The sequence below is a fragment of the Flavobacterium psychrolimnae genome (assembly GCF_003312425.1).
GTDB classification, from domain to species: Bacteria; Bacteroidota; Bacteroidia; order Flavobacteriales; family Flavobacteriaceae; genus Flavobacterium; species Flavobacterium psychrolimnae.
This window is the reverse complement of the sequence record NZ_QNUX01000001.1, coordinates 346,027-461,369: the sequence shown is the minus strand read 5'-3', so window position 1 is coordinate 461,369 and position 115,343 is coordinate 346,027. Positions and strand designations below refer to the sequence as shown.

Here is a 115,343-nt window from a genome sequence, read left to right as displayed (position 1 = left end):
CCAACGTATTATTTTTTCGGAACAATTAACGGAACGAATAGAAGTCCTTGCTGAAAAAATGTTAGAAGAACCTTATGAATTCGATTTTGATGGAGAAGATGAGGATGAAGACGATGAAGATTTCGAAGAAGAAATAAACTTGGAGGCAGATGCAGATGAGGATTTCGAGGAGGAGGAATTAGAAGGCGATGAAGAAAATGGTACAAAATAATTAAATAAAGAGTGAAATGGGATTAATGAAAGTGTTTTCGGGAAGTGAAATTTTAGCAATGGCGTTACAAGAAAAAATTGAAGCGATTGGTGTAAATGTAGTAGTGAAAAATAATATACAATCGGCTCGGTTGGGAGGATTTGGAAATTCAGATTTAGCGGTTGAATTGTTTGTTCAGGAAACCGAGTTTGCAAAAGTAAACCCTGTTATTGAAGAATTCAGAATGAGTATTTAATTCATTCACAATAAAAGAAATAGAATGAAATATAAAATGTTGGTTTTGGACATGGATGATACTTTGTTGAACGATGACCATACCATTTCAGACGAAAATAAATTGATGTTGGCTAAGGCACAGGAATTGGGTGTTTATGTTATTCTGGCTTCTGGGCGACCAACTCCCGCAATGATTGCTTACGCCAAAGAATTACAATTGGATAATTCGTATATGATATCGTATAATGGCGCTGTTATTACAGATTTGAAGGAAGATAAAATCATTTTTGAGCAAACGTTAACCCAAGGACAGATTCATGAATTGTATGATTACAGTTTGAAAAGTAAGACACATATTATAACTTACGTTAATGGGAAGATTGTAAGTGAAACGGATTCTGAATATATTGAAATCGAAAAAAACATTACTGGTTTAACCCATAATAAAGTGGTAAGTTTTAAAGATGAAGTCCAATCTTCAGCTGTGAAATGTATTTTATTAGAAGAGCCAAGTTATTTAAAAGAAGTAGAGAAAGACTTGAAAGCCGCAATGCCACATCTTAGTGTGAGCATGTCAAAACCTTTCTTTCTTGAAGTAGCGCAAAATGGAATTGATAAAGGTGCCAGTATCAAACTTTTATCAGAAAAACTGGACATACATCAAAGTGAAATTATTGCTGTTGGAAATGCAGGAAATGATTTATCTATGATTGAATATGCTGGATTGGGCGTTTGGGTTGATAATGTAGATCCTGAATTGCGAGATAAAGGAGATGTTATTGTAGCATCTAATAATAATCATGGTGTGGCTGAAGTTATTAAACGATTTATCTTGAACTAAAATTTTTCAAGTTATAATTTAAACCATTAAGAAATTAAGGTAATTTAAGAGCAGTTCTTAATAAACTTAATTTCTTAATGGTTTTTTTGTTGATGCTGTAGGGAATTTGAACTGGCAGGAGATTTTTATTTTTTCTTTTTAGGTGGTTTGCAAGTTTTACAGAAATCAGAAAGTTCTTGAATTCTTATTAAAACATCATCGTTAAGTTTTTTTAATATATCCTCTTTTTGCCCTAAATTACTTTTTTTAGAGGCTTCACCATGCTCTTCTACATATTCTTTTTGGATAGCATCATAAAGTGGTTGTAGAAAACTTATATCTGAAAAAGTTCCTTTGTTGACATACAAGTCTTTTCTAAGTTTTCGAGCATAAAGTTCCGATAAGTCAAAATCATATTGAGCAAACTTCATCATTCTTTCAGCTGTAATTGTGTCTGTTGCTATTAGGGAAGCCGATTCTCGTTTGAATGTAGAACTTACTTTCGAATTGAAGTTTTTGGTAAACATAAATTCAACATTACTCATTTGTATGCTAAAATTTAGTGCGGAAGCAGTTTGTAAGCTATTGCTGCTAACATTGCCAATTTGAGTTGATTTTGATTGAAAATCTGATAATTGGATTTGGTATTTGCCATCCCATTCGATAGCGTTTTGAGCATTTATTTGAACTGCAATCAAGAGAAATGTAATTATAATTATTTTTTTCATTCTGATAGTATAAATTATTGGTCTCGAAGATGCTAAGATATAGAAATTATTGATTTCATTTTCCAGATTTTAGTTCGTAAATTTGCGCACTCAATTTTTTGACAACGATTTCATTAATTGAGTTATCTTATGGAAAACAGAAAAAAAGTAGCCTTTTATACCTTAGGCTGTAAACTAAACTTCTCAGAGACTTCTACGATTGCGCGTAACTTACAAGACGAAGGATTTGATCGCGTTGATTTTGAAGAAGTGGCTGATATGTACGTGATTAATACCTGTTCGGTTACTGAAAATGCTGATAAGCAGTTCAAACAAGTCGTGCGAAAAGCAATGAAATTGAATGACAAAGCATTTGTCGCGGCTGTGGGTTGTTATGCGCAATTGAAGCCGGAAGAATTAGCGAGTGTAGATGGAGTGGATTTAGTTCTTGGTGCAACTGAAAAATTTAAATTGGCAGATTATATCAATGATTTGTCGAAAAATGATTTTGGCAAAGTGCATTCCTGCGAAATTGCCGAAGCTGATTTTTACGTGGGAAGTTATTCAATAGGAGACAGAACCCGCGCTTTCTTGAAAGTACAAGATGGTTGTGATTACAAATGTACCTACTGTACTATTCCATTAGCAAGAGGGATTTCGAGAAGTGATGAATTGGAAAATGTTTTGAAAAATGCTTCAGAAATTTCAAAACAAAATATCAAGGAAATTGTTCTTACCGGAGTAAATATTGGGGATTACGGAAAAGGAGAATTTGGAAATAAAAAACACGAACATACCTTTTTAGAATTAGTTCAGGAATTAGACAAAGTAGAAGGAATCGAGCGTTTGCGAATTTCGTCTATTGAACCCAATTTATTGAAAAATGAAACGATAGAATTTGTATCAAAAAGTAGAACTTTTGTGCCGCATTTTCACATTCCGCTGCAATCAGGGAGCAATGACATTCTAAAGTTGATGAAACGTCGTTACCAACGCGAAGTATATACGGAACGCGTAAATAAAATTCGCGAAGTGATGCCGCATGCTTGTATTGGTGTAGATGTAATTGTTGGTTTTCCAGGCGAAACAGACGAGCATTTCCTGGAAACCTACCATTTCTTGAATGAAATGAATATTTCGTATTTACACGTATTTACGTATTCGGAACGAGATAATACTGAAGCCGCTGCAATGGAAGGTGTTGTTCCTGCTAATGTTCGGGCTAAACGCAGCAAGATGTTACGCGGTTTGTCTGTTAAAAAACGTCGTGCTTTTTACGAAAGCCAATTGGGAACCAATAGAACTGTTTTGTTCGAAAGTGAAAATAAAGAAGGTTACATTCACGGGTTTACTGAAAATTATGTAAAAGTAAAAACACCTTGGAATCCAGAATTAGTAAATACATTGCATGACATTAATTTGACTAAAATTGATGAAGACGGAAGTGTGCGAATGGTTTTTATTACGGCTTTGGTGTAAGTTTTTTTCAACCATATAAGTCATATAAGCAAAAGATTAGAAAATTATTAAGGGATTAAGTTCATTAAGTTTTATGCTTAATTTTCTTAATCCCTTAATGGTTTTAAAAACTTATATGACTTACATGGTTGAAAATTTTAAGGATTCGTAGACCAAATACTACTGTTTTTAATAAAAACGCGTCGGTTTAGTTTCAGTTGCGCGATGATTAATTCTGCCATATCTTCTGCCTGCATTACGGTTTCTGGATTTCCGTCAGTCAATTTTAATTCTTTGGCCATGTCAGTTGCAACAGTACTTGGCGTTAATGCTGTTACACGAATATTATGTTTGCGAACTTCCTGCATTAATGATTCCGTTAATCCTAAAACAGCAAATTTTGAAGCGCTATAGGCACTTGTTAACGCATTTCCGCTTAATCCTGCTGTTGAAGAAATATTGATGATATCACCTGTTTGTCTTTCAATCATATTTGGCAAAACGGCGCGTGTCACATAATACGTTCCCATTAAGTTTACCTGAATGATGCGTTCCCAATCGGTCGGTTCTAATTCTAAGAATTTTCCAAAAGCGGCTATTCCGGCATTATTAATTAAAATATCAATGGTTCCAAATTCGGCTAAAGCTTTTTCAACAGCAGTGTTTACCGAATTTATATCAGCAACATCAGCGGTTATTGCCAATGCTTTCACTCTTAAAGAGCGCACTTTTGCAGCTACACTGTCTATTTCTTCTTGCGTACGTGCTACCAAAATTACATTTACTCCTTCTTTGGCTAAGGCCAAAGCGATTGCTTTTCCAATTCCTTTCCCTGCGCCGGTGATTAGGGCATTTTTATTTTTTAAATCTGTCATTTTGTATATTATTTTATGCCAATAAAGGCTTAGTTTACTGTAAAAGTAGTACGTTTTACAGTTGAAATCTATTTTGATTTTCTATTTAATCTAAATTTAACGTTCTTTTATTTTGACTGAAATGAGCATTATTTTTTGTCTAAAGTCAATTTGTAAATATCCGTTTCTAAAACTTCGGTGTCCTTGTCTTCACAAAGTAGGAACTCGATTTTTTCTTTTGAATTTGCGTACAAAGTCAATCCTTCGAATTTATGGGTGCTGCTAATTTTTTGAGTGAAATCGATTTTCATAGTTTTCAGGTTGATGCTTCCAATAAGACTTCCTAAAACTTCGCCATCATCATATGTAGATTCGGTATCTTCGGCTGTGGCTAAAAAATAAATACTGTCACCGACTAAAATCGCATCGGTAAAACTACTGCGCACTCCTTTTATTTTAGGGAGTTTGTATTCGTTTGATAGAATAGCAAAGTCGTTAGTCAGATTTTTTCCTTCGATGGTGAAAAGGACATTTTTATTGGAACTTCCGTTGCCACGATTTAATAAAAACCAACTTTCGCCATTATAGATGGCGCCTTCGAGGTTGAAATCTGCTGGTTTTATTGCTCCAAAATTTTGCATGACGGCATACAAATCGCTGAGGTCATTTGTGGCGATTATCTTTTTATCAGTAGAATTGACTTGTATCATTTTGTTTCTTTTCTCGGTGGAACCGGAACCAAAAACATACAAGCTGTCTCCAAAATGGGTTATGGCTTCAAAATCTGCTTTGTCTTTTTTGAGTGTGTTCTCTGTTGGGTTTTCTAGTAATGGATGGCGTTTTAAATTTTTAGAATCCATTTGGTATTGGTAAAGAAAACCGCTGTTGTCACCAATAATCAGTAGGGAATTGTCTTTGTAAATAAGTCCTGATGCGGAACCAATACCTATGATTTGAAATAATAATTCGAGTGTGAATTTTTCCATTGTATTTGTTTTTAAAACGAGTGCCTAGCCCAGATAAAAGTGAAAATCCTTTTATTATTTTTCTTTAAAATAATAAAAGATTGCAACGGATAGCTGGAAAATGCTCCTGAAATTCATCAGGATTAATCCTTATAATTTGTTATATTTGAGTTTACAAAGATAAAATATTTCTTATGAAGTCTATAAATCCCGATGATTTTAAAGTGATTGGCAAAATTGAATTGGCCAAAATTCCAACGAATTTGTTTAATGGCGCCAGTGATGACGCCAAAGAGGAGAAACTCGATAAGGTTCAGGCGAAATTGAGCGAGTTGCAGGATGTGATGTACGCGCACAATCGATACGGCGTTTTGATTTGTTTGCAAGGGATGGATACTTCTGGGAAGGATAGCCTGATTCGGGAAGTTTTCAAGGAATTTAATCCGCGAGGTGTTGAGGTGCATAGTTTTAAAACACCCAATTCAACGGAACTGGAACACGATTACTTGTGGAGACATTATTTGGCTTTGCCAGAAAAAGGGAAATTCGCAGTTTTTAACAGAACACATTATGAGAATGTTTTGGTAACACGGGTGCATCCGGAATATATTTTGAATGAAAATTTGCCGGGAATTGAAAAAGTAGAAGATGTGACGCCACAGTTTTGGCAAGATCGATTGGATCAAATTAATAATTTCGAAAAGCATATTACACAAAACGGAACTATTGTTTTGAAGTTTTACTTTCACATGAGTAAGGAAGAGCAACGCAAGCGCTTGCTGCGACGATTAGAAGAAGTAGAGCATCACTGGAAGTTTTCGCCTGGAGATTTGAAAGAGCGCGAGCATTGGGATGAATACATGCAGTATTATGAGGAAGCAATTAATAAAACGGCTACTGAAAATGCGCCCTGGTATATTATTCCTGCTGATGATAAGGAAATGGCACGTTATGTAGTTGCTAAAATTATTTGGGAAGAAATGCAAAAACGAACTGATATAAAGGAACCGCAATTAGATGAAAAAGTAAAAGCTAATTTTGAGATGTATAAAGAAATGCTGAAAAAAGAATAAACAAAAAAATGCGCTGAATTTCAGCGCATTTTTTATGGAATTATTTGTGGATTATAGTTTGAAACCATAAGCTAAACGTACACCAACTTGTCCAACTCCTCTACCTACAGAACCGTTGTTGTTTAAACGATCAAAATGATTGTAGTGAGTATAGTTCAATGAAATATCTATGTATTTAGTAGCATAACCTATACTTGGAGATAACAATAAAGAAGTTTTATCTCTGGTGTTTTCTACATTACTTGTTGCAAATGCTGCACCAGCTTCTCCCATTAGGTAAAATTGGTCATTCCATACGAAAGCTTTAAAACCTGCTTTAGCTGGAATAATACCTAAATCTTTTCCTTCTGTTTGACCAGGAAACCCATCAGCTTTGCTTACAAATAAATTAGTGTAACCTGTAGTCAACGTCAAAGAGTATCTTTTTGATAAATCATATTGTCCTCTTACATCTGCTCCAAGTGCTAATTTGTATGGGTCATTTACTGAATAACCAGCATTTGCACCAAATCCTAAACGAAATCCTTGATCGTAATTTGTTGCTTTGTTTGTTTCTTGAGCTTCTACATTGCTAGCGAACATCATTGAGATTGTAAGTGCTAGTGCGAATTTAATTTTTCCTGCGATTTTCATAATTGTATTTTTTAATATTTTGTTGTTTTTAAGGGTTTTGTTTGGCTGAAAACAACGGTGCAAAAGTAAGACTCCAAGTTTTTTAAAAGTTATAGAATTAAGTTGTTTTGTTATAGAATTCCTTGTTTTGTTGAACATCCAAAAAAAAACAGCTGTTATAAATGAAATACTATCGATACTATTGAAAGCTTCTAATTATATTTGCCCCAAAAAAGACAGAAAGTGAATTTATCAAAATACTTCAAAGAGTTTTCTTATAACATTAAATTAGCGTATCCTGTAGTTTTAGGAATGTTAGGACATACACTAATAGGTATAGTTGATAATTTCATGGTAGGCAAGTTAGGGTCTACTGAGTTGGCTGCGGTTTCGCTGGGAAATAGCTTTATATTTATTGCATTGTCTTTAGGAATAGGCTTTTCTACGGCAATAACACCATTAGTTGCTGAGGCTGATGCAGAAAAAGACGATCAAAAAATTCGGACTACTTTTCACCACGGATTACTTTTATGCACCGTTTTAGGAGTTGCATTATTTATATTGACAGTACTTTCCAAACAAATTATGTACATGATGCACCAACCCAAAGAAGTGGCTGACATGGCCGCTCCCTATATTGACTGGGTGGCGTTTTCATTGATTCCTGTGATTATGTATCAGGGTTACAAACAATTTGCGGATGGTTTAGCTAAAACTAAATATTCTATGTATGCTATTTTCATGGCAAATGTGGTCCATATCTTTTTTAATTATGTTTTGATTTACGGAATTTGGATTTTTCCAAAATTAGGAATTCTCGGAGCTGCATTGGGAACGGTTCTGTCCAGAATAATGATGGTGGTTTTCATGCATTATCTTATGAAACGAAACTCAGCATTGAAAAAATATTTCAAGAATTTCAGTTTCAAAGAAATCCGCAAGTCAATTTTGAAAAAAATCATCAATCTTGGTTTGCCTTCAGCAATGCAAATGTTGTTTGAAGTAACGTTGTTTACCGCTGCCATTTGGCTTTCTGGCTCCTTGGGAAAAAATAGTCAGGCAGCCAATCAGATTGCACTTATTTTGGCATCCTCCACTTTTATGGTTGCAATGGGTTTAAGTGTTACCGCAATGATCCGAGTGAGTCATACCAAAGGAATGAACGATTATAAAAACTTGATTGTTGTGGCAAGATCTATTTTTCTATTGGCGATTATTCTAGAAACTTTCTTTGCGATAATCTTTGTGGTATTCCATAATTTTTTACCGCATCTATTCTTGAATATGAGCGATTCGACTCAAATGTTGGATAACGAAGAAATCATCCTAATCACTTCAAAACTACTATTGATTGCGGCTATTTTTCAAATATCGGATGGAATTCAAGTTGTGGTTTTAGGAGCATTACGTGGTTTGCAAGATGTGAAAATCCCGATGTACATTACCTTTGTGGCGTATTGGGTTATTGGTTTTCCTATTTCCTATTATTTAGGAAAATACACAGAACTGAAAGCTGTAGGAATCTGGATCGGACTTTTAGCTGGATTAACAGCTGCCGCTTTATTTTTGTATATTCGCTTTGCGAGATTGACAAGAAAGTTGGTGATGCAAAACGAGAATAAATAAAATAATAAATTACTTAAATATTAAATTCATGGAATTACCAAAATTTTTACTAGGCGATAATACTGATTTTCCCGAAGATATTTTCATCATACACCTTGATTACCCGAGATTTATCATCAATTTAAAAGATGATGAAGTAGAGTTTATGGAAGAAGCGGAAGATCTAGACGAGGCAGAATTAAATTCAGAAATGGAAGGTTTAATAGTTCTTGCCAATGAGTTTTATGATCGAGAAATCAAACTTTACGAGGAGTAGTTAAATTTTTGTCTTACCAAATTTATATTCAAATGAAAAATGTATTTATGTATTCTATGTTTGTTTTTGGTACAATACTTATAATTAAAGGGGTTTTTAACTTTTTTCCGTTTGAAATTAAATCAAATGTAAACGCAAGTGAAGCCTATAATTCTGGACATATTGTAGGATATATTATTGGTAAATTTGGTAAGATTGCTCTTGGTGTTTTAATGTTAAAGTATGGATACCAAACTTATTTAGAAGGAAAAAGAAGAACAGAATAGATTAGTCTTTTTTGAAATATTTTTCCAATAATTTTTGAGCGGCTGCAAAGGGTGAAATTTCATCATTTTGTACCGCTTTTTTAGTTGAATCTAGTGATTTTTGAATTTCTGGATTGTTGTAAAAATTAGTTTTCAACTGCTCGTTGATGGTTTCCAACATCCAATATTGATTTTGTTCTTTTCGTTTTTCAAAAAAATAATTATTCCCTTTTGTCAGTTCCAGAAATTTCTGAATGGTTTCCCAAACATCAGGTATTCCTTCATGGGTAATAGCGCTGCAGGCAGCAGTTGTTGGAGTCCAACCTGATTTTTTGGCAGGAAAAAGATGCAAGGCTCTATTGAATTCCAGTTTAGCAAGATGAGCTCTTTTAATATTATCACCATCCGCTTTGTTGATGACAATAGCATCCGCCATTTCCATGATTCCGCGTTTGATACCTTGCAATTCATCGCCCGCACCAGAAATTTTTAATAAAAGAAAAAAATCAACCATGCTGTGAACGGCGGTTTCACTTTGGCCTACGCCAACGGTTTCTATGATGATGGTATCAAAACCGGCAGCCTCACAAAGCGTAATGGTTTCTCGGGTTTTTCTCGCTACACCACCTAATGTTTCCCCCGAAGCTGATGGTCGTATAAAAGCATTTTTATCTTTGACCAATTCTTCCATTCGAGTTTTATCACCCAAAATACTTCCATGTGAAATCGTGCTGCTGGGATCAACGGCAAGTACGGCTACTTTTTTTCCTAAACCAGTCAAGTATTTTCCGAAAGCTTCAATGAAGGTGCTTTTTCCAACGCCAGGAACGCCTGTAATTCCTATTCTGACGGATTTATTGGCATAAGGCAAACAAGCATTAATTACTTCATTGGCTTTAGCCAAATGATTGACATTCGTGCTTTCGACTAAAGTAATCGCACGGCTCAGCGCAGTAATATTTTCATTCAAAATTCCTTCAAAAAGTTCTTTTGCCGAAGGTTGAATTTTTCTAAATTGCTGAATATTCCCAACAGCAACGGCGCTGATAATTTCTGGAGCAGAAATTCCGGGTTTTTCGTTTAAAGCGCTTGGATGGTGTTTTTTATTTGGCAAAACTATTTTTTAGAATAGTAAAAATAATAAAAACTATCTTGAATAGACGGTCATTCTCTTAAAATGTCATTTCATTTAGATGGTTCCTCTTTTACGAAGGATATATCACAAATTTTATTTTTTTGAAATCATTTTATTTCTCATTAGTCAATATCTTTGCGGTATTATGACCAACTTCATCCTAATCTTTGTTTTTTTATTCCTAGGCATTGTATTCCAAAATATAAAGGGTTTTCCTGTAAGTATTTACAAGCTGTTAAACAAGATTGTTATTTACATTTGTCTTCCAGCGCTGGCTTTATATTATATCCCAAAAATAAAATGGAGCAATGAATTGCTGTTCCCAATTGGAGTTGCTTGGATTGGTTTTGTTGTTTCCTATTTGCTTTTTAGTTTTTTAGGTGCCAAATTCGGTTGGTCTAAAAAGCTTATTGGTTGTTTAATTTTAACGGCTGGCTTAGGTAATACTTCCTTTTTAGGTTTCCCAATAATTGAAGCATTATATGGAGAAGAAGGTTTGAAAACGGCTATTTTAGTCGATCAACCCGGTTCTTTTGTGGTACTTTCTACCTTGGGAATTCTAGTGGCAACTTTATATTCCAGTGGTAATCCGAATGGTTTTCAAATCGCTAAAAAAATTCTACTCTTTCCGCCATTTATAACTTTTTTGATTGCCTGTTTGATGAATGTTTTTAATGTCGATTTCCATGAATACTTACAGCTTTTATTCCAAAAATTGGGAAGTGGAGTAACACCTTTGGCTTTACTTTCTGTTGGTTTGCAACTACGTTTTGAACGTAAAAGCCAGCATTGGAAATTTTTAGGACTCGGACTTTTGTATAAATTAATATTAACTCCGGCTCTCATTTACGTGTTGTATGTCTTAATTTTGCAACAGCATTCTAAAGTTATTCAAGTTGCTATAATGGAGTCAGCAATGGCGCCTATGATAACGGCTTGTATTTTAGCGTCCACACATGGTTTAAAACCCCGTTTAAGTAGTATGATGATTGGTTTTGGAATTCCATTATCGTTTATCACCTTGTTGTTTTGGTATTTTGTGGTTCAGTATGTTTAATTTTTAAAGCCTAAATCTGAACCAATAATTAGTAATAAAGTTTTATAAAACATGAATGCATCTCTTGATACTGTTTCTAAATCAGAAACAACTCCTATTGCGCAGCAAACAGTTTATTCCATTCTATTTTCGATTGCATTTGCCCATTTATTGAATGATTTATTGCAGTCAGTAATTCCGGCGGCATATCCTATTTTAAAAGAAAATTTCAATTTAACGTTTACACAAATCGGATTAATCACTTTGGCGTATCAATTGGCGGCCTCTATATTGCAGCCTTTGGTTGGTTTGTATACCGATAAAAGACCAAAGCCTTTTTCTCAAATTTTTGGAATGCTGTTTACTTTATCCGGAATTGTATGTTTGTCGTACGCTTCCAGTTTTGAAATGATTATAATTTCGGTGGTTTTAGTCGGAATTGGTTCTTCTATTTTTCATCCTGAAGCTTCCCGAATCTCCTTTTTGGCATCAGGTGGAAAGCGAGGTTTGGCACAATCCATTTTTCAGTTGGGAGGGAACGCCGGAACTGCAATCGGACCTTTATTAGTTGCCTTAATTGTAGTTCCAAATTCACAATATTATATCATTTGGTTTGTGGTTGTTGCCATCATCGGATTGATTGTTTTAAGTAGAATTGCGCTTTGGTACCAAAACCATTTAAGTTTAAGAAGTGCAAAGAAAAAGGTAATCGATTTGCCCAATTTGTCCCAAAAGAAGATTGTAATTTCGGTGGGAATTTTGCTGGTTTTGATATTTTCAAAATTCTTTTACATGGCCAGTATGTCCAGTTATTTCACCTTTTATTTAATCGAAAAATTTGGATTATCGGTTCAGGAAGCGCAATTTCATTTGGTTTTGTTTTTGGCTTCTTGTGCTATTGGAACGTTAATTGGCGGACCGATAGGCGATAAATTTGGAAGAAAATACGTGATTTGGTTTTCTGTCTTGGGAGCAGCGCCTTTCACTTTATTGTTGCCGTATGTCGATTTGTTTTGGACAGGCGTTTTGTCAGTTGTAATTGGAATCATAATTTCCTCTGCATTTCCAGCTATCTTGGTTTATGCGCAAGAATTATTGCCTAAAAAACTCGGAATGGTTTCTGGTCTTTTCTATGGTTTTGCCTTTGGAATGGGTGGTTTGGGTTCCGCTTTATTGGGGAATCTTGCAGATCACACCAGCATAACGTACGTGTATTATCTTTGTGCCTATTTGCCTCTGATAGGGATTATAGCCCTCTTTTTACCCAATTTAAAGAAAAAATAACACTTCTTTTAGGAGCTGTTTCCTGCTCTGCACTGTATTCCAGATTAATAAAAACTACGGCTGAAAAAGCCTTGTTTTTCTAAATCGGGAGATGCCGTTGCGATCAGGGCTAGGGCATTTGGTTCCCTAATGACATTTTTTAGAAGTATTGCTTTCTGTTTTCCATAAACATTAGTACAATTTTAAGATTAGATTTCTGCTTTATTGCTTTTATTTCAATACCTTACAGTGTTACTAATCAATAAATTAAATTACTATGGCAACATTACGATTAGGCGATATTGCTCCTGATTTTGAAGCAGAAACGTCACAAGGAAAAATAAAATTTCATGAATGGTTAGGTGATTCTTGGGGAGTTCTTTTCTCCCATCCGGCTGATTTCACACCTGTTTGCACCACTGAGCTAGGAACTGTTGCGAATTATTATCCTGAATTTGAAAAACGAAATGTAAAAGTAATCGCATTGAGTGTTGATGGTGTAGATTCGCATATGGAGTGGATTAAAGACATCAATGAAACTCAAAATACAACTGTAAATTTCCCAATAATTGCCGATGAAGACAAGCATATTGCTGAATTATATGATATGATTCATCCCAATGCGAGTGAGAGTTTCACGGTTCGTTCGGTTTTTATAATTGCACCTGACAAGAAAATAAAATTAACGCTAACATATCCTGCATCAACAGGTAGAAATTTCGATGAATTATTGCGTGTAATTGATAGTTTGCAATTGACAGCAAAATACAGCGTAGCAACGCCGGCAAACTGGAAGGATGGTGATAAAGTGGTAATCTCGACCTCGGTTAAGGACGAAGATATTGCTGCTAAATTTCCCAAAGGATACGAAAGAGTAAAGCCCTATTTAAGAATGACACCACAGCCCAATAAATAGTAATTTTCAGTATATCTTTTAAACAAAAAAGCAGAATTAATTTATTTTAATTCTGTTTTTTTGTTTTGTCAAAAGTTTAATGTTTTACTTTTTGTTGGTAATTAATAACCCGGAAATAATGATTCCCATACTTATGATTTGGGTTAGTAAAATGGCTTGGTTAAGAAAAAAATACGCCAGAATTCCACTGAATACCGGAATCAAATAATAAATCAAGGCTGTTTTTGACGTCCCAATTAACCGAATGGCTTCGTTCCATAAATAAAATGAAATTAAGGAAGCGCAAACGCCAACGTATGTGGTTACCAAGACTGTTTTAGTGTCAAAAATAACTTTTTTATAATAAACGTGTTCATACATATAAAAAGGGAACAGTAAAATTGTACCAATTACGAAAACACTAAACAAGAATACTTTAGGTGTTAATTCATCTGGTTTTTGTCGCACTAATATCGTGTAATAAGCAAAAAAGAAGCAAGCTACAAGCATTAGTAAATCTCCAATGGTAAAGTTGATATGGAGTAATGCTTCTAATGAACCTTTGGAAATAAGCACTAGAACTCCTGTGATTATGGTTACAATTCCCGCTATTTTTATATTAGACACTTTCTCTTTAAAAATAATTCTGGAGAGGACAACAATAAATAACGGAATCGAAATGGCGATTAACGATAAGTTGACTGCACTCGTTGTTTTTCCTGCAAAGTAAATCAGCGTATTAAAAATAGTGATGCCCAATACTGCCGTAAGCGTAAGATATCGAATGTGTTTCTTTACGATTTTGAAATTTTCATAAGTGCTTTTTATAGCAAATGGAGCCAAAACAATACAAGCAACCGTCCAGCGCCAAAAAGCCAATCCAACAGGAGGAATGTGACCTTTTATGCCACTGGCAATTACCATATTTACGGACCATAGCAAGGTAGCAAATAAGGCAAATAAAACTCCTTTACTCGTATTGCTCATTAAACCAAATTATGAATTTTTGCATATTGTAACAACATAATCGTCTTTGCGTCTTGCATTTTACCAGATTCAATCATAGCATATGCTTCGTCAAAAGACATTTCCATTACATCAATATTTTCTTCTTCATGTGCTACTCCGCCACCGTCGCTTACTTTCATGGATTCATCATATTCACCAACAAATAAATATAAAATTTCAGTTACCGCACCGGGAGACATATAGGTTTCCATCACCTTTTTGACTTTAGTAATGCGGTATCCTGTTTCTTCTTCGGTTTCTCGAATGATGCATTGCTCGGGATTGTCTGCATCCAAAAGTCCGGCGCAAACCTCAATCATCATTCCGGTTTCATTTCCGTTAAGGTAGGTTGGCAAGCGAAACTGACGCGTTAGAATAACTGTTTTTTGCTTTGTATTATAAAGTAAAATGGCAGCTCCGTTTCCTCTATCATAAACTTCTCTTTTTTGGGTAATCCAAGAGTCGTCTTTTTTTTGATAGTCAAAAGTTACTTTGTTTAAGATATACCAATTGTCAGATAGCAATTCTGTTTTTTGTATTTTGATACTTGGATTTTTCATGGATGTATTGAAAGTATTTTTTTTCTGTTTAGGTAGAAAATTATTAGTAAAAAATAATCCAGTCTCGACTCCCTTTCCTTTGGAGAGGGTTGGGGAGAGGAAAAAAAAACGTCCCGATTTATCGGGACGTGTGGTAATCTTATTTTAGAATAGTTTGCTTTCTGTCTGGACCTACAGAAACTATTTTGATAGGAACTTCCACTTCTTTTTCAATGAATGCAATGTATTCTTTCAACTCTGTCGGTAATTCATCATACGTTGTCATACCTGTTAAATCTTGTTTCCAACCTTTAAAATCCTGATATACTGGAGTTACATTTTCTGGTTCGATGTTATAAGGGAAATGAGAAATTTTCTCTCCTTTATAATTGTATTCTGTACATACTTTCAAGGTTTCAAATCCTGAAAGGACATCACCTTTCATCATCATCAATTGCGTTACACCATTAACCTGAACAGCATATTTAAGCGCTACTAAGTCTAACCAGCCACAACGTCTTTGTCTTCCGGTTACAGAACCAAATTCATTTCCTACACGTGCCATAGTAGCACCATCTTCGTCAAAAAGTTCAGTAGGGAACGGACCACTTCCAACGCGTGTTACATACGCTTTGAAAATCCCGTATACTTCCTTGATTTTATTTGGAGCAATCCCTAAACCGGTACAAGCACCAGCAGCAGTAGTATTTGATGAAGTTACAAATGGATACGTTCCAAAATCAACATCTAATAATGAACCTTGAGCACCTTCACATAATATTGATTTACCTGCTTTTTGAGCTTGGTGCAAATATTCTTCGCTGTCAATAAAATCTAATTTTTTTAGTTCTTCGATGGCTTCAAAAAATTCTTTTTCTAATTCTTCTAGATTATATTGGATAGCAACATCGTAGAATTTTATCATTGCTTCATGCTTATCAGCCAAAGCTCTGTAACGATCTGCAAAATCTTCTAATTCAATATCACCTACACGAAGTCCGTTTCTTCCGGTTTTGTCCATATATGTTGGGCCAATTCCTTTTAATGTAGAACCAATTTTTGCTTTCCCTTTAGAAGCTTCAGAAGCGGCGTCTAATAAACGGTGCGTTGGTAAAATTAAATGCGCTTTTCTTGAAATGATTAATTTGCTTTTGATGTCTAAATTAAATTTTTCAAGACCTTCGATTTCTTTTTGAAAAACTACAGGATCAATCACAACTCCGTTTCCAATAATGTTTACAGCAGTTTTATGAAAAATACCGGAGGGAATTGTTCTTAGAACATGTTTTATTCCGTCAAATTCCAAAGTGTGTCCTGCATTTGGACCTCCTTGAAAACGAGCGATAATGTCATATTTTGAAGTTAAAACATCAACAATTTTTCCTTTTCCTTCGTCTCCCCATTGTAACCCTAGTAATAAATCTACCGTCATTCTGAATGTTATTTGTAGTTAGTTTTTATGTTTATGAACGATTTTCTTCGTCCAAGTTGTTCTTTAGTTTCTTAGTTCCATACAGATATAACGAATGGTTGGTAATATCTATATCGAATATTTCTTCAATTGTTTTTTTGATACTTTGAATTCGGGGATCACAAAACTCGATTACTTCGCCAGTATCCGTCATGATAATATGATCATGCTGCTTGTCAAAGTATGATTTTTCGTAATGTGCCTGGTTTTGTCCAAACTGGTGTTTGCGCACTAAAGCACAGTCCAATAATAATTCAATCGTATTGTAAAGGGTGGCCCGACTCACACGATAGTTTTTGTTTTTCATTTTGATATAGAGGTTTTCTACATCAAAATGTTCTTCGCTATCGTAAATTTCCTGAAGGATAGCATAACGTTCAGGGGTTTTGCGATGTCCTTTTTTTTCAAGGTACATTGTAAAAACATTTTTTACAATTTCTTGGTTTTTGTTGTTGTCTGTGGAAATGAGTGTCATATGCTGGCAAAGATAATTTTTTTAGTTTAAAGTTTAAAGTTTCCGGTTTGTTTAGTTTCAAGTTTATTCCGTTTGCGTTTAAAAATCCGAAAGACGGACTCCAATAAACAATACCACTTTTCTATGTTTTATACTCTCGTGTTACCTTATCGATTCCATCAATTTTTTTGATGTTATTAATCATCTTTTTCAATATCGTATTGTTTTGAACAATGACAGCTACCTGACCATGAAAAATACCTGCATCGGTGCTCAAAGAAATACTCTGTATATTCACATGCATATTATTCGAAATCACTTTTGTCAATTGGTTGGTAAGCCCCAGAACATCCATTCCGGTAATGTTTATGATGGCTTTAAATTCCTCTTGAGATGAATCAATCCATTTTGCTGACATGATTCGGTATGCATAGTTTGATTGCATGCCAATGGCGTTTGGACAATCTTTTTTATGCACTTTTATACCTTCATTGATTGTTACAAATCCAAAAACGTCATCTCCAGGAATTGGATTGCAGCAAGGCGATAATTTATAATCCAGCTTGTCGTGTTCTTTCCCAAAAACGAGCATGTCATAATTACTGCTTATGACTGGTTTGTGAATATCCTCATCCGAAGTGTTGCTTGGAGAGCGTTTCATTTTATTTTTGAAAAAATTAATGAAAGTATTGCTCTTTTGCGCAGCGTAATCCTTGAGCTGTTGGTTTTCAATAGCTCCAATTCCAACTCTGTAGAATAAGTCCAGGCTTGTTTTTAATTTGAAAAAGTTGACTAATTCGTTAATAACTTGTTCGCTCAACGTTATTTTTAAATGCTTTAATTTTCTGGTGAGCAGTTCTTTTCCTTCTTCACCAATTTTCTTGGTGTTTTCGTTTAGAACGTTTTTAATTTTTGTTTTAGCTCTCGAGGTCGTCACATAATCCAGCCAGTTAATGGTTGGTTTTTGATGTTGTGAAGTAATAACTTCTATTTGATCCCCACTTTTTAATTCGAAATTCAAAGGAACTAATTTTCCATTGACACGCGTTCCTCTGGTTCGAATTCCTATTTCAGAGTGAATGCTGAATGCAAAATCCAGAGAAGTGGCGCCTTTAGGCAATGATTTTATTTCTCCTTTTGGAGTAAAAACAAAGATTTCTTTGGAATATAAATTCATCTTGAAATCTTCCACGAAATCTACCGCATTTGTTTCGGAATTTTCTAAAGCTTCTTTTAGTAAATTTAACCATACATCCAGACCACTTTCTTCGGTAGCCCCGTTCTTGTATTTGTAATGTGCGGCATATCCTTTTTCGGCAATTTCATCCATACGTTCGCTTCGAACTTGTACTTCAACCCATCGCCCTTTTGGTCCCATTACTGTAATGTGCAAGGCTTCATAACCGGTAGATTTTGGGGACGAAATCCAATCTCGCAAACGACTTGGACTCGGTCTGTAATGATCTGTTACGATTGAATATATTTTCCAAGCAACGAATTTCTCTTCATGTGGAGTCGCTTTGTATACAATGCGCAACGCAAATTTATCATACACTTCATCAAAACTTACGTTTTGTGCCTGCATTTTTCTTCGAATAGAATAAATAGATTTTGGACGTCCTTTTATGATATATTCAACTCCTTCGGCATCTAAAGAGGCTTTCAGGACATTAGAAATATCTGCAATATAAGCATCTTGCTCTTCTTTGGTTTCTTTTATTTTACTGACGATATCATTGTAAACAGCAGGTTCCGTGTATTTTAAACCTAAGTCTTCCAGTTTGGTTTTAATGTTATACAAGCCCAATCTATGCGCTAATGGAGCATAAATATATAAGGTTTCCGATGCAATTTTGGTTTGTTTGTCCTCTTGCATCGAATCCATTGTTTGCATGTTGTGCAAACGATCGGCTAGTTTAATCAGAATTACGCGTACATCATCGTTCAACGTCAATATCATTTTACGGAAATTCTCTGCTTGCATGGAAACATTCAGATCTTTTTGTACCAATGATATTTTTGTTAATCCTTCAACGATTTGAGCCACTTTTGGATTAAACAAACGTTCGATATCCTGAACAGTCGTGGGTGTATCTTCGACAACATCATGCAGTAATGCAGCTGCAATAGATGTTGCTCCCAAACCTATTTCTGAAGCAACAATTTTTGCGACAGCAATAGGATGAAAAATATAGGCTTCGCCGGATTTTCGTCGTTGTTCTTTATGTGCTTCTACAGAAACGTCAAATGCTTTTCGGATGAGTTTTTTATCTTCATCACTTAACGTTTGGTAGCTAATACGAAGTAATTCTTTGTATTCTTGAGCAATTGCTTTATTTTCTTTTTCTATATCAATTTCTGTCATAGCGGCATGGTTCATTTTCTAAAAATAGAAATTAGTTGGGAGATGTGCAAGTAAAAAAAGGGTTTCTGGATGGAAATAACAAATGTGACATTCAACTTGATTATTGCACTTTACTAAAATCTAAGTCCTGAAAATCATAACTAAAATCAGTTAAGTCAGAAATAGGTTTCATTGTTAATCGCACGGCTTTTCCAGAGGTATCACATTCAAAAAATAAATGGGCATCAGCATGAAAATAGGCATTGTCCCATTTCACCACATAATTAGTGTCTTTGTAGAAAAAAACTTCACCGGTAAGTTGTGGAGAACGTTTTGAAGCAAAATACAAGCGCCCTTTCTTCTCTGAAAGTACGACTTCACCAAACCAATTGTCTTTGTATGTTCCTGTAAAGCTTTTGAAATCAATTTTGATTTTGTCTTTTTTATTATTGGCTACGGTTGCCCAAACTTCATCGGTTACTTTGTCAGCAGAGGCTTCGTTTTCCTTTAAACTCGCACTATAATTAGTGACATAATCCTCGGATTGGATGCCTAAATAACTGTCTTTTATAGTATTGGTAATTGCTCTGAATGCCGCTCCTGATTGTTGATTGGTCAATACAATAATTCCCAGATTCAGTTCCGGTAAAAGCGTGACTTGCGTAACAATTCCTTCTAATCCGCCAGTGTGCGTTACTTGTTTGTATCCTTTTACGTCGCTTAAGAACCAGCCCAATCCATAACCACTGAAATGAGTATTGTAAGGAGGTCTTGTGGCCGCAGGAATTATGGTTTGTAATTGCCACATTTCTGCATGCTCTTTCTTAGAAAATAATTGCTTGTTATCAGCGCCATATTGTCCGTTGTTCATTTGCATAATGGTCCATTTACTCAAATCATTTACACTGGAGTAAATACCGGCTGCCGCATCAAAAAGTTGGTTTTGGTAACGTTTGATTACTTTTAGTTTACCGTCAATAGGAACGTGCGGCGCAATAATGTTTGTAGTGTCTTTTAAACGTAAAAAAGAAGATGCGCTATGATTCATTTCTAAAGGTTTCATCATACGTTCTTCCACAAAATCACACCAACTAAAACCACTTGCTACATGAATGACTTCTCCAGCAACGATATAGAGCAAATTGTCATAATCATATTGCGTTCTAAATGCCGAAACCGGTTTTAAATACTGTAAATTCTGAATAATATCTTGTGCTGTGAAATTACTTCCGTCAGGCCAAATCATTAAATCTCCAGCGCCAAGACCCAATCCACTTCTATGGGTCAATAAATCGCGAATCGTAAATTCATTCGTTACATAGTCATTGTACATCTTGAAATTAGGAAGGTATTTGATGACTTTATCGTCCCATTTTACTTTTCCTTCATCCACTAACATTGCCAAAGCAGCGCTTGTAAACGCTTTACTGTTGGATGCAATTCCAAAAAGCGTATTCGCATCTACTTTTTCATTAGTCAAAATTGATTTTACACCATATCCTTTCGCATGAATAATCTTTCCGTCTTTGACTATTGCCACTGCAATTCCAGGAACGTTGAATGTTTTTAAGGTGCGATCGACTAATTCATCCACTTGAATCGGACTAATTTGTGCGAAAGAAAATGTGGTTGAAAGTAATGCTATTGCAACGAATAATTTATTTTTCATGTTATTTCTGTATTTAATAAAATGGGTAAATTCTTATTGGTATTTGATTTTAAATCTGCAATCTCAAATCTAAAACCCTCTTTGCCTTTTAGCTTCAAAAATTAAGATGGCTGCGGCAACCGAGACATTCATAGAATCGATTTCGCCTTGCATCGGAATAATAATATTTTGGGTCGCTTCTTTTCTCCATTCTTCCGTCAATCCGGTGGCTTCCGTTCCTACGACTAATGCCGTTGGAGTCGTGTAATCCTGCGTGTGATAGGAGGTGGAGTTTTGTAAAGTCGCACAATAAAAGTTGATTTTTCTTTCTTTCAAAAAAGCAATAATTTCTGATGTGGTTCCAGTTGCAATTTGATTGGTAAATAAACAGCCCACGCTGGAACGCACAATATTTGGATTGTATAAATCGCTTTTTGGATTGGCAATAATCACCGCATCCAGATTAGCCGCATCGGCGGTACGAAGCAAAGCACCGATATTTCCTGGTTTTTCGGGTGCTTCAGCAACAAGAATCAAAGGGTTTTTAGATAATTTCAAATCGGCTAATTGCATCGATTTGGTTTTGGCTACAGCCAAAATTCCTTCAGTGGTATCACGATACGCCAGTTTTTGATAGACTTCTTTGTTGATTTCAATCAGCTCCGCATTTTTGGATAATGCTCTGGCATCCGTTTCTGAACAAATTTCAGGTAAAAATAGTAGCGTTTCCATTTCGTAACCACCTTTGATGGCAATCGAAATTTCGCGTTTTCCCTCCATTAAAAAAGTACCTGTTTGCTTGCGGGCTTTCGCTTTTTCCTGCAATTGCACTAAAGATTTGATATATGGGTTTTGTATCGAAGTGATTTGTTTCAAGACTTTCAACTATTTAATTAGTAGCAACAAAGATACATAGAGAAAATCCAGTTTTCTAATCCGATTAGAATATTTATTTGGAAGTTATTGATTCATTAATTGTAGGCATTTCTAGCTGTTTTCACGAGTATTTTCTTTATTTTTGTCAAAATCCCAATCTAAATGTTTCATTTATTAGACATCATCGGTACGATGGCTTTTGCCATGTCAGGCGCATTGACGGCCATGAGTAAAAAACTCGATCCTTTTGGGGTTTTTATCATTGCATTTGTAACTGCGGTTGGCGGCGGAACCCTGCGGGACATTATGATTGGACGAACTCCTGTAGGGTGGATGCTGGATTTAAAATACGTTTATGTGATCATCATCGGGTTTGTTTTGGCAATCCTTTTTCGAAAAAAATTCGACAGATTACGAACTTCCTTGTTTTTATTTGATACGATTGGCTTGGGTGTTTTTACATTGATTGGTCTTGAAAAAGGAATCAATATTGGACTTCATCCTGTTATTTGTATTGCTTTAGGAACCATGACGGCCTGTTTTGGAGGTGTTATCCGAGATATTTTGTGTACTGAAATCCCCGTTATTTTCAGAAGAGAAATTTATGCTACGATTTGTATTTTGGGCGGGATTGTCTTTTTTCTGCTTCGAAAACTGAATTTAGATAATGATATTTTATATTTAACTACTTCAATTGTTATTATATCAGTTCGTTTAATGGCCGTGAAATTCAAATGGTATTTGCCTACTTTAGAACATAAATAAAAATTGATTACTTTCACGGAGTCTAAAATTTAACGGTGAAAAATTATTCTGTCAAACCATATCGGGAAAGTGATTATGCAAATTGGAATACCTTTATTGGTCAGGCCAAAAATGCTACTTTTTTATTTCACCGAGATTTTATGGAATACCACAAAGATCGATTCGAGGATTTTTCGTTGATGGTTTTTGAAGACGAAAAACTAATTGCTGTTTTGCCGGCAAATAGAGTTGGAGACATCGTTTATTCGCATCAAGGTTTAACCTATGGCGGATTGGTTTATTCCCCTAAATTGAACGGAGAAAAAGTAGAAAACATTTTGGATTCTCTTGTGTTCTTTTTTAAAGAAAATGAGGTGAAATCATTCTGTTTTAAACCCATTCCTTTATTCTATACTTCAAAAGGCAATGCTGAAATGGAATTTTTCATGCTTAAAAAAGGAGCGTTTTTGGATAAAAAAGAAATGAATTTGGGTATCAATTTAGCGATGCCTTTGACAATTTCAAAAAGTAAATTAAAGCATTTCAGGAAAATCGAAGAACTCGATTTAGAAATGGTCGAAGAACAGCATTTGGAATCATTTTGGGGATTGGTTTTAGAGCCAAGATTATTAGAAAAGTATGATGCCAAACCCGTACATACTTTACAAGAAATTACTACATTAAAAGAAAAATTTCCGAATAATATCAAGCAATTTTCAGTGTATTTTGAGGACGTTATTATTGCAGGCATTACAGTATTCGAAACAGAAACCGTTGTCAAATCGCAATATGGTGCTACTACTAAGAAAGGGGAAGAGTTGCGTGCGTTGGATTTTTTATTCATTAATTTGATTCAAAAATATAAGCGCGAAGGCAAACTTTTTTTTGATATGGGAATCGTAAATGAGGACAATGAAAAAGGATATCACGCTGGACTTTTGAAACAAAAAGAAGAATTAGGATGTTCTGTTTATAGTCAGGATTTTTATAAAATGAATCTGATATGATACCATTTCTTGATTTAAAAAAGATAAACGAACCGTATGAAACTGCTTTTCAAGAAAAATTGAAAGTGGTTTTAGATATCGGTTGGTATATTTTAGGGAATGAAGTCAAGGAATTCGAAACCAATTTTGCCAATTATTGCGGCACTAAATATTGTGTGGGTGTTGGAAATGGTTTTGATGCTTTAGTTTTGATTTTCAAAGGTTATATTCAGTTAGGGAAATTGCAAAAAGGCGACGAAGTTATTGTTCCTGCGAACACCTATATTGCCTGTATTCTCGCTATTTTACAAGCAGATTTAATTCCTGTTTTGGTCGAGCCAAAGTTGGAAACCTACAACATCAACCCTGATTTAATTTCTCAAAAGATTACCTCAAAAACCAAAGCGATTCTGGTAGTTCATCTTTATGGACAATTGGCAGAAATGGAGAGAATAAACAAAATTGCTATGGCAAATAATTTACTGGTTGTTGAAGATTCGGCTCAGGCTCACGGCGCTTCCTTTGAAGACGAAAGTTCTTACACCCAGAACCTAGAACCCAAAACCCAAGCATTTAGTTTTTATCCGGGAAAAAATTTAGGAACATTAGGTGATGCTGGTGCGGTTACCACAAATGATTTGGAATTAGCCAAAGTGATTCAATCGCTTCGGAATTATGGTTCGGAAACCAAATATTACAATGATTATGTTGGTGTAAATTCAAGATTAGATGAACTGCAAGCAGCTTTTTTGAACGTGAAATTACCGTTTTTAGATGCTGAAAATGAAAAGCGAAGAACAATTGCCAAACGCTATTTGTCTGAAATTAAAAACGACAAAATAACGCTCCCAACAGTGTCATTGCGAGGAACGAAGCAATCTAATCATGTTTTTCATTTGTTTGTCATTCGAACCCAAAACAGATTGGATTTACAAGACTATTTAGATAGGAATGGAGTCCAAACGGTAATACATTATCCAGTTCCGCCGCATAATCAAAAAGCATTATCTGACTGGAATCATTTGTCGTTTCCTATTACTCAAAAAATTCATGATGAAGTGTTGAGTTTGCCTATAAGTCCAGTTTTGAAAGATGATGAAGTGGGTTTTATTATTGCAATTTTAAATCAATATTAAATGGGAATAATCAGTAGAATAAAACAATTTTGCTTTGTTACTTTACGAATCAAAAAATATAAATTTCTTTCCGATTGTAAAAGAGTTTCGGGAAAACCTAACTTATATTTTCCCTTACTTTTAAAGGGAAATGGGAAGGTACAATTTGGTAAAAATTTTCAAAATGGCGTCGTAGAATCTTCATGTTACTATTCTAATTACAATTATATTTTGTCAATGGATCATGAAAGTGAAGTTATAATTGGTGATAATGTAGTTTTTAGTAATGGAGTCTCAATTTATGCAAAATCGAAAGTTACAATCGAAGATAAGGTTATGATTGGAATTAATTGTTTTATTATTGATAGTGACGGGCATGATTTAAGTGCCCAAGAAAGAATGACAGGAATTCCTAAAACTGCTGAAATTACTATTAAAAAAAATGTTGCCATATATTATAATTCAACAATTTTAAAAGGCGTGACAATTGGAGAAAATTCAGTTATTGGAAGTGGTTCAATTGTGACAAAAGATATTCCTGCGAATGTATTTGCCGCAGGAAATCCAGCTAAAGTCATAAGAAATTTATAATGTTAAAATCTCTAAAACAAAATGTACTTTTAAAAGTAGTATCTTTTAATTCCATTTCGGTAGCGGTGAGTTTTGTTTTGGGAATTTTTGCTACTAAAATTGTATCTATTTATTTAGGAACTTCTGGAATGGCATTGTTAGGGAGTTTCAGGAATTTTACGGCAATGATGAAGTCCGTAGCGACTTTAGGTATAAACAATTCTTTTATAAAATTATTCGTTGAAAATAAAGATGATAAGGAAGAATTAGGAGTCATTTACGCTACTTTTTTTTGGTTTTTCTTGATAGTTTCAACCGTATTGGCTTTGTTTATTTTAGTATTTGCCAATAGTATTTCCGAATTTTTATTTTTCACCAATTCGTTTGCGAATCATATTCGTTTTTTTGGATTGCTATTACCTTTAATCGTTATCAATACGTTTTGGATGGCAATTTATAACGCCTTAGAAAAGTATAAAAAAATTGTGATTCTCCAAATTATTTCTAATGTGCTAATTTTTGGTTTCACCGCTTTTTTAATAGTCAACAAAGCAATAAACGGAGGATTACTAGCCGTTGTTTTAGGTGAATTACTGATGGTATTAGTGACTTTTGCATTTGTTTTAAAAGATAAAAGCTATTATTTTACATTCAGTTTTCGAAAAATTTTAAAAAAGAAATACCTAAATGTTATCAAGAAATTTTCTTCGATGGCATTGTTAAGCGCCGTAATTGCTCCTGCAACATTAATGCTTATCCGGAATTTCATAATTGAAACGCACTCTATTCAAGAAGCGGGAATTTGGGATGCGACCAATAAATTTTCCAGTTTTTACATGTTGATTTTTAGTTCAGGATTGTCTTTATACTACATGCCAAAATTAGCTTCGTTGACTACAGATGAAGCTTTTAAAGTGGAGTTGAAGTCCTATTTTAAAGTTTTCGTTCCGCTATTTTTAACGGCGTTGATAGCAGTTTTTTTCTTGAAAGGAATTATATTGGATATGGCTTTTACTGCAGCGTTTTCAAAAGTGAATGAAGTGCTGATTTGGCAGCTTTTGGGTGACTTTTTAAGGATAATGACATTAGCGTTTGGCTATCAAATCGTAGTCAAAGCCCATATTAAAAAATATTTTATTCTTGAAATAGTTTTTAATGCATCGTATCTTTTACTGTGTTTTTATTTAGTGCCACTTTTTTCATTCGAAGGAGCTTTGCAGGCTTATTTTTGTGCAAATTTAATTTTGTTTATCTTGATTTTATGGATGTTTAGGAAGTTGTTTTGGAGTTCCATAGTCGAAACAAGATATATAGACACAAAAAATAAAACACATTTATGATTGAAATTGCTAAGAATTTAGATACTTTTAAAAAATAAATAAATTAAAATGATTGCATTATATTTTGATCCGGGGACAGGAGCTTTAATTGTTCAGTTTTTGGCAGCTGTAGTCGCAGGCATTTTACTGTTTTACAAAACTGTTGTATATAAAATAAAATCTATTTTTGGTATAAAAGGCAAAGAAGAAGACGATTTTATGGATGAAACCGATAGCAAGGAAAAACAAGAATAAATGGAATCCAAAAGAAATACTTCGTCTTTTAGAGATCCGTCAGGGTATGTTTTTATTGAAGACAATAAAGTAAAAAGAGTCATAAATCCAATCTATTTTGAGCAATACAAATCTTTAACGGATAGCGGTTTCTATAAGACTCTTTTCGATAAAAAGTATTTAATTCCGCATCAAGAAGTTTCGAAATCGGATTCCAAAATCAGTATTGAAGCTTCGAAAATTCCTTTTATAACTTATCCTTACGAGTGGAGTTTTTTGCAGTACAAACATGCAGCGTTGCTGACTTTGAAAATCCAGAAGTTGTGTTTGGAAAATAACTTTATCCTGAAAGATGCTTCGGCTTTTAACATTACTTTTCACGAAGGGAAACCCATTTTTATCGATACGTTGTCGTTTGATTTTTATAAGGAAAATAACCCGTGGTTGGCTTACAAGCAATTTATAATGCACTTTTTGGGCCCTTTGGTTTTGACCAAATACTTTGGACAAGACCATTTGAAAATCTTGTCCCAAAACTTGGAAGGTATTTCACTGCAAAAGCTATCTCAATTGTTGCCTTTCAAAAGTTATTTTAGTCCCACAATATTTACCAATGTTCATTTGTTGGCCAAATACGACAAAAAATACGAATCCGATAAAAAGACGGTGAACAACAATTTATCGAAAGTTTCCCAAGTAAAATTATTGGATGGATTGTATGATTTTATTGCCAATTTATCGGTAAACGAAAAAACGGAATGGGATCATTATTACAACCAAATCAATTATAATGATGTTGCTTACCAATTCAAAAAAGAAGTTGTCAAGGATTGGTTTTTATCAATAAAAGGAGAGTCTTTGATTGACATTGGAGGTAATGACGGCACTTTTTCAAGAGAATTGAAAAACGTTGCAAAACTTATTATCGTTGCCGATGTTGATCCAAACGCTGTCGAACAAAACTACAAACAGGTATTAAAAATCAAAGAAAAAATGATTTTGCCTATAGTTGCCAACGTGTTAAATCCTTCGGCAAATTATGGTTTCAACAACGGGGAACGTTTTTCTTTTATTGATAGAGTTGAGGATTTACATCTTGACGGTTGTTTGGCTTTGGCTGTGATTCATCACATTACTTTGTCAGGAAACATTCCATTTTCGTTATCGGCACAATTTTTCTCGAAAATGGCTCCAAATTTATTGATTGAATTCCCAAATAGAAGTGATTCTTGGGTTCAGTTTTTATTGGACAGCAAAAGAGAATTCAAAAACCATTTTGATTTTTATAACGAAGAAAATTTCGAAAAGGAATATTCCGTTTATTTCGAGATTTTGAACAAACAGAAAATAGCTTCATCGGAGAGGATTTTATACAGTTTAAAACGCCGTTAATAGTAATTTAAATTGTCAAAATGAAATTCAACATCAAGGAAAAATTTAATGCTTTTTTAAATAATTCAAAGGATTATCCCATTTTGGCTGGTTTTAGTGTTGGGTTTTATGCTTTTGTATTTTATTTTTCCAATAATTTTGATTTGGTTAATTCATGGCAACAGACGCTAGTTTTTTTACTCAACTTTATTATTTTTCCAACAGTACTTGTATTTGGAATATTTAAAATCATTCAAAAAAGTAAGTTTTCTTCTTTTGCGACACAAAGTATCTTTATAATGATGTTGGTGTTGTTGCCTATTTATTTATTTGGATTTTCAAATTTATTGGCATCTTACAAAAAAATAGGATTACTCGTTATTTTACTCTTTTGTGTAATTATATTCAAAATCAAGAATTACAAATATTTCATTGTACTTGTTTTTCTGATGACTGTTTTACCAATAGTGAAACTCGGAAAAATAATTTACTTAAATTATATGAATTCAACGGAATGGAAACTGCAACCTGATGCTATTTTTAAAACCAAATTCAAGAAAAAACCAAATATTTATTACATTCAACCCGATGGCTACACTAATGAAACGAATTTAAAAGGTTCACTTTATCAATTTAATAATTCAGAATTTGATGGTTGGCTAAAGGATCAAAAATTTTCTTTGTATGATGATTACAGAAGTAATTACCCATCTACTTTGTATTCTAATTCGTCGTGTTTTTTTATGAAACATCATTTTTCGAATGAGTTTTCGAAATTTAAATATGCTAGAGATTATATTGTAGGGAGAAATCCTGTTTTGGAAATTTTCAAGAATAATAGTTACAAAACATTTTTTATTACTGAAATTCCTTATTTATTGATGAATAGACCAAAGGTTTATTTTGATTATTGCAATTATAAATTAGAGGATCTCCCTTACTTTAAAGATGGTTTGTCTTGTTTCAAAGAAATAACAAATGAAATTGAAAATCAAATAGTACTAAATAAAGAGACGAGTAATTTTTTCTTTATCGAAAAATTTAATCCGGGTCATATAAATCCAAGTAAAATAAAAGGAGGTAGCATTGAAAAAGAAAGATTAGAGTATCTTAAAAGTTTACAAATCGCAAATGCGTGGTTAAAGAAAACCATAACAATTATCGAGAAAAATGATCCAAATGCAATCATCATCATTGGTGCGGATCACGGTGGATATGTTGGATTTGAAAATACGTCGCAAGCCCAAAATAAAATTACGGACCGTAAATTATTAAATTCTATTTTTGGAGCTAAATTAGCCATTAAGTGGAATGGCGTTCATCATTCAGAGTATGATTCCCAACTAAAATCATCAGTAAATTTATTTAGAATTTTATTTTCTTATTTAAGCGAAGACAAATTGCTCTTAAATAATCTTCAGCCTGACGCAAGTTATAATAGTTATGATGCTTCTGATTTTTCAAAAGTTTACAAAGCAATTGAAGATTAAAGCAATGTTTTTTTCTTCCAAGCTTCCAGATACTGAATCGCAATTTTAACATATTCATGTTCTCTTTCGATAAATGCTCTGGCTCGTTTTCCAATAGTGACAATGGACTCCGGATTTTCGATCAAAAAGGAAAGTTCATTCACTAAATAGTCTACATCTGGTAGCGCATTAACATTTATTCTTTCCGTTAAATTATAATGATCCATAAATGCTTTTCCGGCACCAGTAAAAACTACTTTTCCTTTTGCCATAGCTTCAAGCGCATTGTATCCTTGGTCTTCAGCGTAGATTTGGTCTAACACGATTTGTGCAGTATAATATAAATTTATATAGTCCTTGTAAGGAAGATTTTCGCTGATAATCACAGTAACTTTTTCAATATATTTTTCCTGAATTATTCGCAGTGCTTTTTCAAAATATGGAATCCCTTTTTTGATGTAACTGGCGCGATTTATTCCAAGAAAAACTACAATTTTATCATTGATTTTTTGTTCTTGAAAGTTGATTTTTTGAATGTTAATAGGATTTGGGATGAAATAAACCGAATATCCCATTTTTTCCATCGGGATTTTATAATCTAAGTCGGAAGCAATCAGGTCTTGGCAGTTTTCGACTAACCAATCAAAGGTTTTTCTATACTTTTTGGTGGTGTATTTTAATGGATATTCAAAATGTTTTTCTAACGAATTGTCTTCAAAATAAGGAGTCAAAATGCTGTAATGAGTTTCCCTTTTTAGCAAATAATCAATAACCGGAGTTTCATCACCACAAATCAATAAGCTCCGATTTTTAATTTTCTTGAATAATTTTTTATAGAGAAATCGGGAAAAAAAAGGAAATGTTTCAATGGCGTCAGAATTAATGAGCTGTACATGATCGAAATTTTGTAATTGAGGCAATAAAAGATAAAAACGAAGCCCTCTTTCAGCTTTTTCTAAATCGATTCCAGTGAGTTTGTGAAGGATATTTTTTATCTTTCTTGGCAACCAATATCCAGATAAAAAGGAGGAATGAAAGGAATAATCGGTATCGAATTTTTTGAAATAATCTCCTGATGACAGCAAAATCACTTCGTGTCCCAGCGCCACCAATCCTTCTTTTAAGGAATTATGCAAACGACTGTATTCGCCAATCAAAAGTATTTTCATTTACAAAGCTGAATTATTTATATTTGTGTAAATATAATAACAAATTGACAAAAGAATTTAAAAAAGGAGATCTGGAAATAGTACTGGCTACGATGAATAGAGATTCCTTGGATTTTTTGATTCCTATGTTTCCGTTCTGTCATTTTTCGGAATTCCCCATTTTAATTATTAATCAAACAACTGAAAATGAGCTGTTGGTTTCAGATTTCCCTTCTGTCAGAATTGTAAATTCATTTGAAAAAGGATTGTCAAAAAGTAGGAATTTAGGTTTGCAAAATGCAATTGGAAAAATTATTTTGCTGGCCGATGATGATGAGGTTTTCAAGGAAAATTTTGAAAATACTATTCTGGAAGCCCACAACAATTATCCTGAGGCAACCAGCATTTGTTTTGCCATAGAAGATTCCAAGGGTTTTTTGTTCAAAAAATATCCTGCGAAACCCAAATTGCAACTAAATAATCTAGATGTTTTTAATGTTTTATCAATTGAAATTAGTTTAAAAACAAAGTCACTTCATCAATTCAACACTAAATTCGACACTGATTTTGGTCTTGGAAGTTGCTTTTCGATGGGAGAAGAAGCTGTTTTTTTGTCGGATTTAAAGAAGCAGCAGCAAAATATAATTATTGTACCAACGGTTATCGCAAGTCATCCGGCGGTTTCAACAGATGGTAAATTGAATTTTGAACAACGCTATTATATTCAGGGCGCATTCTTGACTAGAGTTGTAAAGGATCATTATTTAAAACTGCTTTTTTTAAAACTTTTTTTTGATCTAAAGCAGAATAGAATACAAATAAACCAAGTTTATACAGCATTAAAAAGTGCGAACAAAGGAAAATCAGCTTATTTACAAATCAATAAATGAAAACAACCGTTATAGGCGTACAACTCTTAAAGATCCCCGTTGTTGAAGATACAAGAGGGAATTTAGCATTCATTCAAAAAGATGTTGCGCCATTTGAATTCAAGCGTGTATATTATCTTTTTGATGTGCCAAGCAGTGCTTACAGAGGCGGACATTCTCACATTGTTCAGCAAGAGCTTTTGATCGCTTTAAGCGGAAGTTTTGAGGTTGTTGTTCAGGATAGTTTAGTCAAAAAATCATTTATTCTGAATAAACCAAATGTGGGTTTGCTAATTCCAACAGGGATTTGGAGAGAATTGCAAAATTTTTCCTCCGGAGCGGTTTGCTTAGTCTTGGCTTCGGATGTTTTTGAAGAAGCCGATTATATTCGGGATTTTGATGCATTTTTGGAATCAAAAAAATGAGACTTCTTTATATAGTTCCCAACATAAATAACGAAGGTGGAGTAGCTAGAGTACTTTCGGTGAAAACGAATTATTGGATAGAAAAATCAGGATATGAAGTCTATATTTTAACTCAAAATGAAGGTTTTTCTCCTTTGTTTTATTCTTTTAATTCTAATATTATTTATCACGATTTGCTCTTGAAAGGCCACTTTTTACAGTTTTTTAATTCTTTTGCAAAAGGTTTAAAAACTAAAATTAAAAATGTACAACCTGATATTATTATTGTTGGTGATAACGGTTTAAAAGCTTATTTAATTCCTTTTATTTTAAAGACAAACATACCGATTATTTTTGAGTGCCACGGTTCCAAATATCTTGAGGAAACTCAGCCTTCAAAATATTTTTTTTCGACAAAAATTAAACTACTTTTTAAAACGTTTTTCGCAAATAGTTTTACCAAATTCGTGGCGTTGTCGCAGGCGAGTTTACAAGAATGGAATGTGAAAAATGGAGCTGTAATTCCAAATCCACTTTGGTTTGAACCAACAAATTTTTCCGATTTAAAAGCTAAAAAAGTAATTGCGGTTGGCCGTCATTCTTATGAAAAAGGATTTGACAGAATGTTGCAAATTTGGCATAAAGTCATTCAAAAACATCCAGATTGGACTCTTGAAATTTACGGGAAATCCAATCAAAATCAAGAATTGCAAAAATTTTCCAAAACTTTAAATATTGATACTAATGTTGTTTTTTTTGACCCTGTAAAAAATATTAATGATAAATATCGAGAAGCATCAATACTGGTGATGACCTCTAGAACCGAGGGTTTCGGAATGGTACTTATTGAAGCAATGGCAATGGGTTTGCCTTGTGTTGCTTATGATTGTTCTTGCGGTCCAAGAGCTATAATTCAAAATAATGAAAACGGATTTCTTATTGAAAACGGAAATATAGATTCCTTTGTTCAACAAATGGAATTGCTTATTGAAGATGAAAACTTAAGAATAAAAATGGGAAAAAAGGCTCAGGAAAGTATCAAAATTTATAACTTAGAAAATATAATGCAACAATGGGAATCTCTTTTTGAAAATCTTGTGTCGAAATAATTATCGTGATGCGATGGTGCAGTAATATCCCAATTTATACAAATCAAATAACAACAAAGAGGATTTTTTAGAAAGTAAGTTGTGTTCTAAATTCCTTTCGGTTTTTTTGAATAGTATGGAAATAAAAGAAGTCAAATACAATCGTTTCAATACACTATAAGTTTTTAAAATCTTGCTTTCGGAGTTGTATAAAGAATTGTTTTCGGTTATTAATTTTAGGTTTTCCAGAGCAATTTTTGTCTTTTCTAAAAACTGTTGTGAGGTTTCCAATCCCAAGTGATATGTTGGATTGTCAATATGTTTTACTAAAATCCCCTTTTTTTTCAAATCAGATAAAAAAACTAAATCTTCGTAGCCATATTTAGTGATTGACTCGTCAAATTGATTGGAGATAAAAACCTTTTTTTGGATTAAAATATTTGATGTCAGTGAGCTACCGTTGGGATTGGAATTTCGTTTTTCAACAGAAATTGATTCTCGCGCGTTGCCATAAAACCATCGCAACAATTGGTCGCTTGAAGGTTTTTCTTTTTGGTATTTGATTCCACCAAAAAGAACTTTTTCAGCTTCGTTTATTTGGGAAATATATTTTTGGATGTAATTATTCTGCGTTGGAAAAGTATCACAATCCATAATTAGGAGCCATTCATATTTAGATTTTTCGGCTAAAAAGTTGATGTTTTTTCCTCGTCCTACATTTAAATTGTTTACTGAAAAATTACAATTTTCTAAACTGTTAGTGTTTTGGTTTTCAGTTATAAAAAGATTTGAAGAGTCATCTTGGCACAAAATTTCAAACTGTATGCTGCTTTCCAAACATTGTTTCTGCAACTCCGAAACCAGCGGATAAACACTGTAATTATAAACCGGAATTAGTATCGAAAGCATTACGCGTTTCGCTGCTGAATCACTTCAAAAATTTTAGAATCTTCACATTTCAATGTTTTCGAAGGGAATTTCATTAGCAACGCATAATCGTGTGTCGCCATAATAATGGTTTTGCCGTTCGCATTGATTTTCTTCAATACTTCCAGTACTTCGGCGCTGGTTTGTGGGTCTAAGTTTCCTGTAGGTTCATCAGCAAGGATTAATTCCGGATCGTTAAGCAAAGCTCTGGCGATGGCCACACGTTGTTGCTCTCCTCCGGAAAGTTGATGTGGCATTTTTTTGCCAAAATCTCTCATTCCTACTTTTGCTAAAACCTCGTCAATTTTATTTTGCATTTCTGCGTTATCCGTCCAGCCAGTTGCTTTCAGAACAAACAACATATTATCATTTACAGTACGGTCCGGAAGCAATTTGAAATCCTGGAAAACAATTCCAATTTTTCGTCTTAAAAACGGAATGTCATCTTCTTTTAGAGTTGCTAAGTCAAAGTCTACAATATTTCCTTCTCCTTCTGTCAGAGGTAAATCAGCATATAAAGTCTTCATTAAGCTACTTTTTCCGGAGCCTGTTTTTCCAATGATGTAAAGGAATTCACCATGATTTACTTCCAAGTTTACTTCTGTTAGAATAGATTTTGCTTCTTGATAAATCGTTACATTTTTTAAAGACAGGACGGATTGTGACATAATTTACGTTTGTTTATTGGGTAAAAGTAATAAGATAACGGTTCTATTCAAAATAAATTCTGTTGTATTAAGGAGAATTTCAATATTTATAAAAATAAAGGAAAGTGTTGATGTTTGATTTGGCCATTATTATAGAAAAGAGGGTTAAATTCTAAAGCGTAATAAAATTATTCATAATAAAAGCCAATTGTGATTCGTTATAGAGAACAGAATATAATACATTTGAATTTTTAAAATAAAATCACAATGCGTAAACTTTCCTGGGGCTATTTCTTCTCATTTTTTCTTATTACTGCTGCGATTTCAGCACAGAAATCGACCATTTATACTCACGATTCCAAAGATTTCAATAAAGCGGTTTCATTGTTTAAAGATGAACAATATGCATCGGCACAACTTATTTTTAATAAAGTAAAGGAAACTGCCGCAACTGAAGAATTGAAATCAGATTGTGCATATTATGCTGCGAATTGCGCCATTAGAACCAATCAATCCAATGCGGATGAATTGATGGAAAAATTTGTTTCGGATTATCCTACTAGCGTAAAACAAAATCAGGCGTACATTGAAGTCGCACATTTTCATTTTAATCAAGGGAATTATCCGCAAGCATTACAATGGTTTGATAAAGTGGACGAAAGCAGCTTAAGCAGAAAGGACCAAGATAAATTCAATTTCCAAAAAGGCTATAGTTTTTTTAATGCCAAAAACAAAAAAGAAGCTACGGTGTATTTGAATAAAGTGGTGAATTCAGCTGAATATGGTTCGCAAGCTAAATATTATTTAGGCTTTATGGCGTATGAAGGCGACGATTACAAGCAAGCGACAAAGTATTTTGACGAAGTTTCAGGTGAGGAAAAGTACAAAGAAAAGTTATCGTATTATCAAGCAGATATGAATTTTAAATTGGGAAATTTCCAAAAAGCGATTGATTTAGGACAAAAAGCAATGGCTAAATCAACTCCTTTGGAAAAATCTGAACTGAATAAAATCATTGGAGAAAGCTATTTTAATTTAAAAAAATATGACACCGCAATTCCATTTTTAGTAGATTATAAAGGTAAAAAAGGGAAATGGAATAATACGGATTTTTACCAATTGGGATATGCGTATTACAAGCAAAAAGACTACGAAAATGCGATTTCTCAGTTCAATAAAATCATTGGAGGAAAAGATTTCGTAGCGCAAAATGCCTATTATCATTTGGGAGAAAGTTATCTTAATACCGATAAAAAACAACAAGCTTTGAATGCTTTCAAAAATGCTTCGGAAATGAATTTTGATTTAGCCATTCAAGAAGACGCGAGCTTAAACTATGCTAAATTAAGTTATGAATTGGGAAATTCGTATCAAAGTGTTCCTTCGGTTTTACAGGCTTTCTTAAAAAAATATCCTGAGAATGCAAGTCGTTCTGAGGTGGAGAAATTATTGATTGATTCTTATATTTCTTCAAAAAACTACAAAGAAGCTTTAGTTTTATTGGAAAGAAATAAATCTCCTGAAAATAAATTAGCGTATCAAAAAGTCCTTTTCTACAGAGGTTTAGAATTGTATACCGATGGGAATTATGAAGAAGCATCGAAAATGTTTACTAAATCGATCAGCGAACAAAGAGATGCTACTTTTACTGCACGCGCAACTTTCTGGAAAGGAGAATCGGAATATGTTCAGAATGATTTTAAAGAGGCGTTAATCAGTTTTAAACAATTTATGGGTTTGCCTCAAGCCAAAGAAACACCCGAATTTAAAAACATTAATTATAACATTGCTTATGCGTATTTCAAATTGAAAGAATACGATCAGGCAGGGAATTATTTCCAAAACCAAATTGAAAAAGCGCCTAGTGATAAAGTACGTTTGAATGATTCGTATTTGCGTTTAGCGGATTGTCGTTTTGTAACTTCAAAATACGGTGCGGCAATGGAAGCCTACACGAAAGTAATCGAATCTAAAAGTGTAGATGCAGATTATGCCTATTTCCAAAAGGCAATTTCCTATGGATTTATGGCTAAAAACGATAAGAAAATAGACGAGCTAAACGCTTTTTTGCAATTGTATCCAAAATCAGAATACAGAGACGATGCACTTTTTGAACTGGCAAATACATACGTTGCTGAGAATAAAAATGACCTAGCCGTAAAAACGTATGACCGATTAAATATGGAATTCAAAAAAGGATCTTTCACTTCCAGATCTATTTTGCGTCAGGGATTGGTTTATTATAACACGGACAAAGATGATCAGGCGTTGTTGAAGTTTAAAAAAGTAGTGGCGGATTTCCCCAGAACTCCGGAGGCTTTAGAAGCGGTTGCGACTGCTCGATTGATTTATGTGGACAATGGCAGAGTAGATGAGTATGCAACTTGGGTTCGTACATTAGATTTTGTTGCCGTAACGGATGCAGAATTGGATAATGACACCTATGAAGCTGCTGAAAAACAATTTCAACAAAATAACGCCAAGCAGGCAATAGCAGGATTTAGTGGTTATGTAAGCCAATTTCCTCGTGGGATTCATGCTCTGAAAGCTAATTATTATCTGGCTCAATTGTATTATGCTGAAGGGTCTGAGAGCAAATCTATTCCTAATTATGAGTATGTAGTTGCACAATCCAGAAGTGAATTTACAGAGCAATCTTTGTCAAGATTGGCTCAAATTTTCCTTAAAAACAAAGAAGATCAAAAAGCAATTATAATTTTGACCCGTTTAGAAAACGAAGCAGATACTTCACAGAATAAAACATTTGCACAATCTAATTTGATGAAATTGTATTACGACAAAAAAGATTATCCAAATTCAGTTATTTATGCTGAGAAGGTTTTGATGAATCCTAAAACAGATGATAATGTAAAAAGTGATGCGCAAATTATCATTGCACGTGCAGCAATTGAAACCGGTGATGAAGCGAAAGCGAAAGTTGCCTACGCAAAATTAATGACAATTGCCAAAGGAGAATTAGCCGCCGAAGCCTTGTATTATGATGCTTATTTTAAAAATAAAGAAGGAAAATTTGAGGTGTCAAATGTTGCAATTCAAAAATTAGCCAAAAATTATTCCGGATATAAATATTTTGGAGCCAAAGGGCTAGTTTTAATGGCGAAAAACTTTTACGCACTAAAAGACAGTTATCAGGCGACTTATATTTTAGAAAATGTTATTCAGAATTTTACTGATTTTCCGGACGTCGTTTCAGATGCACAAACAGAATTGAACGCTATTAAAGCTGAAGAATCCAAAACAAATTCATCGATTACAAAATAAAAAATCAAGGATTTAAAGTTGGGAAACAACTTAAATCAAGCGTAAATTTTTAAATAATCGAAAGTCAAAAAACAAATTGAATGAGTCTATCTTTTTATATCGTTGATGTTTTTGCAGAAAAAAAATATGCTGGAAACCAACTCGCAGTTTTCTCAGGTGCCGATGCTTTAACTGGCAAACAGATGCAAGAAATTGCTCGAGAAATAAACTTTGCAGAAAGCACTTTTATAACCAAGCTTAATGCTGGAAATAATTCAGCAGCCATCAGAATTTTTACCCCTGAGCATGAAATGAAGTTTGCGGGTCATCCCATTATTGGAACTTCATGGGTTTTGATGAATAAGATTTTTAAACATCAACCGGAAAAGATTACACTATCGGTGCCTATCGGTGAAATTCCGGTGCGTCAAGCGGGAGATTTGGTTTGGCTGCAGGCTGCTCAACCAGAGTTTTTGGATACTTTTTTAGCAGAAGATTTTTCGAACTTCAGCAATTTAAGCAGTGCTGATTTTGATGATGCATTTCCCATTCAGGAAGTAACCACAGGAAGCGCGTTTGTAATTGTTCCTTTCAAAAATAAAAAAGTTTTAGAGAATTTGATTTTGGATAAAACTAAAATGAACGAATGGTTGCAGGCAAACTGTAAAACAAGTCATAGAGCGTTGTATTTCTTTTGTTTAGAAGACACGAAATTAAGCAGTAGAATGCTTTGTATAGAAAACAATCAACTTATAGAAGATGCAGCAACGGGAAGTGCAAGCACTTGTTTGCAGGCTTTTCTGTTAAAATATAATGCTCCAAAAATTCAAATAATCAATCATCAGGGAGAATTTATAAATAGACCTTCTCAAATTTATTTTGACGGAAAATTAGAGAATAATCATTTTGATATAAATATTGGTGGCAAATCGCAATTCATTGCAAAAGGCGAATGGGAAGTTTAAATTACAAGTTAAGTTATAAATAAGAAGTAAAAAAGTAAAGAGACAATTAGAAAAAAAAGATTAGTGATTAGGCAATTTGTAAAGTCTTATTTATTTTTTCTTTTATCAAAAAACAACAATACAAATGAGAATCAATTTCCAAAATAAAATAATTTTAAGTCTATTACTTATTGCATTTCAATTTTCGTTTGCACAAAAGAAAGAACAAATTGGAACCGAAACGGTAAATGTTGTAAAACCGTATACGCCAAAAATTTCTGATGCTTTCAAAGTCAAAGAAATTCCAGAACTGGATGAAGAAGGGAATTCCAAAAAAGAAATCATTAAATATTCTATTTTTTCTTTTCCGGTAGCATCAACATTTACACCATCCAAAGGAAAAGCAGAAGGTGTAGAGAAAGAAAAGCAAGCACATTTGTTTAAAAATTACGCGACTTTTGGTGTTGGGAATTACGGAACCTTTATTGGAGAATTATTCGTAAATCACGATTTAAATAATACGGATTATGTAGGTGGAATGTTTCGCCATCATTCGTCAGAAGGCGGAATCAAAAATGTAGCATTAGAAAATCGGTTTTATGATACTTCGTTAGACTTAATGTATGGTTCCAATCAAAAAGACGTGTCTTGGAATTTGGATTTAGGATATCGAAACCAGATTTATAATTGGTACGGATTACCTTCGGAATTTGGAAATACTTTATCAGCACAGGATCAAGTGATGTTGATTAATGGAATTGATCCGCAGCAAACTTACAGAACCATATCGCTGGGCGGAAATGTAGCTTTTAACGAAAGTGTTTTAAACAAATCAAGTCTTAAATACAATCATTTTTCGGATGCGTCCGGATCTTCAGAAAATCGATTTTATGCAAAACCAACCATTGAATTTGACGTGATGGAAAGTGCTGTGAAAACAGATTTAACGGTAGATTATGTGGGAGGAAGTTTCAAGAATAATTATTTAAATACAAATGTTGAAGCCATCAAATACGGATTTACGAATTTTGGAATCTCACCAAGTTTTGTAATGCAGGAGGAAGATTGGACGCTGAATATTGGTGCCGCTGTTTTTTATAGTATGGACAATCAAAACAGCAATAATTCCTTTTATGTGTATCCAAAATTCAATGCTTCGTATAAAGTGGTTGGCGATTTGATGATTTTCTATGCAGGTGCCGAAGGAAATTTGAAACAAAATTCATATCAGGATTTTGTAGACGAAAATTCGTTTTTATCCCCGACTTTGAGCATAACTCCAACAGATCAGCAGTATGATGTTTTTGCCGGATTAAAAGGAAAATTGACCAATAATGTGAGTTATAATATTAAAGCTTCGTATGTGAATGAAAGAAATAAAGCCTTGTTTAGAAGCAATGATTACAATGAAAATGCGAGTAATGAAGATTATGCGTTTGGAAATTCCTTCCAAGTGGTGTATGATGATATGAAAACATTAAGTTTTTATGGAGAACTTAAAGCTGATTTTTCTGAGGATGTAACTTTTGGAATCAACGGAACTTTCAGCAGTTTCACTAATGATTATCAGCAAGAAGCCTGGAATATGCCAGCAATAAAAATAAATTCAAATCTTGATTTTAATATTACAGAAAAATGGTTCGCTGGAACAAATGTGTTTTACGTAGGTGAGCGAAAAGATTTTCAGATGAATACGGCGTTTTCGGCAAATGCAGCTCCTGTAACGTTGAAATCATATTTTGATGTCAATGCAAATGTAGGCTACAAATACAGCGACCGATTGACGGCTTTTGCAAGAGCTAATAATATTACAAATAATGCGTACCAAAAATGGTTGAATTATCCAGTTCAGGGTTTTCAAGTGATTTTAGGAGCAAACTATAAATTTGATTTTTAAATACTCGCCGCATCCTTCCCCGAAAGAGAAGGAGCCGAAACGGAAAACAATCTTCGCTTTTTTTTATTATAAAAATTTGAAAGCCTGGCAGGTTTTAAATCCTGTCAGATTTGTAATTCAACTTATGACATTTAAACAAAAAATACATACCCATTATTTACAATTAGTTCAGGATCGAATCGATGTTTTCAAAGACATGATTGTGGCGCTTACCGAAGATTCTAAGAACGATGCCAAAGGTTCTGCCGGAGACAAACATGAAACCGCTTTATCAATGATGCACATTGAACAGGAAAAACTCAATCGTAAATTGAGAGAAGTATTGGATCAAAAAACAGTTTTGGATAAAATTGACGCTACTACAATTGCTGAGACTATTATTGTTGGGAGCTTGGTAAAAGCGAACGGAATTTATTTGTATCTGAGTGTGGCGCTTCCAAAAATTAATGTAGAAGGAATCAATATTATCGCATTATCACCACAATCTCCTTTGGGAAATAAATTGATGGGAAATCAAGAAGGTTTTACTTTTGAGATTAACAGTACGAAATATTTAGTGCAGACTATTGAATAAAATTTGTCTTCTCGGCGTCCCATTTTACAATTCTCAACTTCGATTGCTTTTTTATTCTTTTTTAATTACATTTTAAACACAAATGCTATTTTTTTGTTATAATTTATAACTAAAAATAGCATTTATGTTTTTAAATTAGAACTATAACTGCATCTTTGCCTTATCAAAATAAACAAAACATTTAAAATATATAGTTATGTGCGGAATAGTATGTGCCTTTGACCTAAAACAAAAAGCGGAAGTTTTAAGACCGCAAGTATTAGAAATGTCTAAAATTATCCGTCATCGTGGACCGGACTGGAGTGGAATTTTCAGTAATGAAAAAGCTATTTTGTCTCACGAGCGTTTGGCAATTGTTGATCCTGCGTCAGGGAAACAACCTTTATTTAGTGAAGACAAACAACTTGTTTTAGCTGCAAATGGTGAAATCTATAACCACAGAGAATTGCGTAAACAATTTGAAGGGAAATACAACTTTCAAACAGAAAGTGACTGTGAAGTTATTTTAGCACTTTACAAAGAAAAAGGACCTCATTTTATAGATGAAATGAACGGAATTTTTGGATTTGCCATTTATGATGTAGAAAAAGATGAGTATTTTGTTGCTCGTGATCACATGGGAATTATTCCATTATACATAGGTTGGGATGAGCATGGAACTTTTTACGTAGCTTCAGAATTGAAAGCCTTAGAAGGCTATTGTACAAAAATCCAATTGTTTCCTCCGGGACATTATATGTCAAGTAAAGACGGAGAATTTGTACAATGGTATAAAAGAGAATGGACAGATTACGATGCCGTAAAAGACAACGTAACCAGCATTGACGAAATTAAAGTCGCTTTAGAAGCCGCGGTTCACAGACAATTGATGAGTGATGTGCCTTATGGAGTATTGCTTTCGGGAGGGTTAGATTCTTCTATAACTTCGGCTGTAGCCAAAAAATATGCGCAAAAACGTATTGAATCCGGTGATGTTGCTGATGCTTGGTATCCGCAATTGCACTCTTTCTCGGTAGGATTAGAAGGTTCTCCAGATTTAGCAGCAGCTCAAATAGTTGCTGATCATATTGGAACCATTCATCACGAAATAAAATTTACTATCCAAGAAGGTTTAGATGCAGTTAAAGATGTAATTTACAATTTAGAAACCTACGATGTAACTACAATTAGAGCATCAACACCTATGTGGTTAATGGCGAGAGTTATCAAATCAATGGGTATCAAAATGGTATTGTCAGGTGAAGGAGCTGATGAACTTTTTGGAGGATATTTATATTTTCATAAAGCGCCGAACGCAAGAGAATTCCACGAAGAAAACGTACGTAAATTAGGTAAGTTGCACATGTACGACTGTTTGCGTGCCAACAAAAGTTTAGCAGCTTGGGGAATTGAAGGACGTGTGCCCTTTTTAGATAAAGAATTTATGGATGTGGCGATGCGCGTTAATCCTCAGGATAAAATGATCAATGCAGAACATCCAATGGAAAAATGGGTAGTTCGTAAAGCTTTTGAAGAGATGTTGCCGCCAAGTGTTGCATGGAGACAAAAAGAACAATTCAGTGATGGTGTAGGATACGGTTGGATTGATACTTTGAAAGAAGTGGTAGCGGTTGAAATTTCAGATGAGCAATTAGCAAATGCTAAATACAAGTTCCCTTTACAAACGCCAACTTCAAAAGAGGAATATTATTACCGTTCTATTTTTCATGAGCATTTTCCAAGTGATGCAGCTGCTTTGTGTGTTCCGCAAGAAGCAAGCGTTGCCTGTAGTACAAAAATTGCATTGGAATGGGATGAGGCATTCAAGAACATGAATGACCCATCTGGAAGAGCAGTAGCTAGCGTGCATGATGATGCGTATGCAAAAGCATAAACACAATTAATTAAGATTTTACAAATAGACAAACGCTCTCCTTTTGGAGAGCGTTTTTTTATGGAAATAATCAGAATGGTCAAGTTAAGAATTCAAAAATTTCTTTTAATTCCGTTTGTTTAAAATAATTCGGTACAGTTTTTTTATATTAGCACAACTAAAATGTTTATTATGAGATCTATTACTTTATTTCTTGCTTTATTTTTATTGATCTCCTGTGATCAAAAAAATAAAGTTACCGTTGACACTATTATTACAGATGCTACTATTTACTCGGTAGATAACTCTTTTTCTGAGGCTTCGGCTATGGCGATTGATAAGGGGAAAATTATCGCTATTGGGACTAATGGTGAAATTTCAAAACAATATGAATCCAAGAATACAATAGATGCAGAAGGGAAATTCATTTACCCGGGATTAATTGACGCACATTGCCATTTCTATAGCTATGGTTTAAGTTTACAAGAAGCTGATTTACGCGGCACCAAAAGTATGGACGAAATAATTACTCGTTTAAAGGCTTTTCAAAAAGATAAAAATCCAACGTTTATTGTGGGTAATGGTTGGGATCAAAACGATTGGAAAGTCAAAAAGTATCCTACAAAAGCTGATTTAGACGCTGCATTTCCTGATATTCCTGTTGTATTGAATAGAGTTGACGGACATGCAATAATCGTGAATAGTAAAGCATTGGAATTAGCCGGAATTACAAAAAATACGAAAGCTGTTGGTGGTCAAATTGAAATTGCAAACGGGGAACCAACTGGGATTTTAGTGGATAATCCGATGGAATTAGTGTTTAAGATAATTCCAAAACCAACTCGTAAAATACAAATAGCAGCTTTATTGGATGCCGAAAAAGTGATGTTTGATTATGGATTGACAACCGTAAATGATGCAGGATTAGATCCGGACATTATTCATTTGATGGATAGTTTGCAAAAAACAAAAGTGATGAAGCTTAATGTGTATGCAATGATTACGGCAAATCAGAAAAATATTGATTTATATCTAAAAAAAGGAATTTATAAAACGGATAATCTAAATGTTCGATCCTTTAAAATGTACGGTGATGGCGCTTTGGGTTCTCGTGGTGCTTGTATGCACAAACCGTATTCTGACAAGCCAGGCCAATACGGCGCTTTGTTGGCACCAATTTCTGGATTAAAAGATGTAGCCAAACAAATTGCGGCTTCAAAGTTTCAGCTTAATACGCATGCTATTGGCGATTCGGCCAATACGGTGATTTTGAAAATTTACGGAGATGTTTTGGCTGGAACCAAAGATAGAAGATGGAAAATTGAGCACGCCCAAGTTTTGCGTGAAGCTGATTTTGATTATTTCAAATTTGGAATTATTCCTTCAGTTCAACCTACGCACGCTACATCCGATATGTATTGGGCAGAAGACAGATTAGGAAAAGAAAGGCTGAAAAATGCATATGCTTATAAAAAATTACTTCAAAAAGCGGGAATGGTAGCTCTAGGAACTGATTTTCCTGTGGAGGAAGTGAATCCAATGTTAACTTTTTATGCAGCAGTTGCAAGAAAAGACAGTAAGGAATATCCAAAAGGCGGTTTCCAAATGGAAAATGCATTAACCAGAGCCGAAACTTTAAGAGGAATGACCATTTGGGCTGCTTTTTCTAATTTCGAAGAAAAAGAAAAAGGAAGTCTTGAAGTGGGGAAATGGGCTGATTTTGTGATGTACGATCAGGATTTAATAAAAGTGGAAGAAAATAAAATAGTGAAAATGAAACCAACGGAAACGTATTTGAAAGGGCAGAAAGTCAAATAAATGTTTGAAATAACTTTGATGATTTACAGTTGAATCACAATGTTTTGATTTATTGGTATTTGAATTACATTTTTAAGATAAAATGCATCTTTTTGTTTTAAATAGTAACTAAATACACTAATTATGTTTTGTGTTTGTAACTGCTATTGCATATTTGTCGACTTAGAATTGGAAAAAAATAAAAATACAGAGTTATGTGCGGAATACTAGCCATTATCGGAAGAGGAAAAGAGGAGCAATTGTTTGGAGAACTTTCAAAAAGAATGACGCATCGTGGTCCGGATGAAAGCGATTTGCATGTTACTGAAAAAGGGCATATTCTAAGTCATGAAAGGCTATCGATAATCGATTTGCATTCCGGGAAACAACCGATACAAGGTACAAAAACCGCCTACATGGTTCATAATGGCGAAATATACAATCATCAGGAATTAAGAGATGGTGTTTTAAAAGATCATACTTTTAGAACAAAATCAGATTCAGAGGTTATTGTGCATTTGTACGAGGAGTTTGGATACGATTTTTGCAATATGCTGGACGGAGATTGGGCTTTTGTGGTGGTGGATGGTGATGATTTTATTGCTGGTAGAGACCCAATGGGAGTGAAACCGCTATATTATGGTTTGGATGAAAGAGGAAGAATCTATTTCTCCTCCGAAATGAAACCTATCGCGGATCAATGTAAAACATTTTCTACTTTTCCTCCGGGACATTATTATACTGCAAAAACAGGTTTTGTAAAGTATTACAAACCAGAATATGAAGATTATTTAAAAGCCGACCAAGAATTAAATTTGGAGTTAATCAGAGAAACGTTGACCGAAGCGACTCGTAAAAGATTAATGAGCGATGTGCCTATTGGTGTATTGCTTTCTGGAGGATTAGACTCTTCATTGACTTCAGCAATTGCTTCTCGTTTATTGGCAGAAAGCGGCAAAAAATTACAATCATTTTCAATTGGTTTAAATGCTGATGCGCCAGATGCTGCGGCAGCCAGAAAAGTTGCTGAGTATTTAGGCACAGAGCATCATGAAATTCACTTTACTGTCGAAGAAGGAATTGAAATTTTAGAGAAACTAATTTGGCATTTAGAAACGTATGACGTGACTTCGGTACGAGCAAGTACACCAATGTATTTCTTGTCGAAAGCGATTACGGATTTAGGTGTAAAAGTGGTACTTTCAGGTGAAGGAGCTGATGAAATCTTTGGTGGATATTTGTATTTTAGAAATGCACCGTCAGCGGAAGATTTTCAGAAGGAAACCATCGAAAGAGTGCAGAAATTATTCACTGCCGATTTATTAAGAGCCGATAAATCCCCAATGGCTCACGGTTTAGAGACTAGAGTTCCATTTTTAGATAAAGCGTTCTTAGATTTGGCCGTTCGTGTCAAAGCAGAAGAAAAGATGCCGAAAACGTACGATGGAAAAGAAAAATATATATTAAGAAAAGCATTTGATACTCCAGACAATCCCTATCTTCCAGAAGAAGTTTTGTGGAGACAAAAAGAACAATTTTCAGATGGGGTAGGATACAATTGGATCGATCAATTGATTGAGTATTGTGCAACGCAAGTTACGGACGAGCAATTAGCCGGAGCTGCAGCCGAATTTCCATACAATTCTCCTACAACTAAAGAAGCCTATTTTTACAGATCGATATTTAACAAATATTATCCGCAAATAAGTGCCGCGCAAACAGTTAGGAAATGGATTCCAAAATGGCAAGAAAACCTAGATCCAAGCGGAAGAGCTAATGCAGCTCACGTTCGGGCAGATACTGGAATTGCTAAAACAGGAGTTGTGGTTTGAAACAAAAATTTGAATTTTTTATAAATGAAGAACGCTCTCAATTTTGAGAGCTTTTTTTTTGTAATTATATGAACAAATGTTAATAACTTAAGGGCTTAAAAAGGGATTTTAACGGTTATCTAATTTGCGTTTTTATATATTTGCGTGTTATACAAAAATTACATTTTTTACAATAAAATATATATGAGCGAAGAAATCAAGAAGGACAGTTATTCAGCAGATAGTATTCAGGCATTAGAAGGAATGGAGCACGTAAGAATGCGTCCTTCGATGTATATTGGAGATGTGGGTGTTCGAGGACTACATCATTTAGTGTATGAGGTTGTAGATAACTCTATCGATGAGGCAATGGGAGGCCATTGTGATACCATAATAGTTGATATTAATGAAGATGGATCCGTTTCGGTTGAGGATAATGGACGTGGTATTCCGGTAGGTATTCATAAAAAAGAAGGTGTTTCAGCATTGGAGGTTGTAATGACCAAAATTGGTGCCGGAGGAAAGTTCGATAAAGATTCCTATAAAGTTTCCGGAGGACTTCACGGTGTTGGGGTTTCTGTGGTAAATGCATTGTCAAACCATTTGAGAGCTACCGTTCACAGTAGTGATGGTAAAATATACGAACAAGAATACGAAAAAGGAAAAGCATTATATCCAGTAAAACAAATTGGTGAAACGACAAAAAGAGGAACAATCGTTACTTTTTATCCGGATCCAAGCATATTTACACAAACAATAGAGTATTCTTATGATACTTTATCCGCTCGTATGCGTGAATTGTCTTTTCTGAATAAAGGAATCACGATCACTTTTACAGATAAAAGAGAAAAAGATAAAGATGGGAATTTTGTTTCGGAAGTATTTCATTCTGATGAAGGTTTAAAAGAATACATCCGTTACTTAGATGGAAACCGTGAGCCAATTATTGCACACGTAATTTCTATGGATCATGAAAAAGGAGAAATTCCGGTTGAGGTTGCGTTAATTTATAATACAAGTTACACGGAAAATATTTTTTCTTACGTAAACAATATCAATACACACGAAGGAGGAACGCACTTACAGGGTTTTAGAACTGGTCTAACCAGATCGTTAAAGAAATATGCAGATGCTTCGGGAATGTTAGACAAACTGAAATTTGACATTTCAGGAGACGATTTCCGTGAAGGATTGACTGCTATTATTTCGGTGAAAGTTCAGGAACCACAGTTTGAAGGGCAAACGAAAACCAAACTTGGTAACAGAGAAGTTGTTTCTCCAGTAAGTCAGGCAGTGAGTGAAATGATTGAGAATTATTTGGAAGAAAATCCAAATGATGCCCGTATCATTGTTCAAAAAGTAATTCTTGCAGCTCAAGCGCGTCACGCAGCTAAAAAAGCACGTGAAATGGTACAGCGCAAAACCGTAATGGGTGGCGGTGGATTGCCAGGAAAACTTTCGGATTGTTCAGAGCAAGATCCGGCAAAATGTGAAGTATATCTTGTCGAGGGAGATTCGGCGGGTGGAACTGCAAAACAAGGTCGTGATCGTGCGTTTCAAGCTATTTTGCCATTACGTGGTAAGATTTTGAACGTAGAAAAAGCAATGCATCACAAAGTTTTTGAAAACGAAGAGATTCGAAACATATTTACTGCTCTTGGAGTTACAATAGGAACTGCAGAAGATAGTAAAGCCTTAAATATTGAAAAATTACGCTACCATAAAGTAATTATTATGTGTGATGCCGATGTCGATGGTAGTCACATTTCTACTTTAATCTTAACATTCTTCTTCCGTTTTATGAAAGAATTAATCGAAGAAGGTCACGTATATATTGCAGCACCACCTTTATATTTAGTTAAAAAAGGAAACAAGAAAGAATACGCTTGGAATGACGTGCAGCGCGATCAAGCAAATGAAAGAATGGGCGGAAGTGCAGGAATTCAGCGTTATAAAGGTCTTGGAGAGATGAATGCGGAGCAATTATGGGAAACCACAATGGATCCAAGTTTCAGAACGTTGCGTCAGGTAACTATTGACAGTTTGGCGGAAGCTGATAGAGTTTTCTCTATGTTAATGGGTGATGAGGTTCCACCAAGAAGAGAATTTATTGAGAAAAATGCAGTTTACGCAAATATTGATGCGTAACTTAATGTAATCATTCGTTTTCATTCGAATAGATTAACACAATAACAAGTAACCAAATTAACAATTAACCGAATAAACTTTAAAATATGAAAGTTACCATTGTAGGAGCAGGAAATGTAGGAGCGACATGTGCGGATGTGATTTCTTATAGAGGAATTGCCAGTGAAGTAGTATTATTGGATATTAGAGAAGGTTTTGCTGAAGGTAAAGCATTAGATATCATGCAATGCGCTACTAATACAGGTTTTAATACCAAAGTATCAGGCGTTACCAATGATTATTCTAAAACAGCAGGAAGTGATGTAGTTGTAATTACATCAGGAATTCCAAGAAAACCAGGAATGACTCGTGAAGAATTAATAGGGATTAATGCAGGAATTGTGAAAACGGTTGCTGAAAATGTATTGAAACATTCACCGGATACTATTATAGTGGTAGTTTCTAATCCCATGGACACGATGACATATTTAGCATTGAAATCTACGGGATTGCCAAAAAATAGAATTATTGGTATGGGTGGAGCGTTAGACAGTTCTCGTTTCAGAACATATTTGTCTTTAGCTTTAGACAAACCCGCTAATGATATTTCAGCTATGGTTATCGGTGGGCATGGTGATACAACTATGATTCCTTTGACAAGACTGGCTTCTTATAACGGAATTCCAGTTTCTCAATTTTTATCGGAAGAAGAATTGCAAAAAGTAGCTGCAGATACTATGGTTGGTGGAGCTACACTTACAGGACTTCTTGGAACATCGGCTTGGTATGCTCCTGGAGCTTCTGTTGCTTTTTTAGTAGACAGTATTTTGAATGACCAAAAGAAAATGATTGCATGTTCTGTTTTCGTTGAAGGCGAATATGGTCAAAATGATATCTGTATTGGTGTTCCATGTATTATTGGTAAAAATGGAGTAGAAGAAATTCTTGACATTAAACTAAATGATGCTGAAAAAGCATTATTTGCTAAAAGTGCAGATGCTGTCAGACAAATGAATGACGCTTTAAAATCGATTTTGGTATAAAAATTTACATATAAAAAAGAGAAGACTGCATCATTGCAGTCTTTTTCTTGAGATTAATCTATAAATAAATTGGTTAATCTTAACGTTAATTATATATTTGCTCGGTTTAAAAAAAATGAGGTAGCTCGAAATATTCTTTTTTAATGTTAAAAATGAATGTAAAGTGTTATTATATAAGGTTTAAAGCAAAAATAAATAAATAAAAAATAATTAATTTTTAGTAATAATGCAGAATAAAGGACTTATTAAATTTTTCGCAATTCTATTTGCATTGGTAAGTATTTACCAACTTTCTTTCACTTTTGTCGCAAGTAAAGTAAAAAGCGATGCTAAATCTTTTGCTGGTGGAAATCCTGAAAAAGAAGCAAAATATTTAGATTCAATCGGTAAAGAGAAAGTATTTAATCTTGGTTTTACCAATTTTACTTTTAATGAAGTAAGTGATAAGCAAATCAACAAAGGTCTTGACTTAGAAGGTGGTATCAATGTTATACTTCAAATATCTGTAAAAGATATTTTAAAAGGATTATCTAATAATTCTAAAAACCCAGTTTTCAATAAGTCTTTGGCTGATGCTTCTGCAGATTTACAAGGGAATAAATCATATTTAGATAAGTTTTTTGATGCTTTTGAAGCAAATTCAAAAGGTACTGTAAAATTAGCTTCTCCTGATATTTTCGCTAACAGAAGTTTGCAAGGTGAAGGTGGGGTTGATTTTCAAATGACGGATGCACAAGTAAAAAAGGTTATCTCCAGAAAAGTAGATGAGTCTGTAGAAAGTGCTTTTGGAGTATTAAGAAAACGTATCGATCAATTTGGTGTAACGCAACCTAATATTCAAAAATTAGGAAATTCAGGTCAGATTCTTGTTGAACTTCCTGGTGCAAAAGATGTGGATCGTGCTAAAAAATTATTGTCAAGCACAGCTCAATTGCAGTTTTGGGAAACGTACAAAATTGAAGAAATTGGTAATTTTTTAATGGCTGCTAATGAGTCATTGAAAAAAACAGAAATCAAAATTACTGAAGTAAAACCAGTTGTAAAAGATTCTTTGAGTGCTTTACTTACGGATGCTAAAGATTCAACTGCTACTAAAAAAGGAGAAAATCCTTTATTTGATAAAATTATTGGTCAAGGTGGAGGTCCAGTTTTGGGACTTTTCTCTCCAAAAGATACTGCTGTTGTAAACGGATATTTGAAAAGAGCTGATATTAGAATTTTATTAGCAGGTGACCAACGTTATGCAAAGTTTGTTTGGGGTAAACCAATGATAATTAAAGATGCTAAAGCAAAAGATATTGATGCTGTAGAATTATACGCTTTAAAAGGAAACAGAGACAATGTGCCTTCAATGAGTGGTGGAGTGGTTACGGATGCAAGCGATACATTTGATCAATCAGGTAAACCAGCTGTTTCTATGCAAATGAACGGTCAAGGTGCAAAAGCTTGGGAAGAATTAACTGGTAGAGCATATACTCAAAAAAGTAATATTGCTATTGTTCTTGATGATGTGGTTTATTCGGCGCCAGGAGTTTCTAGCGGACCAATTTCTGGTGGTAGATCTGAAATTTCGGGAGCTTTTGATGTTACAGAAACTAAAGATTTAGCGAATGTTTTAAGAGCGGGTAAACTTCCTGCTGCAGCGGATATTGTTCAATCAGAAGTGGTTGGGCCATCCTTAGGTCAAGAAGCAATTGATAATGGTACTAACTCCGCTTTAATAGGATTGCTTTTAGTGTCACTTTGGATGATGATCTATTATGGTAAAGCAGGTTGGTATGCGAATGTTGCACTAGCGGTTAATTTACTGTTCTTGTTCGGAATTTTAGCAAGTATCGGAGCAGTTCTTACATTGCCAGGTATTGCCGGTATCGTTTTAACAATGGGAACAGCAGTTGATGCAAATATCATTATTTATGAAAGAGCAAAAGAAGAATTACGTGCTGGTAAAACACTTGAAGAAGCTATTAAAACTTCGTACAGTTGGAGAGGTGCAATGTCATCAATTACTGATGCTAACGTAACGCATATTTTAACTGGAGCTGTATTGTTTATTTTTGGTTCAGGACCAATTAAAGGTTTTGCTACTACATTATTGATTGGTATCGTAACGTCATTATTTACTTCAATCTTTATTGCAAGAATCTTCATTGATTGGAACATAAGCAAAAAGAATAATTTGACGTTTGTTACAAATTTCTCTAAGAATATGTTTAATAACTTTCATTTTGATTTCTTAGGAATGAAAAAATGGACGTATTTATTCTCAAGTATAGTAGTTGTTATAAGTGTTATCTCTTTAGCAACAAACGGACTTGATGAAGGAGTTGATTTTGTAGGAGGAAGAACATTCCAAGTACGTTTTGAAAAACCAATTGAAACAGAAGCTGTAAAAGCAGAATTAGCTAAAGTTTTTGATGGTAGTGCTGAAGTGAAAGTTTTTGGTAGCGATAACCAATTAAAAATTACAACAAAATTCAAAGTTCAAGAGCCAGGAATTAAAGCAGATGAAGAAGTGAATAAATTGTTGTTTGCTACTTTAAAACAACATTTTTCAGCAGATATGACGTATGATAAATTTGTAAATTCTTATGATGGTAAAAAATTAGGTATTTTACAAGCCTCAAAAGTGGGCCCAACTGTAGCGGAAGATATTAAGACTAATGCATATTGGGCTGTTCTTGGAGCAATGGCTATTGTGTTTTTATACTTAATGATCAGTTACAGAAAATGGCAATATAGTTTAGGTGCGATTGCAGCAATTGCGCATGATGTTATTTTTGTTTTGGGTATTTACTCTTTGTGCTACAAATTTATGCCTTTTGGAATGGAAATCGATCAGCACTTTATCGCTGCGATTCTAACCGTTATCGGGTATTCTATGAATGATACTGTTATTGTATTTGACAGGGTTCGTGAGTATTTAGCCGGAAAAACTAAAGGTACTTTTGCTGAAATTGTAAACCAATCTATTAATACAACAATGTCAAGAACAATTAATACGTCATTGACAATGATTGTGGTTTTATTAATCATGTTTGTTTTTGGTGGGGAATCTATCAGAGGATTTATATTTGCTATGTTGGTAGGTATCATCGTAGGAACATATTCTTCACTGTTTATTGCAACTCCGGTTTTGGTAGACACTATCTCGAAAGTAGATAAAAATAAAGTAGAAAAAGCGCATTTAGAAGAGTAAATCTTTTCTATATATTTTAAAAAGAGATTCAACGAAAGTTGAATCTCTTTTTTTTTCCCTGCAATCCAATGTGAGTTTTTATTTGTAATTTAACAGTTGATAACAAAGAGTTTTAGAGTTTTAAATCTAAATGTATGTATAAGAAAGTACTTCTTATTGTAGTTGCTATTTTTGGTTCAATTCCATTCTATGCGCAAGACAAGCACAGTAAATTTGAATTTGGTTTTGCATACGGATTGGGAAATGAATTTAAGAATAGAAATTACACCTATACGAATGAGTATTTCAAGGTGCAATTATTTTATAAAGTAAAATCAACTAGGAACTTTAGTTATGAGTTTTTACTTCAGCCCGAACTTAATTTCGCCATGCATCAATTAACAAATTTGTATTTTATTGAGCCTGATGATCCGGATTATTTGGATAAACGGGAGCGATTTACAAAGCTGAAGAATATTAGAGACTATGTACTAAATATTGGTTTTCTTATGAGGAAACCGGTCCTTAAATCATGCAGTGTCTATGTTTTTGGGAGTGTTGGACCAATGATTACCGATACCGAAACAGAACGTTTATCCAAAGGTTTTGCCTTCTCAGATGTTTTAGCTTTAGGGTTTACTTTCAAATATAATAAAGTAACTTTTGATGTAAGACCAAATATTCGTCATGTGTCAAATGCAGGATTGCAAAAAACTAATTCGGGTTACAACACTAAAAATATTGATTTTGGGATTTCAATCCCGCTATAAAAAAAGCGTTACCTACTGGATTTAGATAACGCTTTTTGTATAAGTGCTTATTTTTTTTTAATTAGTTAGTTCTTTGTCGGCTGTGAAAATGAAATACAATCCTATCAGAATAAATGGAATACTAAGCCATTGTCCTGTTGAAAACAAGCCTAAAGCGCTTTCAAATCCTCCTTGACTTTCCTTAACAGATTCTACGATAAAACGAACCGTAAACAGAAGAACAAGGAATGAACCAAAAATAAATCCGGTATATTTTCTTTTTTCTGTTTTCCAATACATGAAAAACAAAATAGCAAAAACGAAAACATAGCTAAATGCTTCATACAATTGCGTTGGATGTCTTACAGGGACTTGCTCCAACAAAGCGGCAAATTTAGGATCTGTTGCAATAGCTGTGTAAGCATCTTTAGGATTCGCTATTTGAGTTGCATTTACAGCGTCCATCGGGCTAAAATGATCTTTTATGAATTTTATTCCAAAGCGAGATGTTGTTTCATGTCCAATAATTTCCGAATTGAAAAAGTTACCTAATCTCACGAAAATTGCGCCGCTTGCTACAGGAATAACTACGCGGTCTAATATCCATAATTGTGGTCTTTTTAACACGTTTTTACTGTAAAAATACATGGCAATAATAATCGAAATTGCAGCTCCATGACTGGCTAGACCTTGATATCCTGTGAATTCAAAACTTGGACTGAATCTAAACGGTAAAATGATTTCCAATAAATGATTACGGTAATATTCCCAATCGTAGAAAAAAACATGACCTAAACGCGCACCAATCAATGTTGCTAGTACCGTCCAGATAAACAAAGAGTCCAATTTTTCTATCGATTCTCCTTCTCTTTCGAAAATGTTTTTCATGATGTACCAGCCTAATCCAAAAGCAATTACAAACATTAAGCTGTAATATCGAATGATAAAAAAGCCTAAATCAATTCCTTCTGATGGATTCCAAACGATGTTTAAAGCGTGTGTCATATATTGTTTATTTTTTATTTGTCGTAAAAATAGAGATTAAAAGTAAAATTCGTACTAAAAAAGCTAATCTTTATGAGTGCATGTTTTTTTTGGAACCGGATCGTAGCCTGTCCTTCCCCAAGGATTACAACTTATAATTCGTTTTATTCCTAAAAACCCTCCGTAAAACAAGCCGTGAATCCGTAAGGCTTCAATCATGTAAGAGGAGCAAGTCGGCTCAAAACGACAAGCGGAAGGTGTAAATGGTGATATCGCAATCTGATAAAAGCGAACTAATAGTACAAAAGGAAATATGAGCATTTTAGAAATCATATTTTATTAGTTTCTATTTGAAATGTTGCGCTGATCATTAAAAATGGATTGCTCAACACTAAATACTAAATGTTGTTCCTTCTTTGCTATCTTTTAATTGAATTCCTAAAGCAATTAATTGATCTCTAATTTGATCAGACAAGGCAAAGTTCTTGTTATCTCTGGCCTGTTTTCTCATTTCAATAAGCATATTCACCGTTCCTTCTAATTTATCGTTATTGCTGTCCGAAACTTTTTCATCTTCCAATCCTAAAACATCAAAAACAAAAGCATGCATTGCTTTTGCAAAATTGTTTAAGTCATCGGAATTCAAAGCCTCTTTTGCATCCTTTAATAAATTGACAAACCGTACGCCTTCAAACAACTGTGCAATTAAAATTGGCGTGTTAAAATCGTCATTCATCGCCTCATAGCAGGATTGTTTCCATGCAGAAATATCAATCGTGCTTTTTGTGTCAGCAGTGATTTCTTTTAAGGAGTTCATCGCTTCCATCAATCGTTTGTATCCTTTTTCGGCAGCAACAATGGCATCGTCAGAAAAATCTAGAATACTTCTGTAATGCGCCTGTAACATGAAAAATCGTGCAACTGATGCGGAGAAAGCTTTACTCAAAATCGTATTCTCTCCAGTCAATATTTCTCTTGGCAAAATATTATTTCCAGTAGATTTCGCCATCTTTTTTCCGTTCAAAGTCAGCATATTGGCGTGTAACCAATAGTTAACTGGAGTTTGACCGGTACAGGCTTCGTTTTGTGCAATTTCGCACTCATGATGCGGAAATTTTAAATCCATTCCACCACCGTGAATGTCAAAATGATTACCTAAATATTTAGTGCTCATTGCAGTACATTCTAAGTGCCATCCCGGGAATCCATCGCTCCAAGGCGAAGGCCAACGCATTATATGTTGCGCTTCCGCTTTTTTCCAAAGTGCAAAATCCTGTGAATTTCTCTTGTCACTTTGTCCGTCAAGATCACGGGTATTGGTAAGCATATCCTCAATATTACGACCACTTAATCGTCCGTAATGATTGGTTTCATTAAATTTTACCACATCAAAATAAACCGATCCATTGGCTTCATAACCAATTCCTTTTTCAATAATAGTTTTGATTATTTCAATTTGCTCAATGATATGACCCGTTGCCGTTGGTTCAATACTTGGTGGCAAAAAGTTAAATTCATTCAAAATATCATGAAAATCTACAGTGTAGCGCTGTACGACTTCCATCGGTTCCAGTTGCTCCAGACGTGCTTTTTTGGCAATTTTATCTTCGCCTTCATCCACATCATCCACAATATGACCTACATCAGTAATGTTTCGAACATAACGCACTTTGTAATCCAAATGTAAAAAATACCTGAAAATCACGTCAAAAGACATAAAAGTACGCACGTTTCCAAGATGCACATTACTGTAAACCGTTGGCCCACACACATACATCCCAACATTTCCTTCATGAATGGGTGCGAAAGTTTCTTTTTCTCCCGAAAGAGAATTGTATATTTTTAGATTTTGGCTACTATATAATGGCATTGTAGATTATTGTTTTCCCCACCCCAGCCCTCCCCAAAGGGAAGGGAGTTGAGACGTGAATGTGTTATTAATAATTGTTATAATCTTGTTCTGATTTTACCAGACCAGGCTCCCTTTCCTTTGGAGAGGGTCGGGGAGAGGACTAGAACTTTGTCTCTAATTTAATATAATCCAAAAACTCTCTGCGAGTTACGGCATCTCTAAATTTTCCACCAAATTCTGATGTTACAGTGCTACTTTCAATATCACTGATTCCTCTTGAATTCACACATAGGTGTTTGGCATCGATTACGCAAGCTACATCTTCTGTACCCAAAGCGATTTGTAATTCCTGAACAATTTGCATCGTTAAACGCTCTTGTACCTGAGGTCTTTTGGCATAATATTCAACAATACGGTTCATTTTAGACAAGCCAATAACTGTTCCATTAGAAATATAAGCCACATGCGCTCTTCCTATAATGGGTAATAAATGATGTTCACAGGTAGAATACACGATGATGTTTTTTTCAACTAACATTTCACCGTATTTGTAATTGTTGTCAAATGTGGAAGCTTTTGGTTTTTTTGCAGGATTCAAACCTCCAAAAATTTCCTTCACAAACATTTTAGCAACACGATTGGGTGTGCCTTTTAAACTATCATCGGTCAAGTCCATTCCAAGTGTGATTAGAATGCTCTCAACATCTTTTTTTATTTTTTCAATTTTCTCATCATCAGAAATGTCAAAAGCATCATCTCTTACTGGGTTTTTTGCGGATAAACTAATATGATTGTCTCCTATTTCGTCTTGAAATTCTTCGTTTTTTATCATTAAAAGCAACTATTATTGTTGGTATAAACATTTAAGCGGTAAAGATAAATAATAAAAATTAAAGAATTTCTATCGCTCCTACTATTTAAGACTACTTTATTGGTTCTACGGGCTATTTATATTTCTTTTTTGACCTAAAAAATAAAGGCAATAACGAGTTCGTTATTGCCTTTTATAAAATCCTTCCGTATTGCTCAATGAGTAAATCTAAAGTATACTTTAATTACGCCTTTGTTTGGGCTGCATTATAAACAGGAATTGCTGCTTTTAGTATGCGTACCGCGCTAATTAAGTCCTGTTTCTTTAATACATAAGCGATCCGAACCTGATTTAATCCCATCCCAGGTGTAGAGTAAAAACCGGCTGCTGGTGCTACCATTACAGTTTCACCATTCAAGTCATAACTTTCTAGAAGCCATTGTGCAAATGCATCAGCATTTTCCACCGGAAGTTGTGCGATACAATAAAAAGCACCTTTTGGTTTGCTTACAATAACGCCATCTATTTTATTTAACTCTTCAATCAAAGTGTCTCTGCGATCTCTGTATTCTGAAATTACTTCATCAAAATAACTTTGTGGAGTGTCCAAAGCGGCTTCGCTTGCTATTTGTTCAATGGTTGGCGGGCTTAATCTTGCTTGTGCAAATTTCATTGCAGTAGCCATCACTTCCTTATTTTTAGAAACAATACATCCTATTCTTGCGCCACACATGCTGTATCTTTTTGAAACAGAATCAATCATGATAGCATGTTCTTCAAGTCCAGGAACATTCATCACAGAGTAATGTACATCACCATCGTAAGTGAATTCACGGTATACTTCATCAGAGATTAAAAACAAATCATGTTTTTTGACTAACGCAGCCAGTTTCATAATTTCTTCTTTCGAATATAAATAACCCGTTGGATTTCCTGGATTGCAAATTAGGATTGCTTTTGTTTTTGGAGTAATCAGTTTTTCAAAATCTTCTACTGCAGGAAGAGCAAAACCGGCTTCAATGGTTGAAATTACAGGAACTACGGAAACACCTGAAGCGGTAGAAAATCCATTATAATTTGCATAAAAAGGTTCTGGAATGATAATTTCATCGCCCTGATCCATCGTGCTACCCATGGCAAACATAAGCGCTTCTGAACCGCCAGTAGTAATAATAATGTCTTCGATATTTACTGAAATATCTTGATTGATGTAATAAGCCGATAATTTTTTTCTGTAACTTTCGTTTCCGGCAGAATGACTGTATTCTAATATAGTTAAATCAATATTTTTAACAGCATTCATCGCAACTTCGGGAGTCTTTATATCCGGTTGCCCAATGTTTAAATGGTATACTTTATTTCCTTTTTTCTTAGCAATTTCTGAGTAGGGAACCAATTTTCGTATTGGCGATTCTGGCATTTGTCTGCCTTTGTTTGATATTTTTGGCATAGTCTTAATTATTGAATTGCAAATTTGCAATTTTTTTTCCGAATTTATTATAATCAAAAGCGGTATATATTGTTAAATCTGCATTTTGATGTGATTTATTTATTAATTTTATGGAAAAGTAAAATGATGAAAAAACCACTTTTTTTATTTTCCATTTGTATGTTCGTTTCTGTAGTTTTTGCGCAGCAAGGATTTCAGTTTGAAAAAGAAGTGAATAAGGTCAGCATGCCATTTAAATTGATAAATAATTTGGTTTTTGTGCCTATCAAAGTCAATGGCATTGAACTTAATTTTTTGTTAGATACTGGTGTTGCTGAAACTATATTATTCAGTTTGGAAGATAAAAAAGAAGTCCGTTTTTTTAACGCTGAAAAAATATTATTAAAAGGTTTGGGAAGCCAAGTCGCTGTTGAAGGATTAAAATCTACTAATAATATTTTGGAATTTGGTAGTTTGAAAAATAAGAATCACATGCTCTATATTGTTTTAGACCCAGATTTTAATTTGTCTTCTAATATTGGGATTCCTGTAAACGGCATTATTGGGTATCAATTTTTCCGAAATAATTTAGTCGAAATTGATTACCAGAAAAGGAAAGTTTTTGTTTATAAAGACACAGCTAAAAACAGATCTAAATTTGAAAAAAAGTTTACCGCTGTTCCTATTGCTATCGAAAAATCCAAACCATACTTGATAAGCACTATCTATCAGGATAATCGCAATGTCGAAGTCAAATTGTTAATAGACATTGGCAATAGTGATGCAGTTTGGTTGTTTCCTGATAAATCAGAGTTTATTAAAATTCCAGAGAAAAACTTTGATGATTTTTTAGGCAAGGGATTTAGCGGTGATGTCGAAGGTAAAAGAGGCAGGATACAAAAATTTGAGATGGCAGATTTTGAATTTATAAATCCCGTGGTGGCTTTTCCAGACTCAATTTCGATTAGAAATGTAACCATGGTTCCGTACCGAATGGGTTCAGTAGGCGGAGAGATTATGAAACGATTTATTGTAGTGTTCAATTACCAAAATCAACAAATGTATCTGAAAAAGAACAGAGATTACAAGGCTCCATTTAGCTATAATAAAAGTGGTGTCGAAATACAACACAATGGTCTGCAGTGGGTTCAGGAAACTGTCCGTATGCAAACGGTTCCGCTGAGCACTAAATACAATGATGAGGGTGGAGTCACCATTAGTACTGATTTTAAATATAAATTTCAATTAAAGCCTATTTATGAAATAGCACATGTCCGCAAAAATTCGCCAGCGGCCATAGCTGGATTACAAAAAGGGGACATAATTATTTCCATTAACAACAACACTCCGTACAAATATTCATTGCAGGAAATCAATTCTCTTTTTAAGTCAGTAGAGGATAAGTGGATTACTTTAGAAGTCGAACGTGAAAGTGAAATTTTAAAATTCAGCTTTCAATTGTTTGATGTTTTATAATCAAAAAAGCTTCTGAATGATTTTTCAGAAGCTTTTAGTTTAATTTTATGATGTATTAATTAGAAATTACTTCTCCTTTTATTTTTAGAGCAACTCTACCAGCTTCATAATTCACTGCATTTGACTCAACAGTTATCGTTTTTCTGATTGGTCCGGGAGCCATGTTGTATTTTACAGTTATTTTTCCTGTTTTTCCAGGCATAATTGGTTCATCTGGTTTTGTAGGAACTGTACAACCGCATGTAGAAAGTACATTAGTAATAATTAATGGAGCATTACCTGTATTTGTAAAGATAAAATCACGAGAGCCATTTTCTGATTTAGTAACTTTTCCGTAATCAATCGTGTTGTCTTTGGCTGCAAACTCAATTTTAGGGCCATTTTGAGCAAAACCAATGCTGCTGATTAATGCGAATGCGAATAAAGCTATTGTTTTTTTCATTTTGTAATTTTTAAATTCAGTAAAGTAAATATACTTTGTTTTAATTAACGTACAAATTTTTATTTCTCTTTTTATAGTCTACTTAATTATTTACTTTTGTTCCAGATTACAATTACAAATATCAGACCAAAGTCAAAAAAGGTTATTTGTTGGTTTGGTTATTCGTTTAACGGAACCAACAAGCAATACAATTTAACGATTAAATGATCCACAATAAAATGACAATTCCTGCACAATTCGACGCTAAAACAATTGAGAATAAATGGTATGACTACTGGATGAAAAATAATTATTTTCATTCGGAGCCGGATCATAGAACACCATATACCATTGTGATTCCACCTCCAAATGTTACTGGGGTTTTGCACATGGGTCACATGTTGAACAATACAATTCAAGATGTGTTAATTAGAAGAGCACGTCTTAAAGGTTTCAACGCATGCTGGGTTCCGGGAACGGATCACGCCTCAATAGCTACTGAAGCAAAAGTGGTAGCCAAATTAAAAGCAGAAGGAATCAATAAAAATGATTTGACTCGCGAAGAATTTTTGGCGCATGCCTGGGAATGGACAGATAAATACGGTGGTGTAATTTTAGATCAATTAAAAAAGCTGGGAGCTTCTTGTGACTGGGAACGAACTAAGTTTACGATGGATCCTGATATGTCAGCGTCGGTAATTCGTTCTTTTGTAGATTTATACAACAAAGGACTGATTTATAGAGGATACCGAATGGTAAACTGGGATCCCGAAGCGAAAACTACTTTATCATACGAAGAAGTAATTTACGAAGAACAACAAGGAAAATTGTATTTCCTAAAATATAAAATTGAAGGAAGTGAAGATTTCCTTACGATTGCAACAACGCGTCCCGAAACTATTTTTGGAGATACCGCGATTTGTATTAATCCAAATGACGAACGTTTTGCTCATTTGAAAGGGAAAAAAGCGATTGTCCCTATTTGCGGAAGAGTAATTCCAATTATTGAAGATGAATATGTTGATATCGAATTTGGAACAGGATGTTTGAAAGTAACTCCTGCTCACGATATGAATGACAAAGCATTAGGGGAGAAGCACAATTTGGAGATTATTGATATTTTCAACGAAGATGCGACTTTAAATAGTTTTGGATTGCAGTATCAAGGAAAAGATCGTTTTGTGGTTCGTGAAGCAATTGCCAAAGAATTAGAAACGATTGGTGCTTTAGCAAAAACAGAAATTCACCTAAACAAAGTGGGTACTTCGGAAAGAACAAAAGCGGTAATCGAGCCTCGTTTGTCTGACCAATGGTTTTTGAAAATGGAAGATTTGGTAAAACCGGCAATTAAATCGGTATTAGAAGATGGTGAAATCAAATTGCATCCTGCTCGTTTTAATAATACGTATGCGCATTGGTTAAACAATATCCGCGACTGGAATATTTCCCGTCAATTATGGTGGGGACAACAAATTCCGGCTTATTTCTATGGCGATGGAAAAGAGGATTTTGTAGTAGCTGAATCTATTGAAGAAGCTTTAGTTTTAGCTAAAGAAAAAACCAAAAACTTACAACTTACAACTTCTGACTTGAAACAAGATGTTGATGCCTTAGATACTTGGTTTTCTTCTTGGTTGTGGCCAATGTCTGTTTTTGGGGGAATTATGGATCCAGAAAGCGAAGATTTTAAATACTATTATCCAACGAATGATTTAGTAACGGGTCCGGATATTTTGTTTTTCTGGGTGGCGAGAATGATTATTGCAGGATATGAATACACCGGTAAAAAACCATTTACAAATGTGTATTTAACTGGTTTGGTTCGGGACAAACAAAGACGCAAAATGTCTAAATCATTAGGGAATTCTCCGGATCCTTTAGACTTAATTGAAAAATTTGGTGCCGATGGTGTTCGTGTGGGATTGCTTTTGAGCGCTTCTGCAGGGAATGACATTATGTTTGATGAAGAATTGTGCAACCAAGGAAAAGCGTTTACTAATAAAATATGGAATGCTTTCAAACTGATAAAAGGTTGGGAAGTTTCGGATGCTATTCCACAACCGGAATCATCGAAAGTAGCGATTGAATGGTACGAAGCCAAATTGCAACAAACACTTTTGGAAATCGAAGATAATTTTGAAAAATATAGAATTTCCGATGCGTTGATGGGAATTTATAAATTGGTTTGGGATGATTTCTGTTCTTGGTTTTTGGAAATGATAAAGCCGGCATACCAACAGCCAATTGACAGCGTAACTTTGGCGAAAGCCATAGAAATGCTCGAAAATAACTTGAAATTATTGCATCCTTTTATGCCGTTTTTGACAGAGGAAATTTGGCAAATTCTTGCCGAAAGAACTATAGAAGAAGCGTTAATTGTTTCAACTTGGCCGGAAATGAAAACATTTAACGCAGCTTTGATTGCTGATTTTGACAATACAATTGAAGTAATCTCTGGGATAAGAACGATTCGTAAAGACAAAAATATTCCTTTCAAAGACACTATCGAACTGAAAGTAGTAAACAACGATAAAGCTTCCACTTATTTTGATTCGGTTGTGACCAAATTAGGGAACATCACTTCATTAGAATATGTTTCGGATAAAGTAGACGGAGCATTGTCTTTCCGTGTAAAATCGAATGAATATTTCATCCCAATAACTGGAAACATTGACGTAGAAGCGGAAATTGCTAAACTTAAGACGGAATTAATTTACACGCAAGGTTTCTTGAAATCCGTTCAAAATAAATTAGCAAATGAGAAATTTGTAGCTGGTGCGCCGGAGAAAGTATTGGCAAACGAAAGACAAAAAGAAGCAGATGCTTTGGCAAAAATTGAAACTATCGAACACAGTTTGGCGGGTTTGAAATAACCGTTCAATCTTTTAGAAATATAGAATCCCATCTACTGTAAAAAAGGAGATGGGATTTTTAATTAAAAAATCCAAAGTTTTTCTGCTTTTCAAAAAAATGAAAGAAGCAGAAAAACTTTGGATCAAATACAACCTAAGTAAGGTTTTAGAATTTATATTTCAAGCTTGTCAATACTTGACGTGGAGCAATTGGATTTACACTGTAATTTTCGTGTACCGTGTAATTCAACTCATTTGTCACATTAGATAATTTGCATAATATGGAGAATTTTTTCCATTCATAACCTGCTGAAAAATCAATTGTTGTATATCCTTCTAATGGAATGTCACGGTCTTCAATGGTCACAGTATATGTTTTTGGAGTAGTTACAGGTTTGTTTTCTGTCCATACATAACGGTCATTCCAACCTCCTGTGCGGTCACCAATATAGTTCCCGATGGCTCCAAAAGTAAGCCCTTTTAATGTCCCGCTAGGCAATTTGTAGAAAAAACTCAAATTGGCTGTATGCTTTGGCGTTCTTGCTAAAATGTCTCCTACTACAAGACTTCCGCTTGTCCCTGATGATTTAGAAATTTTGGTTTCGTTAAAGCTATATCCTGCAATGATGTTCAAACCTAGTGTTGGTTTTGCAGTAACATCTATTTCAATTCCTTTTCCTTTTGTTCCCCCTACCAGTTCTTTTAAGTTAGTATTTACATTAGGTGTTACACCATCAGCCGCAAACAAAACAGTTTGAGCTAAATTATTGTTTGAGATTTGATATGCTGTTACATTGGTACTCAAAATACCTTTCCAAAAATCTTTTTTGATACCCACCTCGAATTGATCTATTATAGAAGGATCTAAAGGTTGCAAATCTACCGTTGTTCCGCTATTAGGAGTAAATGAGTTGGAGTAACTGGCGAACAAAGACAAATCTTTGTTTGGTTGAATTACCAGTCCTGCTTTTGGAGAATAAGCTCTGTTCAAAGTTTTAGTTCCAGTTGTAGCAGTTGCATTTTCAAGAGTTGTTGTAATGGTGTCAACTCCATTCACTTTCCCTATTACTTCTTTGGAGGTTGTGACCTCACTTTCTTGCCATGACCAACGGAGTCCCGCCAAAACCTTTACATAATCAGTAATCGAAATTAAATCTTGTGCATATACTCCAAAACGTTGTGTATCTGTAGTAGCAAGTTGGGTTCTTCTAGTTGAATAGGGCGCGGTAAGGCTTTGTGTGCTGTAATCATAATTGAATAGATTTATGGCAGTTGCTTCAGTAGTTAAAGCAGTTGTACCATTTGGAGTTGCATAAAAGCCAAAAGTATAACTTGGTGCCATAGAATTTTCATAGTCAACTCCTGTAAATATTTGGTGTTTGATGCTTCCTGTGTTGAAGGTTCCTTGTAAACTCAATTGATCTCCAAATATTTTTTCAGAAGCATCAGCTTGTGTCAAGCCACGTTTCCAATTCCCGTTGACATCAATCGAGCTTAACTGTGCAGTCGATTTTTGAGTTCTGTTGTAAGACTGAAAAGAAGAATTAAAACTTAATTTCCAGTTGTTGTTGAAATCATGATTGACCAATACTGAAGCACTGGATGATTTTGTTTTACCAGTTGACCATAGCGCTCCATAATACGTGTTTCGGGGCAAATCTAAAATTGTTTTACCAATGATTCCAGTCCCAAAATCAGGAGTCCAATCGGCACTTAAATAGTCACCTTGTACCGTAATTTGAGTTTTATCGCTTACATTAAAAAGGAATGAAGGATTTACATAAATACGCTCATTTTTGACATAATCTCTAAAGCTTTCTGAGTTTTCGTAAGAAGCATTAAATCGATAAGCGATATGTTTATTCAAAGGGCCGTAAAAATCAATCGATGGTTTGTAGTAGGAATAACTACCTGCTTGCATTGTAATTTCTCCACCGCTCTTGAAAGAAGGGGTTTTAGTAACCAAATTTAAAATTCCACCCGGAGCAACGTTTCCATACAATAAGGCAGAACCACCTTTAAGAAATTCCACTTTTTCTAAACCTGAAACTTCCGGTATAGAACCTGCATTATAACGGAAACCATTTTTAAACATATTGTTGGCTGACATATCATATCCTCTTGAGAAAAATGATTCCTGAGCGCCACCACGTGCGGAACCTACATAAATACCATTGGCATTTTTGATAACTTCACTTAGGCGAATGGCTTGTTGTTGCTCGATTATTTCAGCTCCAATAACCTGAACACTTTGCGGAGTGTCCATTGGTTTTAATCCTGATCTTAATGCTGAAACTGCCTTTTTCTCTTTGTTGGCTGTGATAACAACTTCTTTAAGTACTCCTCCTTTTTTGTTTTTTATGGTATCCGTTATGGATTCGAAAGGATCTTCAAAATTTTTATCGTCAGATGTATTCACTGATTCTTGTGCTAAACAAGTCAAACTAAATAAAAGTGTTAATGTGGGAAGGAAAATATATTTCATGAGTGTTTATTTGGAATAATTAAAAATAACGATGCAAATATAAAACCCAAGTTTGGTTTGACAAAACTTATTTAGATTAAATATTAATAATATTTTGTTTTTTATTTAACTAATTATAGTTTAGCTATTTGTGTTTGTTTATAATAGCATTTTTTAAAATAACAGATGCTTTTTTAGGCCTTTGTCTAGTGTTTTTTGGTTGTTTTGACTTCTAGATTGTGAAAATTCTTCTCCAAAAAGACTATGAATATCTTTTATGTTAATTTTTGTTAAAGGAGTAATCCAAATAGGAGCGTTGTGTGTTACCGTTTTTATGCTACAGATTTTTGATAGTAAACTTTGATTTTTGAAATTTATATCAAAGAGGCAGTATTGGAATTAACCTGTCCTGACCACAAATAGGAAGTTTATCTTTGTGGAGCTAGTATTTAATTTTGGAAATTTATGCTAGGATGAATTAAAGTCGTGCCTTAAATTTCTTGATTCGGAAGTATTTTGATTTCACCACTTTTCCATCATCCGTAATCATGATGCAGCTATAATCAGCGTATTTTTTGAGTAAAAGAAGTCCAGCTGTTTTTCCTAAAACCATTAATGAAGTACTCAAACCGTTTGCAGTTTCAGCATTTGGTCCAAAAACCGTCACGCTACACAAACCCGTTGCAGGATAACCTGTTGCCGGATTAATTATATGTGAATACCGTTTGCCATTAAAAACAACAAATTTCTCATAGCTACCAGAAGTAGTTACCGCGTCTTGTTCTAATGGAACAACTGCAACGAGTTTTTCAGGATGAAAGGGATTCGTAATTCCAATATTCCAAGGTTTCCCGTTAGGTTGCTTTCCCCACGTACTCATATCGCCTGAGCCGTTTATAATTCCGGCTTTGATGCCTTTTGCAAGCATCATATCACGACATTCATCGGTGGCATAACCTTCGCCTAAGGCGCCAAAACCAATTTTCATCCCTTTTAGTTTCAGAAAAATGGTGGATTGAACACTATCCAAGATTATATTTTTATAACCCACTTTTTCAACTGATTTTTTAATGACTTCCGCCGAAGGCATTGCTGTCATGGAACCATCAAATTTCCAGATTTTATCCATTGCCGCAAAGCTAATATCGAAACCTCCATTCGTCATTTCAGAAAACCGAATCGCTCTTTGCGTTAATTCAAAAACTTCTTTATCCACTTTCACTGGCCGAATACCTGAATTTTGGTTCACTTCTGATACCTGCGAATCCGATTTCCAATCAGAAATTAAATTTTCTATTCGTGTAATTTCAGCAATAACAGTATCAATATTTTTTTCTGCAGATACCGAATCGTTTGCAACAATGGTAATGTCAAATCGACCGCCCATAAGTAAGGTGGTTCTTTTTCGTAAGACTTGGCTGTGGCTTGTGAAAGCGCAAATTAGTAAAAGGAGAAACAGGAATTGGAATTTCATAATAAAAGTATCAGTAGTAATTGCGAGGAACGAAGCAATCGCACTAGCATAAGCATATAAGTTGAGCAACTAATGTGATTGCTTCGTTCCTCGCAATGACAAAATAACATAATTCCACTAATAACAATCCGTCAGCACTTGTCCATTAGCTTTATAGTCAGCAATTGCTTTTCCAGTTTTATCAAGACAAAGTGTATCAAGAACAGCTTCTACATCCTTTTGCATTGCAAGCGAACCGCAAATCATTACAACGCCTCCTTGTGTTAGTAAATCTGTGAAAAAATCAGCGTCACGTTTAATCAAATCCATAACATAATTATGGTTCGCTTCACGGGATAAAGCTACATAAAAACTTTTAAGTTGATGTTTCTGAATCTTTTCAGCAGCAAATTTTTCATATCCTAAAACAGTTTCAGTTGCTTTACGAAAGCCACAATACAGATGAATTTCGGTTTTTTTCTTGTTTTGTTCCATCATTCCCAGGAACGGAGCAATTCCTGTTCCATTTGAAATCAGCGCTACTTTAGAGGCTTTTTTCGGGAAATGAAAAGTCTGGTTCTTAATAATTCGTGCTTTAAAAACAGAACCCGGTTCTACAGTATATAAATAGCCCGAACCCAACCCAGAAGGATGTAATTTCACGACTAATTGTATATTTCCATTATGGTTTCCGATAGAGTAGAGGCGCTCTTGGTTGTCGTTTGCTGGATAAATAGCCAATAGGTCACCCGAAGTAAATTTAGTGCTTCTGTTAGTGCGTAAGGTCATTAAAAAGGTATGTTCCGTATCAGAAATAAGTGTTTTATTAAGTACTGTCATTTTTTCCAAATCTTTCGGAACTTCATTATAAAGTAATGGAGTCGTCGAAAGTGGAATTCCTGTTTTGGTACTCCATAATTTCACCCATCCTACAAATTCTTCGGCTGATTTGTCGTTTACGGTTTGTAATTCTAAAAAACGTTCCGCCCAATTTTGTTTTGCCAATAGGGCATCAATTTCCTGTGCATAACCACAAAAATCAGGATACGCTTGAGAACCAAATCCTACCACCGAAACATTGATTTTTTGCTTTTGTTCCGTTTTGTTGATGAGCGAAATAAATTTGCTCGCATTAGATGGCGCATCACCTAATCCGTGGGTCGAAGTAAATATGATAAGATGCTCTGCTTTTGGGTAAACCGAATAATTATTCAGTTCAGTAAGGAAGACTTTTTCTCCATGGGCAAGCAATTGTTTTTGAATCGCATTGGCAAATAGTAGCGTGCTTCCATTTTCGGAACCTACTAGTAAAATGAAGGTGCTTTCTTGAGCTTTATATTTGTTTTTAATGCGACTCGCTCTTCGTTTTAATGTCATGGCAAAACCCGAGTAGATAAAAAAGAGAATGTTTAAACTCGCTATTCCTAAAATTATCGCCCATAAAATACTTGCTCTCCCAATATGTAAATCAAGACTCAAATTTGATGCTAAAGTTTGCAGTGGAAAAGGAGTTTCACTTACAATTGCACCGGAAACCTGATTAACTTCTATTTCTCGGTCTTTTAATGTAATTATATAATATTCTTCGGGGTCATCCGAAAATGGGAATTCAATTTTTTGAACATCAGTGAGAAGCGTGTTTTTTAAAACTGAAGTAGCAGTGCTTTTTTTTGAAATAGGTGTGCTTGCAGCCATTTCGGTTTTTTCTTCAGAATCTGTTTTTTCAAGGAAAAAATTAAACTTTTCCAAGGTCAAATACGTTCCGGAAAGTGCAATAATCAGAATCGGAATTAGCGATAATCGTCCTAAAAAAATGTGGTAATATTGAGCGAAATTTTCTTTCACAATTTTAGAAAATAAACTGCGAAGGCTTCTTTGGCGGTTGAGTATCAAAGCAAAACCCGAAATGGAAATCAACACTAACAAAAAGGAAATAAAGCCCACAATAAAACGCCCGGTTTCTTTAAGGAATAAGGAACGATGGAGCGCTGTGGTCCATTGGATAAATTCACCTTTTTTGATGGGTGTTCCTAGTATTTTTCCAGTTCTTGCGTCAATATAGGCATTGACATCATTGTCTTCCTGGTCGATACCTTGCAGGGTTACAAATTGATTGTGGTTTACACTCAATTCGGTTAATTCAGGATAGGTTTTGCGTAACATTGGCAAAGTTTCTCCTAGGGTTATTTTATCGAAATTTTCTACTTTATATGGCGGTGTTTTTTCTTGTATGACATCGACTGCGAGGATGACACCAGATACGGATGCCAAAACTAAAAATGCAGCAGAAAATACAGCCAAAGCCAAGTGTGAGTAACGCCAAAAAGAAAGAGTCATTTGTAATAAATTTTAACATATAAGTCATATAAGTTTTACGTTTTGTAAAAGCTTATATGACTTATTTGGTTTAATGAAAAAGCTGTTTATTTATATTTTGTTTAATCTCACGTAGCGAATATAGTTTTTACCTTCTGTTTTTGCTGCAATTCCTTCAGTTGTCAGTGGAATTTCTAAATCAGTGTTGTAATATTTATGATCTTCAACTGCAGTTTCAAAACGCAATCTAAATCCTTTGTTGATTTTAGCATCTTCAATTTCTATTGTGGTGATGCTGCGGTCGCCACCGGTTACTGAAGCACCCGTTTTGGCACTGATATTTTCAGGTTTTTTAGAATAGAATTTATGCCATTCTTTAAGGGTTTTGTACCATTTTTTGTCATCTCCCATTACGTATAATGTTTTTACATATTCGCCTTTAGCGTTTACAAGTGAAACTACAATATAAGCGCCTTCTCCCATGTAGTTTGACATTTGAAGCATGCATTTGTATTTACTGGTTTGCGCTGTCGCTTGAAAGGACAAAAGGAATAGGAACGTTATAGATAAACTAATTTTTAGGATTGATTTCATAGGAGATAATATTTGTTTTTTAAGGAATATGGTAGCGCCATTGTTTATTATAGTTTGTGATTTAGTATCACGGCGATTTCATACTATTATTTTAAAAATTCTAGCGCTATTTTGTTAGTTGTTAACGACTCGTTTTCTTTGGCTAAAGCATACGCACTTTCGTCAAAATCAGTGGTAATTTCTTTTTTTGCACCTATAGATACTAAGTATTTCAAGATAGCATCGTCTTTTGAAATCATAGCTGCTTTGTGCAACGCTGTTAAGCCATCTTTGTTTTTGGCATTGATATCGATGTTTAAAGCAGCGATTTTTTTCAATAAAGCCAAATCGTTTTTAATTACAGCAAAATGATACAATGTATTTCCGTCTTTTTGAGGAGTAGCCAAGTTTAAACCTTTATCCTGAAGTAATTTTATTTTGGCTTCAAAAGGATCTTGAGTCGTTGCCTCTGGTCCGCGACCTGATGGTCTATAAGATTGAATCAGGTAATATCCTAAATTGTTTCCGTCTTTGTCCAATACTTTTGCATCAGCTCCTTTGTTTAAAAGTACTGTTATAGCCTCAGGAACTCCTGCTTTTACAGCCATTGTCAGTGCTGATTCTCCTTTTAAATTTTGAACATTGTTGTTTTTTACTATTGGTAATAGCAGTTCTAATACTGCAATATCCCTAGCTGAAGCTGCAGCCATTAATGCCGTATTTCCCTCGTTATTAGCTTTATTAGCATCTACGCCTTTGGACAAAAAGTAAGTAATGATTTCAGATTGGTTGGCTTTGCTTGCCAATAAATGAAGCACCGTTTCACCAGATTTGCTTGTAGCAGTTGGTTTGATTTTTAAATCTTCAACTAAGTATTTGTAGGTTTCAAGAGGAGTCACATCTCTACGGGAACCTTGTGCTGCAAACAGCAGTGCATTGTCAGTAGCTTTTACTCCTTTTTCTAACAGGGATTTCAATAATGGTAGGTTGCCTGATTTCGCAGCATAATCAAAAGCAGTATTTCCATCACTATCAGTGTCCTTAATTGACATTCCTTTGGTGGTGAAATAGTTTGAAAGCGTTAGGTTTTTGTCGGATGAAATCGCCATTAATAATAGGTTTACACCGTCTTTGTATTTTTTCTTTGGATCAGTTCCAGCTTTAAAAAAGGCATCATACAGTGCGGTATTGCTTTGACCTCCAACTGCCGCAAAAGTTAGCGGAGTCTCTCCTTTGCTGTCTTCTAGATTAAGATTTGAGCCTTTGCTGATAAGGTATTCTACAATTGCTACATTTCCCTTATTGGCGGCCCAGTGTAAATAAATACGATTGTCGTGTGTCAATTTGCTGACTTCATTCCCGTGTTGCTCCAGTAGGAATTGTATGGTTGCTGCAGGTGCATCATTATTAATAGCCATAACAGTTACATCAAAAGCATTTGGAGTAGAGGCTGAAGGACTGTTTCCCTTCGCTATTTCAGCTTTTACAGCATTTACATCCGGATTTGTTTTCCAAAAAGATTGCTCCAAAAGTGTATTTTTTTGCTGCGCACTCACAAATAAAGTGGCAATTAAGGCAAAAGAGATGAAAAGATTCTTTTTCATAAATTTTTTATAAGGGTTCTTATTATTGTAAAGAAAATTATTTTAAGTTATTTAGAATAAATAAAAATAACACAAATGTAAAAATAAATAGTATAATTCCAATTATTATGGGCTCAATTATCTGGAAATATTTAATGAATTATAATGTTTGTATTTTGATCTTTCTCTCGATGATTTGAAAAGGTATATTTTAATTCCCACTACTTTAGATGTCAAACTGATGGAAAGGTTTAACGCAGGAACTTGAAATTATAGAATTGGACTTAATTCAAAACCCCTGTTTTATTTTTTCTGTTTCGGCCCCACCAAATGTAGCATCCGGATATTGGCAGACTTGCAATGAGTAAACTACACAGAAAGGCGAATATTTTTCCGGGTAATCCCAATATCGCTCCGGTATGAATATCATAATTCATTTTCATCAGATTATCAGCAATTTTATCGGCTGTTTTTCTGCCCCAAATATGGGAAACAGACATCTCTTTCAAGCTGGATTGATCAAAATACCGATAGTCAATTTTCCAATACGTTCCTTTATCGCTATTTGCATTTGCGGCTATTGGGGACATATTAGTTTCCGGCGGATGAATTTCAATGGATTTGGCCAAAGGATATTCTTTTTGCATTTGGAGCCAAACCGCATCTAAAGGCTTTACAATTGCAGTTGTATTTTTCTGGTTTTTTTTCGAAAGTGGTTCTTCATATAATAATGATTTTTCGCCACCGGACATGGTATAATAAGAATATGCAAACCATTGAAATCCCCAAACTAATCCCGTTATGGCAAAAATAATTCCGATGATGAGTACATAAAAACCGGTTACATTATGTAAGTCGTAATTTTTTCGTTTCCACTTCGTTCCTTTTTTCCATTTGAACCAAAATCGTTGTTTGGCCGCACTTTTATTTTTGGGATACCAAAGAATAAAACCTGAAATCAACATGATTAGAAATATTAATGTTGCTGATGCCACAACAGTTTGTCCAATTTCATGTGGCAGCCAAAGATAAAAATGCCCATCGAGAATAAATGGAAAGAAACCTTCCTCATTATTGATTGTTTTTAGGACTTTTCCAGTGTAAGGATTTAGGTAAGTCGTATAATGATAACTGGGTTCGTAATGAAAAAATATCGCCTCAACAGAATTATTTTTTTCATTGTATTTGATGGCGTGAAGCACTTTATTCGGAACTTCTTTTCTGGCAATGGTTTCCAACTGAGATGGAGGCAGAAAAGATTCATTTTGAGGTTCCACAAAACGATATTCTTCTGTGATGTTTTGTATTTCCTCCTGAAAGGCATACAAACATCCTGTTATGGCGATTATAAAAACGAGTAATCCAGACGACAAACCTAGCCAAAGATGGATTTTTCGGATTGCTTTTTTGAGAGTATTATTTTTCATTTAAAAAAAGAATAAAACTCCCCACCGAAATGAGGAGTTTAGTGAAACAAAAACCAATTATGAAACTTAAAATTTATAGGTTAAACCGGCGGTGATACTTCTCAAACGCTGCGGAGCTACTGTCGACCATCCTGAATAATATTTTTCGTTGAATACATTATTCAATTTCAAAGCAAGATTGAATTTGTCATTTGAATACGATAAAGCCGAATTTACTATGGTATAACTTGGCAATTCAAAGGTTCCAATATTGGCTCTGTTTAATGTTTTGTATTCGCTGGCATAATTTCCACCAAAACCTATTCCGAAACCTTTTAATTTTCCTGAAGTCAACGTATAATTTGCCCATAAATTTACAAGCGTTTCCGGACCGGCTTCTTCAGGTCTTAGTCCTAAATAACCATCTCCTGGATTGTCTTTGGTAACTTCACTTTTGTTGTTGCTAAATCCGGCAATGATGTTAAATCCTTTTACTGGATTTGCCGTAAAACTCACTTCGACTCCTTTACTATTTACTTCACCGCCTTGTATAGCGTTGTTGATATTGTTTGGATCAGTCATCAATCTGTTTTTAACATCAATATTATAGTAGCTGATGGATGCCGAAATGATGTCTTTGTATAAGTTTGTTTTTAATCCAAATTCATACTGATTGGCTTGTTCCGGGTCAAAAGATTTTATTCTCGGATTTGATCCATCCACTTCTGAAACTTCTCTTGGCGTGACATTCACAAACCCATTCATGTAATTGGAAAAAACAGAAACTTTATCTTTAATCAACATATAAACTAGACCGAATTTTGGTGAAACGGCTGATTGGCTTCTTTCTTCGGTTGCGGTTGTCGATTTGAAATGGTCAATTCTCAAACTCGCCATCGCAGATAATTTATCGGTAATATTCAACACATCCGAAGCGTATGCACTGATAACTTCCACTTCGGCAGTTGAGTTTCCTTCAAATGAACCGACTAATAAATTATCAACTCCCGCTTGGGTTAAATCTCCAGTATCTCCACCATCGATTAAAGAAACAATTCCGTTTCCAACCCAACCGCTGCTTCCATTCATAATATTCGATTGGTAATAATCAACACCTGCGACTAATCGGTTTCTTAAATTTCCAATTTTAAAGTCTCCAATGAAATTCTGCTGAATATCAGTTGCCAAAGTTTCGCCATTTCTTTTCGAAATGTATCGTGTAAAATCGTTTCCGTTTGAAGCGTCGAATAAATACGAATAGTAGCCGTTGGTTTTGCTGTTACTTCTGGATAATACCGTTTGCGAAGTCCATTGATCAGACAGTTTGAAAAGCATTTGAGCTTGTAAACTAAATGTTGGATTACTGATGGACAATTCGTTTGAAGTAAAGGATTTTTTATAATTTCTTTCGAATAATTCCATCGAATCAAAAGATAGAGCCGAATTTCTGTTCAAGAAAAGCATCGGTGCATTTGCCGAATTTCTGTTAGTGAATTCGGTGTTTATCAAGAACGAAAGTTTATCATTTACTTTGTAACTCAAGGAAGGTGCAAAGAAAAACGATTTTCCAAAACCGGCATCTTGAAACGAATTTTCTTTTTGGTAGGCTGTATTGATTCGTATTGCAACATCTGAATTCAAGGGAATATTTACATCAGCTGTAAGTCGGTCCATTCCATATGTTCCGGAATTATAGCTGATTTCTCCGCCAAATCTGGAATAAGGTTTTTTAGTTACAATGTTTATCAAGCCTCCGTAAGAAATCAAACTACTTCCAAATAAAGTTCCTGAAGGTCCTTTAATTACTTCTATATTATCCACGTTTGCAGGATCAATACTTCCATTATTAATTCCAGGTAAACCATTAATCATAGTCGGCTGAACCGAAAAACCTCTCATTGTAAAATACTCAGCACCATCGCCACCACGTCCGGTTGATTCCCAAAGACGCGTTATTCCAGTAGCATTTTTTAACGCATCATTAAAATTTGTAACTAATTGCTCTTTCATTAACTCAGCGGTTACAGTATTGTAAACTTGTGGGTTTTCAATATTGTTTAATGGCATTCTGGAAACGGTAGTACTTTTTTCTCTTTTGTACTTGTATTTGTTGGAGTTTACAATAACTTCTTTCAACGTTTTCAAAGAATCTTTTTCTTGCTCTTTTTTTTCTTGGGCGCTAACAGTTACGCCAAAAAGTAAAACGGACAGGTAAATAGTATGTGTCTTTTTCATTTATTTAGATTAAGTAAAAATAATAATGCAAATATAGAAGGGCATTTTGTTTTAACAAAACTTATTTAGACTTAATATAGATAACAAAATAAAATATTTTTTATGAACTTGTAAATCAGTTTTTTAGAAGCATAAAAAAAACCTTGCTTTTTCGAGCAAGGTTGTGATTGGAGTATAAAATGTTAAGTTTTTATTTGATTTTTTTCATCGAAAACTGTTCGGAACTTGGTTTTCCTTGTTGGATTCCTGAAATTTTAGCCACTAAACTGTCAGGAGTTATTTGAGTATAACTTATTTTTTGAGGGTAATCGTGTTTTGTATTCTCAAAAACCATTTGCTTTTCTGTTGCAGTTGTTAACTTGAAAGCAACGGGTTTGTCACCATTCTGTCCTTCTACAGTTGCAGTATAGGTTAACACTTCACCTTTTTGTTGCAAAGTGATGGATTCAAAATGCAATGTGTCTTTTTCCTTAACGAAATAAGATTGCGCTTGAAAGGTGCTGTCGTTTACTTTTTTCCAATATTCGGTCAGAGTACCATCAACGGCTTTGTTTTCCCAATTTCCCAAAAGCCAATTGGCAGCCTTAATTTTTTCTTTTTCATTAGCATCAGAATCTTTACAAGAAACTAAAACAAGCAAAAGCAATATAAAGGTCGTTTTTTGAAACATAAGCTTAGATTTATGGGTTATTTATATGGAGCTAAATTATGAAAAAATAGAATAGTGTTCTTTTTTTAGTTTTTAAATTTTCAAAAAAGACTAGAGTTTTGAATACTTTTCAAACAAATAATTAAAATGCAACCGTTATAAAAAACTTAACCATATAAGTCATATAAGGACATATAAGCAATTGTTTTGCAGCTAGCCTCAATAATCTTGTATGACTTATATGTTTTAAATATCAAAAAAATATTAGTTATTTCATTTAAGAAAGGGGTATTAATTTTTCTTTTAAAACCAAAGTTAAATGTTCTTAAATGACTTATATGGTAAAAAAATTAAACACTGGCTTTCAAAATAGCATAAACCAATTCCTTCGTAGGCTTTTGATCTTTTAGTTTAGTTCTGACCGTATCAAAAGTCACTTTAAAATCACAGCCTGATTTATACTGACTGCAACCATAAGCCGTTTTTCCTTTTAGCACCGTTCCTTTCTGGCATTTCGGACAGGTTAATTCATCTGGTATGGCTTTCGCCAAAGTTTTCTTGGGTTCTAATTTGAGTTGGAAATTTTCGTCAAAGCGAAGTAAACCTTCCACAGTGCCGGCATTGGTTTTGAAATCTTTCAAGTTTACGGTAGAACCTTTTTGAAGCAATCGCAAGTATTGATTCTCGGATATTTTTTTTTCTGCAAAAGTGTAAGGCAATAAAAATGCGCAGCCCGCTTTATAATTAGAACAGCCAAAAGAAGATTTCCCTTTGATAAGTGTTCCTTTTTTACATTTCGGACAGGCTTCCGCCAAAATTCCGGCTGCTTTCTTTTTCTCGACTTTTGCCACTTCTTTCTGAACACTTCCCTCATGCGAGATATTGGCGCGTCTGGTTTCACTGCGGACTTCGTATACCAAAGTTTCAACCATGTGTTTCATGTTCTTAATAAATGAACCCGCGGTAAACGTTCCTTTTTCGATATCTTTCAATTGCTTTTCCCAAGAACCCGTCAATTCTGCCGACTTCACCAAATCATTTTGAATCGTATCAATCAGTTGAATTCCCGTTGGCGTTGGCAAAACCTGTTTTTTGTTTCTTACAATGTATTGGCGTCTAAAAAGTGTTTCAATAATATTGGCTCGCGTGGACGGACGACCAATACCGTTTTCTTTCATCAATTCACGTAAATCTTCATCATCGACTTGCTTGCCAGCGGTTTCCATGGCGCGCAATAAAGTCGCTTCGGTAAACTGATTCGGTGGTTTGGTTTCCTTTTCTAAAAACGAAGGTTGGTGCGGCCCTTTTTCGCCTACAACAAAACTCGGCAAGATATCGGCTTCTTTTTCTTTGGTATTTGGGTCTTCAAAGACTATGCGAAATCCTTTTTTTAAGATTTCTTTACCGGTGGTTTTAAATAAAACATCGGCTGCTTTCCCAACTACAGTAGTATTAGCGACCAAACAATCGTCATAAAACACGGCAATAAATCGCTTTGTAATAATATCATACACTTGCAGCTGATTGTATTGCAAATTGCTTTGAATCCCCGTTGGAATAATGGCGTGGTGATCCGTTACTTTTTTATCGTTGAAAACTTTGGGTGATTTTTTTATTTTTTTTTCTAAAAGCGGTTGCGTCAACGCAGCATAATTCGTCAGGTTTTTCAGGATGCCCGGAACTTTTGGATAAATATCATTGGGTAAAAACGTGGTGTCGACTCTTGGATACGTAACTACTTTTTGTTCGTACAAAGTCTGTACAATTTTAAGCGTTTCGTCTGCCGTAAAGCCAAATTTCGTGTTACAATATACTTGAAGGCCAGTTAAATCAAACAGTTTTGGTGCAAATTCGTTGCCGTTCTTTTTTTCGACAGAGACAATTTCGAACTCACTTTCCTTGACTTTATTGGCCAAAAGTTCTCCATCTTCTTTCTTTAAAAAGCGACCTTCTTCATAGCTGAAAAGTGTTTCTCGATACAAGGTTTGTAATTCCCAATACGGTTGAGGTTTGAAATTCTCGATTTCTTTGAATCGGTCCACAACCATTGCCAATGTTGGGGTTTGCACCCTTCCAATAGACAAAACTTGTTTGTAACCGCCGTGTTTTACAGTGTACAATCGCGTGGCATTCATACCGAGTAACCAGTCGCCAATGGCTCTGGAAAATCCGGCGTAATATAAATTATCGTAGTTGGCAGATGGTTTCAAGTTCTGGAAACCCTCTTTAATGGCCTCGGTGGTTAAGGAAGAAATCCACAAGCGTTTGACCTCGCCTTTGTATTGCGCTTCGTTCATGACCCAGCGCTGAATGAGTTCTCCTTCTTGCCCAGCATCCCCGCAGTTGATGACCAAATCGGCTTTGTCGAACAAACTTTTTATGATTCTGAATTGCTTTTGGATCCCCGAATTTTCCACCACTTTGGTTTCAAATTTCTCGGGAAGCATGGGTAAGTTGTTGAGGTCCCAACTTTTCCAGTGCGGTTTGTAATCGTTCGGTTCTTTCAAGGTACATAAATGCCCAAAAGTGTACGTTACCTGATAACCGTTGCCTTCAAAATACCCGTCGTGCTTGGTATTGGCTCCTAAAACGGATGCGATTTCGCGCGCTACACTTGGTTTTTCGGCAATACATACCTTCATTTTTGCTACTTATTTTGAGGGCGCAAATTAGGAATTTAGAAATTGGTATTAAAAAGAAATCGGTAGGAGTTATGAACGGCTAGGTTGCGTTGTTTTTTAGGAGCAGAACGAATAGTTTTTTCAATCACGAACCGTCCTGCTGTCCGCTGTATCCAGGCTAAAAAGCCTGGGATGCCGCTTCCATCAGGGCTAAATATTACGTTTCTTTTTCATAATAACGAAAGAGAAAATGCCGTATCTGATTTCGCGTATTCTCATTGACTAATAATTTTTTAGGGTAATTTAAAAATGTGGTTTAAACACAACAAAAAAGATAAAAAATTGTTGTTTAAAAACAACAAAAAGCACCTAAAAATGTTGTTTGTATTTAACAATTTAATGAAAAGTACACTTTCGAAATAGGAGGCAAAAACAAAACCAGAAAACAAATTATAGATATTCCAGATTCATACATTGCTAAAGATATGATAGAAATTGGGTATGGGACTATAATTCCAGTTTGGTTGTTTGGTTTTATGTATTAGTGTAGAATGTTTGTGCTGGGATTTTTTGGTTAAGTAATCATAATATTTAATTGAGTGCTGTGCGAAGTCTCCCGACTTCTTACCTATTACTATATGCAATTCTTATTTTAGCGACCTTTATTTTTCTGTGTTTGTAGATTATTGGAATAGTGACGAAGTCAGTAAACTTCGCAGAGCAATCACGATTATATTCTGCTATTACGACTTATTCACACTTCGCACAGCTGGGTACGCTATTATGCAGATTTATATCTTAAAAACATCCAGTCTTTGCATCCAGGGAATTTCTGATTCAACAAACGTAAGTTTGGTTTTGATGATTCGGTCACTTTTATCTCTGGGATTTTTAGTGACAAATCTCGCCTTGGATGTATTGAAATCCAATGTGTATTTTTCATCAAAGTCTTCTTGTTTGTTCGAAGAGAAACTAATCACATTGTCTTTCGCGGTCCATTTTCCTTTTCCGTATTTATTTACTTCAGTTGGAATTCCGTTTTTAATTTTAGAATAATAATGAAATAAGAATGTTCCATCCTGATTTAAGGTTAATTTATAGTCGAACATGTTATTTTCTGTCGTATTAAGTGTACGATTGTAATCACCAGAAAATCCATTGGTTTGTGCGAATGTTGTGAGGTTGAACAATACAAGTAATGTAGTTAGTAGTAATTTCATTGGTTTGGTTTTTAATGGTTTAGTACTTATTTGATGTTTTATGGTTTATTTGTCAGCGATAGGCTTAAGTCATTGCGAGGAACGAAGCAATCCCATCCAGTTTGTCTATTATTTTATTTGCTCCTTGTTGTGGGCACAGAATGCAAAACTGTGAGCTAACAATTGGGGATATTAGAGCAATCGGATTTTTAGTTTTATAAAAGTATTAAAATAAACGCATTGGAAGCAAGTGCGGGTTTGAAATTAATTATTACCAAACAATTTCTTTGCTTCTTTCCAACGTATCAAATCCTCGTTCTGGATGCGTCGGGATTCAATTTTGGAGGAGAATTTTGCGGATTGTTTCATCGCTGCCAGATGGGTTCCATTTCGATAAAAAGCGTTAATGTCATTTTCATTTTCCCATAACGTCATAGTGTACCAAACTTTCCCGTTCCAACTGCCGACTACTTTATGTTTTTTGCAATTGGCTTGTTGCAGCTCTGCTATGATTTGCCCATTGAACTTAAAAAAAGGAATTAGTTTTAGGTATGAATTTAACTCGATTTTAGTGATGGAAACTATCATTGGCTTTTATTGGTGTTAGTTACGATGTCCACAAAGATTGCTGTTTTTCTGTTTGTAAATGCAAAATAGCAACAAAAAATAATTTTGTAGCTATTGCTGAGGTGTTTCTTAGTTGCTTTTATTTGTGGCGGCGAGTGAAGTTTATTCTAAATTATTCCAACCTGTTACATTCGCTTTTTTGAATTGTAATAAACCATAGAGTATCACTAAGCAAAGCAAAATAAAGATTGGTGACATAACTCTGTCACTATTTAGTAATTGAACTACAAATAATATCACACTAATAATTAAAATGCCCCAAAATCCCAATTTTATCCATTTAAGTAGCATTATCGAGAAAATGACGCCCAATATTGCAAATGAACCATAAAGCAACATCATGTTTTCTGAAATATTGTATTGTGCAATGTTGGACATTTCCTCTGTTTTGAAAAAATAGAAAACAGCACTAAATGAATATGCAATGATTAAATAAATCAACCAAGCTGTTAAGCATCCGTGTCTTTGTTTGTTTTGCATTCTTTATGGGTGTCAAGGTTTAGTTTAAAAGTATTTTGATGATCTGTAGCCCGCTCCTCCCAATTACAATTTATAATGCATTTGATTTTGTTTGTGTTCACAAGCGGGGCGTTCGTTTTTTCTTAAGGATTCTCTTTCTTCAGTTCCATTTGAATAGTGTCTTTATTGAAAATCATTTCCCATTGCATTGATTTATCTTTAAATTTCGAAATCTGAACAGGAATTGTGTCTGGTTTTTCAGGATTTATTTCGTACGATATTACCTTTAAACTGTTTTCATTATCGTCATAATTATACTTCATAAATATTGAAGTACTGTCAACGTACATAGTGGGGTTAGGACAAAATAACAATTTTCCACGTTCTTCAAAATAAATTATTTTCCAAGCTAAAGTATCTTTTTTCCAAGCTTTTTCGGAAACTAATTCACCATTACGTGTCATTTTTTCTACTTTCCATTTGCCGAAATATTTCTGTGATTTCCGTACATCATAACTATAATAGAATACAAACAAAAATGGAATCAATATGCACAAAATACGCATTGAATTGCGCAATGTGTTATTTCCAATAGAAGGTAATGAGCTTTTATAACGCCTAAAAAAGTCTACTATTTCTTCTTTTCTTTCCAATGATAAATATGATAGTCCAAATACCATAATTATTGAGATGAAAGTAGTAAGTGGACCAATTCCATAAAATATATTAATCAATAGAATATTAAATTGAACTGGTAAGAGTGTTATTACTCCCAACAATGTGGTGCGTCTAAATAATAAAAGAATACTTCCTATTATTTGAAATAAACCAATAATGACTGTTAGATAATATGAATGCCCATAATATTTCCAAGTTAGTTCTTGACCTGTTAATGTATGAACTAATGAATCTTCAATATGATAGGAAAATGCAAAATTGACATCAAATAGTTTTTCAAAACCAAATGTAGAAATATAAAAAACAAGCCAATAGCGCAAAATAGTAGTAAGCCAGATGTAGTACTTTTTAGAATCAATTAAATTATTTTTTTCTTTATGATGCCAATAAAATGATAATCCAATTGAAAAAACAATTCCAATAATCAAAGATGTCATTCCAATTGGTACTATGTATTGATTCAGTTTATAAGGGAAAAGTGGTAAAATAATATGAAGGACTGAGTCGACTCCACCCACGATTGATAAAAAACTTAAAGTAAATTTTGAAATCCATTTTGTTTTATTCTCTGTTTCATTTGAACTCATAGGCTAATTTTAATTATTCTTTTTTATGTTTCTGATTTGGCAAAATGACGCATAATGTTGTGGCGCTTGACGAGTTTGGGAATCAATTAATCATTATTCCTGGATTTGCCAAATCATCCCAAGTACAAAACCAACTTTCCATTAAGCCAATTGCCCAGATCCGTTTTAGTGGCTGTTACCAGCAGTTTTTATAGTAGTAGTTTTATGTAATTATTTTCATTTATATCTTTATAATCTTTCAAATTAGCATTTCTTTTTGAATGTATAATTTCAACTTCTTTTAGAGCTTGTTCAATTGAAAGAATTGAATTTTCATTAATACATAAATAATTAATTGTTGAAATTAATTTATCTAAATAATTATGCGAATTTTCAACGAGAGTTTCAGTAAATGTAGGTACTATTCCTGCGTGAACGATTAAGTTTCTTGTTCTGTACATTCTTTTAATTTGCCAATCAACTTTAGTTTTGTGTTTTTCAATATGTGCTTTTAGACTATTTATATCACTAAAAATCTTGTGAAATTCTGCCATTCTAAATTTATTTAGAGGGCTGTATTTTAACTGTTTGTAAAACTCTATTCTTACAGATTTATATTTATCCAATACTAAAATTGCTGTGAATTTATCTAATAAATTTTCACCTTCTGGAATAGCTTTAACTTGTGTTCGGAAGAAAGATTGGTCAAATCTATTAATATCCTTCAATAGTTCGTTAATCTGTTCGTTAGTATACCTAATGAGTAAAAATGGCACTAAATGTTTTAGGACTTGGTCTATTTTTGAAGTATTTTCATAACCAACCAATAGTGTTTCAAAAGAAATCCAATTTTGTAATAATTGATTTTCAAGTACCTTGTTTTGAACTGCAATACCGTGTAAGTCAATAACCCTGTCGTATTTAGCGAAAGAAGAGTTTTCTAATCTCAAACTTCGTATCAATTGGTTTAGTTTAATTGCTGCTTTTTTAGGACGATAATCAGTTGCTTTTGACATAGCAGAAACTTTGTCTTTAATTAATATTGAAACTTTATTTTCGTCAATTATTAACGACGAATTAGACCAGGTTGGTTGGATTTTATGATGAAAAAAAACGAACAGATTTGATAATTTATTTAACCTTTTTTCTGCGATACTTTTAGCATTGACTGAATCTAAAGCAATTATTTCATTTACTATTAAAAATCGTTCATTTTTATTTTTACTGTTAAGAAAGTTATTTTTGTCTAAAACAATAAAGCTAGCGTCTAATTGATTAAGGATTTCGATATTGAAAACATTTGAGGATTGACTAATTTCATCGAATATGTCTGAAACTTTATAAATACAGTTGTATTTTTTTGGTTTAATCTCAAAACTATTAAAGAAATTTTCTAATGAAGAAATATCATCTACTGACGTAGATGAAAAGAAAATATTGTTTACGCTTGAATATATGAATGTTTGTGAAAAACCAACATTTATTAATGAACTAATGTAATTGGTTGCTAACTCATAAATTTTTCGTTTTTCTTTATTCTCTAAAATTAATTTCTTTAATTCTTCTGTTAAATATTTAATGTTTTTATCAGAACTTAATTTATTAAAAAGAATTTCTATTTTTATTTTTATTTCTTTGAGGTTGGTATAATCGCCAAAGTTTATATAATATTTTATATCGTCTCCAATTAATTGTTTTACAACCAAATCATTTTTGAGCTTAAATATTAATTCTTCTAAAACAGGAGTAATGGATTTTGGGGTGAAATTATCTTCTTCAATTTCCTTGATTAATTTTAACGCTTCTTTACAAATTGTATTTGAATTGAGAGCAGGATATTTAAAGCTGTCTAAAGTGTAATCAAAGACACATTCTCTACAACGAAGTGCAAAAAATAATAAAGAGTCCAGGGACTCATCTTTTTTCCAATATTTAAGTCTGCTTTCTTTCATTTTTTTAAGGTTAAGTTTCTGTTTTGCGGTAAAATTGCTGGTAACTTTTTTATAGGTCTGATAAAATAAGACCTATCACCCCAAATTTAGAGAGATAAGTCTTATAGTGGTCAGAGTTTAGTTATTTTCAAATATATAACTTTCTTCCGAAAATACTGATAAAAATATATCAAGTTTAAATGGCTGCCCAAAACTAACTTCTTTTGCTTCAATGATTTTACGGAAAACCGTAAACGCAGTTATTTTAACACAAACACCCTAGCCCTGATAGCAGTGGCATCCTTTTTCTGGTCTGGTCTCGTCTTTTGGGACGAGACCAGACCAGAAAAAGATATAGCGAATAGCAAGAAACAGCTCCTGATTGACATACAATTCTATCCTCATTGTTCGCAATGACAATCTAAATTGGGAACCTTGCAAACTGAATACTTTTTTCGTAATTTTGCAGTCTAAATAAAGGACTAAGAAAATGTTAGATAGACTTCAAATAGTAAAACAACGTTTCGATGAGATTTCGGATTTGATTATTCAGCCGGATGTAATCTCGGATCAGAAGCGTTATGTGCAATTGAATCAAGAGTACAAAAGTTTAAAAGCTTTGGCTGAAAAGCGCGATGAATACGTTATTTTGATGGCGAATATCGATGAAGCAAACGAAATAATTGCAGATAACAGTGATGCAGACATGACCGAAATGGCCAAAATGCAACTGGAAGAAGCGAAGGAAAGATTGCCGGAACTGGAGGAAGAAATCAAGTTTATGTTGATTCCTAAAGATCCCGAAGATGCTAAAAATGTCATGGTGGAAATTCGTGCCGGAACGGGTGGGGATGAAGCGAGTATTTTTGCCGGGGATTTGTTTCGTATGTACACGAAATATTGTGAAAACAGAGGTTGGAGAACATCTGTGGTGGATATGAACGAAGGAACTTCGGGTGGATTCAAAGAGGTAATTTTTGAGGTTACTGGTGAAGATGTTTACGGAACTTTGAAGTTTGAAGCGGGAGTTCACCGTGTGCAACGTGTACCGCAAACAGAAACGCAAGGACGTGTTCACACATCAGCAGCGACGGTTATGGTACTTCCGGAAGCGGAGGAATTTGACGTACAAATTGATATGAATGATGTGCGTGTGGATTTCTTTTGTTCGTCAGGACCTGGAGGACAATCCGTAAATACAACGAAATCAGCGGTTCGTTTGACGCACATTCCAACCGGATTGGTAGCGCAATGTCAGGATCAGAAATCACAACACAAGAATAAAGATAAAGCTTTTGGCGTATTGCGTTCCCGTTTGTACGAACAGGAATTAGCCAAAAAACAAGCGGAAGATGCTACAACACGTACGTCTCAGGTAAGTTCTGGTGACCGTTCTGCAAAAATTCGTACCTATAATTATGCTCAAGGTCGAGTTACGGATCACCGTGTAGGTTTGACGTTGTATGATTTAGGAAATATCATGAATGGTGACATTCAGAAAATTGTAGATGAGTTGGCATTAGTCAACAACATGGAAAAACTGAAAGAAGCAAGCGAGGTTTTCTAAGAAACCAGAATGTTATACCATACAAAAACCAGCGAAAAGAAATTTTCCGCTGGTTTTTTTGCATTCATAACTAACCAATATTATTTTTCTGAAAGGTTTGCGCCTTTTAAAATTCCTTTATGTTGCCAAATGGAATGCCTGAACGCTTCATATTTGGCTGTCGCCGAATCAATTTTGGCATCAAAGTCCGCTGTATCTTCTAAGTCGTCAATCGTGCTATTGAGTTCAGTGGATTGTTTTTCGAAATATTTTTCAATAGTAGACCAATTGGCCGCTGCATCAGCAGTAGTTTTTTGGGTAACAGAATCTATAAAGCGAACGTATCTGTTTGTAACTAGTTCGGCTTTCTTTTCCTGTTCACTTTTACACGAGGTAAAAGTGAACAGGAAAAGAAAACCGAATAGTAGTATTGCATTTTTCATTTTGGGTTTTTCTTATAATTTGAAACCGTATGCTAATCGAAGTGATATTTGTCCTAAACCATCTTTGACTACGTCGTTTTTAATAACTGGAAAGTCATTAAAGTGTTCGTATCGTAAACTGATGTCAATTTTATCTGTTGCATATCCAATGGCTGGACTTAACAATAACGAGGTGTCATTATATCCGTTTGTCACTGCAAATGCGGCACCAACTTCTCCCATTAAATACAATTGGTCTTTAAGGACAAAAGCTTTGAAACCGGCTTTTGCAGGAATGTAACCCAAGTCATTGTTGTCACCTGACACAAACATATTGCTGAATCCTGTGGTTAGGGTTAATGAATATTTTTGGGATAAATCATATTGGAGTCTTGCATCGGCACCCAAACTGAAATCGTACGGATTGTCAAGAGGAAGTCCTCCGTTGATTCCTACTCCAAGACGAAATCCCTGATCGTAATTTTGTACTTCTTGCGCACTTGTCGTCGCTATTCCTAATACGATAGCTAACGTTGTGAAAACTGTTTTTATATTGAATTTACTTTTCATAATAACGTATTTAATTAATAAATTTTTGAGCTTAATTTTTGAATTATACCTTTTATACACTTCCGCTGAACGGAAATTATCTCTTAAATCGTTGGCTTATTAATGTTTTTCAAGTTGTCTGCATTTGCTATTTCTGCCTTAATGATCTCTTTTGTATTTCCTAACAATTGTTGGGATTCATTTTTTAGATCATTGATTGTTTGTGAAATCACATTGGATAATTTACCTGATGAATCTTTAAGAGACTCTGCTAAGTCCGTGCTTTTATCAACGATTTTCTTTCTGGTTTCGCAACCTTTCGCCGGGGCAAATAGTATTCCTAATACCGTTCCTACTGTTAATCCCCCAAGTAATCCTAGTGCTACATTATTATTTTTCATGACTTTAGTTTTTTAAAAATTTAAATTATTTATCCTCTTATTACTCGCAGTAAAATGGCTATTACTGCTATTATCAATAAAACATGAATCATGCTGCCCACGCTGTAAACGAAGAATCCTAACGCCCAAAGGATTACTAGTACCACTGCAACTGCGTATAATAGATTTGACATGATGTTTTGATTTTGTGGTTAATTATTAAAATTTTATAGCTGCATACACACTCAAAACGCTATTTTTAGAATCTGGGAACGTGTAGGTTTGTCCAAGAACTGTTCTTTCTTTTCCAACAGTGCTTAATCCATAATTGTATCTGGCTCCGATTCCAAAGCTGTCAAAATCAAAGCCAACTCCAGCAGCAATACCGAAATCAAATTTATTTAAATCGTCTTCATCAACATTTTCTTCAAAGTTGTACGATCCATTAGCTGATTCGTTGGTGATTTTTGAGTCTACTAGAAATGCTGCGTAAGGACCAAATTGCACATTGAAATTCTTAGTAAGATTTGCTTTCAACAATACAGGAACTTCAATGTAGTTCAGCCTGAATTTTCCTGTTCCTTCTGCAAATGCGTTGTCGTATTGCAATTCCGCTCCTTTGGTAGTGTAACTAACTTCTGGTTGCAATGCTAGGCTTGAAGTTATAGGAAGTTGTGCGAATAAACCAATATTGAAACCGGCCAAAACATTTTCGTCGTCAACATCTTCTGTATATAAATTAGACATGTTCAAACCTCCTTTAATTCCTAATGATGCGCCACTTTCTTGTGCTTGAATTGCATTTGTAGTTCCTAATGTTACTAAAACAACGGCTAATACTCTCTTTAAATTTTTCATCTTTGTATATTTTTTAATTGTTTGTTTTTGTTTTACAAAGATGCGATGGCAATAGTTATTGCGTGTTACATCAATTTCGAATATTGTTACAGAATTTAAATATGAGGTTATAAAATCTTGAAATAATGCCCGTCAGAATAGGGTATATTGTACCTCAATTCTTCTATTGGTATTGAAAATAAAGGATAATTGAAAAATCCATGGAAAGAATATTGCGTGTAATGAAGCAGGAATCTTTAATGTGAGGAATAAACTGTTGGGTATAAATTAAGTTTATTTTCTTGAAACGCATAGAAACATAGCTTTAGGTTTTCCTGTTGAGAAGTTTCACTTTATAAAATAGGTTTGTGACCAAAAAAGGGAAATCCAACTCTGTTTTGCTATGTTTCTATGTGTTTATTTTTAAACAGTTCCGGAGCTTTTTATTCTAAATAATGGTACCAAATAGGTTAAAAATAATCTTTTGAATTATGCAGGAAGGTATATGGTAAAAGTCGCTCCTTCATTGGCGGTTCCTTTCGCAAAGATAAATCCTTTGTGGTTTTCAACTATTTTTTTGCAAATAGCGAGTCCAATTCCAGTTCCTTCATATTCGTTTTTGTTATGAAGTCGATTGAAAAGGATAAATATCTTTTTAGCATATTCCTGTTCAAAACCAATTCCGTTATCAGCTACAGTGATTTTGTGGTATTTGGTGTTGTTATTGGGTAAAATTTCTTCCTCATTTGCAACAATCGTCGAACAGTTGATTTTGATAATTGGAGTTGCATCTTCTTTGCTATATTTTAAGGAGTTGCTGATTAAATTAGTGAATAACTGCTGAATTTGGAACGGAATTACGTTTAAAATCGGTAATTCATTATTTTCAATCACAGCTTTTTTTTCTTCTATAATTTGAGCTAATTCTTGTTTTGAATTTTCCAATAAAGAATTTAAATCCGCTTCTTCAAAAACTTTCTCTGCTTTATTTGTTCTTGAAAATTGCAATAAATCCTGAATTAGAATTCGCATTCTGTTTGCTGAGGATTGAATGCTGGACACATATTGTTGTCCCGCTTTCGATAAATTATCATAGTCTTTGCTGACTAATCGAGAAAGAAACGTTTCAATTTTGCGCAAAGGTTCCTGCAAATCATGACTGGCAATGTAATTGAATGCGGTAAGTTCCTTATTGTTGCTTTCTAATTCCCTGTTACGATCTTCAATAAACTTTTGAGCATATACTTCTTCGGTAACATCGCTTGTGGTTCCTATAAAGGTTTTGTCTCCAGAAGCAATTGTAACCGTTCGGCCTAATGTTCTAAAATGTCTGATCTCACCGTCTTTTCGGATAATTCGATAAGTAAAAGGAGCGAGGTCATTATCAGTAAGAATACTTTTGGTGTTTTCGATTACATATTCTAAATCTTCAGGATGAATAAAGTTCAAATATGCTTCTAAACTGGCTACAAAAGATTGAGGTTCGCAACCCAACAATCGATATTCATTGTCAGAGAAAGTATAGGTATTGGTTTCGAAATTTAATTGCCAGCTTCCAAAACCACCCACTATTTCCGCAAGATTACTGGCTTCATTCGCTACAGAGAGGGTGTTTATTGTGATTTTTAGCAACACTAAATCCCGATTCATTTTAATAAAAGCAATCGTAATCAAAATCAAGGTTGTTATAAGCGTCAAATAAATCAGTAACGGTGTATAATTCATCGTTAATTCATACTCCTTTTGCCTGTTCTTTAAAAGTTTTTGCTGAGTAATCATCATGTCTTCTACTTTGTAACGAATAGAATCCATTGTTTGTTTACCAATAATTAAATTGTTTTTAAGAATATTTTGGTCATATTTACCCTGCTCAATCATATAAAGTGACTTAGAAAGGTAGTTTTGTCTTTTATTAATAAAATACAACAGTTTTTTTAAATTGCTTTGTTGGGTTCTGCTGTGTGCGGTCAGTCGAGAAACTCTTTTAAACGATTTTCTTACTAACCCTTTTGAATTATGATACGGTGTCAGAAAAGTTTTATCATTACTCAAAAGGTAACCTCTTTGCCCGGTTTCGGCATCTTTTATGTAGGAAATAAGTCGTTCAAGTTCAGCATTCACCTCGTGGCTGTTACTTACAAAAGCTGACGATTTTTTTAAAACCGTAATGTGCTTAAAAGTAATTCCGCCAATAAAAAAAATAATCGCTACCGAGATAACAAAAATTATTTTTAGAAAAAGGGGTGATTTATGAAGTTGAATATATTTCATTTTACATTCTCATTAAAAAATTATCTTTGTTCAAGCCAGAAGTGTGGTATTGCCAATTGATGGTCACCACTTCAGAAAGTATTTTTTTTAAATCCTCAAAATCATTTGGTTTTTTAATATAGATATTGGCACCATTTATAAAGGTTTCTTCAATATGCTCTTCAGATGATGAGGTGGAATAAATCGCAATGGCAATATCACTTAGCTTTTCATTTTTTTTGATTTCCAATAAACATTCAACGCCATTCTTTTTTGGCATGTTCAAATCCAGAAACAATACGTTTGGCAAAACAGAATCTTCATGGTTCAGATAATCCATTAACTCAACACCATCATTAAAGGTACTTACTTTGGTGTTTATTTTTAATTCATCAAATGCATCCGTAAAAAACAATCTGTCATCTTCGTCATCGTCTGCAAGGCAAATATTTATAAAATCAGTAGTCATATACTATTGGTTTAATTGTTGTTTTTATTGGATAATTCTCTTCGTTTCGAAATAATGCGCTGGAAAGCAGAAGGCGTCATTCCAGTAGTATGCTTGAATTGCGTGCTCAAATGTGCGACACTGGAGTAATTCAATTGAATGGAAATTTCAGTTAAATTTAGTGGCGTATTGATCATCAATTGTTTTGCTAATTCTATTTTTTGAATAATAATAAAATTTTCAATAGAAGTATACGTGACTTCTGAAAAAACATTGGACAAATAAGCATAACTAAGATTTAATTTGTCCGCAATATACACGGAGCTTTTTATGTTTAGCGGCTTATCACTGTTGACCATTTCTACGATGGCGTCTTTTATTTTTTGAACCAAAACACTTTTCTGGTTTTCAACTATTTCTATGCCATATTCATTGAAAATAGCGGTGATTTCGGCTACTTTTGAAGAAGGTATTTTTTCTAAAAAATTAAATTCGCCAAACCCGATAATATTAAATTTATACCCCAATTCGGATAGTTTTTCCTGAACAATTTTTTTTGTCAGTTGAGCATAATCAAATTTTAAATATACTTTCATAAAGACTTTTGTTTAACGGTAAAGATATAAAAAGGTTGCTTTCAAATTCATTTTTGAAATTTTCTTAAAACCATTTTACAGAATCAGAAATAGCTGATTTTCGAACTTTAATGCAAAATTTGAATTAATTCATAAAGGTTTAGTTTTGATTATTAGGTTTTTAAAAATAGAAAAATTTTTGGATTTAATTGGTGTTGAATTTTAAAAAAGTTCAACAATCGTTAATTTTGTGATTTTTTTAACAGAGATTTTAAGATTAAATTGTTCTTTTTTTTGGGCAATTCGGAAAGATTATTCGCGGATATCACTGCTTTTTCAGCGTTATAATTCTTAATTAACAGTTGTTTTTTTATTTATTGAATTGCTGTTTTCAATTGCTCTTTGGCTCGGGATTAAGAGCTGTTTTCTATGTTTTCAATTGCAGCAATGCCGGAATAATGCGTTTTGATTTCAGAATATAAATTTGAATTTTTATTGTAGGATTGTAACTGATATTGATTCTATGTTTGTAATTTTGCCGCACAACTACATAAAAATGACAACACAACAACTTATCCAACAAATTCAACAAAAAAAATCGTTCCTATGCGTAGGTTTAGATGTTGATTTGACCAAAATCCCATCACATTTATTAGCGTCAGAAGATCCTATTTTTGAGTTTAATAAAGCGATTATTGATGCAACTCATGACCTTACTGTCGCCTATAAACCCAATACTGCTTTTTATGAAGCTCATGGCATAAAAGGGTGGATGTCACTGCAAAAAACAATTAAATATCTGAACGAAAATTATCCAGAAATCTTCACAATTGCCGATGCAAAAAGGGGAGACATTGGAAATACGTCATCGATGTATGCGAAAGCTTTTTTCGAAGATTTGAATTTCGACAGCGTTACAGTTGCTCCTTATATGGGAAAAGATTCTGTAGAACCCTTTTTAGCTTTCGAAAATAAACATACGATTATGTTGGCTTTGACTTCCAATGAAGGTGCATTCGACTTTCAAACGCTGAATGTTTCCGACGCTTCGGGAGGAAAAGAATTGTACAAACAGGTTTTAGAAACTTCTAGAACATGGAAAAACAGCGAAAACCTGATGTACGTTGTCGGTGCTACCAAAGCGGAATATTTCACTGAAATCCGCAAAATTGTTCCTGACAGTTTTTTACTCGTTCCGGGAGTTGGCGCACAAGGAGGTAGTCTTTCAGAAGTTTGTAAATACGGAATGAATGCCAATGTTGGATTATTAATCAATTCCTCCAGAGCAATTATTTACGCCTCAAATGGAACTGATTTTGCCGAAAAGGCTAGAGACGAAGCGTTGAAAATGCAGCAGGAAATGGAAGAGATAATGAGTTTAAAGTTTAAAGTTTAAAGTTTCAGGTTGTAACCAAAACATAAAACATAAAGCCTTTAATTATGAAACATATAAGTCATGTAAGTTAAAGAATGTTAGCTTGCTAAATAGTACTTAAGAAGGTATATAAGTTAAAAGCGTTCTTTATAAAGCTATGACTTTCTTAAATGAACTATTTGACTGCATAAATTAATTGTAAATTAAAAACTTAAATGACTTTTATGTTTAACAATTTATTTTTTCATAATGCTCTTATTTGTAAAAACTTAATTTTTCTTAATTTCTTAATGGTAAAAAAGCGGTTAATTGATGCTTTAAGACTATCAACTTTAAACTCTAAACTTGAAACAAAAAACTTTAATCGATCAAATAGGAACGACTCATTCATTTGAAACGTCTCCAAAACGTATTATTTCTTTGGTTCCTTCTCAAACGGAATTACTCTACGATTTAGGTCTTGAAGACCGAATCATAGGAATTACAAAATTCTGTGTGCATCCGTATCATTTTAAATCAACCAAGAAAATTGTTGGTGGAACCAAAAAAGCACATTACGAGAAAATCAGATTGCTGCAACCGGATATTATCATTTGTAATAAAGAGGAAAATACAGCTGAAATGGTAGAGGAATTGCGTAAAATTTGTCCGGTTTGGGTAACAAATATCATAACGATTGAAGACAATTTCCAAATGATAACCGACTTTGGTCAGCTCTTTAATTGCAGAACCGAGTCTCAGAAATGGAACGACAAATTGGCTTTTGCCTTGAGCGATTTTAAAAATTTCATCAAAGACAAACCGCATCAAAAAGTAGCGTATTTTATTTGGAAAAACCCTTTTATGGTCGCTGGTTCGGATAATTTCATCAACGAATTGCTTAAACTAAACCATTTTCAGAATATTTACGAGAATAATGGGCGTTATCCTGAAATCGAACTCAAAAAAATTCGTCTGGAAGGCGATCCTGATTTGGTTTTCCTATCCTCAGAACCCTATCCTTTCAAGGAAGAAGATGCTTTTGAAATAGGTCGTTTCACACACCATGCAAAAACAGTATTTGTGGATGGTGAAATGTTTTCTTGGTATGGAAGCAGGTTGCTAAAAGCGTTTGATTATTTTAAAAAAATACATCAAAAATTATAATTCACATTCCTCTAAAATCAGTTCTTCTTTTGTAACGGTTGACTTGATGGTAGTCTTTTCAATGTTGAAATTTAATTCTGAGAACATTTGGTATTCTCTTTTAAGCTTTTCTATTTCACTTTTCTCTTTCAATAATCCTTTCATGGGTGTAATTTTTTTGCAAATTTACGGCATACAATTATAAAACAAGCATTATTTTTTGTTAAGATTGGGATTTAAAATTAAAGTCCTATTTTTACAAAAAAAATACGTGATCAATTACACCATTTACGAAAATAAAAACACCGAGCAGTGGGTCACTTTTGTACACGGTGCCGGAGGAAGTTCGTCTATCTGGTTTAAGCAAATTCGCGATTTCAAGAAACAATATAATGTATTGTTATTGGATTTGCGGGGTCACGGGGAATCAAAACCCACTTTAAAGACAGCTTTCAAACAGAAATATACTTTTTCGGCTTTGGCCAATGATATTCTGGAAGTCTTAGATTTTCTTAAAATAAAAAAATCACATTTCGTTGGTATTTCATTGGGTACTATTCTCATCAGACAATTGGCTGAAATGTATCCGGAACGCGTGCAAAGCATGATTCTGGGTGGTGCAATCCTTAAGATGAATTTCCGTTCCCAAGTATTGATGCGATTGGGAAATATGTTTAAATATGTATTGCCTTATCTCGTTTTATACAAGTTTTTTGCCTTTGTCATCATGCCTAAAAAAAGTCACAAGCAATCTCGTGTTCTTTTTATAAATGAAGCCAAGAAGTTATACCAAAAAGAATTTATAAAGTGGTTTAAACTCACAGCCGAAATAAATCCCGTGCTTAAATGGTTCCGTCAGGTCGAATTGAATATTCCTACGCTTTATGTAATGGGTGAAGAAGATTATATGTTTTTGCCTTCGGTGCGTAAAGTAGTGGAGAATCATTATAAATCGTCGAAACTCTTCGTAATAGAAAAATGTGGACATGTAGTAAATGTAGAGCAACCTAATGCTTTCAATGATGCGGTTCTGTCTTTTATAAATACAACTAAATAAAAAATGCCTGCACTATGAATGCAGGCAATTCTTTAACTAACCAAAACCAAAATAATAAATAACCAGTTTATTACTCTGCAAAGATCACACTTAAGGAAACGTTTTGCTGTTAAGATTTTGTTATTACTTTGTTGCACATAAGTTAAGATTTTTTACAGTTTTTATTCTTTACAATTAATTCCAGTTTTGAAAGATTGTATTGGTGGATGGGTGATAATATACAGTGCAGAAACTAGTTCGAAAAAGGATTGTTTTTATAAAAATACCACCGTTTTATTGTCATAAACCATTGTTTTTCTTTCGGCATGCAATTTTATGGCTCTGGCCAAAACCATGCGTTCTAAATCTCGTCCTTTCATAATAAAATCTTCTATAGAATGGCTGTGCGAAACTCGGGCAATATCCTGCTCGATAATCGGACCTTCATCTAATCCTTCGGTTACATAGTGACTGGTGGCACCAATGATTTTCACACCGCGTTTAAAAGCCGAATGATACGGTTTTGCACCAGGAAACGCAGGCAGAAAAGAGTGATGAATATTGATAATTTGATTTTTATATTGCGCAATCAAATTAGGAGTGATAATTTGCATGTAGCGCGCCAAAACAATAAAGTCAATATTGTATTGCTTCAGTAAATCCAACAGCTTTTGTTCGCCTTCCGCTTTTATATCTTTCGTGAAAGGAACATAATGAAACGGTATAGAAAAACGTTCTGCCACGCACTTCAAATCCTCATGGTTGCTGATGATTAAAGGAATTTCGAGAGGCAATTCACCAGCGCTGTAACGTCCTAAAATATCATACAAACAATGGTCGTATTTAGAAACAAACAAAGCCATTTTTGGTTTTTCGTCTTGGGTATACATTTCCCACGACATCTTAAACGGCGAAGCTAACTTGGCTTGAAAATCAATTTTAATAGCTTCAATATTCCAGTTTTTGGCACTGAATTCACATTCTAAACGCATGAAAAATACATTTTCATCGGCATCAACATGTTGATCTAAATAAATAATATTGCCATCAATGGACGAAATATAATTCGTAACGGAGGCAATAATTGCTTTTTGATCTTCGCAATGGATTAGGATTGTAATTTTTTGCATTAGCGTTCTGTTTTTAACTTTGTTCTTAGTAATGAAGAGTATTTTCAAAACTAGATGAATTTGTACTTATAAAAAAGTTGGATTAGGCTGTTTTATGTTTGAAAAAAACAGCCCAATTTCAATCTATTTGTTATCCTGCATTGCAAAAACTTTCTGTAACAAAACAGAAGTTCTGGCACTTAGATTCGTTCTGATGTTTTTCTCTTCAACGGCAACCATTTTGAAAACACCATTCAGCGCTTGGTTTGTAACGTAATCCGTCAAATCAGGATTCACTTTATTTACCAGAGGAATGCTGTTGTATTTTGTAATAATGTTGGTCCAAACTTTATCGGCACCTACTTTAGTAAATGAATTTTTAATCACTGGATTAAATTTTCCGTACAAAGCCGTTGAAGTACTGTTTTGTAGATAATTCGTCGCCGAACTTTCATTTCCCATCAAAATCGTTTTGGCATCCATAAAAGTCATGTTTCTGACGGCGTCAACAAATATTGGCGTCGCTTCCTTTACCGCGTCTTCAGCAGCACGATTCAATACTTTCAAACCTTCGTCAGCCAAAGAACTCAATCCAATTCTTCTCAAACCCGCGTCTACTTTTCTCAATTCTTCCGGCAATAAAATTTTTACGGCTTCATTTCTGTAAAAACCATCGGTAGCTGTCAGTTTTGTTACCTGTTTTGAAATCCCATTATTCAACGCTTCCTTCAATCCGCCGGCAATATCAACACCGCCAATTCCTTGCGTTTGTGGAAATTGATTCATAACTTGTTGCATTTCGGCACAACTGGAAAGTGAAATTGCTACTGCTAAAACTAAAATTTTCTTCATTGTAAATTGTTTATTTATTAATTTGCCATCCGGCATTTGTAAAAATACTACTTATTCAAAAACAAAGCCAACTATTCTTTAGGAGCACAAAATTTAGTAGTATTAATCACGATTTGTCCCGCTTTCCGCTGTATTCCCGATAAATAAAAACTACGGCTACAAAAAAGCCTTGTTTTTCTAAATCGGGAGATGCCGTTGCAATCGGGGCTAAATAACAAAATTCTTCCTTATTTATTAACAACGAGCAGCAACATCAAATAATTTTTAAAATAAAATTGTAAATTGCAGGCTTAAATTATCATATTCATAAAATGGAACAACAAAAACCATATATCCCTAACAATAAAGTAAGAATTGTAACCGCTGCAGCTCTTTTTGACGGTCACGATGCGGCAATCAACATCATGCGGAGGATTATTCAATCTACCGGTGTTGAGGTGATTCATCTAGGTCACGACCGCAGTGTGGAAGAAGTGGTCAACACCGCGATTCAAGAAGATGCGAATGCCATTGCAATAACTTCCTATCAAGGAGGACATAACGAATATTTTAAATACATGTATGACTTGCTTCAGGAAAAAGGAGCGGGCCAAATCAAGATATTTGGTGGTGGCGGTGGTGTAATCCTGCCTTCAGAAATTGCCGAATTACAAGCTTACGGAATCACCAGAATTTACGCTCCGGATGACGGTCGTGCGATGGGATTACAAGGGATGATCAATGATTTAGTGCAACAATCTGATTATCCGGTTGGCGATAAATTGACGGATGAAATCAATCATTTGGAAGAAAAAAATCCAAAAGCAATAGCCAGAATTATTTCATCAGCAGAAAATTTTCCTGATGTAGCGGCCAAAACTTTGGAAGCCATCCAAAAAAAGAATGAAAATAGTACGATTCCGGTTCTTGGAATTACAGGAACGGGAGGAGCAGGAAAATCATCTTTGGTAGATGAGTTAGTGCGTCGTTTTCTAATTGATTTTCCGGAAAAAACAATCGGATTAATTTCTGTAGATCCGTCCAAACGTAAAACGGGTGGTGCATTATTAGGAGATAGAATCCGAATGAATGCCATTAATAATCCTCGTGTTTACATGCGTTCTTTGGCTACACGTCAATCGAATCTGGCTTTATCTAAATATGTTGCTGATGCAATCCAAGTGATTAAGGCGGCAAATTATGATATCATCATCTTGGAGACTTCTGGAATCGGACAATCCGATACGGAAATCATGGATCACTCTGATGTTTCTTTATACGTTATGACACCAGAATTTGGTGCAGCAACCCAATTGGAAAAAATCGACATGCTTGATTTTGCTGACTTGGTAGCAATAAACAAATTTGACAAACGCGGTTCTCTTGATGCGTTAAGAGACGTGAAAAAACAATACCAACGCAACCATAATTTATGGGATGCTAATTTAGATACGCTTCCGGTATTCGGGACCATTGCTTCACAGTTCAACGATCCTGGAATGAATACGCTGTACAAAGCGATTATGGATAAAGTCCATGAGAAAACAAATTCTGATTTGAAATCTACGTTCCAAATCACGCGTGAAATGAGCGAGAAGATTTTCGTTATTCCGCCACACAGAACCCGTTATTTATCTGAAATTGCCGAAAGTAACCGCAAATATGATGTTACTGCGGTAAGCCAAGAACAAGTTGCCCAGAAATTATACGGAATTTTCAAAACGATTGAAACAGTTGCTAAAAAAACTCCTGAGTTAAACAAAGCAGGAATTAATGACGATTCAGTTTTGCCAAGTGCTTTGGAATCTGAAAAACCAGGTGCTGCTGAGGACAAAATATTTTTGAATCTTTTACTGAATCAGTTTGAAAAAGTAAAAATGGATTTGGATCCGTACAATTGGGAAATCATTTTGACTTGGGACGAAAAAGTAAACAAGTACAAAAATCCAGTTTATACGTTCAAAGTTCGTGACAGAGAAATCAAAATGGCTACGCATACAGAGTCGCTTTCACATTCTCAAATCCCAAAAATTGCATTACCAAAGTACAAAGCTTGGGGTGATATTTTACGTTGGTGTTTGCAGGAAAATGTTCCTGGAGAATTTCCTTTTACGGCAGGATTATATCCTTTCAAACGCGAAGGAGAAGATCCTTCTCGTATGTTTGCCGGAGAAGGTGGGCCAGAAAGAACCAACAAACGTTTTCATTATGTAAGTGCAGGATTACCGGCAAAACGATTGTCAACTGCTTTTGACAGTGTTACTTTATACGGAAACGATCCACATGTACGTCCTGATATTTATGGAAAAATTGGTAATGCCGGAGTTTCTATTTGTTGTTTGGATGATGCCAAAAAATTATATTCTGGTTTTGATTTGGTTCATGCGATGACTTCGGTGAGTATGACGATTAATGGACCGGCACCTATGTTATTAGGCTTTTTCATGAATGCGGCGATTGACCAACAATGTGAGTTTTACATCAAAGAAAATAATCTTGAAAAAGAAGTTGAAGCAAAAATTAACAAAATATACGCGGCTAAAGGAGTCGAAAGACCACATTACCAAGGAGATTTACCGGAAGGGAATAACGGTTTAGGTTTGATGCTTTTAGGCGTTACAGGAGATCAGGTTTTACCTTTGGAAGTGTATGACGAAATCAAAGCAAGAACATTGTCTCAAGTTCGTGGAACGGTTCAGGCTGATATTTTGAAAGAAGATCAGGCACAAAATACTTGTATTTTCTCTACTGAATTTGCCCTTCGATTGATGGGTGACGTACAGGAATATTTTATTACTAAGAATGTTAGAAACTTTTATTCGGTTTCTATCTCAGGATATCACATTGCAGAAGCAGGAGCGAATCCTATCACGCAATTGGCTTTCACACTTTCGAATGGTTTCACGTATGTGGAATATTATTTGAGTCGTGGAATGAACATCAATGATTTTGGACCAAATTTATCTTTCTTCTTTTCAAATGGAGTAGATCCTGAATATGCGGTTATTGGTCGTGTAGCGCGTAAAATTTGGTCTAAAGCCATGAAAAATAAATACGGAGCTAACGAACGTGCGCAAATGTTGAAATACCACATTCAGACTTCCGGGCGTTCATTACACGCACAGGAAATAGATTTCAATGATATTCGTACGACGTTACAAGCGTTATATGCGATTTATGACAACTGTAATTCGTTGCATACGAATGCGTATGACGAAGCAATCACAACACCTACGGAAGAATCAGTTCGTCGTGCAATGGCAATTCAGTTGATTATCAATAAAGAATTAGGTCTTGCTAAAAACGAAAACCCAATTCAAGGAGCTTTCATTATCGAAGAATTAACGGATTTAGTGGAAGCTGCAGTTTTACAGGAATTTGATAGAATTACGGAACGTGGCGGAGTGCTTGGTGCTATGGAAACCATGTACCAAAGAAGTAAAATTCAAGAAGAAAGTTTGTACTATGAAACTTTAAAGCATACAGGTGAATTTCCTATTATTGGTGTGAATACGTTCTTGAGTTCTAAAGGTTCTCCAACAGTAATTCCAGCGGAAGTTATTCGTGCTACGGAAGAAGAAAAACAATACCAAATTGATATGTTGAACCATTTGCATCAATCGAATCAGGATTTGGTAAATGAGCATTTAAATACGCTTCAGGAAGCAGCCATTAAAAACGAAAACTTATTTGAACATTTAATGGAAGCGACTAAAGTTTGTTCTTTGGGACAAATTACTTCGGCTTTGTTTGAAGTGGGTGGCCAATACAGAAGAAATATGTAAGCAGAGAACCACTTTTTTGCATCGCAAAAAAGTGTGTGAATCGCTGATCCCGCTTTCGGGCAATATTTGATTACAATATGTACAAAAGGCCTTTCAGCGATGAAAGGCTTTTTTTGTTTGTAATTATTGTGGCTTTATTTTATTTATTCTAAAGTATTATATTTACTTTTCAATCATTTAAAAAACTTTCAAATGAAAAAACTTCAAATTGTATTCTTATTTTTTCTTTTTGGGCATGTTGCCGATTCTTATGCGGCAAAAGCCGATACGTTGCAAATTCCCAGTATGGCAATGAATAAAACCTATAAAGCTGCGGTAGTTTTACCAAGTTCTTATGCTAAAAGCAAAATTAATTATCCTGTTCTTTACCTATTGCATGGCGCTTATGGCCATTTTAATGATTGGTTGTCTAAAACCCCGGATAAGAATTTATTACACAATTTAGCCGACCAATATAATATCATAATTGTAATGCCCGAAGGTGAAACATTCAGTTTTTATCTGGATAGTCCAGTGAATAAAGGAAGCCAGTTTGAAACTTACATTACGAAAGAAGTTATTCAGAAAGTAGATAACACGTACCGAACCATAAACGACCGAAAAGGACGTGTAATTACGGGACTTTCTATGGGAGGTCACGGGGCGTTGTATCTTTCGACAAGACATCCTGAGTTGTTCTGCGCAGCTGGTAGTATGAGTGGAGCAGTAGATATGGGAAGCATGATAAATCCGGAATCTAAGGAAAGAGTTACGAAGTTAATGGAACCTGTTTTTGGAACTGAAGGAGCACCACAGGAAGTGTATGCTTCGAATGCGGTTTTGAATATGGTTGACAAAATAAAAACCAACAAACTGGAATTGATTATAGATTGCGGTGTGGATGATTTTTTGATTGAATCCAATAGAGAATTACACCGAAGACTCGTTTACAACAAAGTTTCTCATGATTATACGGAACGTCCCGGAGCGCATACTTGGGAATACTGGGAAAATGCGTTGCCTTCTCATGTGCTGTTTTTTAGCAAGATTTTAAAAAATAATGCTACAGTGTTGAAATAGACTTTGTGTTTATAATAATTTTAAAAGGCCTTTCATAGATAATGATGAAAGGCCTTTTTATTGATTTAATCTTTAATTTTTTTTAATTTCAAATAACCAATATGCAATGGATTTTGCTCTAATTGTGTTTCTGACTTTGTTATTTTTAAAGAATATAAAGCTTTGAAATGTGCTGGCAGCATATCTGCAACATTGTAAATATCATCTACATCAATTCCGTATTGATCGTCAATATGCGAAGGTGCTTCTTTGAAACCACAATGTTTGTAAAATGTAGTTTTTTTTGATTTTTTTGATGCTAATGCTAAACTAGCAGCAACTGTAATCATTTTATAATGGTATTCTTCAAATTCATTTTCTTTATAACCTCCTAAATTGATGAAAAATAATTGTTCTGGGGTAACTTGTGTTTCAGTATTTTTTGGAACAATTTCAATAAAGAAGTCATCGACTACAGAAACTTCTCGCCAAACATCAATATGAATTTTACCTTTGGCTTCTGGCCAAAAAAGATTGATATGAGGAATCAATTCTTTTAAGGAATTACCAATTCCAAAAAAAATATCATGCTGCTCTATAAACCGTCCTTCTGGTACGCAGCCTAGCATTATCATGTATAATTTAAGTTTTTTTTCCATAATTCAAAAGTACAATATTCTTCACAATAAAGTTTGGCACAATTCATGAATAGAGTTTTTTATATAAATTATAAAAACGAAATCGAATGAAAAAAATTACCTTATTTTTAGTTTTCATCGGGATGATGGCACTACAAAGTTGTGAAGTAACAGAAGTATATGATGATGTAGATAATGGACCAAGAAATGAAGTGTTTGAAGTTACCACTTCATTCAATTCCAATAATAATTATAGTAGATTGGTCGTATTTGATCCGCCAATTTATTCCTCGGATTCTGTTTTAGTATACCATTTATATGATATAGTAAATGGACAAGATGTTTGGAAGTTAATGCCTCAAACGTATTATTTTAATGATGGAGGAGCATTAGATTTCAATTTTGATTATTCTAGATTTAATGTGAATATCTATCTTTCGGCAAATTTTAATCTTAATACATTGCCAGCAAGTTGGACTCAAGACCAAACCTTTAGAATTGTTGTAATACCAGATGGTTTTGCTAAAACAATTAATAAAAATAATATTGACTCTGTAATGTCTGCATTGAAAGTTGATGGGAGTGGCATTAAGAAAATCAATTTGTAAGGAGGAATTTTAGCAATAAAAAAAGGAAATCGAGAGATTTCCTTTTTTTATTGCTTGTGCTTTTTAGTTTTAAACCATTTCTTTACTGCTCTTTCTAAGCGATGCAACTATTCCCGCGATAAGGGAAACGGCTATAAAAGCCAGTGATACCCATTCAGGCAGTTTTAGATAATCATGAAGCAGCATTTTAATACCTACGAAAGTTAAGATGGCAATAAGACTGTACTCCAAATGAGCAAATTTGTCTAGCATGTGAGCCAGAAAGAAATACATAGATCGTAATCCTAAAATAGCAAAGATATTAGAACTAAAAACTAAAAACGGATCGCTTGTTATGGCTAAAATTGCAGGAACACTATCAATCGCAAAAACGACATCCATAACTTCAATCACGATTAGCGCTACAAATAGAGGAGTAGCAGCTGTAATGTGTCTTCTTTTTACAAAGAAATGCTCACCATCGATGTGATTAGAGATTGGCATGGCTTTTTTTAGCGCTTTATAAATGAAGGATTTCTTTGGTTCAAATTTTTCGTCCTCTCCACTAAATAACATTTTCATGGCGGTGTAAATTAGAAAACCTCCAAAAATATATGTCATCCATGAAAATTTGTTAATCAGTAAAACGCCAAAATAGATCATAAGACCTCTAAAGACAATGGCGCCAAGAATTCCCCAAAACAGCACTCGATGTTGGTATTTTTGCGGAATTTTAAATGCGGAAAAAATAATAGCGATGACAAAAATGTTATCAATACTAAGGGATAATTCTATCAAATAGCCCGTGATGAACTTTATTGATGCGGCAGCAGGTTTCAAAGAATCTGGATTGGCAATATAATCCGTGGTGTAAAGCCAATAGATTACTCCGGAGAATATAAAAGATAATGTAACCCATATTGCGGTCCATTTCCCTGCTTCTTTGGAACTTATAATGTGTGGTGTTTTATTAAAAACTCCTAAATCAAGGGCTAAAAAAATCAAAACTGCGGTTAAAAAAGAAATCCAGACAATCATAAATTTAAGGTATTTATATTTTGCGTAAAGATACTTTTTGATTATTAAACTTAACTAAAAATTTTAAGGAAAAGTTTTGACTTTTTACTCTTTGGGATTTTTTATGAATCTGTTACTTTCGAAAATAATGGCCTTAAAATTACTAAGTTGTGATTTTAAGCATGTATTTTTAATAATTTGATAAATTTCGGTCTATAACCCATAAAAATTTGAGGCAAAATTTTATAAAAGTAATAATTAAATTATATTTGCATCAAAATAATAGGGGTCTAATTAATTAAAAACAATTTTTATGTCAACATTACGTTTTCAAGCTTTGAGAGAAGCATCGACCAGAAAGCCAGTTAAATTTGAAGAATCTGATAGAAAATCTACTATTTTTGGTTCAAATGTCTTTAATGACAAAGCAATGAAGCAATTTTTGACTTCTGATGCTTTTAAAGGAGTGCGCGATGCAGTACAGCATGGAACTAAAATAGACAGAAAATTAGCTGATTATATCGCCATGGGTATGAAAGAGTGGGCTTTGTCTAAAGGAGTTACTCATTATACTCACTGGTTTCAACCACTTACAGGGACAACTGCTGAAAAACATGATGCCTTTTTTGAAACATCTTATGACGGTAGCGATCCTGTAGAAAAATTTGGTGGTGCTCAATTAGTACAACAAGAACCAGATGCTTCTAGTTTTCCAAATGGTGGAATTAGAAACACATTCGAAGCAAGAGGATATACCGCTTGGGATCCAACATCTCCAGCATTTATTTTTGGAACTACTTTATGTATTCCAACTGTTTTTATTTCGTACACCGGAGAGGCTTTAGATTATAAGACACCTTTGTTGCGTGCTCTTATGGTTATGGATGATGCAGCTACCGAAGTATGTAAATATTTTGATAAAAATGTCAAAAAAGTTACCGCAACTTTAGGTTGGGAACAAGAATATTTCTTAGTAGACAGAGCGTTAGCAAATTCTCGTCCTGACCTTATTATGACAGGAAGAACTTTGTTAGGACATACTTCTGCAAAAGGGCAACAATTAGATGACCATTATTTTGGTTCTATTCCAACACGTGCATTGACTTACATGAGAGATTTGGAGCAAGAATGTATGTTGTTAGGCATCCCTGTAAAAACACGTCACAATGAAGTAGCACCAAATCAATTTGAATTGGCACCTATTTTTGAAGAAACAAACTTGGCTGTGGATCACAACTGTTTGTTGATGGATGTAATGCAAAAAGTAGCCGAACGTCACGAATTGAAAGTGTTATTTCATGAAAAACCTTTCAAAGGAGTGAATGGTTCAGGGAAGCATAATAACTGGTCGTTAGCTACAGATACTGGTGTAAACTTGTTGAGTCCAAGCAAAACACCAATGAGTAATTTACAGTTTTTGACTTTCTTTATCAATACCATCAAAGCGGTAAATGATAATGAGTCATTATTAAGAGCAGCAATAGCTTCTGCAAGTAATGACCATAGATTAGGAGCAAACGAAGCACCACCGGCAATCATCTCCGTATTCATTGGTGGACAATTGACTAAAGTTTTAGCAGAATTAGAAGGTGTCACTACTGGTAAGTTATCTCCTGAAGAAAAAACCGATTTAAAATTAAATGTAGTAGGGAAAATTCCAGATGTTCTCTTAGACAATACAGACAGAAACAGAACTTCCCCATTTGCCTTTACAGGAAATAAATTTGAGTTTAGAGCGGTAGGTTCTACAGCAAACTGTTCTAATGCAATGACTACGTTGAATGCAATTGTTGCAAAACAATTAAGAGACTTTAAAGTTGAGGTTGATGCATTGATTGATTCAAAAGACATGAAGAAAGATGATGCAATCTTCAATGTTTTAAGAGAGTACATCAAACAATCTAAAAAAATCCTTTTTGAAGGAGACGGATATAGCGAGGAATGGGAAGCGGAAGCTGCAAAAAGAGGCTTAAGTAATTTCAAAACTACACCTGAAGCATTAAAAGCCAGAATTTCTAAGCAGTCATTAGATTTGTTTTCGGAATTAAACATCATGAATCATGTTGAGGTTGAAGCGCGATACGAAATTGAATTAGAAGAGTACACTAAAAAAATTCAAATAGAAGGTAGAGTTTTAGGTGATATTTCTAAAAATCACGTTATTCCTACAGCAATTCGTTACCAAAATACTTTGATTGCCAATGTTAAAGGTTTAAAAGATATTTTTGGGGATGATTTTGAAACAATAGCTAAAGAGCAAATTGTTTTGATTAAAGAAATTTCAGGACATATTGAAGGCATTAACTCAAAAGTAGAGGAGATGACAAACGAAAGAAAGATAGCAAATAATTTGACTGATGCGCAAGAAATGGCAGAAGCATATTGTAATAAAGTAAAACCATACTTTGAAATTATCAGAAATCATTGTGATAAATTAGAGTTATTGGTTGATAATGAAATCTGGACTTTAACTAAATATAGAGAATTGTTATTTACTAAGTAGTAAGTAAAAATTCTAAAATTTTTAAAAGCCTTTCCGTTTTGGAAGGGCTTTTTTTTTATCTCAAATCTTTTCATCAAGCAAAATAGCAAGATTGGTTTAATAATAAAAAGTATTAATATTTTGGTTTAATTTTTCAAGTCATTTCAATTATATAGATATGAAATAGGTTCATTCATGCTAGTATCTAATAATGTAGTTTGTACTATGTTTTTTAGTCGTTTTAGAACTTGAGTATTATTATGTAGCTAAAGAATGTCTTAAAATGTATTATTAAAGTTTTTCTTCTCTTTATTATGCTATTTTTATCATATAGTTCTTATTAAATTTAGTATGGATGAGAGTTGTTTTAACAATATTAACTTATGTAGTCCTTTTCTTGTTTATGAATTTTAATAAAAACGTAGTTCATCGATACAGAATTACATTTCATCGAAAATTAGTATAATTGCATGAAAAACACGTATTTATACGTACTTCTTTCTAATTATGTTTTATATCTTTGATATGTAGTAAAAAAATAAGGACTGTTATTAATACTAAAAGTCTTGTTATTTATTACATAAAAGAAGAGGTTCCCAAATCACTTTTTTTAAACCTACATGATAACATGTATTAACAACCAATTAAATATATTTATTATGAAAAAAGTAATTTTGAGCATCTCCGCGATGCTAGTAGGTTCATTGGCTTTTGCGCAAGGGAACGTAAGTATGGTTAACCAATTAGGAGCTGCAAACGTTGGCTTGGTAACACAAGTTGGAATGCAAAACGATTCTGATGTTCTTCAGTTAGGTGTTGGAAACTGGGCTATTATTGATCAAGATGGAAGATTCAATGAATCTGACACTAATCAAGGTGGTTTCTTCAATCTTGCAGATGTTGAACAAGATGGGCGTCGTAATGATGCTTACATTGGGCAGCTTGGTGTTGGCAATGCAGCTTACATAGATCAAGATGGTAGAAGAAATGATGCTGTGACGGGTCAATCTGGTTTCTTCAATGTATCTCAAACTACTCAAATAGGTAGAGATAATTCATCAACTACGTTACAGTTTGTTGCAGGTAATTATTCAAATGTGATGCAAGAAGGTCATGATAACAACTCTGATGTACTTCAAGTTGGTTTTGGAAACGCATCCTATGTGGATACTTACGGAGAGTTCAATAACGCATTAACAGTTCAGTTTGGAACTGATAATACATCTTATATCAATCAAAATGGAACTGCTAATAATGCTTGGACTTTTCAAACTGGTAGCGATCACATGAGTACTGTGAACCAATGGGGTCTTGGAAATTTAAGTATAGTTTCACAATCTAACTAATTTTCATATTTATAAAAAGGGATAGAGTTGTAGATTACATTCTATCCCTTTTTTTTACTATTCTATTTTACAATAAATTATTAATTGCTCTCAGTTTTAAAATTTCTAAGTTTTTGTGAGGAAATTAATTATCTAATACCCTTCTATAAATTCATTCTTTATGAATTTAGTTTTTATGATTCGTTTTTATAATTATTATCAGAATCTATATTTTAATGTGTTTGACAATAAAATTAGCAAGTCATGAAATCAAAAAAAAATATTATCCTATTTGTTATTACATTTTTAAGTGCATTCTCTATAAATGCTCAGGTTTTACAAATAAACACCTCTTCAGATCTTTATGATTTGGTTGATAAAACTATGATTTCCAAACTAAATTTTGGTGAAGTAGGTCAAGCACAATCAATGGATAATTATCTTCTAAACAATAATTTAATCCAAGTTAAACAAGTTGGTTTTAATAATTTTTCGTCTGTTACTGTAAAGTCTGAAAATTATGAAATTGCTGCGAGCCAAAATGGATTTAATAATTATTTGGACATGTATAAAAGTACGGGTGATTTAAATCAGTCCGTTTCGCAATCTGGTTCTAATAATTATATAAGTGATTTTTCATTATACTCCGCATCATCCATAGATATGTCAATAAATCAAGAAGGAAATAATTTGACGTTGTTTAACAACGGAACAAATTCTATTTCAAGAGATTTAAAAATTACCCAAACTGGAAATTCGGGCACTATTTATATATTTAATCACTAGAATATGAAATCATTCGCTCATATCACTTTTTTACTTTTATTGCTTAATGTATCATTTTGTTTTTCTCAAAACTTAAATAAAGACATTAAACCAAAAATAGAAGTTGAAGAGGTAGAAAACACACTTTCTGCAACAGCAACTGTAGAGAATTTAAAATCGGAATTCAGAAATATTTCATTTAAGCTTACTGTCTTTAAAAAAAATAAACGGAATTCCAATAGATCGGATAATGCTCAAGATGGTCGTGTTACACTAGAGCCAATTCAAAAAGTTATACTTTCCAAAACCCAGGTCAATAGGACTCAGGACGATCAAATCATTATATTATTATTGATTTATGATGAAGATAATGCAATAATAGGGAAAGATCGATTAGTTTTTGGAGGTGATGAAGAAACTAAAGTAAGTGTATTAAAACCTAATGATGGCTTAGAGATGTTAGGTATTATCGCGAACGAAACAAAAACGAAATTAGGGAATGATTTCTATGATATGCTTTACTCGGAGTTTTCTAAATTAAATATCAAATCTCAAAAAATAATTACAGTTCAGGAAGAATTGACCTTTGGTCGAACAACCAAAATTAGTGTGAAAATTGATAATGATATTGTTGAAGAATTTATTGCAAGGCCTGATGAAGATTTTTTAAAATATATGGCAGAAACATCTTCTGCTAAAATTTTTAAATATTTTAAAAATATTGAAAAACAAGCTAAATTCATTACTCAATATTAATATGTTCATACGGATTTAATACTATCGTTATTTCAACGAAAATTTTAAAATGCCTCTACTACTTCTTCACTTAAATAAATATTATTATGAAACTATTATTTTTAACAATTCTGCTGTGCGTATTTTCTAATACTTTGATCGCTCAAGATTTGGTTTACAAACCAAGAAACCCAGCGTTTGGTGGAGATACTTTTAATTATCAATGGTTGCTCAGTTCTGCTGAAGCTCAAAATGAATTTAAAGAGGACACGGGCTTGGGATATGAACAACCAACAGAGTTGGAACGCTTCAAACAGAATCTTAATAATCAAATTCTGAATCAGATATCAAATTCATTGTTCCAGAAACAGTTTGGAGAAGGAGGAATTAAGGAAGGCGCTTATGTTTTTGGTAGCTTATCCGTTGATATTTATCCTTCAAATCTGGGATTAGTTGTTGATATACTAGATACGGACACTGGTGAACAAACACAGATTTTTATTCCGGGAAATTAGCCTTTACCTCACTTTGAAAAATATTATAATCCTGATTTTTCTAATAAATAAAATATTACAAAATTGATTCTAAACAGTTTGTAATAATGACAATGCAATTTTGCCCAAAATATGCCTCTTAATGCTACCTATTATTATGAATAAAAACGCAACCATCACACTGCTATTTGTTTTTCTATTGTCCAGTTGTGGAGCTTATTTCAATCAGCCCGTTGGTGTTGAAAAAGCGATTTATGGAGAAAACACACCAGCTACTTCTTTATTGACAAAACTTCCTAAGCCCAAGGAACAAATTGTTGTTGGGGTTTATAAATTTAAAGATCAAACCGGTCAGTATAAAGCGATAGATCAGGGAAGTACTTTTAGCACTGCCGTGACTCAGGGCGCAACTTCTATCTTAATCAAAGCTTTAGGGGATTCTAAATGGTTTGTACCTATAGAAAGAGAAAATCTCGGAAATCTATTAAACGAGAGAAATATTATACGCTCTACACGTCAAGAATACGCTACAGATTCAAAAACTCCGGAAACACAGTTGACTCCGTTATTATTTGCAGGAGTTTTATTAGAAGGAGGTATTATTTCATACGATTCTAATATTATTACTGGAGGATTTGGTGCCAGATATTTCGGAACCGGCGGTTCTACCCGATATAGACAAGACCGAATTTCCATTTATCTAAGATTAGTTTCAACATCTAATGGTAAAATATTGAATACAGTTTATGTTTCTAAAACAATTTTATCTCAAAGCGTAGATGCTAATTTATTCAAATATGTAAACATCAAACGGTTACTTGAAGTAGAAACTGGCTTTACCAGAAATGAGCCAATTCAGCTTGCTGTTACCGAAGCTATAGAGAAAGCGGTTGAAGGTTTGATTGTAGATGGGATAAAGAATAATCTTTGGGAAGTAAATGCCACTTCAAAGGAAGTTACCACTTTTATAGATTCATATACTAAAGAAAAAGATGAAGCAGATTTAGCGTTGCTTCACGGTAGAGATAGAATTGAAAAACGAGGCAAAGTTGGACTTGAAGCAACAGGAGGTGCAACCTATATGGCAGGAGATTATCCAAATCCAGTTGCTAAACCCATGTTGAGAGGTGCAATTAAATATTTTATAAAGCCTAATTTGAATCTAAGTGCGTCAAGCAATGTTTTTAGATTAGGAAATAAAGACAAACTAGATGTAGGTTATGCATCACTAGAATTAAATTTAGAATATTTAGTTCTTCCTTATGATGTTGTCACGCCTTACTTTTTTGGAGGTTTTGGAACTGGTTTCAATTCTGCTTTCGAAAATTTCCACGCAAAAGTTTCATATGGTGCCGGAGTAGAATATTTAGTTAGTAATGATTTTGGTCTAAAATTGTACGCAGATCATAACTTGAATTTTTCGGACAAAGTAGACTATGTAGTAAGTGGGGTACGGGATGATTACTATTGGCGTTTCGGTTTTGGAATGACATATTATTTTCCTCGAAAACAAAAAGCTAAAATTAAATAAGTTTTGTTTTTTGTAGCAAAACAGAAATGAGGAAAGTACTAAAAGTGCAAATCGATCTAGGTGTCTAAATAAATAATACAATATAAAGATGAAAAAATTAGGGATAACAATCATGATGTGTTTCATTCTCTTTGTTTCTTGCAGTGAAGAACAAATTGATGACAGCGGCATGGGAAAAGTAAAAGGGAGAGTTGTAGACTCAGAAACTTTTGAACCAATAGTAAACGCAAGAGTTTCTACCAGTCCAACAACAAGTACTTACTTTACGGATAAAGATGGATATTTTGAATTTAGTGAGATTCTCGTAGGAAAATATTCTTTTCAGGCGCAAAAAGATGGCTACATTTCTAAATTTGAACCGGCTACAATCACTAAAAATGTTACCGTACAAATCATATTTGAATTAGACGTATCAACAGCAAATAATAAGCCACCAGAAATTCCTATATTAACTGCTCCGGTTGATAATGCTAAAAACCAGGCTTTAAAACTGAATTTGACATGGACAGCCACTGACAAAGAACTCGATCCGCTTACCTACACTGTTACTGTTAAAAATGGAACCACGGATGTTGTAACTACTTATAAAGATATTAAGACCACATCACTTGAAATTTCAGGTTTAAGTTATAGTACAAAATATTATTGGCAGGTAATTTCATCGGACGGCATAAATGCACCATCAAATAGTGTGACCAATAGCTTTACGACTCTTGCATTCCCTAACCCTAGATTTTTGTATGTTAAAAAAGTCAATAGTAATAATGTTATTTACACCGCTGATGAAGCTGGAAATGAATTACAATTGTCTTCCTCTGAAGTAAATAGTTTTAGACCTAGAAAAAATCTACAGATTAAAAAAATTGCTTACATCAGTTCAGATGGGTCCCAAAATCAGATTTACACGATGGATCCTGATGGTTCAAATGTATTTAAAGTAACCAATTCAATTCCTATTGCAGGTTTCAATATGGAACATGTAAATTATAGTTGGAGTACAAATGGTAGCCAATTGATTTATCCAAATTTTGATAAGTTGTATCGTATCAATGCAAATGGCAGCGGATTAATCCAATTATTTAAAACGCCAAATGGTAAATTTATTTCTGAATGTGACTGGAGTCAAGACGGAAGCCAAATCGTACTGAAAGTAAATGATATTTCAGGTTATAATGTAGAAATTTATGTCATAAATACTTCTGGGGTGGTTTTATATCAAGTGCTTTCTGGATTAAATGGAGGCGTAAGTGGATTAAATATTTCTGTTGATAACCAAAGAATTGTCTATACAAGAGATGTTTCAGGCTATCAAAGCTCAAATTACAGAAGACTCGATTCCCGTATTTTTATTTATAACAGAACAAGTAATACTTCAACAGAACTGGATACAAACAAACCAAATGGATTTAACGATCTTGATGTTAAGTTTTCTCCTAACGAGGCTGAAGTGATTTTTACACATACTTCTAATGATGGAATTTCTATAAATAACATTCAAAAAGCAAGTCTTAATGATGTTGATTCCCGTACGACTTTATTCGCGGGTGGCTCTATGCCGGAATGGAAGTAGAAAGTATATAAATGTTTAAACAAAATGTCTATCTGTTTTGGATAGACATTTTTTTGTTAATTCCATTTTTTCAGAGGATAATTGAATCTCTGAAACGTTTTTTGGTGGTAAATTTATAAGGAAACAGTTCTTAAACTCGATAGGCAAAACCCAAAAAAATAATTACCTTTGCCGCACAACTACCTGCCTAAAAGCAGGCTTCACAACTATACTACATGAGTTCAGATACTTCAAAAAGATATGCGCTACGCGGTGTTTCGGCATCCAAAGAAGATGTTCATAATGCCATAAAAAACATTGATAAAGGATTGTTTCCACAAGCTTTCTGTAAAATTGTACCGGATTATTTAACCCAAGATGATGACTATTGTCTGATTATGCATGCTGATGGAGCCGGAACTAAATCCTCTTTGGCATACATGTATTGGAAAGAAACTGGCGATATTTCCGTTTGGAAAGGTATTGCGCAAGATGCTTTAATCATGAATATTGATGATTTATTGTGCGTGGGTGCAACGGATAATATTCTGCTTTCATCAACCATTGGAAGAAATAAAAATTTGATCACCGCCGAAGTAATTTCAGCGATTATCAATGGAACTGAAGAACTGATTAAGGAACTGGATTCTTTTGGCGTAACCATACATTCAACTGGTGGTGAAACGGCGGATGTAGGCGATATTGTTCGAACAATAATTGTAGATTCAACAGTTACAGCTCGAATGAAACGCAGCAAAGTAATCGATAATGCCAATATTAAAGCAGGAGACGTAATTGTAGGATTGGCTTCTTTTGGTCAGGCCACTTACGAGAAAAGCTATAATGGCGGAATGGGAAGTAACGGATTGACATCGGCGCGCCATGATGTTTTCGGGAAGTATTTGGCAACAAAGTATCCTGAGAGTTTTGATGCTGCAGTTCCCGAAGAATTAATCTATTCCGGACAAGTAAAATTGACGGACGCTGTTGAAAATTCTCCAATCGATGCTGGACAATTAGTACTTTCGCCAACTAGAACCTACGCGCCAATCATTAAGAAAATTTTAGATAAATATTCTTCTAATGAAATTCACGGAATGGTGCATTGCAGTGGAGGAGCGCAAACTAAAATTTTACATTTTGTAGAAAATTTACACATTATAAAAGACAATTTATTTCCAGTTCCACCCTTGTTTCAGTTAATTCAGGAACAATCTAAAACGGATTGGAAAGAAATGTATCAAGTATTCAATTGCGGTCACCGTATGGAAATATATGTTCCGGAAGCAGTTGCACAAGACATTATTGCGATTTCAAAATCATTTAATGTCGATGCACAAATCGTAGGTAGAGTAGAAGCTGCTACTGAAAAAAAACTGACTATTACCAGTGAATACGGAACTTTCGAATATTAAAAAACTTCAATTGAAGTTCATTTTTCAATCTTTCAATTCTTTAATCTTTTAATTTTTTATCTATGTACGAATTGGTTTTTTGGAAATATCTTGAGGGAATTTATCTCAACCATCACTTAGTGTATGAAACTATTACAGAAGAGCAAGCTGAAATTGAAGGCCTTGAAGAACTTCCTGTTCAGGTTATTTTAAATCGAATCGCTTCGGTATTTTCCAAATGGGAAAAAGTAGACGAGAAAAGTTGGAAAAATAACAATGGTGTAGGTGCTTTTCATATCAGAACGACGCCACAAAGTATAAAAATTGATTGTTATGGCACTGAAGGAAAAACAATGGATTCTTTAGTGAATATAATGGATGAATTCAAATGTCCACTATATGATCCGCAAGTTCCGGAGCGTCATGACGAAATGAATGAATAAAATTTTCAGGAGCTTATCCAGCACTCCGTTACAATACTCCTTTAAAAAAAATATTTTTCTAAATCCTGAAAGGAGCTTCCGTTGGTCGCTCTTTCAGGACAAGAAAAATTATCTTTTTTGCAGTCGGGATTTTCACTTCGATCTGGGCTATGACAATCAGTGATGTATAACCCAAATTCGTTTAAAATCAACTTATTTTACTGCTGGTTTATTCAGAAGAATTGGTTCTCCAAAACCAATTTGCTCTAGCTTTTTCAATTGTGTTTCAGCATCACCTACCACTAAATAGATCATTTTATCAGCATTCAAATACTTTTCTGAAAGCTTTTTTATAGCGTCAATAGTGCTGTTTTTCACAATGTTTTCCTGTTGTTTCGCATAATCATCAGGGTAATTGTAGTTGCTGATATCATTTAGCATTTCAAGTTTTGCCGAAAGCGTTTCAAATGCTCTGGCATTACTTTTTATTAAATATCCTTTCGTCACTTCAAGATCATTCTCATTGAAGTTTTTTCCATATTGAGATACAATTTCTTTGATTAAACTAACGGATTCAAACGTAACATTAGAACGTACACCACTTGCAACAGTAAATGGACCTTTGTTTACAGAACCATTGAATGAAGAGTTTATACCATACGTATATCCTTTTCCTT

At 34.1% G+C, this 115,343-nt stretch carries 101 protein-coding genes (2 of these 101 only partly in view); 52 read left to right on the top strand and 49 right to left on the bottom strand.

The window, feature by feature from the left end; translation table 11 throughout:
• The 3 genes in view from DR980_RS02065 to DR980_RS02055 are tightly spaced (at most 24 nt apart) and all read left to right on the top strand, a layout consistent with a single transcriptional unit that may run on beyond the window.
• Window positions 1–211, top strand: the final stretch of a protein-coding gene (locus DR980_RS02065) for a DEAD/DEAH box helicase (RefSeq protein WP_113633583.1). Its footprint begins 518 nt before the window's first position; the window shows 211 of its 729 coding nt (coding positions 519–729); its start codon lies beyond the left edge, outside the window; the stop codon is at window positions 209–211.
• 16 nt (window positions 212–227) lie between these two features.
• Entirely contained in the window at window positions 228–446 is a 219-nt protein-coding gene (locus tag DR980_RS02060; protein ID WP_113633582.1) for a DUF2007 domain-containing protein, read from the top strand.
• 24 nt (window positions 447–470) lie between these two features.
• On the top strand, window positions 471–1,268 hold the full coding sequence (locus DR980_RS02055; protein ID WP_113633581.1) for a Cof-type HAD-IIB family hydrolase: 798 nt from the start codon (window positions 471–473) through the stop codon (window positions 1,266–1,268).
• Between the two features lie 125 nt (window positions 1,269–1,393).
• Here the strand turns inward: DR980_RS02055 and DR980_RS02050 are convergent, their stop codons facing one another.
• The gene (locus tag DR980_RS02050; protein WP_113633580.1) at window positions 1,394–1,975 is read right to left on the bottom strand and encodes a hypothetical protein; all 582 of its coding nucleotides are present in this window, start codon (window positions 1,973–1,975) and stop codon (window positions 1,394–1,396) included.
• Between the two features lie 129 nt (window positions 1,976–2,104).
• On the opposite strand from DR980_RS02050, the gene mtaB reads away from it, so the two are divergent.
• Window positions 2,105–3,433, top strand: coding sequence for a tRNA (N(6)-L-threonylcarbamoyladenosine(37)-C(2))-methylthiotransferase MtaB (mtaB, locus tag DR980_RS02045; RefSeq protein ID WP_113633579.1), 1,329 nt, complete (start codon window positions 2,105–2,107; stop codon window positions 3,431–3,433).
• Between the two features lie 137 nt (window positions 3,434–3,570).
• Here mtaB and DR980_RS02040 read toward each other — a convergent pair whose 3' ends face one another.
• Together DR980_RS02040 and DR980_RS02035 are read right to left on the bottom strand one after the other, a co-directional pair.
• Window positions 3,571–4,287: a 3-ketoacyl-ACP reductase gene (locus DR980_RS02040; protein WP_113633578.1), complete on the bottom strand. Its 717-nt coding sequence runs from the start codon at window positions 4,285–4,287 to the stop codon at window positions 3,571–3,573.
• A gap of 128 nt (window positions 4,288–4,415) precedes the next feature.
• Window positions 4,416–5,252, bottom strand: coding sequence for a DUF6929 family protein (locus tag DR980_RS02035; protein WP_113633577.1), 837 nt, complete (start codon window positions 5,250–5,252; stop codon window positions 4,416–4,418).
• A 173-nt stretch (window positions 5,253–5,425) separates the two neighbouring features.
• Here DR980_RS02035 and DR980_RS02030 point away from each other — a divergent pair, with 173 nt between their 5' ends.
• A complete protein-coding gene (locus DR980_RS02030) occupies window positions 5,426–6,304 on the top strand; it encodes a PPK2 family polyphosphate kinase (protein ID WP_113633576.1) in 879 nt (292 codons plus the stop codon).
• Between the two features lie 51 nt (window positions 6,305–6,355).
• Here the strand turns inward: DR980_RS02030 and DR980_RS02025 are convergent, their stop codons facing one another.
• The gene (locus tag DR980_RS02025; RefSeq protein ID WP_244199238.1) at window positions 6,356–6,889 is read right to left on the bottom strand and encodes a hypothetical protein; all 534 of its coding nucleotides are present in this window, start codon (window positions 6,887–6,889) and stop codon (window positions 6,356–6,358) included.
• A gap of 270 nt (window positions 6,890–7,159) precedes the next feature.
• Here DR980_RS02025 and DR980_RS02020 point away from each other — a divergent pair, with 270 nt between their 5' ends.
• From DR980_RS02020 to DR980_RS02010, 3 genes are read left to right on the top strand one after another with little or no spacing between them, the layout of a single operon-like run.
• The gene (locus DR980_RS02020) at window positions 7,160–8,542 is read left to right on the top strand and encodes an MATE family efflux transporter (protein WP_113633575.1); all 1,383 of its coding nucleotides are present in this window, start codon (window positions 7,160–7,162) and stop codon (window positions 8,540–8,542) included.
• A gap of 28 nt (window positions 8,543–8,570) precedes the next feature.
• Window positions 8,571–8,798, top strand: a complete 228-nt coding sequence (locus DR980_RS02015) for a hypothetical protein (RefSeq protein ID WP_113633574.1) — start codon at window positions 8,571–8,573, stop codon at window positions 8,796–8,798.
• Window positions 8,799–8,830: 32 nt separating this feature from the next.
• On the top strand, window positions 8,831–9,064 hold the full coding sequence (locus DR980_RS02010; protein WP_113633573.1) for a hypothetical protein: 234 nt from the start codon (window positions 8,831–8,833) through the stop codon (window positions 9,062–9,064).
• Window position 9,065: 1 nt separating this feature from the next.
• Here the strand turns inward: DR980_RS02010 and meaB are convergent, their stop codons facing one another.
• Window positions 9,066–10,157 carry a methylmalonyl Co-A mutase-associated GTPase MeaB gene (meaB, locus tag DR980_RS02005; protein ID WP_394335929.1) on the bottom strand — a complete coding sequence of 364 codons (1,092 nt, stop codon included), beginning with the start codon at window positions 10,155–10,157 and terminating at the stop codon, window positions 9,066–9,068.
• 166 nt (window positions 10,158–10,323) lie between these two features.
• Here meaB and DR980_RS02000 point away from each other — a divergent pair, with 166 nt between their 5' ends.
• The 3 genes from DR980_RS02000 (at window position 10,324) to DR980_RS01990 (ending at window position 13,393) form a co-directional block, all read left to right on the top strand.
• Complete coding sequence (locus tag DR980_RS02000; RefSeq protein ID WP_113633571.1) at window positions 10,324–11,235, top strand: AEC family transporter; 912 nt, start codon at window positions 10,324–10,326, stop codon at window positions 11,233–11,235.
• A 51-nt stretch (window positions 11,236–11,286) separates the two neighbouring features.
• Complete coding sequence (locus tag DR980_RS01995) at window positions 11,287–12,498, top strand: MFS transporter (protein WP_113633570.1); 1,212 nt, start codon at window positions 11,287–11,289, stop codon at window positions 12,496–12,498.
• Between the two features lie 256 nt (window positions 12,499–12,754).
• Window positions 12,755–13,393, top strand: a complete 639-nt coding sequence (locus DR980_RS01990) for a peroxiredoxin (protein ID WP_113633569.1) — start codon at window positions 12,755–12,757, stop codon at window positions 13,391–13,393.
• 84 nt (window positions 13,394–13,477) lie between these two features.
• Here the strand turns inward: DR980_RS01990 and DR980_RS01985 are convergent, their stop codons facing one another.
• The 7 genes from DR980_RS01985 to DR980_RS01955 form a co-directional block, all read right to left on the bottom strand.
• The gene (locus DR980_RS01985) at window positions 13,478–14,359 is read right to left on the bottom strand and encodes a DMT family transporter (RefSeq protein ID WP_113633568.1); all 882 of its coding nucleotides are present in this window, start codon (window positions 14,357–14,359) and stop codon (window positions 13,478–13,480) included.
• Complete coding sequence (gene nudK / locus DR980_RS01980; protein WP_113633567.1) at window positions 14,359–14,940, bottom strand: GDP-mannose pyrophosphatase NudK; 582 nt, start codon at window positions 14,938–14,940, stop codon at window positions 14,359–14,361. Before nudK ends, DR980_RS01985 begins: the two co-directional genes overlap by 1 nt.
• Window positions 14,941–15,079: 139 nt before the next feature.
• Entirely contained in the window at window positions 15,080–16,351 is a 1,272-nt protein-coding gene (locus DR980_RS01975) for an adenylosuccinate synthase (RefSeq protein WP_113633566.1), read from the bottom strand.
• Between the two features lie 31 nt (window positions 16,352–16,382).
• A complete protein-coding gene (locus tag DR980_RS01970) occupies window positions 16,383–16,865 on the bottom strand; it encodes a Fur family transcriptional regulator (RefSeq protein ID WP_113633565.1) in 483 nt (160 codons plus the stop codon).
• A 121-nt stretch (window positions 16,866–16,986) separates the two neighbouring features.
• Window positions 16,987–19,209, bottom strand: a complete 2,223-nt coding sequence (locus DR980_RS01965; protein WP_113633646.1) for a RelA/SpoT family protein — start codon at window positions 19,207–19,209, stop codon at window positions 16,987–16,989.
• A gap of 100 nt (window positions 19,210–19,309) precedes the next feature.
• Complete coding sequence (locus DR980_RS01960; protein WP_113633564.1) at window positions 19,310–20,857, bottom strand: serine hydrolase; 1,548 nt, start codon at window positions 20,855–20,857, stop codon at window positions 19,310–19,312.
• A gap of 69 nt (window positions 20,858–20,926) precedes the next feature.
• Window positions 20,927–21,712 (bottom strand): TrmH family RNA methyltransferase, encoded by a 786-nt coding sequence (locus DR980_RS01955; protein WP_113633645.1) that lies wholly within the window; start codon window positions 21,710–21,712, stop codon window positions 20,927–20,929.
• Between the two features lie 162 nt (window positions 21,713–21,874).
• Between DR980_RS01955 and DR980_RS01950 the strand changes: the two genes are divergently transcribed.
• From DR980_RS01950 to DR980_RS01915, 8 genes are read left to right on the top strand one after another with little or no spacing between them, the layout of a single operon-like run.
• Window positions 21,875–22,477: a trimeric intracellular cation channel family protein gene (locus tag DR980_RS01950; protein ID WP_113633563.1), complete on the top strand. Its 603-nt coding sequence runs from the start codon at window positions 21,875–21,877 to the stop codon at window positions 22,475–22,477.
• 35 nt (window positions 22,478–22,512) lie between these two features.
• The gene (locus tag DR980_RS01945; RefSeq protein ID WP_113633562.1) at window positions 22,513–23,463 is read left to right on the top strand and encodes a FemAB family protein; all 951 of its coding nucleotides are present in this window, start codon (window positions 22,513–22,515) and stop codon (window positions 23,461–23,463) included.
• Window positions 23,460–24,578: a DegT/DnrJ/EryC1/StrS family aminotransferase gene (locus DR980_RS01940; protein ID WP_113633561.1), complete on the top strand. Its 1,119-nt coding sequence runs from the start codon at window positions 23,460–23,462 to the stop codon at window positions 24,576–24,578. Before DR980_RS01945 ends, DR980_RS01940 begins: the two co-directional genes overlap by 4 nt.
• Window positions 24,579–25,148 (top strand): acyltransferase, encoded by a 570-nt coding sequence (locus DR980_RS01935; RefSeq protein WP_113633560.1) that lies wholly within the window; start codon window positions 24,579–24,581, stop codon window positions 25,146–25,148.
• A complete protein-coding gene (locus DR980_RS01930) occupies window positions 25,148–26,467 on the top strand; it encodes an O-antigen translocase (RefSeq protein WP_113633559.1) in 1,320 nt (439 codons plus the stop codon). Before DR980_RS01935 ends, DR980_RS01930 begins: the two co-directional genes overlap by 1 nt.
• A 48-nt stretch (window positions 26,468–26,515) precedes the next feature.
• Window positions 26,516–26,701, top strand: coding sequence for a hypothetical protein (locus DR980_RS01925; RefSeq protein WP_113633558.1), 186 nt, complete (start codon window positions 26,516–26,518; stop codon window positions 26,699–26,701).
• A complete protein-coding gene (locus DR980_RS01920) occupies window positions 26,702–28,072 on the top strand; it encodes a class I SAM-dependent methyltransferase (protein WP_113633557.1) in 1,371 nt (456 codons plus the stop codon).
• 20 nt (window positions 28,073–28,092) lie between these two features.
• Window positions 28,093–29,541 (top strand): hypothetical protein, encoded by a 1,449-nt coding sequence (locus tag DR980_RS01915; RefSeq protein WP_113633556.1) that lies wholly within the window; start codon window positions 28,093–28,095, stop codon window positions 29,539–29,541.
• On the opposite strand, the gene DR980_RS01910 is transcribed toward DR980_RS01915, so the two are convergent.
• Entirely contained in the window at window positions 29,538–30,689 is a 1,152-nt protein-coding gene (locus tag DR980_RS01910; protein ID WP_113633555.1) for a glycosyltransferase family protein, read from the bottom strand. The two genes, DR980_RS01915 and DR980_RS01910, sit on opposite strands and share 4 nt — an antisense overlap.
• A 44-nt stretch (window positions 30,690–30,733) precedes the next feature.
• On the opposite strand from DR980_RS01910, the gene DR980_RS01905 reads away from it, so the two are divergent.
• Genes DR980_RS01905 through DR980_RS01895 form a run of 3 tightly spaced genes read left to right on the top strand, consistent with a single transcriptional unit; the run spans window position 30,734 to window position 33,050 of the window.
• Window positions 30,734–31,558 carry a glycosyltransferase family A protein gene (locus DR980_RS01905; protein WP_167400527.1) on the top strand — a complete coding sequence of 275 codons (825 nt, stop codon included), beginning with the start codon at window positions 30,734–30,736 and terminating at the stop codon, window positions 31,556–31,558.
• Window positions 31,555–31,962 carry a sugar 3,4-ketoisomerase gene (locus tag DR980_RS01900; RefSeq protein WP_113633553.1) on the top strand — a complete coding sequence of 136 codons (408 nt, stop codon included), beginning with the start codon at window positions 31,555–31,557 and terminating at the stop codon, window positions 31,960–31,962. The genes DR980_RS01905 and DR980_RS01900 overlap by 4 nt, the downstream gene beginning before the upstream one ends.
• A complete protein-coding gene (locus DR980_RS01895) occupies window positions 31,959–33,050 on the top strand; it encodes a glycosyltransferase family 4 protein (protein WP_113633552.1) in 1,092 nt (363 codons plus the stop codon). Before DR980_RS01900 ends, DR980_RS01895 begins: the two co-directional genes overlap by 4 nt.
• On the opposite strand, the gene DR980_RS01890 is transcribed toward DR980_RS01895, so the two are convergent.
• Window positions 33,051–33,938 (bottom strand): glycosyltransferase family 2 protein, encoded by an 888-nt coding sequence (locus DR980_RS01890; protein ID WP_113633551.1) that lies wholly within the window; start codon window positions 33,936–33,938, stop codon window positions 33,051–33,053.
• On the bottom strand, window positions 33,938–34,624 hold the full coding sequence (locus tag DR980_RS01885; RefSeq protein ID WP_113633550.1) for a cell division ATP-binding protein FtsE: 687 nt from the start codon (window positions 34,622–34,624) through the stop codon (window positions 33,938–33,940). Before DR980_RS01885 ends, DR980_RS01890 begins: the two co-directional genes overlap by 1 nt.
• Window positions 34,625–34,870: 246 nt before the next feature.
• On the opposite strand from DR980_RS01885, the gene DR980_RS01880 reads away from it, so the two are divergent.
• The 11 genes from DR980_RS01880 to DR980_RS01830 all read left to right on the top strand — a co-directional run bounded on the left by DR980_RS01880 (window position 34,871) and on the right by DR980_RS01830 (window position 53,857).
• On the top strand, window positions 34,871–37,885 hold the full coding sequence (locus tag DR980_RS01880) for a tetratricopeptide repeat protein (protein ID WP_113633549.1): 3,015 nt from the start codon (window positions 34,871–34,873) through the stop codon (window positions 37,883–37,885).
• An 80-nt stretch (window positions 37,886–37,965) separates the two neighbouring features.
• Window positions 37,966–38,829: a PhzF family phenazine biosynthesis protein gene (locus DR980_RS01875; protein WP_113633548.1), complete on the top strand. Its 864-nt coding sequence runs from the start codon at window positions 37,966–37,968 to the stop codon at window positions 38,827–38,829.
• 124 nt (window positions 38,830–38,953) lie between these two features.
• Entirely contained in the window at window positions 38,954–40,705 is a 1,752-nt protein-coding gene (locus tag DR980_RS01870) for a TonB-dependent receptor (protein ID WP_113633547.1), read from the top strand.
• 124 nt (window positions 40,706–40,829) lie between these two features.
• A complete protein-coding gene (locus tag DR980_RS01865) occupies window positions 40,830–41,279 on the top strand; it encodes a hypothetical protein (protein WP_113633644.1) in 450 nt (149 codons plus the stop codon).
• Between the two features lie 196 nt (window positions 41,280–41,475).
• Entirely contained in the window at window positions 41,476–43,152 is a 1,677-nt protein-coding gene (gene asnB, locus DR980_RS01860; RefSeq protein ID WP_113633546.1) for an asparagine synthase B, read from the top strand.
• A gap of 171 nt (window positions 43,153–43,323) precedes the next feature.
• Window positions 43,324–44,949: an amidohydrolase gene (locus DR980_RS01855; protein WP_113633545.1), complete on the top strand. Its 1,626-nt coding sequence runs from the start codon at window positions 43,324–43,326 to the stop codon at window positions 44,947–44,949.
• Between the two features lie 194 nt (window positions 44,950–45,143).
• On the top strand, window positions 45,144–46,760 hold the full coding sequence (gene asnB, locus DR980_RS01850; protein WP_113633544.1) for an asparagine synthase B: 1,617 nt from the start codon (window positions 45,144–45,146) through the stop codon (window positions 46,758–46,760).
• A 183-nt stretch (window positions 46,761–46,943) separates the two neighbouring features.
• The gene (gene gyrB / locus DR980_RS01845; protein ID WP_113633543.1) at window positions 46,944–48,887 is read left to right on the top strand and encodes a DNA topoisomerase (ATP-hydrolyzing) subunit B; all 1,944 of its coding nucleotides are present in this window, start codon (window positions 46,944–46,946) and stop codon (window positions 48,885–48,887) included.
• A gap of 86 nt (window positions 48,888–48,973) precedes the next feature.
• Window positions 48,974–49,909: a malate dehydrogenase gene (gene mdh, locus DR980_RS01840; protein ID WP_073353918.1), complete on the top strand. Its 936-nt coding sequence runs from the start codon at window positions 48,974–48,976 to the stop codon at window positions 49,907–49,909.
• Window positions 49,910–50,135: 226 nt separating this feature from the next.
• Window positions 50,136–53,108: a protein translocase subunit SecDF gene (gene secDF, locus DR980_RS01835; RefSeq protein ID WP_113633542.1), complete on the top strand. Its 2,973-nt coding sequence runs from the start codon at window positions 50,136–50,138 to the stop codon at window positions 53,106–53,108.
• A gap of 134 nt (window positions 53,109–53,242) precedes the next feature.
• The gene (locus DR980_RS01830; RefSeq protein WP_113633541.1) at window positions 53,243–53,857 is read left to right on the top strand and encodes an acyloxyacyl hydrolase; all 615 of its coding nucleotides are present in this window, start codon (window positions 53,243–53,245) and stop codon (window positions 53,855–53,857) included.
• A gap of 57 nt (window positions 53,858–53,914) precedes the next feature.
• Here DR980_RS01830 and lgt read toward each other — a convergent pair whose 3' ends face one another.
• The 5 genes from lgt to DR980_RS01805 all read right to left on the bottom strand — a co-directional run bounded on the left by lgt (window position 53,915) and on the right by DR980_RS01805 (window position 58,933).
• A complete protein-coding gene (gene lgt, locus DR980_RS01825) occupies window positions 53,915–54,841 on the bottom strand; it encodes a prolipoprotein diacylglyceryl transferase (protein WP_113633540.1) in 927 nt (308 codons plus the stop codon).
• 63 nt (window positions 54,842–54,904) lie between these two features.
• Window positions 54,905–55,153 carry a membrane protein insertion efficiency factor YidD gene (gene yidD, locus DR980_RS01820; protein WP_113633539.1) on the bottom strand — a complete coding sequence of 83 codons (249 nt, stop codon included), beginning with the start codon at window positions 55,151–55,153 and terminating at the stop codon, window positions 54,905–54,907.
• A gap of 58 nt (window positions 55,154–55,211) precedes the next feature.
• Window positions 55,212–56,690, bottom strand: a complete 1,479-nt coding sequence (gene cysS / locus DR980_RS01815; RefSeq protein ID WP_113633538.1) for a cysteine--tRNA ligase — start codon at window positions 56,688–56,690, stop codon at window positions 55,212–55,214.
• Between the two features lie 142 nt (window positions 56,691–56,832).
• Window positions 56,833–57,504, bottom strand: coding sequence for a GTP cyclohydrolase I FolE (gene folE, locus DR980_RS01810; protein WP_113633537.1), 672 nt, complete (start codon window positions 57,502–57,504; stop codon window positions 56,833–56,835).
• 223 nt (window positions 57,505–57,727) lie between these two features.
• Window positions 57,728–58,933, bottom strand: coding sequence for a pyridoxal phosphate-dependent aminotransferase (locus DR980_RS01805; protein WP_113633536.1), 1,206 nt, complete (start codon window positions 58,931–58,933; stop codon window positions 57,728–57,730).
• A 123-nt stretch (window positions 58,934–59,056) separates the two neighbouring features.
• On the opposite strand from DR980_RS01805, the gene DR980_RS01800 reads away from it, so the two are divergent.
• Window positions 59,057–60,388: a retropepsin-like aspartic protease gene (locus DR980_RS01800; RefSeq protein WP_244199237.1), complete on the top strand. Its 1,332-nt coding sequence runs from the start codon at window positions 59,057–59,059 to the stop codon at window positions 60,386–60,388.
• A gap of 55 nt (window positions 60,389–60,443) precedes the next feature.
• Here DR980_RS01800 and DR980_RS01795 read toward each other — a convergent pair whose 3' ends face one another.
• Entirely contained in the window at window positions 60,444–60,830 is a 387-nt protein-coding gene (locus tag DR980_RS01795) for a DUF1573 domain-containing protein (RefSeq protein ID WP_113633535.1), read from the bottom strand.
• A 218-nt stretch (window positions 60,831–61,048) separates the two neighbouring features.
• On the opposite strand from DR980_RS01795, the gene DR980_RS01790 reads away from it, so the two are divergent.
• Window positions 61,049–63,682 carry a valine--tRNA ligase gene (locus DR980_RS01790; RefSeq protein WP_113633642.1) on the top strand — a complete coding sequence of 878 codons (2,634 nt, stop codon included), beginning with the start codon at window positions 61,049–61,051 and terminating at the stop codon, window positions 63,680–63,682.
• Window positions 63,683–63,827: 145 nt separating this feature from the next.
• Here DR980_RS01790 and DR980_RS01785 read toward each other — a convergent pair whose 3' ends face one another.
• The 13 genes from DR980_RS01785 to DR980_RS01720 all read right to left on the bottom strand — a co-directional run bounded on the left by DR980_RS01785 (window position 63,828) and on the right by DR980_RS01720 (window position 82,511).
• Complete coding sequence (locus DR980_RS01785; RefSeq protein ID WP_113633534.1) at window positions 63,828–66,146, bottom strand: TonB-dependent siderophore receptor; 2,319 nt, start codon at window positions 66,144–66,146, stop codon at window positions 63,828–63,830.
• A gap of 457 nt (window positions 66,147–66,603) precedes the next feature.
• Window positions 66,604–67,599 carry an FAD:protein FMN transferase gene (locus tag DR980_RS01780; RefSeq protein ID WP_113633641.1) on the bottom strand — a complete coding sequence of 332 codons (996 nt, stop codon included), beginning with the start codon at window positions 67,597–67,599 and terminating at the stop codon, window positions 66,604–66,606.
• Window positions 67,600–67,716: 117 nt separating this feature from the next.
• On the bottom strand, window positions 67,717–69,915 hold the full coding sequence (locus tag DR980_RS01775; protein ID WP_113633533.1) for a PepSY domain-containing protein: 2,199 nt from the start codon (window positions 69,913–69,915) through the stop codon (window positions 67,717–67,719).
• Window positions 69,916–70,005: 90 nt separating this feature from the next.
• Window positions 70,006–70,488 (bottom strand): DUF2271 domain-containing protein, encoded by a 483-nt coding sequence (locus DR980_RS01770; protein WP_113633532.1) that lies wholly within the window; start codon window positions 70,486–70,488, stop codon window positions 70,006–70,008.
• A gap of 86 nt (window positions 70,489–70,574) precedes the next feature.
• On the bottom strand, window positions 70,575–72,071 hold the full coding sequence (locus tag DR980_RS01765; protein WP_113633531.1) for an ankyrin repeat domain-containing protein: 1,497 nt from the start codon (window positions 72,069–72,071) through the stop codon (window positions 70,575–70,577).
• A 263-nt stretch (window positions 72,072–72,334) separates the two neighbouring features.
• Window positions 72,335–73,477 carry a PepSY-associated TM helix domain-containing protein gene (locus tag DR980_RS01760; protein WP_113633530.1) on the bottom strand — a complete coding sequence of 381 codons (1,143 nt, stop codon included), beginning with the start codon at window positions 73,475–73,477 and terminating at the stop codon, window positions 72,335–72,337.
• Between the two features lie 66 nt (window positions 73,478–73,543).
• The gene (locus DR980_RS01755; RefSeq protein WP_113633529.1) at window positions 73,544–75,691 is read right to left on the bottom strand and encodes a TonB-dependent siderophore receptor; all 2,148 of its coding nucleotides are present in this window, start codon (window positions 75,689–75,691) and stop codon (window positions 73,544–73,546) included.
• Between the two features lie 190 nt (window positions 75,692–75,881).
• Window positions 75,882–76,361, bottom strand: a complete 480-nt coding sequence (locus DR980_RS01750) for a DUF6265 family protein (protein ID WP_113633528.1) — start codon at window positions 76,359–76,361, stop codon at window positions 75,882–75,884.
• A 329-nt stretch (window positions 76,362–76,690) separates the two neighbouring features.
• Window positions 76,691–78,982, bottom strand: coding sequence for a DNA topoisomerase 3 (locus DR980_RS01745; RefSeq protein ID WP_113633527.1), 2,292 nt, complete (start codon window positions 78,980–78,982; stop codon window positions 76,691–76,693).
• A gap of 770 nt (window positions 78,983–79,752) precedes the next feature.
• On the bottom strand, window positions 79,753–80,181 hold the full coding sequence (locus DR980_RS01735) for a hypothetical protein (RefSeq protein WP_113633526.1): 429 nt from the start codon (window positions 80,179–80,181) through the stop codon (window positions 79,753–79,755).
• A 243-nt stretch (window positions 80,182–80,424) separates the two neighbouring features.
• Complete coding sequence (locus tag DR980_RS01730) at window positions 80,425–80,748, bottom strand: hypothetical protein (RefSeq protein ID WP_113633525.1); 324 nt, start codon at window positions 80,746–80,748, stop codon at window positions 80,425–80,427.
• Window positions 80,749–80,889: 141 nt separating this feature from the next.
• Window positions 80,890–81,267 (bottom strand): hypothetical protein, encoded by a 378-nt coding sequence (locus DR980_RS01725; RefSeq protein WP_113633524.1) that lies wholly within the window; start codon window positions 81,265–81,267, stop codon window positions 80,890–80,892.
• A gap of 122 nt (window positions 81,268–81,389) precedes the next feature.
• Window positions 81,390–82,511: a hypothetical protein gene (locus DR980_RS01720; protein WP_113633523.1), complete on the bottom strand. Its 1,122-nt coding sequence runs from the start codon at window positions 82,509–82,511 to the stop codon at window positions 81,390–81,392.
• Between the two features lie 44 nt (window positions 82,512–82,555).
• Here DR980_RS01720 and DR980_RS16305 point away from each other — a divergent pair, with 44 nt between their 5' ends.
• Window positions 82,556–82,705, top strand: a complete 150-nt coding sequence (locus DR980_RS16305; RefSeq protein WP_167400526.1) for a hypothetical protein — start codon at window positions 82,556–82,558, stop codon at window positions 82,703–82,705.
• Here the strand turns inward: DR980_RS16305 and DR980_RS01715 are convergent.
• On the bottom strand, window positions 82,700–84,442 hold the full coding sequence (locus DR980_RS01715; RefSeq protein WP_113633522.1) for a hypothetical protein: 1,743 nt from the start codon (window positions 84,440–84,442) through the stop codon (window positions 82,700–82,702). The genes DR980_RS16305 and DR980_RS01715 overlap by 6 nt on opposite strands.
• Before the next feature lie 469 nt (window positions 84,443–84,911).
• Here DR980_RS01715 and prfA point away from each other — a divergent pair, with 469 nt between their 5' ends.
• The gene (gene prfA / locus DR980_RS01710) at window positions 84,912–85,988 is read left to right on the top strand and encodes a peptide chain release factor 1 (protein WP_091174156.1); all 1,077 of its coding nucleotides are present in this window, start codon (window positions 84,912–84,914) and stop codon (window positions 85,986–85,988) included.
• 80 nt (window positions 85,989–86,068) lie between these two features.
• On the opposite strand, the gene DR980_RS01705 is transcribed toward prfA, so the two are convergent.
• The 8 genes from DR980_RS01705 to DR980_RS01670 all read right to left on the bottom strand — a co-directional run bounded on the left by DR980_RS01705 (window position 86,069) and on the right by DR980_RS01670 (window position 91,449).
• Complete coding sequence (locus DR980_RS01705) at window positions 86,069–86,410, bottom strand: hypothetical protein (RefSeq protein WP_113633521.1); 342 nt, start codon at window positions 86,408–86,410, stop codon at window positions 86,069–86,071.
• Window positions 86,411–86,422: 12 nt separating this feature from the next.
• The gene (locus DR980_RS01700) at window positions 86,423–86,959 is read right to left on the bottom strand and encodes a hypothetical protein (RefSeq protein WP_113633520.1); all 537 of its coding nucleotides are present in this window, start codon (window positions 86,957–86,959) and stop codon (window positions 86,423–86,425) included.
• An 83-nt stretch (window positions 86,960–87,042) separates the two neighbouring features.
• Window positions 87,043–87,339, bottom strand: coding sequence for a YtxH domain-containing protein (locus tag DR980_RS01695; protein ID WP_113633519.1), 297 nt, complete (start codon window positions 87,337–87,339; stop codon window positions 87,043–87,045).
• Window positions 87,340–87,368: 29 nt separating this feature from the next.
• Window positions 87,369–87,512, bottom strand: a complete 144-nt coding sequence (locus DR980_RS01690) for a lmo0937 family membrane protein (RefSeq protein WP_113633518.1) — start codon at window positions 87,510–87,512, stop codon at window positions 87,369–87,371.
• A gap of 25 nt (window positions 87,513–87,537) precedes the next feature.
• Window positions 87,538–88,176, bottom strand: a complete 639-nt coding sequence (locus DR980_RS01685; RefSeq protein WP_113633517.1) for a porin family protein — start codon at window positions 88,174–88,176, stop codon at window positions 87,538–87,540.
• Between the two features lie 468 nt (window positions 88,177–88,644).
• Window positions 88,645–90,426 carry a sensor histidine kinase gene (locus DR980_RS01680; protein ID WP_113633516.1) on the bottom strand — a complete coding sequence of 594 codons (1,782 nt, stop codon included), beginning with the start codon at window positions 90,424–90,426 and terminating at the stop codon, window positions 88,645–88,647.
• A 1-nt stretch (window position 90,427) separates the two neighbouring features.
• A complete protein-coding gene (locus DR980_RS01675) occupies window positions 90,428–90,874 on the bottom strand; it encodes a response regulator (RefSeq protein WP_113633515.1) in 447 nt (148 codons plus the stop codon).
• An 11-nt stretch (window positions 90,875–90,885) separates the two neighbouring features.
• Window positions 90,886–91,449, bottom strand: a complete 564-nt coding sequence (locus DR980_RS01670) for a helix-turn-helix domain-containing protein (RefSeq protein ID WP_113633514.1) — start codon at window positions 91,447–91,449, stop codon at window positions 90,886–90,888.
• A gap of 535 nt (window positions 91,450–91,984) precedes the next feature.
• Between DR980_RS01670 and pyrF the strand changes: the two genes are divergently transcribed.
• The gene (pyrF, locus tag DR980_RS01665; RefSeq protein ID WP_113633640.1) at window positions 91,985–92,824 is read left to right on the top strand and encodes an orotidine-5'-phosphate decarboxylase; all 840 of its coding nucleotides are present in this window, start codon (window positions 91,985–91,987) and stop codon (window positions 92,822–92,824) included.
• A 324-nt stretch (window positions 92,825–93,148) separates the two neighbouring features.
• A complete protein-coding gene (locus DR980_RS01660; RefSeq protein WP_167400525.1) occupies window positions 93,149–93,949 on the top strand; it encodes an ABC transporter substrate-binding protein in 801 nt (266 codons plus the stop codon).
• Here DR980_RS01660 and DR980_RS16300 read toward each other — a convergent pair.
• A complete protein-coding gene (locus DR980_RS16300) occupies window positions 93,944–94,093 on the bottom strand; it encodes a hypothetical protein (protein ID WP_167400524.1) in 150 nt (49 codons plus the stop codon). The two genes, DR980_RS01660 and DR980_RS16300, sit on opposite strands and share 6 nt — an antisense overlap.
• A 106-nt stretch (window positions 94,094–94,199) precedes the next feature.
• Here DR980_RS16300 and DR980_RS01655 point away from each other — a divergent pair, with 106 nt between their 5' ends.
• Complete coding sequence (locus tag DR980_RS01655; RefSeq protein ID WP_113633638.1) at window positions 94,200–94,985, top strand: alpha/beta fold hydrolase; 786 nt, start codon at window positions 94,200–94,202, stop codon at window positions 94,983–94,985.
• Between the two features lie 254 nt (window positions 94,986–95,239).
• Here DR980_RS01655 and purU read toward each other — a convergent pair whose 3' ends face one another.
• Complete coding sequence (purU, locus tag DR980_RS01650; RefSeq protein WP_113633513.1) at window positions 95,240–96,094, bottom strand: formyltetrahydrofolate deformylase; 855 nt, start codon at window positions 96,092–96,094, stop codon at window positions 95,240–95,242.
• Window positions 96,095–96,217: 123 nt separating this feature from the next.
• A complete protein-coding gene (locus DR980_RS01645) occupies window positions 96,218–96,925 on the bottom strand; it encodes a DUF4197 domain-containing protein (RefSeq protein WP_113633637.1) in 708 nt (235 codons plus the stop codon).
• A gap of 311 nt (window positions 96,926–97,236) precedes the next feature.
• On the opposite strand from DR980_RS01645, the gene DR980_RS01640 reads away from it, so the two are divergent.
• Both DR980_RS01640 and DR980_RS01635 read left to right on the top strand, forming a co-directional pair.
• A complete protein-coding gene (locus DR980_RS01640; RefSeq protein ID WP_113633512.1) occupies window positions 97,237–100,689 on the top strand; it encodes a methylmalonyl-CoA mutase family protein in 3,453 nt (1,150 codons plus the stop codon).
• 192 nt (window positions 100,690–100,881) lie between these two features.
• Window positions 100,882–101,748: an alpha/beta hydrolase gene (locus DR980_RS01635; RefSeq protein ID WP_113633511.1), complete on the top strand. Its 867-nt coding sequence runs from the start codon at window positions 100,882–100,884 to the stop codon at window positions 101,746–101,748.
• 65 nt (window positions 101,749–101,813) lie between these two features.
• Here the strand turns inward: DR980_RS01635 and DR980_RS01630 are convergent, their stop codons facing one another.
• Window positions 101,814–102,386, bottom strand: coding sequence for a DUF1543 domain-containing protein (locus DR980_RS01630; RefSeq protein ID WP_113633510.1), 573 nt, complete (start codon window positions 102,384–102,386; stop codon window positions 101,814–101,816).
• An 86-nt stretch (window positions 102,387–102,472) separates the two neighbouring features.
• Here DR980_RS01630 and DR980_RS01625 point away from each other — a divergent pair, with 86 nt between their 5' ends.
• Entirely contained in the window at window positions 102,473–102,973 is a 501-nt protein-coding gene (locus DR980_RS01625) for a hypothetical protein (protein ID WP_113633509.1), read from the top strand.
• A gap of 69 nt (window positions 102,974–103,042) precedes the next feature.
• Here the strand turns inward: DR980_RS01625 and DR980_RS01620 are convergent, their stop codons facing one another.
• Complete coding sequence (locus DR980_RS01620) at window positions 103,043–103,990, bottom strand: TerC family protein (RefSeq protein WP_113633508.1); 948 nt, start codon at window positions 103,988–103,990, stop codon at window positions 103,043–103,045.
• A gap of 292 nt (window positions 103,991–104,282) precedes the next feature.
• Between DR980_RS01620 and DR980_RS01615 the strand changes: the two genes are divergently transcribed.
• The 9 genes from DR980_RS01615 to DR980_RS01575 all read left to right on the top strand — a co-directional run bounded on the left by DR980_RS01615 (window position 104,283) and on the right by DR980_RS01575 (window position 114,687).
• Window positions 104,283–106,472, top strand: coding sequence for a glutamine synthetase III family protein (locus DR980_RS01615; RefSeq protein WP_113633507.1), 2,190 nt, complete (start codon window positions 104,283–104,285; stop codon window positions 106,470–106,472).
• 638 nt (window positions 106,473–107,110) lie between these two features.
• Window positions 107,111–107,797 carry a hypothetical protein gene (locus DR980_RS01610; protein ID WP_167400523.1) on the top strand — a complete coding sequence of 229 codons (687 nt, stop codon included), beginning with the start codon at window positions 107,111–107,113 and terminating at the stop codon, window positions 107,795–107,797.
• Window positions 107,798–108,040: 243 nt separating this feature from the next.
• Complete coding sequence (locus DR980_RS01605) at window positions 108,041–108,562, top strand: hypothetical protein (protein WP_113633505.1); 522 nt, start codon at window positions 108,041–108,043, stop codon at window positions 108,560–108,562.
• Between the two features lie 3 nt (window positions 108,563–108,565).
• Window positions 108,566–109,297: a CsgE family curli-type amyloid fiber assembly protein gene (locus tag DR980_RS01600; RefSeq protein WP_113633504.1), complete on the top strand. Its 732-nt coding sequence runs from the start codon at window positions 108,566–108,568 to the stop codon at window positions 109,295–109,297.
• 86 nt (window positions 109,298–109,383) lie between these two features.
• Entirely contained in the window at window positions 109,384–109,791 is a 408-nt protein-coding gene (locus tag DR980_RS01595) for a curli production assembly/transport component CsgF (protein WP_113633503.1), read from the top strand.
• A gap of 121 nt (window positions 109,792–109,912) precedes the next feature.
• Entirely contained in the window at window positions 109,913–111,301 is a 1,389-nt protein-coding gene (locus tag DR980_RS01590) for a CsgG/HfaB family protein (protein ID WP_244199236.1), read from the top strand.
• A gap of 88 nt (window positions 111,302–111,389) precedes the next feature.
• Window positions 111,390–112,871, top strand: a complete 1,482-nt coding sequence (locus DR980_RS01585; RefSeq protein ID WP_244199235.1) for a carboxypeptidase regulatory-like domain-containing protein — start codon at window positions 111,390–111,392, stop codon at window positions 112,869–112,871.
• 215 nt (window positions 112,872–113,086) lie between these two features.
• Complete coding sequence (locus DR980_RS01580) at window positions 113,087–114,265, top strand: AIR synthase related protein (protein WP_113633501.1); 1,179 nt, start codon at window positions 113,087–113,089, stop codon at window positions 114,263–114,265.
• 62 nt (window positions 114,266–114,327) lie between these two features.
• On the top strand, window positions 114,328–114,687 hold the full coding sequence (locus DR980_RS01575) for a hypothetical protein (RefSeq protein WP_113633500.1): 360 nt from the start codon (window positions 114,328–114,330) through the stop codon (window positions 114,685–114,687).
• A 192-nt stretch (window positions 114,688–114,879) separates the two neighbouring features.
• Here DR980_RS01575 and DR980_RS01570 read toward each other — a convergent pair whose 3' ends face one another.
• A protein-coding gene (locus tag DR980_RS01570; protein ID WP_113633499.1) for a M16 family metallopeptidase crosses the window boundary here: on the bottom strand, window positions 114,880–115,343 show its 3' portion. 2,365 nt of this gene lie beyond the right edge of the window; only the last 464 of its 2,829 coding nucleotides appear in the window; its start codon lies off the right edge, out of view — the gene reads right to left on this strand; it ends in the stop codon at window positions 114,880–114,882.

Bases quoted from the DNA above. Each gene is read 5' to 3' on its own strand.
- DR980_RS02060 (WP_113633582.1), top strand. From the start codon at position 228: ATGGGATTAATGAAAGTGTTTTCGGGAAGTGAAATTTTAGCAATGGCG.
- DR980_RS02055 (WP_113633581.1), top strand. From the start codon at position 471: ATGAAATATAAAATGTTGGTTTTGGACATGGATGATACTTTGTTGAAC.
- DR980_RS02050 (WP_113633580.1), bottom strand. From the start codon at position 1,975: ATGAAAAAAATAATTATAATTACATTTCTCTTGATTGCAGTTCAAATA.
- mtaB (WP_113633579.1), top strand. From the start codon at position 2,105: ATGGAAAACAGAAAAAAAGTAGCCTTTTATACCTTAGGCTGTAAACTA.
- DR980_RS02040 (WP_113633578.1), bottom strand. From the start codon at position 4,287: ATGACAGATTTAAAAAATAAAAATGCCCTAATCACCGGCGCAGGGAAA.
- DR980_RS02035 (WP_113633577.1), bottom strand. From the start codon at position 5,252: ATGGAAAAATTCACACTCGAATTATTATTTCAAATCATAGGTATTGGT.
- DR980_RS02030 (WP_113633576.1), top strand. From the start codon at position 5,426: ATGAAGTCTATAAATCCCGATGATTTTAAAGTGATTGGCAAAATTGAA.
- DR980_RS02025 (WP_244199238.1), bottom strand. From the start codon at position 6,889: ATGATGTTCGCTAGCAATGTAGAAGCTCAAGAAACAAACAAAGCAACA.
- DR980_RS02015 (WP_113633574.1), top strand. From the start codon at position 8,571: ATGGAATTACCAAAATTTTTACTAGGCGATAATACTGATTTTCCCGAA.
- DR980_RS02010 (WP_113633573.1), top strand. From the start codon at position 8,831: ATGAAAAATGTATTTATGTATTCTATGTTTGTTTTTGGTACAATACTT.
- DR980_RS02000 (WP_113633571.1), top strand. From the start codon at position 10,324: ATGACCAACTTCATCCTAATCTTTGTTTTTTTATTCCTAGGCATTGTA.
- DR980_RS01995 (WP_113633570.1), top strand. From the start codon at position 11,287: ATGAATGCATCTCTTGATACTGTTTCTAAATCAGAAACAACTCCTATT.
- DR980_RS01990 (WP_113633569.1), top strand. From the start codon at position 12,755: ATGGCAACATTACGATTAGGCGATATTGCTCCTGATTTTGAAGCAGAA.
- DR980_RS01985 (WP_113633568.1), bottom strand. From the start codon at position 14,359: ATGAGCAATACGAGTAAAGGAGTTTTATTTGCCTTATTTGCTACCTTG.
- nudK (WP_113633567.1), bottom strand. From the start codon at position 14,940: ATGAAAAATCCAAGTATCAAAATACAAAAAACAGAATTGCTATCTGAC.
- DR980_RS01975 (WP_113633566.1), bottom strand. From the start codon at position 16,351: ATGACGGTAGATTTATTACTAGGGTTACAATGGGGAGACGAAGGAAAA.
- DR980_RS01970 (WP_113633565.1), bottom strand. From the start codon at position 16,865: ATGACACTCATTTCCACAGACAACAACAAAAACCAAGAAATTGTAAAA.
- DR980_RS01965 (WP_113633646.1), bottom strand. From the start codon at position 19,209: ATGACAGAAATTGATATAGAAAAAGAAAATAAAGCAATTGCTCAAGAA.
- DR980_RS01960 (WP_113633564.1), bottom strand. From the start codon at position 20,857: ATGAAAAATAAATTATTCGTTGCAATAGCATTACTTTCAACCACATTT.
- DR980_RS01950 (WP_113633563.1), top strand. From the start codon at position 21,875: ATGTTTCATTTATTAGACATCATCGGTACGATGGCTTTTGCCATGTCA.
- DR980_RS01940 (WP_113633561.1), top strand. From the start codon at position 23,460: ATGATACCATTTCTTGATTTAAAAAAGATAAACGAACCGTATGAAACT.
- DR980_RS01935 (WP_113633560.1), top strand. From the start codon at position 24,579: ATGGGAATAATCAGTAGAATAAAACAATTTTGCTTTGTTACTTTACGA.
- DR980_RS01930 (WP_113633559.1), top strand. From the start codon at position 25,148: ATGTTAAAATCTCTAAAACAAAATGTACTTTTAAAAGTAGTATCTTTT.
- DR980_RS01925 (WP_113633558.1), top strand. From the start codon at position 26,516: ATGATTGCATTATATTTTGATCCGGGGACAGGAGCTTTAATTGTTCAG.
- DR980_RS01920 (WP_113633557.1), top strand. From the start codon at position 26,702: ATGGAATCCAAAAGAAATACTTCGTCTTTTAGAGATCCGTCAGGGTAT.
- DR980_RS01915 (WP_113633556.1), top strand. From the start codon at position 28,093: ATGAAATTCAACATCAAGGAAAAATTTAATGCTTTTTTAAATAATTCA.
- DR980_RS01910 (WP_113633555.1), bottom strand. From the start codon at position 30,689: ATGAAAATACTTTTGATTGGCGAATACAGTCGTTTGCATAATTCCTTA.
- DR980_RS01900 (WP_113633553.1), top strand. From the start codon at position 31,555: ATGAAAACAACCGTTATAGGCGTACAACTCTTAAAGATCCCCGTTGTT.
- DR980_RS01895 (WP_113633552.1), top strand. From the start codon at position 31,959: ATGAGACTTCTTTATATAGTTCCCAACATAAATAACGAAGGTGGAGTA.
- DR980_RS01890 (WP_113633551.1), bottom strand. From the start codon at position 33,938: ATGCTTTCGATACTAATTCCGGTTTATAATTACAGTGTTTATCCGCTG.
- DR980_RS01885 (WP_113633550.1), bottom strand. From the start codon at position 34,624: ATGTCACAATCCGTCCTGTCTTTAAAAAATGTAACGATTTATCAAGAA.
- DR980_RS01880 (WP_113633549.1), top strand. From the start codon at position 34,871: ATGCGTAAACTTTCCTGGGGCTATTTCTTCTCATTTTTTCTTATTACT.
- DR980_RS01875 (WP_113633548.1), top strand. From the start codon at position 37,966: ATGAGTCTATCTTTTTATATCGTTGATGTTTTTGCAGAAAAAAAATAT.
- DR980_RS01870 (WP_113633547.1), top strand. From the start codon at position 38,954: ATGAGAATCAATTTCCAAAATAAAATAATTTTAAGTCTATTACTTATT.
- DR980_RS01865 (WP_113633644.1), top strand. From the start codon at position 40,830: ATGACATTTAAACAAAAAATACATACCCATTATTTACAATTAGTTCAG.
- asnB (WP_113633546.1), top strand. From the start codon at position 41,476: ATGTGCGGAATAGTATGTGCCTTTGACCTAAAACAAAAAGCGGAAGTT.
- DR980_RS01855 (WP_113633545.1), top strand. From the start codon at position 43,324: ATGAGATCTATTACTTTATTTCTTGCTTTATTTTTATTGATCTCCTGT.
- asnB (WP_113633544.1), top strand. From the start codon at position 45,144: ATGTGCGGAATACTAGCCATTATCGGAAGAGGAAAAGAGGAGCAATTG.
- gyrB (WP_113633543.1), top strand. From the start codon at position 46,944: ATGAGCGAAGAAATCAAGAAGGACAGTTATTCAGCAGATAGTATTCAG.
- mdh (WP_073353918.1), top strand. From the start codon at position 48,974: ATGAAAGTTACCATTGTAGGAGCAGGAAATGTAGGAGCGACATGTGCG.
- secDF (WP_113633542.1), top strand. From the start codon at position 50,136: ATGCAGAATAAAGGACTTATTAAATTTTTCGCAATTCTATTTGCATTG.
- DR980_RS01830 (WP_113633541.1), top strand. From the start codon at position 53,243: ATGTATAAGAAAGTACTTCTTATTGTAGTTGCTATTTTTGGTTCAATT.
- lgt (WP_113633540.1), bottom strand. From the start codon at position 54,841: ATGACACACGCTTTAAACATCGTTTGGAATCCATCAGAAGGAATTGAT.
- yidD (WP_113633539.1), bottom strand. From the start codon at position 55,153: ATGATTTCTAAAATGCTCATATTTCCTTTTGTACTATTAGTTCGCTTT.
- cysS (WP_113633538.1), bottom strand. From the start codon at position 56,690: ATGCCATTATATAGTAGCCAAAATCTAAAAATATACAATTCTCTTTCG.
- folE (WP_113633537.1), bottom strand. From the start codon at position 57,504: ATGATAAAAAACGAAGAATTTCAAGACGAAATAGGAGACAATCATATT.
- DR980_RS01805 (WP_113633536.1), bottom strand. From the start codon at position 58,933: ATGCCAAAAATATCAAACAAAGGCAGACAAATGCCAGAATCGCCAATA.
- DR980_RS01800 (WP_244199237.1), top strand. From the start codon at position 59,057: ATGATGAAAAAACCACTTTTTTTATTTTCCATTTGTATGTTCGTTTCT.
- DR980_RS01795 (WP_113633535.1), bottom strand. From the start codon at position 60,830: ATGAAAAAAACAATAGCTTTATTCGCATTCGCATTAATCAGCAGCATT.
- DR980_RS01790 (WP_113633642.1), top strand. From the start codon at position 61,049: ATGACAATTCCTGCACAATTCGACGCTAAAACAATTGAGAATAAATGG.
- DR980_RS01785 (WP_113633534.1), bottom strand. From the start codon at position 66,146: ATGAAATATATTTTCCTTCCCACATTAACACTTTTATTTAGTTTGACT.
- DR980_RS01780 (WP_113633641.1), bottom strand. From the start codon at position 67,599: ATGAAATTCCAATTCCTGTTTCTCCTTTTACTAATTTGCGCTTTCACA.
- DR980_RS01775 (WP_113633533.1), bottom strand. From the start codon at position 69,915: ATGACTCTTTCTTTTTGGCGTTACTCACACTTGGCTTTGGCTGTATTT.
- DR980_RS01770 (WP_113633532.1), bottom strand. From the start codon at position 70,488: ATGAAATCAATCCTAAAAATTAGTTTATCTATAACGTTCCTATTCCTT.
- DR980_RS01765 (WP_113633531.1), bottom strand. From the start codon at position 72,071: ATGAAAAAGAATCTTTTCATCTCTTTTGCCTTAATTGCCACTTTATTT.
- DR980_RS01760 (WP_113633530.1), bottom strand. From the start codon at position 73,477: ATGAAAAATAATACTCTCAAAAAAGCAATCCGAAAAATCCATCTTTGG.
- DR980_RS01755 (WP_113633529.1), bottom strand. From the start codon at position 75,691: ATGAAAAAGACACATACTATTTACCTGTCCGTTTTACTTTTTGGCGTA.
- DR980_RS01750 (WP_113633528.1), bottom strand. From the start codon at position 76,361: ATGTTTCAAAAAACGACCTTTATATTGCTTTTGCTTGTTTTAGTTTCT.
- DR980_RS01745 (WP_113633527.1), bottom strand. From the start codon at position 78,982: ATGAAGGTATGTATTGCCGAAAAACCAAGTGTAGCGCGCGAAATCGCA.
- DR980_RS01735 (WP_113633526.1), bottom strand. From the start codon at position 80,181: ATGAAATTACTACTAACTACATTACTTGTATTGTTCAACCTCACAACA.
- DR980_RS01730 (WP_113633525.1), bottom strand. From the start codon at position 80,748: ATGATAGTTTCCATCACTAAAATCGAGTTAAATTCATACCTAAAACTA.
- DR980_RS01725 (WP_113633524.1), bottom strand. From the start codon at position 81,267: ATGCAAAACAAACAAAGACACGGATGCTTAACAGCTTGGTTGATTTAT.
- DR980_RS01720 (WP_113633523.1), bottom strand. From the start codon at position 82,511: ATGAGTTCAAATGAAACAGAGAATAAAACAAAATGGATTTCAAAATTT.
- DR980_RS16305 (WP_167400526.1), top strand. From the start codon at position 82,556: ATGACGCATAATGTTGTGGCGCTTGACGAGTTTGGGAATCAATTAATC.
- DR980_RS01715 (WP_113633522.1), bottom strand. From the start codon at position 84,442: ATGAAAGAAAGCAGACTTAAATATTGGAAAAAAGATGAGTCCCTGGAC.
- prfA (WP_091174156.1), top strand. From the start codon at position 84,912: ATGTTAGATAGACTTCAAATAGTAAAACAACGTTTCGATGAGATTTCG.
- DR980_RS01705 (WP_113633521.1), bottom strand. From the start codon at position 86,410: ATGAAAAATGCAATACTACTATTCGGTTTTCTTTTCCTGTTCACTTTT.
- DR980_RS01700 (WP_113633520.1), bottom strand. From the start codon at position 86,959: ATGAAAAGTAAATTCAATATAAAAACAGTTTTCACAACGTTAGCTATC.
- DR980_RS01695 (WP_113633519.1), bottom strand. From the start codon at position 87,339: ATGAAAAATAATAATGTAGCACTAGGATTACTTGGGGGATTAACAGTA.
- DR980_RS01690 (WP_113633518.1), bottom strand. From the start codon at position 87,512: ATGTCAAATCTATTATACGCAGTTGCAGTGGTACTAGTAATCCTTTGG.
- DR980_RS01685 (WP_113633517.1), bottom strand. From the start codon at position 88,176: ATGAAAAATTTAAAGAGAGTATTAGCCGTTGTTTTAGTAACATTAGGA.
- DR980_RS01680 (WP_113633516.1), bottom strand. From the start codon at position 90,426: ATGAAATATATTCAACTTCATAAATCACCCCTTTTTCTAAAAATAATT.
- DR980_RS01675 (WP_113633515.1), bottom strand. From the start codon at position 90,874: ATGACTACTGATTTTATAAATATTTGCCTTGCAGACGATGACGAAGAT.
- DR980_RS01670 (WP_113633514.1), bottom strand. From the start codon at position 91,449: ATGAAAGTATATTTAAAATTTGATTATGCTCAACTGACAAAAAAAATT.
- pyrF (WP_113633640.1), top strand. From the start codon at position 91,985: ATGACAACACAACAACTTATCCAACAAATTCAACAAAAAAAATCGTTC.
- DR980_RS16300 (WP_167400524.1), bottom strand. From the start codon at position 94,093: ATGAAAGGATTATTGAAAGAGAAAAGTGAAATAGAAAAGCTTAAAAGA.
- purU (WP_113633513.1), bottom strand. From the start codon at position 96,094: ATGCAAAAAATTACAATCCTAATCCATTGCGAAGATCAAAAAGCAATT.
- DR980_RS01645 (WP_113633637.1), bottom strand. From the start codon at position 96,925: ATGAAGAAAATTTTAGTTTTAGCAGTAGCAATTTCACTTTCCAGTTGT.
- DR980_RS01640 (WP_113633512.1), top strand. From the start codon at position 97,237: ATGGAACAACAAAAACCATATATCCCTAACAATAAAGTAAGAATTGTA.
- DR980_RS01635 (WP_113633511.1), top strand. From the start codon at position 100,882: ATGAAAAAACTTCAAATTGTATTCTTATTTTTTCTTTTTGGGCATGTT.
- DR980_RS01630 (WP_113633510.1), bottom strand. From the start codon at position 102,386: ATGGAAAAAAAACTTAAATTATACATGATAATGCTAGGCTGCGTACCA.
- DR980_RS01625 (WP_113633509.1), top strand. From the start codon at position 102,473: ATGAAAAAAATTACCTTATTTTTAGTTTTCATCGGGATGATGGCACTA.
- DR980_RS01620 (WP_113633508.1), bottom strand. From the start codon at position 103,990: ATGATTGTCTGGATTTCTTTTTTAACCGCAGTTTTGATTTTTTTAGCC.
- DR980_RS01615 (WP_113633507.1), top strand. From the start codon at position 104,283: ATGTCAACATTACGTTTTCAAGCTTTGAGAGAAGCATCGACCAGAAAG.
- DR980_RS01610 (WP_167400523.1), top strand. From the start codon at position 107,111: ATGAAAAAAGTAATTTTGAGCATCTCCGCGATGCTAGTAGGTTCATTG.
- DR980_RS01605 (WP_113633505.1), top strand. From the start codon at position 108,041: ATGAAATCAAAAAAAAATATTATCCTATTTGTTATTACATTTTTAAGT.
- DR980_RS01600 (WP_113633504.1), top strand. From the start codon at position 108,566: ATGAAATCATTCGCTCATATCACTTTTTTACTTTTATTGCTTAATGTA.
- DR980_RS01595 (WP_113633503.1), top strand. From the start codon at position 109,384: ATGAAACTATTATTTTTAACAATTCTGCTGTGCGTATTTTCTAATACT.
- DR980_RS01590 (WP_244199236.1), top strand. From the start codon at position 109,913: ATGCTACCTATTATTATGAATAAAAACGCAACCATCACACTGCTATTT.
- DR980_RS01585 (WP_244199235.1), top strand. From the start codon at position 111,390: ATGAAAAAATTAGGGATAACAATCATGATGTGTTTCATTCTCTTTGTT.
- DR980_RS01580 (WP_113633501.1), top strand. From the start codon at position 113,087: ATGAGTTCAGATACTTCAAAAAGATATGCGCTACGCGGTGTTTCGGCA.
- DR980_RS01575 (WP_113633500.1), top strand. From the start codon at position 114,328: ATGTACGAATTGGTTTTTTGGAAATATCTTGAGGGAATTTATCTCAAC.